We start from the raw sequence: 111831 nt of genomic DNA, 5'->3' as shown, positions 1-111831 counted from the left end.
GCAGGCAGATGAACACGACCGCATACAGCAGCGCGAACACGCCGACGCGACGCGCGATGATGAAGATGCCGGTAGCGATCGCCATCCACAGCATCGCGTGATCGCTCGGAAACGAACTCCATGCCTGCAGCGTGGCCGCACGCAGTCCCGCCGACGGGAAGTGCAGATGCAGCTCGGGGTTGTAGATCGGCCGCACGCGGAACGGCAGCACCTGGGCGAGCAGCCGGCCGATCGCGAGCGCGATGAGCCCGCTCGCGATCGTCGCGACGACCAGCTCGCGCTGCCGCTCGCGGTTCGGGCCTGGCTGGAACCACAGCCAGCACAGCACGGGGATGAGCACGAAGCCCTTGAACGTGTACAGGCCGGCGATCACGCGGATCGCGTGATTCATCAGCGGGCCGAACGTCACGTGGGTGAGGAAGATCTGGATCGAGGTGTCGAAATTGTTCATGTTGTGCGGCCCCGACGGAGCCGCAGTGCATGACGTACGGCCGGCAGGATCTGGAAGCGCGCTCGCACCGGAGCGCAACGGGGGGCAAGTATGTCACCCGTTATTTCGAAGAAAATGCGAAAAAATACCGGGAATCCCCTGATAAAACGGGGCTGTGCAGTGGGGCCGGATGGGCGAGCGCCGTGTGGCGGGGCGCGTCGAATCGTCCGATGTTTCAGCATCGATGCGCACGGCCGCCGGAAAAATAATTGGTTGAACTGGACATTCGTTCGAGCCGGTGCGGACCTTGCACAGGATGGTCGCTTTTCGTGCCGAATGCGCACGAATCTGCCAGGCCGCGCAGCGTCATGCGTGCGCCGGTCGAAAATAAAAGAAAAGGCGGGCAAGCCCTGTGGGCCTGCCCGCCGTGTGCGTGCGATGCGGAAAATCAGCTGCGCCAGATTCGCACCGCGAGCGCGGCCAGCGAGGTGACCACGGCCAGCGCGGTCACCGCGTTCCAGCCCAGTTGCGCGAGCAACAAACTGCCGATCGCGGCGCCGGCCGCCATCCCGATGAACATGCCGACGAACAGCACCGCGTTGAGGCGGCTGCGCGACGCGGGGTCGATCCGGTAGACGATCGCCTGGTGTGCGATCAGCGTGGCCTGCACGCCAAGATCGAAGCCGATCGTCGCGACCGCGAGCAGCACGAGCTGGGCATGCGGCGACATCAGCGGCGCAGCGGCCATCGACGCGAACGACACCGTCGCGATGCCGATGCCGAAGCGCGTGACGTGCTCGGGGCCGTGATGGTCGGCCAGGCGCCCGGCAATCGGCGCGGCCAGCGCGCCGGCGGCGCCCGCGAGGCCGAACGCGCCCGCGGCCGCGCTGCCGAGGTGGAACGGTGCGCCGTGCAGCATCACCGCCAGCGTCGACCAGAACGCGCTGAAACCGATGGCCAGCAGCCCCTGCGCGAGCGCGGCGCGGCGCAGCGCCGGATGCTGGCGCCACAGCGCGCCGAGCGACCCGATCAGTGCGCGATACGGCAGGCGCGTGGTCGGCTCGAAGTGCGGCAGCCCGCGCGCGGCCACGACGCCGATCGCGGCGACGCTGGCGGCCGCGAGCGCGAACATTGCGCGCCAGCCGGCCGTCTCGGCGACGAACCCGGCCACGACCCGCGACAGCAGGATGCCGAGCAGCAGCCCCGTCATCACCGTGCCGACGATGCGGCCGCGATGCGCGTCGTGCGCGAGCGTCGCGGCGGCCGGCACGACGTCCTGCGCCATCGTCGCGGCGAGGCCGATCGCGAAGCTCGCCGCGAGCAGCAGCCCGAGCGACGGCGCGATGGCGGCGAGCAGCAGCGCGACGACCAGCGTCGCGGCCTTGGTTGCGATCACGCGGCGGCGGTCGAAGCGGTCGCCGAGCGGCGCGAGCAGCAGGATGCCGAGCGCATAGCCGAGCTGCGTGAGCGTCGGTACGAAGCCGATCGCGCGTGCCGATGCGCCGAGATCGGGCCCGAGCGCGCCGAGCATCGGCTGCGCGTAGTAGAGCGGCGCGACGCCGAGGCCCGCGGCGGCCGCGAGCAGCAGCACGAGCCGGCGATCGGGCATCGAATGGGCGGCCGGGTGGGCCGGGGCGTGTGCTTCGCGGGGCGCGGCATCGAGACGGGACGGGGTGGACATGGCGTGCATCCTGGGTGCGATGAAGGGATGGACGCGAGTGTGGCGGCACGCGGCCGGCCACGGTAGTGCCGCCCTGCGCAGATTTGTTATACGCTTCACGCATGACCGAAAAATCCCCCTTCTCCCGTGCTGCTGGCGGGTCTCCGCGCGTTCAGGCGGTGCCGGTGGACGGTGCCGGCTATCGTTTCGAGCTGATGGAAACCTTCGTGCGCATAGTCGAGGCCGGCAGCCTGTCGGCCGCTGCCGCGCAACTGCATACGACGCAGCCGACGATCAGCCGGCGGCTGCAGGCGCTCGAACGCTCGCTCGGCATGCGGCTGCTGCAGCGCACGACGCACACGATGCGGCTGACCGTCGACGGCGAGCGCTGCTTCAAGCGCGCGAAGGAGCTGCTGGCGAACTGGGCGGCGTTCGAGGCCGATCTGCGCGGCGCGCAGGAGGAGCCCGACGGGCTGCTGCGGGTCGCGGTGCCGCACGCGTTCGGCCAGGAGCGTTTCGTCGCGCCGCTCGCGCGGTTCCTGCGCGACTATCCGCGCGTGTCGGTCGAGTGGCTGCTGCAGGACGAGGTGCGGGATTTCGTCGGTAGCGGTATCGATTGCGCGATCCAGGTGGGCGAGCCGACCGATCCGGCCGTCGTCGCGATCCGGCTCTCGAAGGTGCCGCGCTTCGTGGTCGCCGCACCGTCCGTGCTGAACGGCGCGGACGTGCCGGCCGACCCCGACGCGCTGGCCGCGTTGCCGTGGCTGTCGCTGCGCACGTACTACCGCAGCGAGCTGGCGCTCACGCATTCGGTCACGGGCGAGACGCGGCGCATTGCGATCCGCCCGCGCTTCACGACTGCGAACCTGTACGCGCTGCGCAGCGCGGCGTTGCTCGGCGTGGGCGCGTGCGTCGGGTCGTCATGGATGCTGGCCGACCACCTCGCGCGTGGTGAACTCGTCCATCTCGCGCCCGAGTGGCAGGCCGCGCCGCTGCCCGTCTACCTGACCTACCCGCATGCGCAGTTCTATCCGTCGCGGCTCGTGCGGTTTGCCGCGATGATGCGGGAGGCCGTGCCGGGGCTCGTCGAAGGGCGCGACGCCTGACGCGGGATGCGGGATGCGCGGCAAGCGCCGGGCGGTGGCTGTGCCGTCAGCCGCGCCGGATCCCCTCGGGCAGCGCGCTGATGCGGCGCACCTCGGGCGACTCGAGCCACGCGCGCGACGTCGCGCAGTCGGCGAACATGTCGGTCGCATCCTCGCCCCAGAACAGGTCGCCTTCGAGTTCGAAGGTCGGCACGCCGAATACGCCGTGCGCGATCGCATCATCGGTGTTCGCGCGCAGCGCGTCCTTCACCGGCTGGGCGTCGACGGCCGTCACGCCTTCCGGAAAGCCGACGGCGTCGCACAGCGCGGCGAAGCCTTCCGGTGTCGACACGTCCTGGCCGTCGCGCCAGATATGCCGGAAGATCCGCCGGATCGCGTCGGGTGAGTTGCCCATCGCGATCGCGAGGCGCAGCGGCTTGATCGGATTGAACGGATGCGCGGGCGGCATCCGGAACGGAATGCCGAGCTTGTCCGCGCGATATTGCGCGTGTCGATAGGTGAAGACGCGTTTCGCCGCGATCTCGGCCGGTGCTTTCTGGCCCCAGTGTGCAAGCAGTGCGCCGAGCACGATGGGCCGCGGCTCGAACGCGGCGGCCGGTGGGAGCTGGTCGAACCGTTCCTGCTGCAGATAGGCGAACGGCGAAACGAAATCGAAATACCAGGTGGCGGTGCGTGCGGCGTTCATCGCGAGCGTCTCCTCGTGCGGGTCCGGATGGATCGGGTGCGGGCCAGTGTCGCACGCGGCGGCGTTTTGCGCCGCCGCATCGCATCCCGCCGCCGGCAGGAACGCTGCTACGCGGCCTCCACCAGCGCCGCGAGCCTTGCCAGCGCCATTTGCCAGCCGGTCTCGTTGTCGGCGGCCGGCACGCCGGGCGGCACCCCGTCGTGCACGGCGTCGACGCGCGTGCCGCCCGCTTCGTCGGACAGCGTGATCGTGATCGTCATCGCGCCGCGCAGCATCGGATCGTCGGTTTCGAACACGTCGATCTCGACGATCTGCTCGTCCGGCACGAGCGTGACGAAGCGGCCGTGATAGGTATCGGTGTGCGCGGTGGTCTTGCCGGTGCCGGCCGATGGCGCGTCGTAGCTCAGCGACACGCGCAGCGCGCCGCCTTCGCGCGCGTCGTACGCATGCACGCGGCAGGTCATGCCGTCGGGCACCTTCCATTGCTCGACCGCGTGCGGATCGAGCAGGGCGCGGTAGACGCGCCCGCGCGGGGCGTTCAGGTGCCGGCTGACCCGGGTCGAATGCGTGTGCGTGTGCAACATGTTGCCTCCCGCGGAGCGCGCGCGACGGTGCACGCCGGAGGCCGGCGTGTCGTCATGCTTCCTTCAGGAATCCTAGGCGCGCGTGAGGCGGCACGCAATGACCGCACACGCGGCCGCGCTCAGCGCAGCGCGGCCGCGAAGGCGTCGAGCTGCGTGATGCAGGTGTTCCAGCCCTCGAAGAAGCCGAGCGCTTCATGGCGCTCGCGCGTCGCGGCGTCCGGATGCATCACGCGCGCTTCGTAGCGGCTGCCCGCATCGTCGTCGGCCATCGTGATGATCGCCGTGAAGCCCAGCCACGGTGCCTGCGGCCGCCAGCCGCCCGCGAGCATCGAGGTGAACGCGATGCGCGATTCGGGCACGATCTCGAGGAAGCAGCCGGGATTGTCGCTCGAGCCGCCATCGGGGCCGCGCATGAGCGTATGAAAGGCGCCGCCGGGCCGCAGGTCGAACGCGCGCACTTCGGTGGTCCACGGTTTCGGGCACCACCATTCCTTCAGCAGTTCGGGGTCGGTCCACGCACGCCACAGCGCGTGGCGCGGCGCGCGCAGCGTGCGCGTGATGACGAGATCGAGGGTTTCAACGGGGTCGACGGGGCTTGCTGACATCTTGTTCCTCCTGGTGACGGCGTTCGACGAATTCGACGAGACGATCGGATCGGGCTTCCCACAGCGCGCGCTGCTCGGCGAGCCATGTCTCGGCCTCGCTCAGCCGGCTGCCGACCAGCATGCAGGTGCGCGAGCGGCCGGCTTTCCGGGTCTGCACGAGGCCGCTGCGCTCGAGTACCGCGACGTGCTTCATGAACGACGGCAGCGCCATGTCGAACGGCGCCGCCAGCGCGGAGACGGTCCGTTCGCCGTGGCCGAGCGCGCTGACGATCGCGCAGCGCGTCGGATCGGCGAGGGCGTGGAAGACGTCGCTGATGCCGGGTTGAAAGTTAGCCATGTGGCTAAGTATAGGGGAGCCGAACGGCGATGCAACGAAAATTTTCGTCGCGTAGGATGATGGGGCGGTAACACGCGCCGACCAGGCGCGGCGTTGCCGCGTGCCTGCCGCCGTTGCGCGAGCCGCGACGGCCGGCCGGTGTTCCTTCCGATCCGGACGCACGCCGAACCCGCGCGTGCGGCCCACCTGACTACCGGAGATGGCATGACCGAATCCGTTGCTGTCCGTCGCGTCGACGCGGGCGAAGCGAGGGCCTGCGTCGATGCGCTGGCCGATGTGCTGATCGATTGCGTCGAGGGCGGTGCGTCCGTCAGCTTCATGTTGCCGATCGCGCGGCCGACCGCCGTCGCGTTCTGGACCCGCGTCGCCGACGGCGTCGCGAACGGCGAGCGCATCCTGCTCGTTGCCGAGGATGCCGCCGGCCGGATCGTCGGCACCGTGCAGGTCGTGACCGCGCAGCCCGAGAACCAGCCGCATCGCGCGGATATCGCGAAGATGCTCGTGTCGCGGCACGCGCGCCGGCAGGGCATCGCCGCGCGGCTGATGGCGGCGGCCGACGCGGCCGCGCGCGACGCCGGCAAGACCGTGCTCGTGCTCGACACCGTGACGGGCAGCGACGCCGAGCGGCTGTACGAGCGGGCCGGCTGGCAGCGCGTGGGCGTCGTGCCGAACTTCGCGCTGATGCCTGATGGCGCGTTCTGCGCGACGACGTATTTCCACAAGCAGCTGGCGTAACCGGGCGCGCCGTGCATCCCGTTGCGCCGGCGCTCCTGTTCGTCACGCTCGCGGCCGGTGTCGCCGCGCTGCTCGCGCCTGCGTGGCTCGCGGCCGCGTGGCGGCACCGCACGCAGGTGCCGTGGCGCGTGTTTTTCTACGGCATGCTGACCTTCTTCGTGTTCCAGCCGGTGCTGCGCCTGTCGTGGCAGATCCCGCTGTTCCACTGGCTCGCGCACGATCCGCGTTGGCACCTGCCGATGCTCGTGTTCGCGGCGCTGACGGCCGGGCTCTTCGAGGAAGGCGGGCGCTGGGTCGCGTTCCGGTATCTGCTGCCGAAGCGGCATGACGCGTCGACGGCCGTGATGCTCGGGCTCGGGCACGGCGGGCTGGAGGCGATGTTGCTGGTCGGCGTCGGGTTTCTCGCGCTCGGCACGGGTTATCTGCTCGCGCACGCGGGCGTCGTGGTGCCCGAGGGCGTGCAGTCGCTGATCGGGTCGCAGTTCGCGGGCATGACGCTCGCGTCGCCGTTTCTCGCGCTGCTCGAACGCGCGAGCGCGCTGGCCGCGCATGTCGGGCTATCGCTGATCGTGCTGCAGACGTTCGTGCGCGGGACGAAACGCTGGCTGGCGTATGCGATTGCGCTCCATTTCGTGTTCGACGTCGTTGCCGTGCTGCTGACGCGGTACTGGCATGTCGATACGGTGCTGGTCGAGGCGATCCTGTTCGTGTGCAGTGTCGTGCTTCTGTGGCTGGGGGTGCGCTGGAGCCGCCGGACGACGGGTGCTGGCGACGCGAGCACGGGGCACGTCGCCTGATATGCAGGGCTCAGCTCAGCCGTTTGCGGCGGAGTTCTGCCGCGGGATGGCCGGCGCATCGCCCGTACGCCACCGGCTGACGAGACTCAAACCCATCCCGGCCGTGACGATCGCGATACCGGCAAGTGCCGGCGCATGCGGCCGTTCGCCAAGCATCAGCATGGCCTCGAGCGTGGCGAGCAGCGGCATCATTGCGGCGAAGGTCGCGCCGATTGCCGGGCCGAGTGCGACGACGGCCCGGCTGAAGCAGTAGAGCGCCAGCACCGACATCAGCACGCCCTGGTAGATCGCCTGCGTGGCGATGGCCGCGACCGGCGCATGCAGCACGGCGCCGCCGCGCACGGCCAGATAGAGCGGACAGTAGAGCACCGCCGAGCCGACCGCCACGACGGCCGTCGCGTGCAGCGCACTGGCGCCGGCGCGTTTCGTCGTGACGTTATAGACGGCCCACAGCAAGCCGCCGAGCATGAACAGCGTGAGCGCCGGCAGCCCGATCGCGCCGCGCAGCGCATCGGACGCGGCCAGCGCGATGCCGGCCAGGATCGTGACGATGCCGGCGATCTGCGCGGTGCTCAGTCGCTCGTGCGCGATCTGCCGGCCGAGGATGGCCGTGAACGCGATCATGCTGCCCGGCGTCAGCGCGAAGTAGCCGACCGGCGCGCGACTCAACGCCGCCGCGACGGTCAGGATGTAGGGCGCGCCGGCACCGGCTACCATCAGCGCGACCGACGCCGGGCGCAGCGTGCCGAGGCCGCGGCGCAGCAGGACGGGCAGCAGCAGCGTGCCGGAGACGACGAAGCGGATGAACGCGATGTCGTACGCATCGAGGGCCGAGTGCGTGACGCCGAGGCGCGTGACGACCGGGAAACCGCCCCAGATGAGCGCCGCGAGCAATCCGTAGCCGATGCCGGTGAGCCGTTCGTTTCCGTTCATGTCCTGTCCTGGTCGTGCGGCCGCTGCGGGCCGGTAGAGGGCAAGGATGCGATGCGCCCGGTAATGCGTCCAATATATTATTCAGGCGCAATTAGGTCGTAAAAAGTCTTTGTTTGGGCAGAGGGATAGATGGCGGTGGCAAGCGCCGGAAGGTCTCGCCGGTCGTGGCGAGCACCGGCCGTCCGCCGGGTTTCGGCCGGAAATGAAACAGGACCGATGACGTCGCCAGTCCGATATATTCACGCAGGAAAACCTCAGCAGAACACCCCGGAACCACCGCCTCGATGAAACGCTCCCATGTCGCTTTCGCCCTCACGGGCCTGCTCGTCGCGCTGCCGATTGCCGCGTATGCGCTCGTCAAGCCGCTGCGCGTCGTCGCGCCCGCGCTGGTCCCGGGCGTGTCGTGCCCGAGCGCCGATCTCTGCACGGACGATGCCGCGAAGCTCGGCGACGCGCGGCAACTCTATCGCGACGGCTATGCGCGCGCGGCGGCGGCCGTCGGCCCGTTCCAGGCGGCGCCGCGCGTGGTGTTCTGTTCGACGCGCGCATGCGCCGATGCATTCGGCGTCGGCCAGCGCGCGGCGCTGACGCTCGGGAATTTCGGCGTGGTCGTCGCGCCGCGCGGCTGGCAGACCTACTTTCTCGCGCACGAGCTGATCCATCACCGGCAGGCGGAAGTGCTCGGCAACCTGGCCGTCGCGACCAAGCCGCGCTGGCTGATCGAGGGGATGGCGTATTCGCTCAGCGACGATCCGCGCCACCCGCTGGCGGAGCCGTTCGAATCGTGGCGCACGCGTTTTGCCGCCTGGAATGCGGCGCGCGGTGCGCAGCCGCTGTGGGATGCCGCACGGGGAGTCGAATAGCGCGGCACGACGCTGCAGTACCGCCGCGCACGTCGGCACGCCAACACGCCGCGCAGGCCAACGCACCATGACGTTTTGGCGGGACTACGCCGGTGCGCCCGGATCGTCCCGCCTGTCGGCGAGCGTGTCCCGCCCGGCCGCGAGGATCTCGTCCGCCAGCGCCGGATCGGTGCCCGCAATCGCGCGCGACAGCACGAGCGCGCCGACCATCTGGCTGAAGACCGCGATCGCGTCGCGGCGCGTCTGCGTCGGCGTCGCGCCTTCCGCAGCCACCATCCGTTCCAGCCGGTCGAGATAGGTGGCGAGGCCGTGCGCATAGCACGCCCGCGCCGCATCGGTCAGTCGCGGCGCATCGCCCGCGAAACCGGACAGCGGACAGCCGGCCTCGACGTTGTCGCGATGCGCGGCCGACAGATACAGCGCCACCTGCGCATCGAGACTGCCGGCGTTCGGCGAATCCGCGCGGTCCTGCATCGCCTTTTCCATCACTTCGGCGACCAGCGCGTCTTTCGACTTGAAGTGGTTGTAGAAGCCGCCCTGCGTGAAGCCGGCTTCCTTCATCAGCTCCGTGAGCCCTACCGCGTCGACGCCGCGCACGCGGAACAGCCGCTCGGCGGCCGCGACGATCGCGCTCCGGTTCTCGGCAGCCTGCTGTCTTGACACACCCATAGATCCCTCCCTGATTTTGCCGATCGCGTCGATTGGAAAACACAATAGCGATCACCATTGACATGGGTGAATTGCGCGAACACAATGCACCGCAAAGACAATGGTGATCGACATTGAAATCGAGTGTAGCCGACTTGGCGGAGGGTGCAAAGCCGCGGCCGGAACACCGGATGGCAATCGGTCGGCGTCTTTGGCGTCGCTGGGGCAGGAAGGGCAGCGGAAGGCTCACCGTCTGCCGCGTGGCGGCGCAACGGTTCGACAAGCAATGGCAGTCTGGTTTTCCACCGGGTCTCACGCGCGCGGCGAGCCGGCGCGCATGCGATTCATCATGCGAAAGGAAGCATCATGAAGATCGAAGGTGCAGTCGTGTTCGTGACGGGCGCAAACCGCGGGCTCGGGCTCGAGTTTGCGAAGCAGGCGCTCGCGAGAGGGGCGCGCAAGGTGTATGCGGCGGCGCGCGATCCGGCCACCGTGAAGCTGCCGGGCGTCGTGCCGGTGAAGCTCGACGTGACCGATCCGGCGGCCGTCGCCGCGGCGGCCGATGTCGCACGCGACGTCACGCTGCTGATCAACAACGCGGGCATCGCGCGGCTCGGCAGCCTGACGGACGAAGGCGCGGCGGACGCGTTGCGCAATCACTTCGAAACCAACGTGTTCGGGATGCTGGCGATGTCGCGCGCGTTCGCGGGCATCCTCGCCGACCATGGCGGCGGCGCGATCCTGAACATCCTGTCGGTCGCAAGCTGGGTGAACCGGCCGATCCTGTCGAGCTACGGCGTGTCGAAATCGGCTGCATGGGCGCTGACCAACGGGCTGCGCCACTCGCTGCGCGAGCAGCGCACGCAGGTCGTCGGGCTGCATGCCGGCTTCATCGATACCGACCTGACGGCCGGCCTCGACGTGCCGAAGGCGACGCCGGCCGACGTTGTGCGCCAGGCGTACGAAGCGATCGAAGCAGGGGAGGAGGAAGTGTCGACCGACGAGCTCACGCGGCACGTGAAGGCCACGCTGTCGTCGGGCGTCTATCTGGAAGAACCGGCGCAGCGTTGACGTCGCCGGAATCTCGACCCTGCCGCCCGCGCTGCACACACGGCACGGGCGGCGGGCCGTACCGTCAGACGGTGGTGTCGATGATGCCCGGGATCTTCACGTCCGGGCTCACGTCCGCGTCGTAGTCGACGCCGGCGATCTCGAAGCCGAACAGGCGCAGGAACTCGGTCTTGTAGCCGGTGAAGTCGGTCAGCTCGTACAGGTTGTCGTTCGTCACGTGATTCCACTGCGCGCTGACCTTCGCCTGCACCTGCGGATCGAGCTCCTTGTAGTCCGCGCGCAGGCGGCCTTCTTCGTCGACATGCGGCGTCGCGCCATACAGGCTGTCCTTGAACAAGCCGTACACCTGCTCGATGCAGCCTTCGTGCGTGCCGTTTTCCTTCATCGTCTTGAACAGCAGCGACAGGTACAGCGGCATCATCGGGATCGCCGAGCTGGCCTGCGTGACGACGGCCTTCAGCACCGACACGCGTGCGTCGCCGCCGTGCGTGGCCAGCTTGTCGCGGATCGACAGCACCTTCTTGTCGAGATCCTTCTTCGCTTCGCCGATCGAGCCGTTCCAGTAGATGTCGTGCGTGATCTGCTCGCCGAGATACGTGAACGCGGTGGTCTTCGCGCCGTCGGCCAGCACGCCGGCTTCATCGAGCGCGTCGATCCACATCTGCCAGTCCTCGCCGCCCATCACGGCGACGGTGCCGTCGATCTCTTCCTGCGTCGCCGGTTCCAGCGTGACCTCGCGGATCACTTCCTTGTCGGTGTCGAGGCCGCGGAACGTGACCGTCTTGCCGATCGGCTTGAGCGTCGAGCTGATGGTTTCGCCCGTCTTCGGGTGCGTGCGGCGCGGTGCCGCGAGGCTGTAGACGACGAGATCGACCTTGCCGAGATCCTGCTTGATGGTGTCGATCGTGATCTGCTTGACCTTGTCGGAGAAGGCGTCGCCGTTGATGCTGCGCGCATAGCGCCCCTTTTCGGCGGCGAATTTCTCGAACGCGGCGCTGTTGTACCAGCCGGCCGTGCCCGGCTTCGTTTCGCTGCCGGCGCGCTCGAAGAACACGCCGAGCGTGTCCGCGTCCGAGCCGAAGGCGGCCGAGATCCGGGCGGCGAGGCCGTAGCCGGTCGACGCGCCGATCACGAGCACCTTTTTCGGGCCGTTGGCGATCGGGCCGTGCGAAGTCACGTAGTCGATCTGTTCCTTGACGTTGGCTTCGCAGCCGACCGGATGAGTCGTCACACAGATGAAGCCACGCACGCGCGGTTTGATGATCATGGAAACCTCTAGTCTGAAAGGCAGAAACGGCCTGAATTCGGGAAAATCCCGCGCATTGTAAAGGATGCGGCAGATCGCGGGCGGGCGCCGCCGGAACCTGGCGGATCGTTCAATTATTTCTCTCTTGACAGAAATAACTGAAATGCCTAAATTTCACGTCATGGAACTCACACCGATTGCCGAACGATTCATTCTCCACTGGGGCGAAATGGGCTCACGGTGGGGCGTCAACCGCACCGTCTCGCAGATCCACGCGCTGCTCTATCTGGCCGGCCGGCCGATCGCGGCCGACGAGATCGCCGAGACGCTGAACGTGGCGCGCTCCAACGTCAGCACGAGCCTGAAGGAACTGCAGGCGTGGCGGCTGGCGAAGGTCGTGCATGTGCTGGGCGACCGCCGCGACCACTTCGAGACGTCGACCGACATCTGGGAACTGTTCAAGCTGATCGTCGAAGGGCGGCGCCAGCGCGAGATCGAACCGACGCTCACGGTGCTGCGCGACTGCCTGACGAATCCCGAGATTGCGAACGAGAGCCGCGAGACCGAGCAGCGCATCCGCGACACGCTGCAGTTCGTCGAGACGCTCACGACCTGGTCGGACGAGATGCTGCGGCTCAAGCCCGATACGCTGATGAAGGCGCTCGGCATCGGCGCGAAGATCAGCCAGACGGTCAGGCGCAAGCCGTCGAAGTAAGCGGTACGCGCAGTGCGGGCAGACAGCCCGCTTTTTTTGGGGTCGTTATTTCTGTTTGTACAGAAATAACTGTAAATAAAGGATGAAAATGGACACTGTCTTGCCGTCGACCTGCCCGCGTGGCGGCACCGGCGCGCGCAGCATGACCGTCCTCGTGTGCGGCGCGAACGGCTTCATCGGGCGGGCACTGTGCGCGCAGCTCGAAGCCGGCGGCCATCGCGTGCTGCGCGGTGTGCGTCATGCGGCCGGCCCGTACGACGTCGCGATCGACTTTGCGAAGGACATCGACCCTGACGCGTGGCTCGCGCGGCTGGCGGGCGTCGACGTGGTGATCAATGCGGTCGGCATCCTCGCCGATCGGCGCGGCGCGACGCTCGACGCCGTGCATCGCGCCGCGCCGTGCGCGCTCTTCACCGCGTGCTGCCGCGCCGGCGTGCGGCGCGTGATCCAGATCTCGGCGCTCGGTGTCGAGCGTGGCGATACGCGCTACTTCGCGAGCAAATACGCGGCCGACCGCTTCCTGCAGACGCTGCCGATCGACTTCCGGATCGTGCGCCCCGCGCTCGTCTACGGCACGGACGGCGCTTCGGCGCGGTTTTTCCGGATGCTCGCGAGCCTGCCCGTGCAGGTGCTGCCGGCGGGCGGCCATCAGCGGCTGCGACCCGTGCACGTCGACGATCTCGCCGAAGTCGTCGCGCGATGCGTCGATGCGCCGGCGGCGGGCAACCCGGTGATCGACGTAGTCGGCAACGATGAAGTCGAATACCGCGAGATGCTGGCCCGCTACCGTGCCGCGCTGGGGTTTCCGCCTGCCGCGCGCGTGACGCTGCCGGGCCCGCTGGCCGGCGTGGCGGCCACGGTGTTCGGCAGGCTGCCGGGCGCGATGTTCACGCGCGACACGTGGACGATGCTGCGCGGCGGGAACACCGGCGATCCGGCAGCGGCCACGGCCCTGCTCGGTCGGCCGCCGCGCGGGATCGACGGCTTCATCGGCGCGCAAGCGGCCGCGCTGCGCCGCGACGCGCTCGCGATGTGGCGTCGTCCGCTGCTGCGCGGCGCGCTGGCGATCGTGTGGATCTGGACGGCCATCGCCAGCGCGTTCATCCATCCGCTGCACGCGAGCCTCGCGCTGCTTGCGCCGGCGCATCTGACCGGGCTGCCTGCGCTGATCGCGCTCTATGCGGCCAGCGCGCTGGACTTCGGGTTCGGCATCGCGACCGTCGTCGCGCCGTCGCGCCGCCTGTGGGTCGCGCAAGCCGCGCTGATCGTCGCGTATTCGGCGGTCATCGCGGTCACGATGCCGGGCTTGCTCGCCGAACCGTTCGGCCCCGTGCTCAAGAACGTACCGATTCTCGCCATCCTGTTGATCCTTTTTTCAGAAGAAGAACAAGCATGAATACCTATCTCGTCATCAAGGCGCTTCACATCCTGTCCTCGGTGCTGCTGGTCGGCACGGGGTTCGGCACCGCGTTCTACCTGTTCTTCGCGAACCGCACGCGCTCGGTGCCCGCGATCGCGGCCGTGTCGCGCCTCGTGGTGCGTGCGGACTGGTGGTTCACGACGCCGGCCGTGATCTTCCAGCCGGCTTCGGGGCTCTGGCTCGCGCACACGGCCGGCTGGCCGTGGCATACGCCGTGGCTCGTCGCGTCGATCGTGCTGTATTCGATCGCCGGCGCCTGCTGGCTGCCGGTCGTGTGGCTGCAGGTCGAACTGGCCGCGATGGCGAAGCTCGCGCACGTGAATGGCGATGCCGCGCTGCCGGAACGGTACTGGCGCTATGCGAAGCGCTGGGAACTGCTCGGCTATCCGGCGTTCTTCGCGATGCTGACCGTCTACTTCCTGATGGTGCTCAAGCCGATGTAAGCGCGTCGTCCGCCGCGCGGGGGCGGCGGTAGGGCGTGGCGGAAAGCAGTCGATCGATTCATGAGGCATGCGACACAAAAAAGAAGGAATGCGAATCATGGAATCAAGTGAACTGGTGCTGTACTTCGACGGACGATGTCCGTTATGCGTGGCGGAGATCAAGCGTCTCGGGGCCCGCGACGCGCGACAGCGGCTGGCCTTCGTCGATATCGCCGCGCCGGGTTTCGATCCCGCGACGCTGGGCGTCGACCTGCCCGCGCTGAATCGCGAGCTGCACGCGCGTCTGCCCGACGGACGCATGCTGACCGGCGTGGACAGCATCCTGGCCGCCCATGCGCTGACCGGGCACCGCTGGCTCGTCTGGCTGCTTCGCGTGCCGGTCGTGCGTGGTGCGCTGGCGCCGCTGTATCGCCGCTTCGCGCGCAACCGGCATGCCGTGTCGCGCTGGCTCGGCTACCACGGCGAAGCGCAGTGCGACGGGGCGGCGTGCGGTAGCGGTCGCGGCCGAGCCGCCGAATCGACGGCGGATCGTCCGGTGGGTGACGCTGCGCGCCGCATCGTCGTGACCTGGATGTATGGCGCGGCGATCGCACATCTGCTCGTCGGCATGGCCGTTCCATGGATTGCTGGCGCGCCGTGGCTCGACGCGTATCACCGCGTGATCGAGCTGCATTTCTGGGCGGGAACGGCACCCGAACCGGCGCGCGCGCAGCAGATCTGGTGGATGTCGCTGATCGGCGCGACGGTGCAATGCGCGTCGGTCTGGATGCTGGCGCTCGTCCACCTCGGCAACCGGCTGCGTCGCCGCGAAGTGTGGGGATGGCTGCTGGCCGGCCTGCTGATCTGGGCGCCGCAGGACATGCTGTTTTCATTGCAGGCCCATGTATCGGGCCACGTGGCGATCGACGCGGCGGCACTCGTCGCGATGGTGCCACCGCTTGTCTGGCTTTGGAGGAGGGACACCGTATGAACACCTTGCCTGCTTACGACTGGGCGCTCAACCTGCTGATCGTGCAGGGCGCGATGGGCGCATTCGATACGCTCTATCACCATGAACTCACGCAGGATCTCCCGCACAGCCCGCGCGCGCGGCTCGAACTGGCGATTCATGCGGTGCGTTCCGTGCTTTACGGTCTCGTGTTCGCGTCGATCGCGAACGTCGCCTTTCACGGCGCGTGGGTCGCGGCCATCGCGGCGGTAGTGGTCGTCGAGGTGGTGCTGACGTTGTGGGATTTCGTCGTCGAGGACCAGAGCCGCAAGCTGCCGGCGACCGAGCGCGTGCTGCACACGCTGCTGGCCGTCAACGGCGGTGCGCTGTTCGGGATGATCGCGATGCAGCTGGCCGCGTGGGTGCAGGAGCCGACCGCGCTGCAGGCGCTCGATCTTGGCTGGCGAGGCTGGGTGCTGAGCCTGTTTGCCGTCGGCGTGACGGTATCGGGAATCCGCGACGGGATCGCGGCCTGCCGGATCGCGCGACGCGCGCCGGTCGCCAATCCGTTCGCGGGGCAGCCGCCGGGGAACGTGCTCGTGACCGGCGGAACCGGCTTCATCGGCGAAACCCTCGTGAACGGGCTGCTCGATGCGGGGCATACGGTCACGTTGCTGGCGCGCGATCCGCTGCGTGCGGCCTATCAGTTTCACGGCCGCGTGCGCAGCGTGACATCCATCGAACAGCTGCAGCCGCACGAGCGTTTCGACACGGTCATCAATCTCGCGGGGGCGCCGGTGCTGGGCGCGCGCTGGAGCACGCGCCGGCAGGCGGTGCTGCTCGCCAGCCGGGTCGGCGTCACGGAATCGCTGATGCGCTGGGTCGAGACCGCCGAGGTCAAGCCGCGCACGTGGATCCAGGCGTCGGCGATCGGTTACTACGGCGTGCGGGCTGCCGACGAGCGGCTCGACGAGCGCAGCAGCGCCGGCACCGGCTTCATGTCCGAACTGTGCCGGCAGTGGGAGCAGTCCGCACAGCCGCTCGAGCGCCACGGCATTCGCTCGGTGGTGCTGCGGCTGGGCGTCGTGTTCGGCCCCGGCGGCGCGTTGCGCTCGATGCTGTTGCCGCATTACTTCGGGATGGGCGGGCGATTCGGCGACGGCACGCAGGTGATGAGCTGGATCCACCGGGACGACGTGCTGCGGATCGTCGCGCGCGCGATGGCGAATCCCGGCATGCATGGCATCTACAACGCGGTCGCGCCCGCGCCCTTGACCCAGCGCGAGTTCGTGCAGGTCGTGTCGAAGGTGTTGCACCGCCCGGCCTGGCTGCACGTGCCGGCCGCGCCGCTGCGCGTCGCGATGGGCGAAATGGCCGAACTGCTGCTGGACGGGCAGCGGGTGATGCCGGCAAGGCTGCATCAGGACGGATTCATGTTCCGGTTCCCGACGGCCGAGCATGCGCTGCGTGACCTGACGAATCGGCCGCACGCGGATTTTCCGCGCACGGCCTGTCGTTTGCCGCACGGTCGCGTATAAACTCGGCGTGAACGCGTTCGGGACGTGTCGTGTGTCCCGGGCGCTCCGCATCCGACCTCACAAGGAGACTGCATGCTGCACATCCTCGGCAAGATCCCGTCCATCAACGTTCGCAAGGTGCTGTGGCTGTGCACCGAGCTGAACCTGCCGTTCGAACAGGAAGACTGGGGTGCGGGCTTCCGCACGACCAACGATCCGGCCTATCTCGCGCTGAATCCGAACGGTCTCGTGCCCGTCATCAAGGACGACGATTTCGTGCTCTGGGAATCGAACACGATCATCCGCTACCTCGCGAACCGCTATGGCGGCGACGCGCTGTATCCGGCCGAGCCGCAGGCGCGCGCGCGGGTCGATCAGTGGATCGACTGGCAGGGCGCCGACCTGAACCGCTCGTGGGTCGGCGCGTTCCTCGGCCTCGTGCGCAAATCGCCCGATCACCAGGATCCGGCAGGCATCGCGCAGTCGATCGCGGGCTGGACGAAGCACATGCAGGTGTTGAACGCACAGCTTGAAGCAACCGGCGCGTACGTGGCCGGCAACGGCTTCACGCTCGCGGACATTCCGATCGGCCTGTCGGTGAACCGCTGGTTCGGCACGCCGTTCGAGCATCCGGATTTCCCGGCGGTGTCGCGCTATATCGAACGTCTCGCGACGCGCGAAGGCTTCCAGAAATACGCGGGCAGCCCGAACCCGTGATCCAGCACCGGTAGCGCACGGCGCGGTGGCGTGGCAATCGCCGCCGCGTCCGCGTCCGCGTCCGCGTCATGACCGGCATGCACGGGCCCGCGGGCCCGTTTTTACGCGCCGGGCGCCGGCACCGCGTCGAGCACGCGCGCGAGAAACGCCTCGTGGTTCCACGCGGCTTCCGGCCGCGACAGCCCGAGCCGCACGACCACCAGTTGCCGGCTCGGCACCACGCTCACGAACTGGCCTTCATGGCCGACCGCATGAAACGCGTCGGCCGGCATCGCGACCGCATGCGGATCGCGATCGTTGAATGGCTCCGGCACCTTGACCCACAGCTGCGCACCGTACTCCTGTCGCTCCGACTGCGGCGTCGTGCGCGTCAAGTAGCGTACCCAGCCTTCCGGCAGCAGCCGCTGCCCGTCCCACACGCCGTCCTGCAACAGCAACTGCCCGAAGCGCGCCCAGTCGCGCGCGCTCGCATACATGTACGACGGGCTGACGAGCGTGCCGGACGCATCGGGCTCGAACACCGCGCTGCGCATCCCGAGCGGCGCGAACAGCGCGCGGCGCGGAAACGCGAGGTAGTCGTCTTCGCTGCCGCCCAGCGCTTCGCGCATCACGCGCGCGACGATCGCGCTCGTGCCGCTCGAGTAGGACCACCGCGTGCCGGGTGGCGCAGCGAGCGGCTTCGCCGACGCGAACCGCGCGGTATCGGGCTGCGCGTACAGCATCAGCGCGACGTCAGACAGCGGGTCGTCGTAGTCCTCGTTGAATTGCAGGCCGCTCGTCATCCGCAGCAGTTCGTCGAGCGTGATGGCCGCGCGCGGATCGCCGCTGCCGCGCCATTCGGGCAGCAGCGCCGACGTATCGGGCGACAGCTTGTGCTGCGCGACGAGCATGCCGACCAGCGCGGCGGTGACGGTCTTCGTCATCGACCAGCCGGGCAGCGGCGTGTCGGCCGTGAAGCCGGGCGCATAGCGCTCGGCGATCACCTGGCCGCGCCACATCACGACGACCGCGCGCGTGCGTCGCGGCCGTGCCGGATCGGGCTCGTCGAATGCGCGGTCGAGCGCGGTCTGCAGCTTGTGCGCGTCGATGCCGGCCGGCGGCGTGACCGGTGCCGGCGGCGTGGCCGGCGGATCGGGGAGGGGCGGCAGCGCAGCCGGCAACGTGCCGGGCGACGGCCCGAGCGCGAGCGTGCAGCCGAGCCCCGGCCGGAAGTCGGCTTCGCGTTCGGCGAAGCCGGCGAAGGTCGCTATGGCGCGATGACGGTCGGGATCGATCGACGGGTGCACCAGTTTCAGCAGCGGATGCACGCCGGCCATGATGTCGACGTCGATCACGGACGCGGCCGGGCGGCCCGATACGTACACGCCGGAACACAGCGCCTTCGCCGCATAGCCGGTCGCGATCGGCGCGAGCCGGGACAGCATGGTGCCCGTGTAGCCGATCGCGACGACGGCCGCGAGCGCGACGCCGCGCAGGATCAGCTTCTTGAAGGGGATCGTCATGCGCGAGCGTCCTCGGTTGTCTGCAGGCGGAACGTGAACCGGCAGTGTCGCAGGTTCGGGCCGGCGGTGGCAATCGCGAGGACTTGAGACGCCGGGCGGCGTCGACAGGGTGCATGCTGCCCGGCGTGTGCGAATCGTGGGTGTCGATCGGCCAGGTCGAACGGGCCACGCGCGGCCCGCCCAGGTGGCACGTCATTGCGCGTTGCTGTCGGGCCGCAGGGTCCAGACCGTCGCGGTATTCGTGTTGTCGTCGACGGCCGCGAATTCCAGCTGGCCTTTGCTGCCGCGCCCGAACGCCAGGCCGAATGCCGCCCCCGCAACGGTGTCGACCTGCATTTGCGCGACGAAGCGCCCGTCCACCGTGAATTCGACGATCTCGCTCGACTGCAGCGGATCGGCGTTGACCGCGTCGCCGTTCGCGGTCACGAGATGGCCGTTCGGTGCGAGCGCCAGCGCAAGCGGGCCGTGCAGGTGCGCCGCGTCGAAGTAGATCATCCGTCCGACGCCGCCGTTGCGGTTCGTCGACGCGGCGTTCTGGATCGCGAACACCGCGTTGTCGCCGGTGGAGGCGACATACAGCACGTCGATGTTCGGGTCGTACGCGAGGCCGGTCGGGCCGACGACGAGCGCATTGGGATCGGGTCGATTCACGTAGCCCGACGCGATGACGCGCGAGCCCGGCAGCATCGTGACGCCGTTGTCGCCGATCGCGAGTTCGATGCGCGAGACCGTCCCGTTCAGCACGTTCGACACGAACGCGGTCACGCGCTGGCCGCGATCGATCACGGTCATGTCCCACGGCCCGTCGAGCAGCGCGGCGCTGGCGAGTTGCGTGACGAGATTGCCTTGTGGACCGATGACGAGCAGCGAACCCGGCGGCTCGATGGTCTTGCCGTCCGGCGTCGGGACGTTGCCGACCAGCACGAAGCCGCTGCGCAGCACCACGAGCGCGGTCGTCAGGCCGAGATTGCTGCCCTGGAAGAAGGTCGTCGCCGGCGTCTTGCCGGGTGTCAGCTTCACGATCGTCGTGCCGGTGCCTTGCGCGTTCGACGCCGCGTTGAAGTTGGACACGACGACGTCGCCCGGTTTCAGCGTGCTCCAGTTCGGCACGCCGTGCGGCACGAACGCGATGCCGTATGGATTGACATCGCCGTTGGTGGGCACCGTCGATGCGGTGAACGATGGAATCGGCAGGATGACGTCGCTGCCGCCGGCCCACGCGAAAGCCGACGACAACGCGACCAGCCCGGCGCCGCAAGCTGCGCGGCGTAGCGAGTGCGCAAGCGTGCGCCGGACGCGCGCGAAGACCGGCGGATCAGCTGCGAAGACGGGCGGGGCGGGTGAACGACAGGAGGGGAGAGGGTCCATGGCATGACTCCGGTTGATGATCACGATCAGTCATCCCGGCTGCCGGCCTGCGCAGCCGACGGGTGTCCGGCGCGGGTTCGCGATCGTACTCATGCGCTTGCCACGTGAACCCACGCTCGAAATAAACGGACGGCGATGGCCGGATATTCCAATCTGTTACGCCGCGTTGCATGCGGGCGGCGTCCATTGTTCGCAGAAAGGGCGACTCGGCCTGACAAGTTGAAATCCGACCCGCCGTCGGCCGATAATCGTCCGGCATTGCTTTCCCACTTTCCCAGTCCAACCGTTATCGGAAAACGCCATGTCCTACGACAACAACAACCCGTTCGCCAAAATCCTGCGCGGCGAACTGCCGTGCGTGAAGGTCGCGGAAGACGACGCGACCCTCGCGATCATGGATCTGATGCCGCAGGCCGACGGCCACGTGCTCGTGATCCCGAAGGAGCCGGCCGCGCAGATCTTCGAGTTGTCCGGCGACGCCGCCGCGGCCGGTATCCGCATGACGCAGCGCGTCGCGGCGGCGGTGCGCGCGGCGCTCGAGCCGGACGGCGTGTTCATCGGCCAGTTCAACGGCGCGGCAGCCGGCCAGACGGTTCCGCATGTGCACTTCCACGTGATCCCGCGCTGGGAAGGCGCCGAGCTGCGGATGCATGCGCGCGAGATCGCCGACGCGGCGACGCTCGAAGCGCTCGCGCAGCGCATTCGCGCGCGCTTTGTGTAACACATCGATTGCATGCGGCGTGGCATGGCACGCCGCACCGGCCGGCCGCCATGCCGTCGCCTGTTTCAGCGGTCACGCGAGGTAACACGTGTAACCGCCAGCGAAACGCGGCCCGGCCAACCCGGCGCTAGACTCCGCGCATTGCTTCATCGAGCGACAGGAAGGGCGGATCGCCTCTTCGTGCCGGCCGTCGCATCTCGCGGCGGCGCGGCTTTCGCGAGGTGCCATTCGTCTTTCGCGCCGGGAATCGAGCCATGTCCAGACTTCTCATCACGCTTGCCTTGATCGGCGGCCTGTCCGGCTGCTACGTCGCGCCGCCGTACGGTTACGCGCCTGCGCCGGGCTACTACGGCTATGCGCCGGCGTATTACGCGCCGCCCGTCAGCGTCGGGATCGGCGGCAACTTCCGCATCCGCTGATCCGGCACCGGGCGCGGGCGCTGGCCGCATCGGTCAGCGCCCGCGCGTGGCGCCGGATGACTCGCGCGGATTCGCGCACCGCATGACCGCGGTGCGCCGCACGACGTGTGCGCGCTTCCTATACTTCACAGGAAAGCGCATTCCGGTGAGGCCGCCATGACAGTCACCCGCAAGGTCGCCGCCCTGTCGGGCATCTCCACGCTCGTCTATCTCGGGCTCGCGGTGCTCGGCAGCGGCGGGTTCGCGGCCTTCTTCTCGCATCCGCCGCTGACCGTCGCCGTCGTCGCGACGCTCGCGATGGCCGTCGTCGCGATGTTCACCGAAGGCAACCTGAGCAGCGGCGAGCGCGAGAACCGCGACAACCGCTGGGTGCTCGCGGCATTCGGGGTGATCGGGTTGCTGCTCGCGTACCTGCCCGCGCTGACCGACCGGCTCGACTTCTGGACCTTCGGCGGCGATGCGGTGCGCTGGAGCGGCGTCGTGCTGTACATCGCGGGCGGCGTGCTGCGCATCTGGCCCGTATTCGTGCTCGGCAAGCGCTTCAGCGGGCTCGTCGCGATCCAGCCGGGCCACACGCTCGTGACCGACGGCATCTATCGCCGCATCCGCAATCCGAGCTATCTCGGCCTGCTCGTCAATTCACTCGGCTGGGCGCTCGCGTTCCGCTCGGGCGTCGGCGTGCTGCTGGTCGTGTTGACGATGGTGCCGCTCGTCGCGCGTATCCGTTCCGAGGAGGCGCTGCTGCGTGCGCAATTCGGCGCCGAATACGACGCGTATTGCGCGCGGACCTGGCGGTTGCTGCCCGGCGTGTACTGACCCCCTTCATTTCCCTGCGGCCGTCGTTTCGGGGCCGGCTCACGATACGTGCCCGATGTGTTGCCACGTGTGTCGCAAACGTGCGACGCCGCGCGTGGCCGGCCTGCTTTTCCGCAGGGCCGGACCCTCGCCAGAGCCAATGCCGGCGCGGGTTTTCGGGCATTCCGGGGCGTGCGTCCGAGATCGCTTATTCGTAAACAACTTGTTACCAGAATGTCCACGGCAAGGACGTGGGACCGGTGCTATTCTTCGCCGCAAGCTCATTGAAATGAATTGGTCCGCGGTTCGGCACAATGCCTGACCCGACGTCGATCGATTCAGATCGTCGTACCGAGCGGACCTTCAATAACCAGATTGCGAACAAGGAAGAATACGGGAATGTGGAAGAAAATCGCCCCCGCTCTCGTCGTCGCCGCGTTGACCGGCGCGACTGCACTGCCGGCCATGGCAGGTGACATGAACAACGCGCTTGGCGGCGCGCTCGGCGGGGTAGCCGGCGCAGCAGTCGGCGGTGCGCTCGGCGGCAGCACGGGCTCGGTGATCGGCGGCGCCATCGGCGGCGGCGCGGGTGGCGCGGTGACGTCGAACCGTCGCGAGCGCACCGGCGCGATCATCGGCGGCGCCCTCGGCGGCGGTGCAGGTACCGCGGCAGGCAACGCGATGGGCGGCCGCACGGGCGGCCTGCTGGGTGCGGCTGTCGGCGGCGGCGCCGGCGCGGCGCTCGGCGGCAACATGTCGCGCAGCTCGTACGAGCGCGATTACGGCGGCCGCGGCGATCGTGGCTATCACCACCGCAAGCATCGTCACCACCGCGACTGGGACTGATCGCCGCTGGCGCGGCACGGTGCGCGACCCGCGCACCGGCGCGCCGACGGCGTCGGCACCCGACGCGAAATTCGGCCCGGCGGCCTGCCGGGCCGCCATCGCCGGTCATACCGGTGAACCCTTTCCGGCCTCATCGGCCGCGACCAGATGCCCGATCGACGGGCCGGCAAGTTTCCCTCCCTGCTGTATTTCCCCGTTTCCCGACTACATCACCGCTCGCGACTGAATGCGTCCGGGCAGCGTCGACACCGTTCGCGTTTCGTTCGATTCCCGTTGGCCCGTTCTCCGGCCTGACGACGGCTCATGATCGATGCGGTGCAGTTTGCTGGCGTGCACCCGTCGTTGTTTTCCCCTCTGCGTAACCAGATGTATCGCGATCCGCGTGCGTGACCGGCATGGCTGCGGTTACTCGCCTGCGCCTCTAGTGTCGCGGCGGACGTGTGCATTACCCCGCTCGTCAGGATTTCCCTGATAGCCAGAGCGTCGCGTCACGCTTCCTCACCGCGTATCGCGGGTGCCCGCCGGTAGTGGGAAATCGAATGGAATCCATCGCAACATTTAATTGGTCGATTGCGAACGACTTCGCTATCGTCGGCAAGGCTCGCGTACGGCATCGCACCGTGCCGCTGGCCGCGCCTCGCCGCATGATCGCGAGCGCGGCGGCCCGGCCGCCGGCTCCACAAGCATGGGCCGCTGCGTCCGATGAACCGGACGAACCCGTCGCGAAGCCTGGCCGACCGAACGAAGGCGCGTGCGCCTTCAAGCCACCCCGGCAACGATGTCCCGCCGCCGCATGCGTGCCCCACGCGCGTACGTGCCGCCCGATGCCGTTTGCGTCCGGGGCCGGACCAACCCATTGCCTGGATGCACTATGTCTAAGACAACGTATTACGCGCCGCATGGCGGCCACCCGCCGCAGACCGATCTGCTGACCGATCGCGCGATGTTCACCGAGGCGTACGCGGTGATCCCGAAGGGTGTGATGCGCGACATCGTCACGAGCTGGCTGCCGTTCTGGACGAACACGCGCCTGTGGGTGATCGCCCGCCCGCTGTCGGGTTTCGCGGAAACCTTCTCGCAGTACATCGTCGAAGTGAACCCGGGCGGTGGCAGCGACAAGCCCGAGCAGGACAAGAACGCCGAAGCCGTGCTGTTCGTCGTCGAAGGTGAAGCCGAGCTGACGCTGCAAGGCACGAAGCACGTGCTGAAGCCGGGCGGCTATGCGTTCATTCCGCCGGGCGCGGACTGGACGCTGCACAACGTCAGCGATGCCGCGGTGCGGTTCCACTGGGTGCGCAAGCACTACCAGGCCGTCGACGGCATTCCGCTGCCGGAAGCGTTCGTGACCAACGAGCAGGACGTCGAGCCGATCCCGATGCCGGGCACCAACGGCGCATGGGTGACGACGCGCTTCGTCGACATGAGCGACATGCGCCACGACATGCACGTGAACATCGTGACGTTCGAACCGGGCGGTGTGATTCCGTTCGCTGAAACGCACGTGATGGAGCACGGGTTGTATGTGCTGGAAGGGAAGGCTGTGTATCGACTGAACCAGGACTGGGTTGAGGTCGAAGCGGGCGACTTCATGTGGCTGCGCGCGTTCTGCCCGCAGGCATGCTATTCGGGTGGCCCTGGCCGCTTCCGTTACCTGCTGTACAAAGATGTGAACCGTCACATGAACCTGTTGCTGAACCCGGCGCGTTAAGCGTCGAGGAAGCAGTTGGATGTGAAAGCCCGCCGGCGGATGTCGGCGGGTTTTTTTTCGGGTTCTTCGTGGGTTTCCGTGGATGTTGCTTGTCGATCCATCACGGCCATTCGAGCCGCCGCACGTTCGACGACCGCTTCCACGGTACAACTGCCACTCGCGGACTCGGAGCGCCCGGCTTCCTCGCTACTTCGGGGAGAAAGGCGAGACGCCTCGATCGATAGAGACGACGGCACCCATTGATCCACTGCCGGGCCGTATCAAGGTCGCCCGGCATCCTTCATGTGGTGAAACGAAACGTCACGCCGGCTGCATGCGCGTACGCCACGCTCGACGATAACTCACGTGGCCGAACCCGTTGGCGGATTGCTCGTGTTTTGCCAGCGGACGTTGGCCCGACAGCGCCATCCCGAACCAGCACAACGCACGTGTGGCGCCCTCAATGGGCCAGCGTCCAGACGACAGCGTGGCCTGCTCCGTTCGCGGTGTATGCCAGGCCGGACACCTTACCCTCGTTGTCAATGCTCGTCGCATAGCTGTTTGCGCCACCGGGTAGCGTTCCGAGATCACTTATCACGCCGTGGTCATACAAGACGGCGTGGTTGTCACCGCTCGATGTTTGCGAGTAGCCGACTATCTGGCCGCGAGCATTGATACCGCTGGCGCCGCTGTTATGGCCGCCAGGCAGCGTGCCGAGATCCGTCATCACGCCGTGGTCATACAAAAAAGCATGAGTGTCACCGCTCGCCGTTTGCGATTGGCCAACCACCTGGCCCTGCGCGTTGATATTGTTGGCGAAGCTATTGCCGCCACCCGGCAGGGTGCCGAGGTCGCTCATCACGCCGTGGTCATACAAAAAAGCGTGATAGTGCCCACTTGCGTTGGTTGCATTGGTTGCGTAGCCAACTACTTGACCACGGTCGTTGATACCAATGGCGGCACTGAAGCCGCCGCCGGGCAGGGTGCCGAGGTCGCTCATCACGCCGTGGTCATACAAAAAAGCGTGCAAGTCACTATTGACGGGATACGCATAGCCGGGCACTTGGCCACGGTCGTTGATGGCCTTCCCGACGCTGTAGTTTCCACCAGGGAAGGTACCGAGGTCGGTCATCACGCCGTTGTCATACAAGAAGGCGTGCAGGTTTCCGCTCGTGACAGTTGCAAAGCCGGCCACTTGGCCGCGATGGTTGATACCGGCGGCGATGCTGTAGTTTCCGCCAGGGAGGGTGCCGAGGTCGTGCATGACGCCGTCGTGATACAAAAAGGCGTGATATTGCTGGTTCGCGGTGAACGCATAGCCGACTACCTCGTCGGGTTCCGTGATGCCGGTGCCGACGCTGAAGGTACCACCGGGCAGGGTGCCAAGATCGGAGATCGTGGCAACCGGCCCGGCTGTCGCCGTGTCGGCGCCAAGCGCCAGCACGGCAGCCATGCTCAGCACGAGGCTCACACCGTAAATTTTGCTCAAGCGCATGCACGCGGATTTCATCATGAACTCCTAACAATGAGACGGCCGTCAAGGCAACCAGTGGCATTGGGAACAAGTGGGCTCGATACGCAATGGCCTGCGGAGTCGAATTAGGGGGGGCACGGGCCAAGACAATTGCCAATGTATTGAAGCCAGTCCCGGTTGGATTCGTGGCTCACAAGTCAGGCTGATTCGAGTACGCACGAATCGCACCATGGCCGGTTGGTAACGGGTTCGGAAAGCCCGCTCTCAAGCGTGCGCGAAAAGCGTTTCATCGACGAAACGCATCGGATGGAATGCACATGTTCAGTGCGTGATGCGTGGCCGTCGCCTGGAGCCGAATTGGATTCGGTCGATCATCACGCCCCAGGCGTGTCCGGGCGTCGAATTCGCCTGCTGTTAGCCAAACGACCGCTTCCAACGCGAAGCGATCACTCAGATGTCTGACTACCGACAGAGGCGAATACCCGTTCGTGGCTGAGAGCCGTCGGTTTTCCCCTGGCGTTCCTCGTAGATTCGCGATGAATCTGTTTTCACGAGCGATGTGTATTGCTACAGGCCGAGTGCAGTCGCCGCGAGCGTAGCGACCTGCAACCGCGTATCGGGCAGCAGTCCGTCCTCCATCAACCACACCGCCGACAAACCCGACCACGCGAGAATCCACTGCAGCAGCCGGCGGCGGTCAAGCTGCGCCGTATCGACCACGAGCGCGACTCGCCGCTCGAAGCGCACGGGATCGACTGCCATATCGTGCGAGGGATTGCAGAACAGGTTCGCATAGTCGAACGCGCGATCGCCGCGCAGCCCTTTCGGGTCGATCGCGAGCCAGCCGCGTTCGCCGAAATGGAGGATGTTGCCGTGATGGATGTCGCCGTGCAGGACGACTTCGTCGACGGGCGGCGTGGCCAGCAGCTGGCGTGCGACCGTCGCCGAGCGATGGAGCACGTCGCTGCCTGACGCATCCGACAGCAGCGCCTGAAACCAGTCGTGCAGCGGCACGACCGAAGGCGGCACCGAAGCACGATGCGCATGCAGCCGCGCGACGACATCACACGCGACGCGCATCGCATCATCATCGCGCCCCGATGCCGAATAACCGGCCAGCGTCGGCACGGGCCGCGCGCGTTCGAGCAGCACCGCATCGCCGTCGTGCCGCCACACCTGCGCGGTGCCGTGCCCGTTCCACCAGACCATCAATGCATTGCCACGCCGCTCTTCGTCGCAGGTGGCGACCTTCAGCATCGCGGGCCGGCCCTGCCAGACGACCGGCAGCAGGCCGCCGCTCGCGGTCAGGATCGGGTTGCCGTCGGGAACGAGGCCCCACAGGCCGAGGTATCGATCAAACGTCACGCGATGCTACAGCCGAACCGGATCGAGCGCAGCGCGGTGCTTCCGACCGTGCGTCAAGCGGTCGCAGGTGCGACGCGAACGGCCCCGACACACTTTCCTAAATAAAATTTAGCCAGCCAAACTTTGGCTAAAGAATGTTCCGGTTTCGCGCCATCCCTTCGACAATGCGCGCCTTTCGTGACCAGTCGGTGCCTCTCGCGCACCGGCCGTCGCAGCATCGAAGAAGGAGCCCGACATGACCGACCACACCGCATCCCCGCCACCACCACCCGCACCGCCACCACGCCGCCGCCGCGTATGGCGCACGCTCGCGGGCGCGCTGCTCGGCCTGACGGTCGCATGCGCGGGTATCGGCGCATGGACGATCCAGCGCATCTGGACGCAGTTGCCGTCCGTCGAGCACCTCGCCGTCTATCGTCCCGCGCTGCCGCTGCGGATCTTCTCGCGCGACGGCGACCTGCTGGCCGAATACGGCGTCGAGCGCCGCGAGTTCGTGCCGCTCGAACGCATCCCGCCGCTGATGCGGCAGGCGCTGCTCGCGGCCGAGGACGCGAAGTTCTACCAGCACGGCGCGGTCGATTTCAGCGGCCTCGCGCGCGCGACGTTCGCGAACGTCGTGACGGGGCAGCCCGGGCAGGGCGGCAGCACGATCACGATGCAGGTCGCACGCAACTTCTACCTGACGCGCGACAAGGTGCTGAGCCGCAAGCTCGCCGAGATCCTGATGGCAACCAAGCTCGAACGCGAATACAGCAAGGACAAGCTGCTCGAGCTGTACATGAACGAGATCTATCTGGGCGAGCGCGCGTACGGTTTCGCGGCGGCCGCGAACGTGTATTTCGGCAAGCCGCTCGACGCGCTGAGCGCGGGCGAGGCGGCCGTGCTCGCGGGGCTGCCGAAGGCGCCGTCCGCGTTCAACCCGGTCGTCAATCCGGCGCGCGCGACCGCGCGGCGCAACTACGTGCTCGGGCGGATGCATGCGCTCGGCCAGCTCGACGACGCGACGTTCCGCGCGGCCGTCGACGCGCCGATCGCGCTGGCGACCACACCACCACCCGGAATCATCGCGGCACCGTACGTCGCCGAGCGCGCGCGCCGGATGATGGTCGAACGTTTCCACGACGACGCCTATACGCTCGGCCTCGACGTGACGACGACGATCTCGATGCGCGACCAGCGCGCGGCCGAGGCGTCGCTCGAACGCACGCTGAGCCGCCAGCAGCGCGCGAAGCGCGATGCGCGCAACGGGCTCGAAGGCGCACTGATATCGCTCGACGCGGCAACGGGCGACATGCTCGCGCTCGTCGGCGGCGCGGATTTCAACCGCAACGTGTTCGACCATGCGCTGCAGGCGTATCGCCAGCCGGGCTCGAGCTTCAAGCCGTTCGTCTATTCGGCGGCGCTGGAAAAGGGCTACTTCCCGGGCGTGCTCGTCGACGATACGCAGCGCACGCTCACCCATGAGGAAACCGGTGCGCGGCCGTGGCGCCCGCGCAATTTCGCCAACAACTACGAGGGCTTCATCCCGGTGCGGCGCGGGCTCATGCGTTCGAAGAACCTGGTCGCGGTCAGCCTGATGCAGGCCACCGACGCGCGCTACGTACAGCAGCACGCGGTGCAGTTCGGATTCGACGCGCAGCGCAATCCTGCGTCGCTGCCGCTCGCGCTCGGCGCGGGCGCCGTGACGCCGCTCGAACTGGCGAGCGCGTACAGCGTGTTCGCGAACGGCGGCACGCGGATGGTGCCGCGCCTGATCCTGTCGGTGAAGCAGCGTCACGGCGGCGCGATGTACGAGGCGACGGCGCCGGCAGGCGAGCGCGTCGTGTCGGCGCGCAATGCGTTCATGATGGACAGCATGCTGCGCGACGTCGTGAAGTCCGGCACCGCGCGCGGCGCGCTGGCGCTGCGCCGCGACGATGCGGCCGGCAAGACGGGCACGTCGAACGGGTCGAAGGACGTCTGGTTCGCCGGCTACTCGTCGGGCATCGTCGCGGTCGCGTGGCTCGGCTACGACACGCCGCGCCCGATGGGGCGCGCGACCGGTGCGTCGCTGGCGCTGCCGGTCTGGCTCGACTACATGAAGACGGCCGTCGACGGGCGTACGCCGGTCGAGGCGACGCCGCCGCAGGACGTCGCGCTCGTCGACGGCGACTACGTCTACGCCGAATACACGCGCGGCACGTGCACGGCCGATGTGCCGTCGTACATCCGCAGCCGCTTCGCGTGCGGCGGGGCGGCGGTGGCAGCCGGTGCGTCCGGCACGCCGGGCGACCACGGCAAACCCGCCGAGCCGATGCCTGCCGCGGTCGATGCGGCCGAGCGCGAACGCGTGCTCGACCTGTTCCGGACGGAAGACTGACGCGCACCATGCATACGCTTTATCTGATTGCAATCGTCGCGGAAGCGATGTCGGGGGCGCTGATGGGCATGCGCCGCGGGATGGACCGTTTCGGGCTCGCGCTCGTCGGCGCGGTGACGGCCCTCGGCGGCGGCACCGTGCGCGACGTGCTGCTCGGCCACTATCCGCTCGGCTGGATCGCGCATCCGGAGTACCTGGTGATCACGCTCGTCGCGGCGACCGTCGCGTCGTGGGTCGCACGGCATGTCGCGCGAATGAAGACGCTGTTTGTGACCGTCGACGCGATCGGCCTCGCGGCGTTTACGATCATCGGCTGCGACATTGGCGCGTCGACGGGCACGGCGCCGATCATCGTCGTGCTGGCCGGCGCGATCACGGGCGTCTGCGGCGGGATGCTGCGCGACCTGCTGTGCAACGAGATGCCGCTGATCCTGCGCGAGGAACTGTATGCGAGCGTCGCGTTCGTCACGGGCGGGTTCTATGTCGGGATCCAGCATCTGGGTCTCGATGCGGGCATCGCGACGGTCGTCGCGCTGGCGGCCGGATTCTCGATGCGGATGCTGGCCGTGCGGCTCGGCTGGAAGATGCGGACGTTCGGCGCGGCGGATCTCGAGCATTGAGCCGGGAGGTTCGCCACTCGTGCGGTGGGTGGAGGCACGAGCGGTGCCGGCCCGGGCGTTCGGGTGAGCGCCCGGGCCGGACGGAACGTCAGTCGGCCTGCATCACCTGGAAGACGTTGCCTTCCGGATCGATGCCGTCGTACATCGTGTACGCGAACCCGTCATAGCGCTTGAGATCGCGCACCGTCACGCCGTCGCCGGCCAGCCGGTCGCGATGCACGCCGATGTCCTGGCCGATCGAGAACACGAACTTCACGTGGCTGGCTTCCGCGCGCGCCTCCGTGTGAGCGGGCACCGCGTGGCGGAACGCCGGGCCGGCGAGATGCAGCGCGAGCTCGATGGCGCCTGCGCCGAGCACGACCCACTCGTTTTCGATTTCCTCGACGACGGGCAGATCGAAATACTGCTGGTAGAACGTCTTGAGCGATGCGACGTCCTGGACGTACAGGATGATGCGGGTCATCGGAAGCGGCATGGTGGTCTCCTTGAAGTCGATGCGCGAAGCGCGATTGATGCTGCGTGAAGGTGCTGCTATCCAGTAAGACAAGACATCGCGCGGTACAACGCGCCGTGCGGCGCACGCCTGCGCTACGCAGGCACCATCACCGGTGGCGCGCCGTCGCCGGTGTCCACCATCTTCACCGCGAATCCGTAGCACTGCGCGATATGGGACGGCGTCATCACGTCGCGCGGCGTGCCGTGCGCGACGATCGTGCCGTCGGCCAGCATCGCGATCGTATCCGCGTGACGCGCGGCAAGATTCGGATCGTGCACGATCGCGAGCACGCCGAGCTGCCATTCGCGTGCAACGCTGCGCACGGTTTCGAGCAGGCGGTGCTGATGCGCGAGATCGAGTGCGGCGGTCGGCTCGTCGAGCAGCAGGTAGCGCGGGCCGTTTTCCGTTGCGTCGTCGTCCGGCCACAGCTGCGCGAGCACGCGGGCGAACTGCACGCGCGCGAGTTCGCCGCCCGACAGCGTCGTGACGTCACGGCCGACGAGCGCGTCGGCGCCGGCGCGTTCGAGTGCCCGCCATGCGATCTCGCGATCGCGGTGCGACGTCGCCCCGTTGCGCCGCGCATGCGGGTAGCGGCCGAGCAGCACGATTTCGTCGACACTGAACGGGAACGCCGGCTGCGCGGCCTGCGGCAGCACCGCGCGCAGGCACGCGAGCCGCGGTGCGTCGATGCGCGCGAGCGGTTCGCCGTTCAGCGTGATGTCGCCGGCCACGCGCACGCCGTTCGGCGCGCCGCCGCCGCTCAGCTCGCCGGCGAAGGTCTTCAGCAGCGTGCTCTTGCCCGCGCCGTTGCGGCCGAGCAGCGCGGTCACGCGGCCGGGTTCGATCGACAGCGACAGGTCGCGCAGGATCGCGTGGTGTCGACGGGCGACGTCGAGGTGATGGGCGGTCAGCATGGTCGTCGTGAGGGAAGGGTTAGCCGCCGAGCGCACCGCGGCTCTTCCACAGCAGCGCGAGAAAGAACGGTGCGCCGAGCAGCGCGGTCAGCACGCCGAGCGGAATTTCAGCGGGCGCGGCAACCGTGCGCGCGGCGAGATCGGCGGCGAGCGTCAGCAGCGCGCCGAGCAGCGCGGCGCCGGGCAGCACGACCCGCTGGTCGGGGCCGCACGCGAGACGCACGCAATGCGGCGCGACGAGCCCGATGAAGCCGATGATGCCCGCGCAGGACACCAGCGCGCCGACCGTGAGCGCGACCGCGACGAGCACACGCCGCTTCAGCCGCTGCACGGGCACGCCGAGGTGCAGCGCCTCGGTTTCGCCGAGCTGCAATGCATTCAGTGCGTCTCGTTCGCGCGCGAGCAACACGCAGCCGATCGCGACGCACGGTGCGACGGCCGCCAGCGCGGACCATTGCGCGCCACCGAGGCTGCCGAGGCTCCAGAAAGTCAGCGAGCGCAACTGCGCGTCGTCGGCGACGAACGTGAGGAGCCCGATCGCCGCACCGGCCAGCGCGTTGATCGCGATGCCGGCGAGGAGCAGCAGCGGCAGCGCGAGACGGCCGCGCGACGCGGCGAGCCGGTAGACGAGCGCGGCAACCGCGAGCGCACCCGCGAACGCGGCGACGGGCAACGCGGCTGCACTCACGTGCGCGGCAAAGAGCGCGGGGCCGAGCACGATCATCGTCGTTGCGCCGAGCGCGGCACCGCTCGACACGCCGACGAGCCCCGGATCGGCGAGCGGGTTGCGGAACAGCGCCTGCATCGCGGCGCCGGTTGCGCCGAAGCCGCCGCCGACCAGCAACGCGAGCGCGACGCGCGGCGCGCGGATGTCGAACAGCACCGCGCGCGCCTGCTGCGCGGCCGCATCGCCGGTCAGCGCGGCCCAGGCTTCCGCGAGCGGAATGCGATAGGCGCCGACGCACAGCGCGACGACGGACATCGCGCACACGAGGCAGGCGAGCGCGGCCAGCACGAACGGCGCGAAGCGGCGCGACGTGCCGATGCGCGCGGCGCCGGAGCGCGATGCGGGCGACGATGCGGGAAAAGGCGAAGCGTGAGCGGGCATCGAGGCAGTCCGGAATCAGGCGAGCGTATCCGACAGGCGTCGGTGCAAGGTCGTGACGGCGAGCGGCAGGCGCGGGCCGAAGCCGAGCAGGAACAGCGCGTCGAGTGACACGACGCGCTGCGCGCGGCCGGCCGGCGTCGCGCCGAAGCCGGGCGTCGCCAGCAGCGCGGCGCGGCCGCCGACGGCCGCGAGCCCTTCATCGGAGATCAGCACGACGTCGGGTGCGGCGGCTGCCAGCGCCTCGGTCGTCAGCGGCTTGTAGTGATCGAAGCCCTGCATCGCGTTGCGCGCGCCCGCGTAGCGGATCATCGCGTCGGCGGCCGTGCGCTGGCCGGCGACGAGCGCCTGGTTACCGGTGTGGTTCAGCACGAACAGCACGCGCGGCGGCTGCGCGCCGCCGGGCGCGCGGGTAGCGACCGCGTCGCGCGCGGCCTGCCAGTCGCGATCGAAACGTTGCAGCAACGCGGTACCCGCATCGCGCACGTCGAGCGCCTGCGCGACGCCGGTGATCTTCGCGCGCACCGATTCGACGTCGTGGCGCTCGTCGAACGTCGTCACCGCGACGCCGGCGCTTTTCACCTGCGCGATCGCGGTGGGCGGGCCGGCTTCCGCCGACGCGAGCACGAGATCGGGCCGCAGCGACAGCAGCCCCTCGGCCGACAGCGCGCGCTGGTAGCCGACCTTCGGCAGCCGCTTCGCGGCGTCGGGGTACGTGCAGGTCGTGTCGGCGCCGACGAGCCGGTAGCGCGGCGTGTCGGCGCTGCCGAGCGCGAATGCGGTCTCCGCGAGTGCGCCGCCGATCACGACCACGCGCTTCGGCGCGGCCGAAGCAACCTGGGCGAGCACGCTGCCGGGCAGCGCGCCCGCGAGTGCACCGGCCGCCGCGCTTGCCAGCACCGCGCGGCGGCGTGGATCGAACGGTCGCGCGCTCACCGCGCGCCCCCGCGTGCCGCGGCCGGCAACGTCGCGACGAGCGCGCGCCAGTCGTCCCGTTCGACCTTGCCGGGCTTGCGCTCGCCGAACAGCAGCGCGACGTGGTCGCCCTGCCGGTCGAACAGCTCGAGCGACGTGACGATGCCGTCGCTGGTCGGCTTCTTCACGACCCACGCGGCGGCGATCAGGTCCTCGCGCACGTGCAGGTTGAAGCCCGGGTCGAGCACGTTGATCCATGCGCCGACCTCGCGCACGTTCGTGACGGGGCCCGTATGGATCTGGATCATCCCCGCATTGCCGACGAACACCATGATCGGCTGGCCGCTCTGTGCCGCCTGCTGGAGCACGTGCCGCAGCGCGTGCGCGGTTTCGACCGGATACGCGTACTGCGGATCGGCGAGGCGCAGCGCCTGCATGCGGCTCACGCCGAAGCGCTGCGTGATGCCGAAGAACTGGTGCGTGTCGGTCATTGCGTCCCATGCGGCGCGGAAGCCCGCGACGTCGATCTCGGTGTCGGCGCGCTCGGGTGTTTTCGGCGCGGCGCGCGCGACCTCGAGGCCCGGCTCCTGCGACGGCGCCCGCCAGCGCCCGACGAACGCGTCGTATGCGGCGTGGTCGCTGTGCGCGCGCAGGTAGACCTTGTGGATCGCATGGCCCTGCGCGTCGAAGAATTGCAGGCTCTTCAGCGGGCCATGCGCGGTCTCGTCGCGCACCGCGAACGCCGATACCCAGTGACGATAGAAGATGCGCAGGTCGATATCGCCGAGCGCGAGGCCGACGGGGCCGTCATGGCTCATCTGCGCATACTCGCCGTCCTTTTCGTGGACGGCCGTGTCGTTGCGCGTGAGCGCCATCACGCGGCCGAGGCGCGGCATTTCCTCGAACATCGCCGGAAAGCGCGCGTCGAGCCGCACGACGTGCTCGCCGACGAACGCGGCGAGCGCCTCGCCTTCGCTGACGCCGAGCGCCTGCGCGACGTCGCGGTTGCGCAGCTGGCGCTCGGTCTTGAGCTTGATGAACGCGTCGCGCAGCGCGGCGGCCGCGCGGGCCGGCGTGGCCGGTTGACCGGGAAGGGCGGATTGCATCATGTCGGACTCCTTCAAGTAGCGGTTGGGGTGGCAGCGCGGGCGGCGCGCATCAGAAATCCACTTTCATGCTGACGGCGACCGTGCGTCCGGACGACGTGTACGCATCGAGCACCTGCGAATCGGCCGCGATGCCGCGCACGTCCGACCAGTTCCAGTATTTGCGGTCGAACAGGTTGCGGATGCCGATCGTCGCGCTCACGTGCTTGTTGAAGCGGTAGCCGCCGCGCAGGTCGACGACGAACGACGACGGTGGCGAGAAGCAGGTCTTGTTCGAACAGTCGGACTTGTCGATGTCCTTGTCGCGTTTCGCTGCCTGGAACAGCAGGTCGGTCTGCACGTACCAGCGTTCGGTCGGCTCGTAGCGCACGCCGAACACGGCCGAGAACGGGTTGACGGTGTTCAGCGGCTGGCTGGCCGCGCCGTTGTTCTGCGTCGAGCCCTTGGTGAACGCCATCGCCGTCTTCAGCGTGATGCCGTTCGGCATCACCCATTCGGCGCGGCCTTCGAGGCCGTGAATGCGCGCGTCGGCGAAGTTCACGTACTGGAACACGAACGGGTCGGCCGGCCGGCCGCTGCCGGCGATCGTCGTGCGCGAGATGAAGTTGCGGTAGCGGCCCGTGAACGCGGCCGCGCTGTAGCGCACGACGCCGTAGCCGGTGCCGGCCTTGCCGCGCAGGCCGGCTTCGAACGTGTCGCTCGTCTCGGGCTTCAGGTTCGGATTGCCGATCGACGTGTAGCCGTACACCGGGTTCGAGAAGCTGCTGTTCACCTGGTCGGGCGTCGGCGCGCGGAAGCCGTGCGCGTACTGCACGTACGGAATCACCGCGGGCGTGATCTCGTAGAGCACGGCGACGCGCGGCGACAGCTCGTTCGCGCTCGTCGATACGGCCTTGCCGGTGAACAGCGGATCGTTCTCGGTCGGGCTCAACCGGTACGTGTCGAAGCGCAGGCCCGGCGTGACGAGCAGGCGGCCGTAGCCGATCTGGTCCTGCACGAACGCGCCGAACAGCGTGTAGTCGGTATCGGGGAACGCCTTGTTCGGGAACGCTTCGCCCACGCCCGGCACCGTGCCGTCGCGCATGTTCGTCACGCGTGACACGCTGCCGTCGATGCCATACAACAGCTTGTGCGCGAACGGGCCGGTCGCGAAGCCGCTTTCGGCAAACGCGGAGCCGCCGAACGTGCGCTCCTGGTACTGGTTGTCGCGCGAGCGCGAAGCCGTCCGGCCGCGCGTCTCGAACGCGTACTGGTCCTGCTTCGCGTCCTGGTAATAGAACTGCACGTGCGCGGTCTGGAACCAGCGGAACGCATCGTCACGGAAATCGTAGTCGACGCTGAAGCGGTTGCGTTCGAGCCGGTCGTAGGTCGTGAGGCCGAGCGTGGTCGGCGGGCTGATTGCCGACAGCACGTCGGTACTCACGCGGCGCTGCACCGTTTCGGCGGTGAACTTGATCGTGTCGCGCGTGGTCGGCGTCAGCACGAGCTTGCCGAGCAGCGATTCCGAATAGACGTCCTGCGGGTTCGACGTGGTGCGCAGGGTGCTCGCCGAGTTGTTGCTGCCGCGCGTGTCGACCTCGTGGCCGCGCCGGCCGTCGGCGATGATCATCCCCTGGATGCGATCGTTGCCGCCCGCGGCCGACACGGTCGCGCCGATGCTGCGGTCGGCCGAGTCGTAGCTCGGCCGGAACGCGAAGTAGTAGGGCTTGTTGTAGATCGACAGCAGGTCGCGCGGATCCTTCGTGATGAAGTTCACCGCGCCGGTCAGGCCGTCGCTGCCGTACAGCGCCGAGGCCGGCCCGCGCAGGATCTCGATCCGCTTGAGCGTGTCGAGGTCGGCGTAGTCGCCGCGCCCGGCCTCGAGCGGGCCGAATGAAAACGCATTCGGCAGGCGGATGCCGTCTTCCATCAGCAGCACGCGATTGCCTTCGAGGCCGCGGATGTTGATGCTCGAATCGCCGTCGCGGCCGCCGCCGAGCGCGGCGCTGCCGGGCCGGTACGCGGTGCGGCGCACGGTGACGCCCGGCTCGTAGCGCAGTGCGTCCTTGATGTTGGTGGCCTGCTGTTCCTCCAGATCCTCGTCGCTGATTACCGAGACGGACGCCGCCGTGCGGCTCGCGGCCGTAGCGGTGCGGTTGGCCGTGACGGTGACGGGATCGAGCAGCGCCGCATCGCCACGCGTGGACGCGGCGACGAGGAGGGTGGCAGGCGGGGTGGCGCCTTGCGGCGACGAATCGGCGTGGGCCGGGGCGGCGGACAGGCCGAACGCGCCGAACAGCGCGGCACAGATCGGCCGCCGCGCCAGCGTATAGCAATGCACAGGTGGTCTCCCATTGACGAAAACAAGCCCGAAGGCTGGCTGGGTGACGCGTTCACCTGGCTGGCCCGCCCGCGCACGGAAGGCGGCGAGCGGCGAATTGAAAGGCAACTGATAATTTTTCCAGTGTAAATGAGAATTATTATCAATACAAGGACGGAAAGCGGCTCGTGTGGGTGAGCGCTCACCTGCGCGGCTCGGGCGAGCCGCGGCGGGGAATTCGGGAAAAACGCGGCCCCGCTAGGCGAGGGCTTCGATGCGGATCAGCAGGTTGCGCGCATGCGTGATGAACGCGTCGTGCGTCGCGCGATCGCTGTGGACGTCGAGGCCCGCCTGTTCGGCGAAGACGATCTGCTCGGTATAGAGGTCGACGAGCGCACGTCGTGCGTCAGGGGGAAGCGCGCGGATCATCGACACGATCAGCAGTTCCTGCGCGCGAAGCGTGCCGGACAGCGTCTGGACGTTCATGCTGGCCTCCTCGGACGATGCGGCGGCGAGCCGCTCTTTCCATACTAGGCGGTCGGCGCACGCAGCGCAGGCGCGGTGTTGGCCAGGCGGTGGGCGGAATGCGATTCGACGGGGTAATCGACGGCGCCGTTGCGCGACGCGAAACGCGCCGCGCGCGGCCGGGCATGGCGAACCGAAGCGTGCAGGGATGCGAACGGAATCAGCCGGCCGACTTCGCGGCCTGCGCATCGCGCACGACCTGCGCGACGCGTTCGACAAATGCGGCGTCGATGCTCGACAGCGCTTCGCGCTTGCCGTCGGGCATCTCGACCATCAGGCGATACGTGACGTCCTGCGTGGCCCACGCGAGATAGCCGACGACGGCGAGCATCACGCCGACGACGAGCCCGGCGCTCGATCCGGCGATGCCGCCTGCGACGGCGACAGCCGCGCCGATCAGCGAGATCAGCGACGGCACGAGGCGGTTCTTCGGAATCTTGACGACATCGACCTGGCGGATGTCACGGAGTGCGAATACCTGCCCGGCGGCCGACAGGCCGTTGCGCGTGATCGTCACGCCGCGTTCGTTGAATGCGTTTTCCATCGTGTGTTGCGTGGACGAAAACGCGCAGCGTAGCAGGTTTCGTTGCAGCATCAAACGAGACCGACTGCCGCACGATGCGTGCGGCGTGGCTGAAAGACGGGAAGCGGGTGGAACAGGAAGGGGTTCAGAACTGCAGCCGGCCGTCGCCGTAAAGCCGGCCCGGCACGTGCGACGCGACGACCTCGGCGATCTCTTCGTCGGTCGATTCGGCCGGCACGATCTGGCGCCGCGCGGGCGCGTCGAGATGCATCGTCCATTCGACGAGGCGATACGGCCTGCCCCACGGGCGCTGCATTTCGACCGATACGCGGCAGCTCTGGACCGGCATCGAGTGTTGGCACGTCAGAATCGCGTGCAGATGGCTGAAAACGGTATCTTCGATCATCATGGCCTCCGATCCTGTCTTGTGGGCAATCGATGGCGGCGCCGTCGGCGGTTCAAAAAAAAAGCCGCCGATGCTCAGGCGGCCAACAGGGGGGGTGAGAGCATCCTCTCAGCCCAGAATTAAGCGAAACTTAAAAGCACATAAAAAAGCGCCCCGCGTGGAGCGGGGCGCTTCTTGCCGTCGTGATCCGCGAGTTAAGCGGATGCTTTAGAACTTGTGACGGATACCGATACGTGCGGCGATCTGGTTCTTCGAACCCGTGCCCGACGTGTTGAAGTAGCTCGTGCTCGAGCCGATCTGCGCTTGCACGCCCTTGCCCGATGCCTGCTGGTACACGACCAGGCCGTACACGTCCGTACGCTTGCTGAGTGCGTAGTCGGCGATACCGTTGACCTGGTTCCAGTGCCACGAGTTGCCGTTCTGCGTTGCGTTCGTGTACGTGTAGCCGAGGCCAGCCGACAGAGCCGGCGTGAAGGCGTACTTGCCGCCTGCTTCGTATGCGTTGTAGAACGTGCCGCCCGCGCCCGAAACGGTCGAGAACTGCGTACGCGTCCACAGCAGCCATGCCGTTGCCGGGCCCCAGACGTAGCGGCCGCCCACACCGTAGGTGCGCAGGTCGCGGACGTTGCCCGTGCTGATGTTCGCGATCGTCGTCGAGAACGACGGCGTCGACTGGCTCGGGAAGCGGATGTCCGTGTACGCGGCGCCGACCGAGACCGGGCCGTTCGCGTAGTTCAGGCCGAAGCTGTATGCGCGCGACGAGCCTGCCGTCGTCGTCGTGCCCGACGTCGTCGCGGCTGCGCCGGCGAAGTCCGTCGAGTTCGAGAAGCCGTACAACGCGCCGAACGTGAAGCCCGAGTAGTTCGCGCTCTGGAACTTCACGGCGTTGTTGATGCGGCTCGACGTGAGCTGGTCGATGTCGTTCACGTGGTAAGCGTAGTTGCCGCCGACCGTGTTGCCGCCCGTCGAGTAGTTCGAGCCGAGGATGTCGGTCGAGAACGAGTACTGGCGGCCGAACGTGACCGTGCCGTATTGCGACTGGCTCAGGCCGACGTAAGCTTGACGACCGAAGATCGCGCCACCCTGGCCGATCGTGCCGTTGCCGCTGTTGAAGCCGTTTTCGAGCACGAAGATCGCCTTCAGGCCGCCACCGAGGTCTTCGGTGCCGCGCAGGCCCCAACGGCTGCCTTGGGCAACACCGTCGTCATACTTGAACAGCTTGCCCGTGCCACCGTTGGCGGTCTTGCTGTGGTTCACGTAGCTGATACCGGCATCGATAACGCCGTACAGGGTCACGCTGCTTTGTGCGTGCGCCGTGCCGGCCGTTGCTGCCAGGACGGCGATGGTCAACAGTTTCTTGTTCAAAGGAATCTCCGAGCGAATAAATGGCGTGTCCAGTTGCGGTTCCGGCGCTCTCTATGGGCGCTTTCATGTACCGGCGGCAACTTTATCGACGGGCCACGTAATGAATATGACAGCGACTGTCATATGAAGAATCTGTGGCGTCGATGCGACACTGAATTCTGCCTGCTTGTATAGCCGGGGGTTATACCGATTCAGACTGAGATTCGATCGGAATCAGGAATATGCACATGAAATAAGCTTGGTTGGTGGCGTTCCGGCCCCATGCCACGATCCGTGTTCCAACAAACGACACGGGACAAGAGGACACCATGCGACGTTCATTCCTGACCGGCCTCGGCGCACTTGCCGCAGCGCTGGCATTCGCGGCGCCCGGTGCGCACGCCGACCCGCAAACGCTGAAGATCGGCACGATGAGTGGCCCCGACGCGCAGATCTGGACCGAGGTGACGAAGGTCGCCGCGCGCGAAGGCCTCGCGATCAAGGTCATCGAATTCAACGACTACGTGCAGCCGAACGCGGCGCTCGACTCCGGCGATCTCGACGCGAACGGCTTCCAGCACCAGCCGTTCCTCGACAGCCAGATCAAGCAGCGCGGCTACAAGATCGTCAACGTCGGGCTCACCTACACGGCGCCGATGGGCTTCTATTCGAAGAAGCTCAAGTCGCTGAAGGACTTGCCGGTGGGCGCGAAGGTCGGGATCCAGAACGATCCGTCGAACGGCAACCGCGCGCTGCTGCTGCTGCAGAAGTACGGCGTGATCAAGCTGAAGGCGGGCGCCGGCACCAACGGCGTGAACGCGACGCCGCTCGACGTTGCCGAGAATCCGAAGAAGATCAAGATCGTCGAACTCGACGCCGCGCAACTGCCGCGCGCGCTGCCCGATCTCGATGTCGCGTCGATCAACACCGACTACGCGGTGAAGGCCGGGCTCACGCCGGTGAAGGATGCGATCGCGATCGAGGATCTGCGCGGGCCGTACGCGAACCTGATCGCGGTGCGCGCGCAGGACAAGGACAAGCCGTGGGTGAAGAAGCTCGTCGCGGCCTATGAATCGGACGACGTGCGCAAGTTCATCGACCAGAAATTCGGCGGCGCGATCGTGCCGGCGTTCTGAACGGTTTCACTTGCCGGCACGCCGGATTGCCGGATCTAGACGGTCCGGAAAGCAAATCGCCCGCGCAAGCGGGCGATTTCGTTGGTACGCGCGGGGGCGCGCGCTGCGCACCGTTCTCTGGCGCGCGGGCCGGCCGCTCAGGCCGACAACAGCGAACCGGTGCGGATCGCGGTCGCGCCGGCGATGCGCGCGACTTCCATGCCGGCCGTCGCGAAGCGCACGATCTGGCGCGCGTACAGCATGCCGGACACGCTGCTCTTCAGCGTGACGACGCGATCGGTCAGCGGATCGACGATGTCGGCCACGGCCTGGCCGGCCTCGATCATCACGCCGACCGGCGTGCGGAACACGATCACGCCCGACACCGGCGCGACGAGCGGATCGGTGCCCGCGAGCGGCGTGGCCGGATGCGCGAGCGGCGGCAGCGGTGCCGGCGTGCCGTCCACGACACCGCGCTCGGTCAGGTATTCGACGATCGCCTGGGCGTCCTTTTCGGCGAATTCGTACGACACGTCGCGCTCGCTGCGCAGTTCGATCGTGACCGAAATCGCGCCGTTCGGGATCGGGAAGCGGTCGCCGAAGCGGTTGCGCAGATCCGACCAGCAGAAGCTGTGGATCTCGTCGAACGGGTTGCCGACCGAATTCAGCGCGAGCAGCGACGCCTGCGCGTCGAGATAGCGCGACAGCGGCTCGACGTCGGGCCACAGATCGGGATTCGTATAGAGGTGCATTACCGCATCGCTGTCGCAGTGCAGGTCGAGCACGATATCGGCGTCGAACGACAGCTTCTGCAGCGCGAGGCGCTGCGAGTCGAGCTCGGTGCGGGGCTTCTGCTCGTCGAGCGCTTCGCGCATCGCGGCGCGCACGGCGACGAGGTTGTGCTGCGCGTCTTTCGTGAGGCGGTGTTCGACGCGCGGCAGCACGAGCGCCGCGAGATCGTAGAAATTGCGGTTGAAGTTCTGCATCGAGCCGAGCTCGAAGCGGCCGAGGTGATCGCCGAACACGTGTTGCGACAGGCCGATCGGGTTCGGCACGGGCACGATGACGACTTCGCCGCGCAGCTTGCCGGCCGTCTCGAGCGCGGCGATCTTGCGGCGCAGCAGCGTGGCGACCAGCATGCCGGGCAGTTCGTCCGCGTGCAGCGACGACTGGATATAGACCTTCTTGCCGCCGCGCGGGCCGTAGTGAAAGCTCGTGATCTGGCGTTCGGTACCGACGGCGGGGGAAATCAGCGGATGGGTCTGCGTTTGCATGATGGGGAGTGCGGCGCAGCCGCGAATGATCCGGTGTGCGTGAAAGATCGATTGTACGTTGCCTTCCACACCGCCATCAAACCGGCGCCGGGACGAGCCGATTTTCGTTGAGAATCATCAGGTTGGTGCGAAAAAAATAACGCTGCACGGCGCCGCGCATGCAAAAAAAACGGGCTCCATGCGGAGCCCGTTTGTGTCGACGCGCATCGCGCGCCTGCTGGCGCTGTTACTTGCCGTAGACGTCGAAATCGAAGTACTTCTTCGCGATCTTCGCGTACGTGCCGTCCTTGCGCATGCCGGCGATCGCGCCGTCGATCTTCGTCTTCAGGTCGGTGTCTTCCTTGCGCAGGCCGATGCCGGCGCCTTCGCCGAGCGTCTTCGGATCGTCGAGATCCTTGCCGGCGAAATCGAAGTTCGCGCCGCGCGGGGTCTTCAGGAAGCCGATGTCAGCCTGCACCGCGTCCTGCAGCGCGCCGTCCAGACGGCCGGAGATCAGGTCGGCGTAGACCTGGTCCTGGTTCTGGTAAGGCACGACGTTCACGCCCTTCGAGGCCCAGTACGTCTTCGCATAGGTTTCCTGAATCGTGCCCTGCTCGACGCCGACCGACTTGCCCTTCAGCGATTCAGCCGTCGGCATCAGGCCGGCGCCCTTCTTCGTGACGAGGCGCGTCGGCGTGTTGAACAGCTTCGCCGAGAAGGCGATCTGTTCCTGACGCGCCGGCGTCATCGACATCGACGACAGCACGCCGTCGAACTTGCGGGCCTTCAGCGCCGGAATCATCCCGTCGAAGTCGTTTTCGATCCACACGCACTTCGCGTTCATGCGGCGGCAGATTTCGTTGCCGAGATCGACGTCGAACCCGACCACCTTGCCGTCAGCGCCTTTCGATTCGAAAGGCGGGTAGCTTGCGTCGACGCCGAACCGCACGGTCGACCAGTCCTTCGCGTACGCGCCGCCAGCCGATACGGCGAGCAGGGCGACGGTCACAGCCGCAAGAATCTTTTTCACTAGGTGACTCCTCGTTTTGTTCGATGGGTGCGCGGTTGTGCCGCGCCGTAAGCCTTCGGCCTGGCGCGGCTTCGCGTCAGGCTGTCCGTTTCGCCCACCCGATGCGGGCGCGCGACGTGCGCAAGATTATCAAGACAAAATACCGGCAGGGCGCCTAGGACAAGCCCCGATACCGGGCCCGGCGGCGGCGCGTCGGGTGCGCCGCCGTTTCAGACACAGGAACGATTCAGCCGAGCGTTTCGTTGACCGCGCGCTGCAGGCACGTGACGAATTGCGAGACGGCGGGCGTGGGCAGCAGGTCGCGCCGCGCGATGATCGACAGGTCGAAGCGCGGCATGCTTTCGTCGAGGTCGGCCGTGCGGATGCCAAGCGGCGCGACCATCGCGGCGAGCGGGCGCGTGAAGCAGCCGATCACGTCCGAGCGTGCGACGAGCCCGAGCGTCACCGCGAACGACATCGGCGATCGTAGCAGGCGCTTCGGCAGCGGCAGCCCGTGCGCCTCGAACATCCCGACCATCACGCTGTGCGGAAACTGCTCGGCGCCGACCGTGACGATCCACTCGGCATCGAGCAATTCCTCTAACCGGCGCGCGTGCGCCAGCGGGTGGCCCTCGCGCATCACGACGGTGAATTCGGTCGACAGCAGCGGCGATTGCGTGAAATCGCGATCGAGCGCGGGCACGTGGTGCATCGCAGCGATGTCGAGCGTGCCGTTGCGCAACTGCGCGAGCGCGTCGGGCACCGTCACTTCCTCGAGATGGAGGTGCACGTTCGGCATCGACTGGCGGAATGCCGTCACCGCGCGCGGCAGCGCGGTCAGCGCGATCGACGGCATCGTGCCGACCGCGACGCGCCCCGACATCTCGCCTTTCACCTGCTCGACGGCCTCGACTGTGCGGCGGATATCGCCGAGCAGCTGTTCGGCGCGCGGCAGCAGCGCATGGCCGCACGCGGTCAGCTCGACGCCGCGTACGCTGCGCGCGAGCAGTTCCGCGTTGAGCGCCGTTTCGAGCTCGCGGATCGTATGCGTGATCGCGGGCTGCGTGACGCCGAGCTCGCGCGCGGCGGCGCGCAGGCTCTTGTGATGCGCGGCGGAGACGAACGCCTGGAGCTGAGCGAGGTTCAGGGGGTTGCGGATGCGGGTCATCGATCGGGTCCGGTTGGCGCGATGCTGTGGCGGGCGGCTGTCTGCGATGGAATTCTGTAGCGATCCTGACGGTTGCGTGCGCATGGTTTTACGCCGACCGAGCGAAGCATCGCGAGCCGGGGCGCGGCGGGTATCGGCGAGGTGATCGTCATGCGCCGGTTCGCGCGCGGAACGCCTGACGATACCGCTGCGGCGACGTGCCGACGATGCGCGCGAACCGCTCGCGAAACGCGGTGACCGAACCGAAGCCGGCCTCCGTCGCGACGTGCTCGATCGACAGCTCCGTGACCTCCAGCAACTGCTGTGCATGCCTGACGCGCGCGGTCTGCAGCCATTGCCGCGGCGACGTGCCCGTCTGCTCCTGGAAGCGCCGCGTCAGCGTGCGTACGCTCGTCGACGCCTTGCGGGCCATCGCGTCGAGCGTGAGCGGCTTGCGCAGGTTGGCCTGCAGCCAGTCCATCAGGCCTTGCAGGCCGTCGGTGCCGCTCGGCCATTCCGGCGCGATGAACTGCGCCTGCCCGCCTTCGCGGACGCGCGGCGCCACCGCGCAGCGTGCCGCGTCGACGGCCACCGCCGCACCGTAGTCGGCCTGGATCAGGTGCAGGCACAGGTCGAGGCCGGCTGCCGCGCCGGCCGACGTCAGGATCTGCCCGTTGTCGACGAACAGCACGTTCGGATCGACCGTCACGCGGGGATAGCGGCGCGCGAGCTCGGCGGCCGCGAGCCAGTGCGTCGTCGCGCGCAGGCCGTCGAGCAGCCCGGCTTCCGCGAGCACGAACGCGCCGCTGCAGATCGACGCGATCCGGCAACCGCGCGCGGCCGCCGCGCGCAGCGCCGCGATCGCGTGGTGCGACGTGGGTGCGAGCGGCACGGACGTGCCGGGGATGACGATCGTGTCGGCATCGGCGAGCGCGTCGAGACGAAACGGGGGGCGCAGGTCGAACAGGTCGCCCGCGACACGCGCGTGCTCGCTGCACACGCGCACGCGGTACGGATGTGCGACGTTGGGCGAACGTACGCGCGCGAACGTGTCGCACGCAATGCCCAGATCGAACGGGACGACATCGGGCAGGGCGAGCACGGCGACCGTATGCATGGCGTTCGGGGGATTGGCCAGAATCCGTTTAAAGATGTCATTTTAGCCAATGGCTCGAAATGGCACCACACGCGACAATCGTCGCAGGCCAACCTGGAGATTGCCGATGCAACAAGACGATCGCAATGCATTGCGGAACCTGCAATACCTGTCGTTGCTGGAGGCGACCACGCTCGTCGTGCTGGTGTGCGTCGCCGTGCCGCTCAAGCACCTGGCCGGCTATCCGGCCGCGGTATCGATCATGGGCCCGGTGCACGGCATCGCGTTCGCGATGTACGTATGGGCGGTCGTCGGCACCGCGTCGAGCGGGCTGTGGAGCAAGGCCGAAGTCGCGCGGCTCGTGCTGGCGGCCGTGGTGCCGTTCGTGGGGCTGACGAGTGCCGGATGGATCGCGCGCAGGAGGCACGCGCGATGATCTATCTGTGGCTCAAGGCCATTCATGTCGTCGCCGTCGTCACGTTCGTCGGCGGCCTGCTGATGCTGTCCGTCGGCGTGCGTATCGCCAACCTTGCCGTGCATCGGGCGGTACGGCGCTGGGACCGCACGGTGACGGTACCCGCGCTCGCGCTCGTCTGGATCGCGGGGATCGCGCTCGCGCTGTACGGCCACTGGTTCGGCGCGGCGTGGCTGTCGGTGAAGCTCGTGGTGGTCGTCGCGCTGTCGGCGCTGCACGGGATCCTCGCCGGCACGCTGCGGCGCATGGAACGCGACGATCTCGTGGTCGTGCCGGCACCCTGGCTCGGGCAGGCGGCGGGCGCGGTCGTGGCCGCGACGGCGATCGTCGTCGGGCTGGCCGTGATCAAGCCGTTTTGATGCGCAGGCCGGTGCGAGCCGGCCATCGTCGGAGACAGGCCCTACGCCAGCGCCATCTCGACCGCCGTCAGCGTGCGGCGCCGAATCCAGCCGCTCGCCATCCGGATCGCAAGCCAGTACGGCATGAACAGCAGCCGCGTGCGGGTGGTCGGGCAATGCACGAAGGTTTCGGTGCGCAGCATGTGCGCACCCGACGCGAGCCCGACGACCTCGAAGCGGAGCACCAGCTTCGCGTCGCGCGGGTCGTCGTGCTGCACGAAGGCCGCTGCGTCGGCGATCGTCAGCACGCCGAGGTCCGGACGCCAGAAGCGGCCGACGAGGCCGAGCGACAGCGACATGTCGTCGCGCTGCAGCGGCGTGAACGCATGGAGCCCGAAGGGTTCGCGTTTGCGTCGCGAGGTGTCGTGGCGCAGCGCGGCGGCAACGGCACCCGGGAATTCGCGGATGTTGAGCAGCGCATCGACGACCGGATCCGTGCGCATGTCGAGCGTGGTGACCGTGTCGATGATGCGCGCCGGAGCAGCATCGATCGGCTTCGATTCGTGCACTTCGTGGAAGCCGAACGACGGGATGAACGGCGGCTTGTGCGCCGAGGTCCGGGTGCTCGATTCGGAGACGATGCCGAGCGCGTTCATGAGGCGTTCCTGAAGGCAAAGCGCGATCGTAGCACCGGGCGCGGATTCGTGCCGCGATGCGTGCCCGTTGCGCGCCGTGCCGTGCGGCATCGACAAAAAAAGCCTGGAAACTTGCGTTCCCAGGCCTGGAGACCATCAACGATGATGGTGGAGGAGACGATGTCGTCCCGATGCGCGCCGTCCTTCTGCCGGCGACGTCGCGCACGATTCGCGGTCAGATCGCCCAGCCGCCGAGATAGAACGTGACGAGCACGGCCGCGATGAGCACGGTGCCGACGTTGAGCTTGCGGAATTCGCCGCTGGCGATGCGGCCGATCACGAGCGTCGAGAAGCCGAGCATGATGCCCGTCACGATGTTCGCGGTCAGCACGATGAACACCGCGCACACGAGGCCCGACATCGCGTCGACCATGTCGTCCATGTGCAGCTTGCTCACGCTGCCGAGCATCAGCAGGCCGACGTACATCAGCGCCGGTGCCGTGGCGTACGACGGCACGAGGCCCGCGAGCGGCGAGAAGAACATCACGACGAGGAACAGCAGGCCGACCACGGCGGCCGCGAGGCCCGTCTTCGCGCCGGCGGCCACGCCGACGCTCGACTCGATGTAGGCCGCCGCCGGCGCGCCGCCGAGGAAGCCGGAGAAGATCGAGCTGAGCGAATCGGCGGTCAGCGCACGGCCGCCGTTGATGATGCGGCCGTTCTCGTCGAGCTGGCCGGCCTGGCCCGCGACTGCGCGGATCGTACCGGTCGCGTCGAACACGGCCGTCATCACCAGCGCCAGCACGCTCGGCAGCACGGCCATCGACAGCGCGCCCTTGATGTCCATCGCGCCGATCAGCGACGCATGGCCCGGTGCGCTCAGCGACGGCAGCGCGAAGATGCCGTGGTACTTCACGCTCGGATCGAAGATCAGGCCGAAGATCGAGATCGCGATCACGACGAGCAGGATGCCGCCCGGCACGCGACGCTTTTCGAGGCCGAAGATCGCGGCGAGGCCGATGACCGACATGATGACCGGGAACGCGGTGATCTGGCCGAGCGAGACCGGCAGGCCGGCGCCCGGGTTCTTGATCACCAGGCCGACGTCGTTCGACGCGATCAGCAGCAGGAACAGGCCGATGCCGATCCCGGTGCCGTGCGCGACGCCCGCGGGCAGGTTGCGCAGGATCCACGAGCGCACGCCCGTCACCGAGATGCCGGTGAACACGAGGCCCATCAGGAATACGGCGCCGAGCGCGACCGTCGGCGACAGCCCCTTGCCGAGCACGAGGCCGAACGCGGTGAACGCGGTCAGCGAGATCGCGCAGCCGATCGCGATCGGCAGCTTGGCCCACAGGCCCATCAGCAGCGAGCCGAACGCGGTGGTGAGGCAGACCGCGACGAACACGGCGCTCGTGTCGAAGCCGGCCTTGCCGAACATGCCGGGCACGACGAACACGGAATAGACCATCGCGAGGAAGGTCGTGACGCCGGCAATGATTTCGCGGCGCTGCGTGCTGCCGCGCGACGAAATGCCGAAGTACCGGTCGATGACTCCCTGGGTGCCAAAGTCCGTTTCTGCCGCGCCGACGTCGACCGTCGGCTGCACCGGGGTATCACTCATGAGCTTGCTCCTTTATCAGCATGCTGAAACGGCCCGTAGCGAACCGTCGTCAGGGTGTCTCGTATCTAGTTGGGATTGTCGGCAACGTCGTGGGGACGAATGACGCGTGATCCGTGTCGTTACGTGCGAATCGAAACGATCGCGAGGGTGTCGCGTCGTGCGACGCGTGGTGGTGTCGACCCCGTCACGTGCGCTTTGCCGTAGCGAAGGTTAGGCGAACCGCCCATCACGTCCCATTGGGGGAAGAGCATGCAGCGCATGTCTCAGCGCTTATATCGGCGTGCAACGGGGCTCCGTCGCGACGACACGCGTGTATACGCCTAGTTCGATTCCGTTAAGGCGATTATTTGAATGCGGGGTCGACGGGCAGGGGGAAAGCGGGTGATGCATCGAAAATTACGAAAGTCTTTCATTGGGGCCAGGCAGGCCGGTGGAAACAGGGGCCGGTGACGGGATTCGCCGCCATGCGCTACCTGCATTCGGACGATACCGTCATCGCGGGGGGCGGTTCTCGTTTTCGCCCGGGCCTCAATTGTGCGCGAGATGGTCGAGATATGGGCGGAACATGTCGACCATGGGGTTCGAAGACGCGTCGGTTGCGCCGGTCGGAGAATCGCTCGTTTTCCGAAAACGCGTTGCCAGCCGTGGTGAGCGTGGGGGTGAGCCGGTCGCACGCGAGCGCGCGTGTGGTGTCGTACGCATCGGGCAGCGCCTCGCCCATGAATGCCCGGATGATGCAGTTGCCGGCAGATTTGGCTTTCTGTGCGTCGGGCGCGGCGCAGTGTCGTCGTGCGTTACTTCAGGAACACGTAGCGCGCGAAATACGGGAAGCGGCCGACCGCATGCTCGGTCGAACACGCGGCATCCGGCGGCGTGCCACCCACGGTATCGAGCCGCTGTACGAAGCGCACGCCGGCGAGCGTGCCGGTCGTGCCGGTTGCGGCCGGCGTCGCGGCGAGCAGGAGTTGCGGAATGCTGCCGGCGCGCGCGCTCGGCGCTTCCGCGAGTTTCTTGCCGGTAATGCGGCTGCCGTCGAGTGCTTCCCACGATGGCCCCGCGCCGTGTCGGACGACGAGCGTGCCGCTCGCGTCGAACAGCATCGCCTCCGGGCGCTGGAACGCCCACGCGAGCCGATGGTCGTGGTCGAATTCGCACGCGTAGATCTGCACGCCGGTTGCGGAGGTCGACAGCACTGGCGTCGCTGGCTCAGGTGGCGCGAGACCGGCATCGGCGTGGGCCGGTGCGGCGCACGCTGCAAATGAAACACCGGCCGCGATGGCCAGCAGCATGTCGCGTGTCGGGGAGCGGCTTGGCATGGCGGGCGTCCTTTCAGGGCAGGGGCACGGGGGAGTCGATCCCGTAAACGCTAGACGCCGATCGCGCGGGCCGCAATGCGGAAATGACAATCGCGACGATAGCCGCCGCGATTGCGCGCGGTTGCGCGGCCACATGCTGCGACGCAACCGCGCGTCATCACGCGCCTGCCGGCGTCGGTGCATGCACGGCAATCAGGTGCTCGGCTTTCAGCGTATCCCACAGTTCGGCCGGGATCGACACCGCGGCGAGACGCAGGTTGTCGTCGATGCGATCGGGCCGGCTCGCGCCGGGGATCGCGGCCGCGACGGCGGGGTGCGCGAGCGAGAATTGCAGCGCCACCGCGCGGATATCGACGCCGAATCGTGCGCAGATCTGGCGGATGCGCGCGACACGGTCGAGCATGGCCTGCGTGGCCGGCTGATACTCGTAATGGGTGCCGCCCGCCAGCACGCCCGAGTTGTACGGCCCGCCGACGATGATCCCGAGCCCGCGTGCGGCGCTTTCCGGCATCAGCCGTTCGAGCGCGCCGGCATGGTCGAGCAGCGTGTAGCGCCCGGCCAGCAGGAAGCCGTCGGGGTCCGCGCGTTCGAGCGCGAGTTCGCACGGCTCGACGCGGTTCACGCCGAGGCCCCAACCCTGGATGACCTTCTCGTCGCGCAGCCGCGTGAGCGCCCTGGCCGCACCCGACATCGCAACGTCGAACACGTCGCGCCATGCGTCACCGTGAAAGTCGACGGCCGGGTCGTGAATCCACACGGTGTCGAGCCGGTCGGTGCGCAGCCGCTTGAGGCTCGCGTCGATCGAGCGCAGCGTGCCGTCTTCGGTGTAGTCGTAGACGATCCGGTTCGGCAGCCCGTGGCGGAACAGGCCGCCCTTTTCGCCGAGATCGCGTTGCGATGCGTCCTCGTGTTCGTCGAGGACGAGCCGGCCGACCTTGGTGCCGAGCGAGTACGCGTCGCGCGGCCGCCCCGCGAGCGCTTCACCGAGACGCAGCTCGGCGAGGCCGGCGCCATACAGCGGCGCGGCGTCGAAGTAGCGGATGCCGCTTTCCCAGGCCGCGTCGACCGTGGCCAGCGCTTCTTCGTGCGGGATGTCCCGGTACATGTTGCCCAGCGGCGCGGTGCCGAAACCCAGGCGGGAAGGGAGCGTGATTCTCATGAGCAGTCTCGGGTATGCCGATTCAGGCCGCGGCCTGGGCCAGCGTCGGGTAGTCGGTCAGCCCGCGCTCGCCGCCGCCGAACAGCGTGTTGCGGTCGTGCGTTGCGAGCGCCGCGCCGGTGCGCAGGCGTTCGGGCAGGTCGGGGTTCGCGACGAACGGGCGGCCGAACGCGACGAGGTCGGCCCAGCCGGCGGCGATCGCGTCGCGCGCGCGTTCGGCGGTGTACGCGCCGGCGTAGATCAGTACGCCCGGGAACGCGGCGCGCAGTTGCTGCTTGAATTCGACCGGCATCAGCGGCGCGTCGTCCCAGTCGGCTTCCGCGATGTGCAGGTAGCCGACGCCGAGTGCGCCGAGCAGCGTCGCGGCCGCGAGGTAGGTCGTTTCCGGATCGTCGTCGACGCAGCCGTTCAGCGTCGTCAGCGGCGCGAGGCGGATGCCGACGCGCGACGCGTCGCCGGTGCCTTCGATCAGCGCCTGCGTGACTTCGCGCAGGAAGCGCAGCCGGTTCTCCAGCGCGCCGCCGTACGCATCGGTGCGCGTGTTCGCATTCGAGTCGATGAACTGGTTCACGAGATAGCCGTTCGCGCCGTGCAGCTCGACACCGTCGAAGCCGGCCTCGATCGCATGGCGCGCGGCGGCGCGATATTGATCGACGATCTCGCGGATCTCGTCGATCGTCAGCGCGCGCGGCTCGGACGCCTGCACGAAGCCCGGCGTGCTGCCGTCTTCACCGGCGACGAACACGTTCACGCCTTTCGCCTGCAGCGGCGACGACGACACGGGTTGTTGTCCACCGAGCAGGCTCGTGTGGCTCAGCCGGCCGACGTGCCACAGCTGCGCGAAGATCCGGCCATGCGCGGCATGCACGGCGTCCGTCACCTTGCGCCAGCCGGCGACCTGCGACGGCGTGTGAATGCCGGGCGTCCACGCGTAGCCCTTGCCGAGCGGCGCGATATAGGTGCCTTCGCTGACGATCAGGCCCGCGCTTGCGCGCTGTGCGTAATACGCGGCCATCAGTTCGTTGGCTTCGTCGCCGGGCTGGCTGGCGCGCGAGCGTGTCATCGGCGGCATCACGATGCGGTTCGGCAGCGTCAGCGCGCCGAGTCGCAGCGGTTGAAAAAGCGGGTCCTGGGTCATGTCGGTGTCCTGTCGGTGCCGCGGCCTGCGGGCCGCGGCGAATCAAAGCGTGAGTGGCGGGTGGCGCGTTCAGTCCCACTTCGGCGCGAGGCCGGCCGGGTCGACTTCGCGGCCGTTGCGTTCGAGCGCGGCGATCTGTGCCATGTCGTCGTCGGTCAGGCGCAGCGTCTGCGCGAGCAGGTTGCTCGCGAGGTTCTCGCGCTTCGTCGACGACGGGATCACCGAGTAGCCGAGCTGCAACGCCCACGCGAGCGCGACCTGTGCGGGCGTCGCGTCGTGACGCTGCGCGATCGCACCGATCACCGGATCGCCGAGCACCTTGCCGTAAGCGAGCGTCATGTACGACGTGACGTGGATGCCTTCGGTGTTCAGGAATTCGACGAGCTTGCGGTTCTGCAGGTACGGGCTCAGTTCGATCTGGTTCGTCGCGATCGCATCCTTGCCGACGGCCGCGATCGCTTCCTTCGTCAGTGCGATGTTGAAGTTCGAGATGCCGATCCGGCGCGTGAGGCCCTGCGCCTTTGCATCGGCGAGCGCGGTCATGAACGTGTCGAGCGCGACGCCGTTGTCGGGTGCCGGCCAGTGGATCAGCGTCAGGTCGACATGGTCGGTACGCAGCTTGCGCAGGCTTTCCTCGAGGCTCGGCACGAGCTTGTCCGGCGCGTAGTTGTCGACCCAGATCTTGGTCGTGAGAAACAGGTCGTCGCGTCGCACGCCCGACGCGGCGATCGCTTCGCCGACTTCGGCTTCGTTGCCGTAGATCTGCGCGGTGTCGATCGCGCGGTAGCCGACTTCAAGGCCGTTGCGGACCGAGTCGATGACAGCCTGGCCTTGCAGGCGGAAAGTACCGAGGCCGAATGCGGGAATGTTGCTCATCACGTGCTCCTGGGAGAGTGGAACGGGTTCGATATGGAAGTCATTCTGGCGTTTTGGATTGATGAGATAAACGCCGTTGCAGGTCAAAAATATTTGATCTGAAATCAAGTATCGGGAGTGTTTCCCGACGGTTCTATGCAACACGCGTCCGTGCGTTTTCATCCGCGTGGAACACCGGCAGCACCTCTGCCGCGATCTCGGCCATCGTCTCGTCGAGCGAGCGGCGGTTGCGGCGCAGATGCAGGCCGATGTGCCGCACGCCCGCGTCGCGCATGGCCGCGAGCTCCCCGATCAGCGCGAGACGTCCCGCACGGGCGCCGAAGCGGTGCCGCTGCAGCGGCGCGTGCGGATCTTCCGCAAGGTCGAGGTGGATGTAGCTCACGTACGGCTTGTCGCCGGCCACCGCGCGCCAGTTCGCAGCGCGCTGCCGGTGGTCGTCCGGCGTGCCGGGATACGCGAGGCAGCCGTCCATGTGTTCGCCGATCCAAGCGGGCGTCTGCTGCGCGAGACCGGCGACGAGCAGCGGCAGCGGCGAACGGGCCGCAGGCAGTACATCGAGGCCGGGCGGCAGGTGCCCGCGTGCGCCGTCGCGCAGCAGCGCGATCTGATCGCGGAAATTCGCGCCGCGTGACGCGAAGTCGCGGCCGAACAGCGGATATTCGACCGGCCGGTCGCCGCTGGCGACGCCGAGCAGCAGGCGGTCGCCGCTCAGCTCCTGGATCGTCGCGGCCGATTTCAGCGTCAGCAGCGGCTCGCGCAGCGGCAGCACGACGGCCGCCGTGCCGAGCAGGATGTCGTGCGTGATGCCGGCGAGGTAGCCGAGATACGAGAAGGTTTCGAACACCTGCGCGGCGTCGCCGAACGCCGGGTCGTACACCGGCACGTCGCGCACCCAGAGCGCGCGGAAGCCGAGCGTGTCGGCCAGTTGCGCGAGCTCCGCATGGATTTCGAGATCGGGCACGCCGGGCCGGCGACCGTCGTGCTGACGCTTTGCGTTGCCGGCGGGCGACCAGTCGTTGTCGAGCGGCAGTTCGAGGCCGATGCTGAAGCCGCCGTCGACGAGTCTGTCGAGTGCAGTGAGTGAAGTGGACATGGTCGGGTTCCGTTCAGATCGCGCGCAGGCTGCCTTCGAGCCGGTAGAAATCGAGCGACGACGCGGTGAAGAAGGACCGCGACGTGCCGGCGGCGAAATCGTCGATATGCACGACCGTCGCGCGGTCGGCTTCCTGCCACGAGATCGCGTAGGTTTCGCCGGCGACGTGATGCCACGTGTATTCGACTTCACCCTTCGCGCCCGCGTACGGGCCTTCGGTGATCTCGTAGCGCATGTGGCGGCCGTCATCGTCGTACGCGTTGAGCGCGGTGAGGCCGTCGTAGCGCACTTCGAACGTCTTGCCGGCGAACGGCGGGCGTGGGGTCGATGCATTCATGTGTGCAAAATCCTGCAGAAAGGTGACGTTCAGTGCGCGAGCTGGACCGGTTCGGCCGTGCGTTCCGGCAGGCCGGCGCTGCGGTCGAGGCGACCGCTCAGTGCGGTGAGCGCGAATGCGCCGAGCGTGACGACTGCCGCGATCCACGGCGTATGGCCGAGGCCGACGTGCGCGACGATCACGCCACCGAATGCCGAGCCGCCCGCGACACCGAGATTGAACGCGGCGATGTTGAAGCCGGATGCGACGTCGGTCGCGTCGGGCGCGAAGTGGCGTGCCTGCTTGACGACGTACACCTGCAGGCCCGGCACGTTGCCGAACGCCACCGCGCCCCACGCGAGCATCGTCAGCACGGCGAGCCATTTGACGTGGATCGTGAAGGTGAGCGCGAGCAGCACGATCGCGAGCAGCAGGAAGATCCGCTTGAGCGCCTTCACGGGGCCGGCGGCGTCCGCGAGCTTGCCGCCCCACACGTTGCCGAACGCGACCGACACGCCGTAGCCGACGAGCACGAGGCTGACCTGCGACGGCGTGAAGCCGGCGATTTGCTCGAGCAGCGGCGCCATGTACGTGAACGCGATCAGCGAGCCGCCGTAGCCGACCGCCGTCATCGCATAGACCAGCAGCAGGCGCGGCTGCGCGAGCACGCGGAACTGGCGGGCGAGCGGCGCGGGTGTCGTTTGCGGCAACCCGCGCGGCACGAACGCCACCGCACCGACGAACGCGACGAGGCCGAACAGCGCGACGACCAGGAAGGTTGCGCGCCAGCCGAAGTGCTGGCCGATGAAGGTGCCGAGCGGAATGCCGGCGACGAACGCGACGGTCATCCCGCTGAACATCGTCGCGATCGCGCTGGCGGCCTTCTCCTTCGGCACGAGCGTGGTCGCGATGATCGAGCCGACCGAGAAGAACACGCCGTGCGCGAGGCCGGTGAGGATGCGCGCGACGATCAGCGATTCGTAGCCGGGCGCCTGCCACGCGACGAGGTTGCCGACGGTGAACAGCGCCATCAGCGCGGCGAGCAGCGTCTTGCGCGGCACGCGGCCGGTGAGCGCGGTGAGGAGCGGCGCGCCGATCGCGACGCTCAATGCGTAAAGGCTGACGAGCAGGCCGGCGGACGGCAGGCTGACGCCGAGATCGGCGCCGATCGTCGGAATCAGCCCGACGATCACGAATTCGGTGGTACCGATGGCAAACGCGCTGATGGTCAGCGCAAGCAGGGCGAGTGGCATGATGGGTGCTCCATGGGTCCGGTGAGGATGGAGCGCAGTGTGCCGCCTTTACTTTTGCTGAAAAACGGGTCTATAAACCAAATTGTTTTGATTTGAGATCAAGAATACGGCGATGAAGATCACGCTCGACGAACTCCAGGCCTTTGCCGCCGTGGTCGATTCCGGTTCGATCACGGCGGCCGCGCAACAGCTCGACCTCACGGTGTCGGCGACGAGCCGCACGCTCGGGCGGCTTGAGGAGAAGCTGAAGACCACGCTGCTGCGCCGGACCACGCGCCGGCTCGAATTGACCGAGGAAGGGCGCGCGTTCCTGCAGGACGCGCGCGCGATCATCGAATCGGTCGAGACGGCGGAAGAGCAGATGCTCGCGCGGCGCGAGATGCCGTCGGGGCGGCTGCGCGTGGATGCGGCGACGCCGTTCATGCTGCATGTGATCGTGCCGCTCGTGCGCGGCTACCGCGAACGCTTCCCGAAGGTCGAGCTGGAACTGAACAGCAACGAGGGCATCATCGACCTGCTGGAGCGGCGCACCGACGTCGCTTTCCGGATCGGCCGGCTGAAGGATTCGACGCTGCACAGCCGGCGCATCGGCAACAGCCGGATACGCATGCTCGCGAGCCCCGCGTATGTGGCGGCGCACGGCCAGCCGCGCAAGGTGGAGGATCTCGACAAGCACACGCTGCTCGGCTTCACGCAGCCCGAATCGCTGAACGTATGGCCGATCCTCGGCACCGATGGCGAACCGTGCCGCATCGAGCCGGGCATCCGGTCGTCGAGCGGCGAGACGCTCCGGCAGCTCGCGCTCGATGGCGCGGGTGTCGTGTGCCTGTCGGATTTCATGACCGCGCAGGATCGCGAGGCGGGCCGGCTCGTGCAGGTGCTCGCGCGCCAGACGCTAGAGGTCGAGCAGCCGATCCACGCAGTGTACTACCGCAATACCGCGATCTCGTCGCGGATCGCGTCGTTCGTCGATTACCTGATCGAAGCGCTGGGCGGCGGCGGCAATGAGGCGCCGGGGCGGCGCAAGGCTGCGTCGTGGATGGAGCCGCGGTAACGGCGGCAGGGACGACGGGGCGGGTCACGCCCCGTGTGATTTGACGTGCGATCCGGCGTGCCGTACTCCGGCACGCCGTCGTGCGACGGTTACGCCTCTTCCGACCACGACATCCCGTCGCGCGCGAGCAGCGCCGACGAAGCCGCGGGCCCGAACGTGCCGGCCGTGTACAGGCGCGGCCGGTCGCCGAGCTCCTTCCAGCCGTCGAGGATCGGCTCGACCCACGACCACGCGGCTTCGAGTTCGTCGCGGCGCATGAAGTGCGTGAGGCGCCCCCGGATCACGTCGATCAGCAAACGCTCGTACGCTTCCGCGCGCCGCTCCGGAATCGCTTGCTGCAGGTCGAGGTTCAGGCTCACGGGCACCATGTTCATCCCGCTGCCCGGTTCCTTCGCGAGCATCTGCAGCTGGATCGACTCTTCCGGCTGGAGCTGGATCACGAGGCGGTTGCTGTAGTGGCGCGGGCCGGTCGGGATGATCGAGAACGGCATGTCGGCGAACTCGATCACGATTTCCGACTGGCGGCGCTGCAGCCGCTTGCCGGTGCGCAGGAAGAACGGCACGTTCGCCCAGCGCCAGTTGTTGATGTGCGCGCGCAGCGCGACGAAGGTTTCCGCGCGGCTGTCGGCCGGCACGTTGTCTTCCTCGAGATAGCCCTTCACCGGCTGGCCGTCGACCGCGCCGGCCGTGTACTGGCCGCGCACCGTGTCACGTGCGACGTCCGCCACCGCCATCGGCCGCAGCGAGCGCAGCACCTTCAGCTTCTCGTCGCGCACCGCGTCCGGGTCGAGCGACACGGGCGGCTCCATCGCGACGATGCACAGCAGTTGCAGCAGGTGGTTCTGCACCATGTCGCGCAGCGCGCCGGTATGGTCGTAGAAGCCCGCGCGGCTGCCGACACCCACCGTCTCCGCCACCGTGATCTGCACGCTGCGGATGCTCGGCGCCTGCCACAGCGGCCCGAAGATCGGGTTGCCGAAGCGCAGCACCATCAGGTTCTGCACGGTTTCCTTGCCGAGATAGTGGTCGATCCGATAGATCTGCGATTCTTCGAAGTGCTTGCCGACCGCGTTGTTGATCGCCTTCGCGGATGCGAGATCGTGGCCGAGCGGCTTTTCGAGGACGACGCGCGAGTGCTTGTCCACCAGCTGCGCGGCCGACAGGTTGTCGCAGATGGTGGTGAACAGCTCCGGCGACGTCGACAGGTAGAACACGCGGATCGCATCGCCGCGTGCCGCTTCCGCGAGCCGCAGGTAGTCGTCCGGCGCGTTCACGTCGATCAGCACGTACTTGAACAGGTCGAGGAAACGGCTCCAGGCCGCGGGATCGAATGCCTTTTCGTCGATGAACGGGCGCGACTGCTCGTCCATGAACTTGCGATAGCCGTCGATGCCCCAGTCGCGGCGGCCGACCGCGATGATGCGCGTCTCGGGCGGAAGGTTGCAGTGCAGGTGCGCCATGTACAGCGCGGGCAACAGCTTGCGGGCGGCCAGGTCGCCGCCGCCGCCGAAGATGATCATGTCGACGGGCCGTTCGGCTCCGGTCTGGGTAGGCTGATTCGTCATGGGAGGTTCGCGGTGTGAAACGGTGAACGTGAAACGAACGTCGAGGTACCGGGCGCCGATACGTGAACGCACCAGTACGTGAAAACGCTAATAGTGCACGGTTTTGATGGATTGCGTATGGGTTCCCCCGGATGTAACAACGCTTGCATTCCGTATGATCGCCCCATTATGATTGAGCGCTCACTCATTAAAGGAATCGAACGTGGCCCGACCGCGCAGTCCCGACAAGCACGAAGCCATCCTCGCCGCGGCCGCACGCGCGCTCGCCGAGGACGGTGCGACGGCGACGACCGCGCGTATCGCGCGGCTTGCCGGCGTGGCGGAGGGCACGGTGTTCACGTACTTCGAGACCAAGGACGCGTTGCTGAACGCGCTGTACGTGAGTCTGAAGGCGGACTTGCGCGCCGCGATGATGACGGGTTACCCGGAAGGCGCGCCGGTCGAGCAGGCACTGCGGCATGCCTGGAACGGCTATGTGTTGTGGGGCGTCGCGAATCCGGACGGGCGGCGCGCGCTGCAGCAGCTGGGCGTGAGCGGGCGCATCGACGACGCGCATCGCGCGGCCGGCGCCGAAGGTTTCGGCGGGATCAATGCGCTGCTGCGTGAGCAGGTCGCCGTGTCGGGCGCGTTGAATCCCGACGAAGCGCACACGTTCTGCGCGGCGCTGTTCACGTCGATCGCCGAAACGGCGATCGAATCGGTCGCGCGCGATTCCGCGCGGGCCGATGCGTACCGGGAAGCCGGGTTTCGCGCGTTGTGGGCCGTGTTGCACGCGGTGTAAGGCAAGGATTGCCGTCGTGGCGGCGTGTGCGGATTCACGTTCACGCGCTGCGGCGAGGATGGGTAGCGGGTTTCAGGCAGGGCGATGGCGGTCATGAACGACCGGTACATCGCCGTTATTAATGAGTGAGTAATCATTCATTTTGTGGTTTCACTACGATCAAGGAGTGGAAAAATGTCGAAAGTCTGGCTGGTAACAGGGGCCGCGCGCGGCCTGGGGCGAGCGATTTCGGAAGCCGTGCTGGCGGCGGGCGACCGGCTGGTGGCCGGTGTGCGCGATCCCGCGCGGCTGGCCGATCTGGCCGCACGTCATGGCGACCGTCTGCTGCCGGTCGCGCTCGACGTCACCGACGAAGCGGCGGCCGTGCAGGCCGTCGCGGCGGCGCGCGACGCGTTCGGCCGCATCGATGTGCTGGTGAACAACGCGGGCTACGGTCATACGGCGCCGTTCGAGCAGATGGGTGCCGACGATTTCCGCGACCAGATCGAAACGAACCTGTTCGGCGTGATCAACCTGACGCGTGCGGTGCTGCCGACGATGCGCGCGCAGCGCGCGGGGCACATCTTCCAGGTGTCGTCGGTCGGCGGGCGCTCGTCGACGGCCGGCCTGTCCGCGTATCAGGCCGCGAAGTGGGCAGTCGGCGGGTTCAGCGACGTGCTGTCGAAGGAAGTCGCGCCGTTCGGCGTGCGCGTCTGCACACTCGAACCGGGCGGGATGCGTACCGACTGGGCCGCGCAGGCGAAGCGCGGCATCGACGACATGCTGCCCGACTATCACCCGTCGGTCGGGAAGATTCTCGAACTGCTCGGCGCGTACGGTGGGCACGAAGTCGGCGATCCGGCGCGGATCGCGGCGCTGATCGTCGAGCTGTCGCGCCGCGACGACGTGCCGATGCGTTTGCTGCTCGGTGGCGACGCGCTGTTCGTGTGCGAGCAGGCGGAGAAGCAGCGCGCGGACGAGGCGGCGCAGTGGCGCGACACGACGCTGTCGACGCAGTTTCCGGATGCGAAGCTGCCGGCCGGGTTGCAGGCGCTGAAGGGGCTGGAGTGAGCGCTGACATTCGTGGCGCTGCCCGGGCAGCGTGAGCGGCTGACCGATGCCGGCGTATGTGTCTGCGTGCAGGCATCGGCCGGTCGCGCCCATGCGATCGACGGGCGCGGCCGATGCGACGCCGGCGCCGGGCGAGGGCGTTGTTTACCGGCGTCGACAGGCGGGCGCGACGAGACCGCCGCGTCCCGTCCGTGCGGCCGAATGGCGTGTGCGCTCAGCGCCCCAGCGCGTAGAACTCCGCATTCGGCCGCAGGTTCGTCACGTTCGCGATGCGGTTGGACATGCCGAAGAAAGCGGAGATCGCCATGATGTCCCACACGTCTTCTTCGACGAAACCATGCGACTTGAGCGCGTCGAAATCCGCTTCGCCCACCAGATGCGCGGCCTGCGACACCTTCATCGCGAAGTCGAGCATCGCCTTCTGCCGGGCGGTGATGTCGGCCTTGCGGTAGTTGGTCGCGACCTGGTCGGCGATCAGCGGATCCTTCGCGCGAATGCGCAGGATCGCACCGTGCGCGATCACGCAGTACTGGCACTGGTTCACGCTGCTGGTGGCCACGACGATCATCTCGCGCTCGGCCTTGCTCAGGTTGCCCGGTTTGTCCATCAGCGCGTCGTGGTACGCCATGAACGCGCGAAACTCGTCGGGGCGATGCGCAAGCGTCAGGAATACGTTCGGGATGAAGCCCGACTTTTCCTGGACGGCCGCGATGCGTTCGCGAATGTCCTCGGGCAAGTCTTCGAGCGCGGGCACGGGAAAGCGGCTGACGGGGGCGGTGTTTGCGGCGGTCATGAGGTCTCCTGGATAAAGTGGTGCGGACGGTCTCGATGCACGAACCGTCGGGCGAAGAAAGAAACGCCGGTGGTTGCCGGCAGCGTCACGCGTTGACGTCCACGACGATGCGGCCGCGCACCTTGCCGTCGATCAGATCCTGGGCCAGCGGAATGACGTCGCTCAGGCCGACCTGATGGCCGATGGCGCCCAGCTTCTCGACGTCGAGGTCGGACGCGAGCCGGCGCCATGCCTCCAGGCGGTCGGCGCGTGGGCACATGACGCTGTCGATCCCGACGAGCGTAACGCCGCGCAGGATGAACGGCGCGACGGTCGCGGGGAAATCCATGCCGGCGGCCAGGCCGCAGGCCGTCACGACGCCGCGGTACCGCGTGGTCGCACACACGTTGGCGAGCACGTGGCTGCCTGCCACGTCGACCGCGCCGGCCCATCGTTCTTTGCCGAGCGGCCTGCCGGGCTCGCTGAATTGCGAGCGCTCCAGGATTTCCGCCGCGCCGAGCTGCCGCAGGTAGTCGGCATCGGCGGGCCGGCCGGTTACGGCGACGACGCGATAGCCGAGCCGCGCGAGAAGGGCGGTGGCGACGCTGCCCACCCCGCCTGCCGCGCCGGTCACGACGATCTCGCCGTCGTCCGGGCGCACGCCATGCCGCTCCAGTGCCATCACGCACAGCATCGCGGTGTAGCCCGCCGTGCCGATGGCCATCGCCTGTTGCGGCGAAAAGGCGGACGGCAGCGGCACCAGCCAGTCGCCATCGACGCGGGCCCTTTGTGCCAGGCCGCCCCAGTGCGTTTCGCCGACACCCCAGCCGTTGAGCACGACCTGGTCGCCGGGGCGATAGTCCGGGTGCGCGCTCTCTTCGACTTCCCCGACCAGATCGATGCCGGGCACCATCGGGAACTTGCGGACCACCGGGCTCTTGCCGGTAATCGCCAGTCCGTCCTTGTAGTTCAGCGTCGAATAACCCACGCGCACCGTCACGTTGCCCGCGGGCAACTGCGCGTCGTCCAGCGTTTGCAACCGCGCGTGCTGGCCGGTTTCGTCCTTGTCGATCACGATGCCCTGGAACATCCCGTCCTCCTGTTTAATTTCTAGACCGATCGTCTAGTTAATGGCAAAAAAATTCAGCGGCGAGGTAATCCATTGAAGAAAAACTGTGCGAACAATGCCAGCGGCCCGTCGCTGCGCTCCAGCTTCGCGCGCAGCACGGCGCCTTCCCAGCCGATCCAGAAGAATGCGGCCAGCTCGGCGGGATCGGCCGAACCGGCCAGCTCGCCGGCGTGCTGCGCGGCGGTCAGGCATTCGGCGAGGCGGCGTTGCCAGTCCTCGAACGTGGTGCGCAGGCGGGCACGGAAACTTTCGGGCAGCGCGCCCATTTCCTGCCCGAGATTGCCGATCAGGCAGCCGCGGCTGTATGCGTAGCGGGCCATGCCGTCCCGGGCATCGTCGACGAACGCGCGGACGCGCTGCAGCGGCGAGCGCGCCGGGTCGCTGAAATGACGGTCCAGCTTGCGCGCGAAGAAGTCGGCATAGCGGTCGATCAGTTCGAGGCCGAACGCTTCCTTGCTGTCGAAGTAGTGATAGAAGGAGCCCTTGGGCACGCCCGCGCGCCCGAGGATCTCGTCGAGCCCGGTGGCCGAGAAGCCCTTCTCGGTGAGCACTTCCAGCCCGGTGCGCAACAACATGTCCCGCGTGGCGACGAGGTCTTCGTGCTGCTTCGGTGGCCTGCCGCGACGGCGAGGCGGATCAGTTCGAACGTCCATGTGCGAATAATAGACCGTTCGTCTCAAAAATCAACGGGTCGTGTGTGGAGCGCGTCCGGTGAGGTCGATCCGTGTCACTTTCGATTAGATCCGGATGCGACTTTTGACTGGATCCGGATGTGAGCCATGACAGCAACCTGCCTACCGGAGAAGTCTATGGCGAGTATTTTCGTCGTGTCTCCACTCGATACGACAAGCTCGCGGGCAACCATCTTGCCTTCGCGGTGCTTGCCTGCGCCTTTGGGTCGCTGGCGAGAATGTGAACAGAACCTAGGTATTTCTTCTTAGTTGAAAAAAGCAACTATTGCGAACAGAATCTGTTGAACGCTCAACGTCTGACGAGGTAAGCGATGTCGAAGCCCGGCCACCCGATCCTGGAATATCTGACGTTCCGCATTGACCGGCTCAGCGAACTGACCAAGGAAGCCGGCACGCAGGTGTATGAAAGTGAATTCGGCGTGTCGGTGCGGGAGTTGCGCATCATGCGGCTGGCCGCGCTCGAACCGGGGCTGACGCTGACGCGGCTGATCGAAGTGACGATGCTGGAAAAAACGCTCGTGTCGAAGATCGTCACCGCGATGGTCAAGCGCGGTTTCCTGCGTCGCGAAATCGGCCGCGTCGACGCGCGCCAGATCAACCTGTTCCTGACGGCGGAAGGCGACGATCTCGTCAAGCGGACCTACGAACGCGGCAACGTGCTCGAACAGACGATGCTCGATGCGCTGCCGCCCGACGAATTGCGCGTGTTCAATAGCGTCGTCGACAAGCTGACCGCCGGCCTCATCGAACATCTCGCGAAGCAGAAGGACGCGGCGAATCCACCGAAACACGTCGCCTGACCAGCGGCGCGTTTCGTCGCGCCGGAACGGTGCCGGTCAGACGTGAAACCACCAAGCATTTTATTAGGACTGCATACAAGAAAGGCGAGGACGAGACGACGAATACGTTTCATCGCATCGTGATGAACGTCAAGTGCGCCAGCCTCGACCGGCCGCCAGCACCATGAACCGATCTTGAACCGGGCGCCGTACACGCGCATCGATCCAGTAGAGGACTCCATGTCGGACAAATCGCAAGCAAGACGCGGCTGGCGCATCGTCGGTCTGCTCTTCCTGTTCATGATGATCAACTACGCGGACAAGTCGGTGCTCGGCTTCGTCGCGATGCCGATGATGCGCGACATGCAGCTCAGCCCGACGCAGTTCGGCCTGCTCGGCAGCGCGTTCTACCTGCTGTATTCGATCGCGGGCGTGGCGGGCGGGATCGTCACGCGCTACGTGAAGACCAAGTGGATCCTGCTGCTGCTCGCGTCGGTCTGGGCGGTCGTCCAGTTCCCGATGGCGACGCCGGTGGGCTTCGGCACGCTGCTCGCGTGCCGCGTGCTGCTCGGCGCGGGCGAGGGGCCGGCCTATCCGGTCGCGCTGCATGCGGTCTACAAATGGTTCGACGATCACAAGCGCAGCGTGCCGACGTCGATCGTCCAGACCGGCGCGCCGCTCGGCGTCGTGGTGGCCGCGCCCGCGCTGACCGCGATCATGGAGCGTTACTCGTGGCGCGCGGCGTTCGTCGCACTCGGTGTCGTCGGACTCATCTGGGCCGTGATGTGGCTGGTGTGGGGCGAAGAGGGGCACGGCGACATGCGCGAGCATTCCACGGTCGACGAGACCGAGCCTGTTGCGGCGCTGTCTTATCGTCGCCTGCTGCTCGATCCGACCGTCGTCGTCGTGACGGTGCAGTGGTTTCTCGCCGTGCTGATCGCGGTGATCGGGCTGACCTGGGGGCCCGTCTACCTGCGTTCGGTGCTCGGGTACAGCGCGAAGGCGACCGGCTGGATCTTCGCGATCCAGGTCGCGGTGCAGGTGCCGCTCGGGCTCGCGATCAACGCGCTGTCGCAGTCGCTGATCGGTCGCGGCGTGTCGACGCGCGTGGCGCGTGGCCTGTTCTGCAGTATGTGCTGCGCGATCGGCGCGTTGACGTACCTGATGTTGCTGGCGGACGTGAGCACGATCGCGAAAGTCGCGTGGCTGACGGTCGGCGGTGCGTTCGTGATGCAGGTCAATGCATTCGGCCCGCCGATTCTCGCCGAGATGACGCCGGAGACGCAGCGCGGCACGGTGATCGCCGTGTCGGTCTCGGTGGCGGCGACGGCCGGCGTGCTTGGCCCGATCCTGCTCGGTGCCGTGATGGATGCGATGGGCGGGCTGAGCCACGACAGCGGCGCGTTCAGCGCCGTGTACGGCGCGATCGGCGTCACGTTGCTGATCGCCGCGGTGCTGGGCGTCGCGCTGATCGATCCCGCGCGTTCGAAGCGTCGTCTTGCCGGGCTGGAACGCTCCGATCCGGCGCATGAACGGTCCGGCGCGGCCGCGTGAGCGTGCCCGCCCCCGCGTTGCCGTCGCGCGAGCCGCGTGACGGGCCCGTCACGGCATTTCTCGTGTCATTCGCGCCGCTCGGCGCCTTCATCGGAACATCATGGATACGACTACATCGCTCAACGAACTCAGCGCCGCGACACTCGTCGACGGTTATCGCCGCAAGGCGCTCTCACCGGTCGAGGTCACGCAAGCGGTACTGGCGCGCATCGACGACTGGGAGCCGCTGATCCGCGCGACCTACGCGCTGGATGCGGATGGCGCGCTCGCGATGGCGCGCGCGTCGGAGGCGCGCTGGATGCGCGGCGAGCCGATCGGCGCGCTCGACGGCGTGCCCGTCACGATCAAGGAAAACATCGCGACGCGCGGCGTACCGGTGCCGCTCGGCAGCGCCGCGACGGAACTGGTGCCCGCCACCGAGGATTCGCCTCCCGCGGCGCGCCTGCGCGAGGCCGGCGCGGTCTTCGTCAGCAAGACGACGATGCCCGACTACGGGCTGATCGGCGCCGCGCCGTCGAGCTTCCATCCGCTCACGCGCAATCCGTGGGACTTGAGCCGCAACACCGGCGGGTCGAGTTCGGGGGCCGGCGCGGCGGCCGCGGCTGGTTACGGGCCGCTGCATCTGGGTTCCGATATCGGCGGCTCGGTGCGTATTCCGGCCGCGTTCTGCGGCGTGTTCGGCTTCAAGCCGAGCTTTGGCCGCGTGCCGGTCGACATGCCGTTTCCGGGCCGCGTGACGGGCCCGCTGACGCGCACCGTGCAGGACGCGGCGCTCGCGATGCAGGCGCTCGCGCTGCCGGATGCGCGCGACGACATGAGCCTGCCGTATCAGGCGATCGACTGGCTGAACCTCGAGCGCGATGTGAAAGGCCTGCGCATCGGGCTGTGGACCGATCCCGGCAACGGCGTGCACGTCGCGCCGGAAGTGCGCGCATCGATCGAGCGGGCGGCGGCGGCGTTCGAGGCGGCCGGCGCGACCGTCGTGCCGGTTCGGCCGTGGCTGACGCGCGGGACGCTCGAATGCGTTGCGCGCTTCCTGGGCGCGCGCATCCGCGGCACGCTGGCGGCGCTGCCCGATGCGCGGCGCGCGAAAGTCGCCGAATACGTGCGGCAGCGCGCGGCTGACGATGCGGGCGCAACGGGTGACATGGTCTATCACGCATACGCGCAGATGCTCGCGTTGCGCGCACGCACGATCGCCGCGACGCGCGAGTTTGACTACGTGCTGTCGCCGACTTTCCCGCAGCCGCCGTTCGACGCGGACGCCACGCATCTCGACCAGGACGGGCTGCATCCGGTCGAGCAGGTCGTGTTTACGATCGTGTTCAACGTTTCCGAGCAGCCGGCCGCGTCGATCAACTGCGGCTATACGTCCGACGGCTTGCCGATCGGACTGCAGATCGTCGGGCGGCGCTTCGACGATCTCGGCGTGCTGCAACTCGCGCGGCGTTGGGAAGATCTTTGCGTCGCGCGGCGCGCATGGCCGGAGCCGGAGTCGGCACGCGCGTCCGTATAGACGCTGCAAGGTGTCGCAACGATACACGCTTGGGCGACAGTCCGGCTGTGTCGCGACGGCGGCCGTGCATGAGCGCTTCAGTGCCGCCATGCCGGTCGCGGTCGCTTGAACCATAGACACGATACGGAGCGGCCGATGGCGCCGGTTCCATCAATCGCGACGATTCGGCGTTCAGGCCGTGTCCATCCCCAGTGGCGCCCCGGACGCCGTCGCATAACGCGTCGGCGACACGCCGATGTACTCGCGAAACCCGCGACTGAAATTGGCGACGTCGCTGAAGCCAACCCTTTCCGCGATCTGCGTGACCGTCAGCTTGCGCTCGGCGAGCAGCCGGCACGCATAAGCGAACCGCGCTTGCTGGCACACGTCCGTGAACGTGTGCCCCTGCTTGCCGAGATAGCGGTTCAGCGTTCTCACGGTCACGTTCATTGCCGACGCGACATCGTCGCGCGACAACCGGAAGTCCTTGCTCTGCGTGAGCATCATTTCGATCAACGCGACGACGTCGTCCGGGTCGGCCGGCGCGCGCGAGCGCAATTCGCATTGCGCTTCCGCAACCTGCTTCGTGAGCCGGTTCGCCATCGGCAGCGGCCAGTCGAGCAGCGACGCGCCGAGCACGACAGTCACGCCCGGCGTGCTGCGCTTGCCGAAGCGATAGCGCGCGAAGCGGCTGCCGAGATATCGATGGACGTCCGCGGGTTCGTCCGTCGACAGATGAATCTCGAAGTCGTTGTTGCCAGGCCCCAGCATGCCGTCGAGCTGGACCTGGAACGACACGGCCAGCACCTCGACGAAGAACTGCAGCGTGCGGCTGTGCATCGCGACAGCCGGCGTGAACGTGATTTCCGCATGCGCGCCGCGTCGCGCGTAGCGCATCGTGACGACCGGCACGATCAGGTGGTAGTAGCGCGCGGCGAGCCGTACCAGTTCCTCGAGCGTGCTGCTGCTCAGCAATGCATAGCCGAGCGGGCCGTGCTCGGTGAGGCGTGCCTGCTGCCCGAGCCTGAGCCCGAGATGCTCGCATCCGCTCGCGGCGCTGGCCGTTTCGATCAGGCAGTCGAGCTGCGCGAGCGTGAGCGTGCCGTCCGGGTCGCGCAGCACGCGCAGGTCGAGCCCCGATCGAGCGGTGAATTCGCGCAGGTCGGGCACGTGCTCGACGACGATCTGCGCGAGCCCGGAGTAGTAATGACCCGGCAGGCGATGAGGGGTAGTACGCACGACCTGGCTCCCGATGTTCACGCACGAATGCGCTGTCCCGATTCGACAACGCAGTGTCCCATTTCGACAAGGGCAGGACAACCGGGGTTGACCATCATACGTGGACCGGGCGCGCGAATGATCGGCCCCGGACCACGACATGCAACACGTCGCGCACGCAACGTTTCGCATTGTGTTCGAGCGGTACGCGGCGACGCGGAAGACGGTTGCATCGACATCAGACACGGCGCACGTCGCGCGCTGGAATCCCGGGCGGGATCGCGACGTGGCGCCATCGACGGAGAAGACGAGATGTTCTACGAAAGCGTGGCAACCGAATGCATCAACGACGATTCGATTCCGTGGGTGCCGATGTCCGAGAATCTGCCGGACGTGCTGTTGAAGTATTTCAAGCTGGATCCGACGCGCGGCGAAATAATCGTGCTGATGAAGTCGCCCGGGCGCGGACAGTTGCCGAAGCACCACCACACCGGCACGGTGATCGTCTACACGGTGCAGGGGAGCTGGAAATACATCGAACACGACTGGGTTGCCGGCCCGGGCAGCCTCGTGTTCGAGACGGCCGCTTCGAGCCATACGCCGCAGGCGCTGCCAGGCGATGAAGTCGTGACGTTCAACATCGTGCAGGGTGAACTCGTCTATCTCGACGAGAACGACCGGATCATCTCGATCGAAAACTGGAAATCCGCGCTGAAGCGCTATCTCGCGCACTGCGAGAAGCATGGCATTGCGCCGAAGGACATCACCGCATTCGGCGGGTGAACGGGCGCTGGAACGTGTTGCGGAGGCGTCCCGAAAGGGAGGCTCCGCTCGCCGATTATCAACTGAACCGATCGATATGAAATCCAATCCTCTTCGTCTCGCAGGAAAGCGCGCGTACATCACCGGCGCCGTCGGCGGCCTCGGTAGCGCGATTGCGCGCCGCATGGCGGAACAGGGCGCGCGCGTGTTCCTGACCGACTGCAACGATCCGTCGGCGCTGGCGCGCCTCGCGGATGAAATCAATACGGCGCGTGGCGAGCGGGTCGCCTGGGGCGCCGTCCAGGACGTGCGGGACGCAGCGGGCTGGCGCAACCTGCTCGGCGAGGCGGCCGAAGCGATGGGCGGGGTGTCCGTGCTCGTGAACAACGCGGGCGTCGGCTCGCGCGGCGGGCTCGAGGCGATCGAGCAGGGCGAATGGCGGCGCGTGATGGAGATCAACGTCGAAAGTATCATGCTCGGGTGCAAGCACGCGCTGCCGTACCTGCGCGACGCGCAGCCCGCGTCGATCATCAATATTTCGTCGGTCGCCGCGTTCCGGGTGGACCCGGACCTGATCGCGTACAACACGTCGAAGGCCGCGGTCGCGATGCTGACGAAGTCGATCGCGATCGATTGCGCGCGCAACGGGATCGACGTGCGTTGCAATTCGGTCCACCCCGCGTATGTGCGTACGGGCATCGTCGCGCCGATTTTCGAGGCGCTGGGCGAGGAGGCCGCGATCCGTGCGCTGACGCGCAACATTCCGATGAAACGGCTGGGTGAACCGGACGACGTCGCCTATGCGGCGCTCTATCTCGCGTCGGACGAAAGCCGGTTCGTGACGGGCGCCGAGCTCGTCGTCGACGGCGGTTTGTGTTCGGCGTGAATGCGGGCGTGACGAACGCGTCGGCGCGGGCGGTGCCCGCATCGATGCGTTCGTCATGTGTCGGGTACGCCCGCGCTTGACGCGTCGTGCGAAGCGCGGCGCCGTTCAGTTCAACGTATCGTCGCGGACGGCGTTCAACGCAACGACCGTCCCGCAGACTCTCTCAGGGATTTCCATGTCCTCCAGTGCAGGCAAGTATGCCGGTGCCGAGATGGCGATCACGCCGCAGCTGCGACTCGACGCGCTGTATGCGAAGGTCACGCGACGTCTCGTACCGTTCCTGTTCGTCTGTTATCTGTTCAGTTTCATCGACCGCTCGAACGTGGGCTTCGCGCAGTTGCAGATGAAGACGTCGCTCGGCTTCAGCGATGCGGCCTACGGGATCGGCGCGACGATGTTCTTCGTCGGCTACATGTTGTTTGAGGTGCCCAGCAATATGCTGCTGCAGCGGGTCGGCGCGCGGGCGACGCTGTTCCGGATCATGCTGCTGTGGGGCGCAGCGTCCGCCGGCACGATGCTGATCCGCACGCCGGCCGAGTTCTACGTGATGCGCTTCCTGCTCGGCGTGTTCGAGGCCGGCTTCTTTCCGGGCATCGTGCTGTATCTCACGTACTGGTTTCCGCCCGATCGCCGTGCGCGCGCGATTGCGCTGGTCGTGATGGCGAGCGTCGCGGCCGGCTTCGTGACGGGGCCGGTGTCCGGCGTGATCCTGAAATCGCTGCATGGCGTGCTCGGGCTGGAAGGCTGGCAGTGGATGTTCGCGGTCGAAGGGGGGCCGACGATGCTGGCCGCCTGCCTCGTGTTCGTGCTGCTGCCCGATCGGCCCGATAGCGCGACTTGGCTCGATACCGCCGAGAAGGAACTGATTCGTCGCGCACTCGCCGATACCGGCGACGTGCGCGAGCCCCGTTCGCTGGCGCGCGTGGTGCGCGACGCGCGCGTCTATCTGCTGGCGTTCGGCCTGTTCGTCAACGGCTGCGCCGGTTATTTCCTCGCGTTCTGGATGCCGACGCTGATTCGCGAGCTCGGCGTCGACGATCCGCGGACGATCGGCCTGTACGCGGTGATTCCGAACGCATTTGGCATCGTCGCAATGCTGCTCTACGGCCGGCATTCGGATCGACGCAACGAACAGCGCCTGCACTGGGCGTGCGCGTTCGTGGTCGCCGCCGCGGGATTCCTGATGCTCGGTCGCACGGTCCAGCACAGCCTGCCGTGGACGATTGCCGCGCTCGCGTTCGGCGGCTCGGCGCTGGTGTCGTCGACGCCGATCTTCTGGGCGATGACGACGCGCTATTTCCCGAAAGGCCGTGCGGCGGTCGGCATCGCGTTCGTCAATTCGCTGGCGAGTGTGTCCGGCGCGAGTCCGGCGCTCGTCGGGCTGATCAAGGCGCGCACCGGCAGCCTGGTGCCCGCGATCGACGCGATGGCCGCACTGCTGCTGATCGCGGCGGTAGCCGTCGCGTTCGGCATGCGGCATGCGCTGCGGTTCGACGAAGGTCGCGCACCCGGCCGCTGATCGCATCCGGTACGACAGTCCATTCACCTCACGAGGAAACCACATGAAAGATTCCGATAACGGGCCAGGCGTCACGGCGGACGAATGGCGGGCGCGGGTCGATCTCGCCGCGGCGTATCGGCTGACCGCGTTGTTCGGCTGGGACGATCTGGTGTTTACGCATATCTCGATGCGTATCCCGGGCACCCACGCATTCCTGACCAACCCGTACGGAATGATGTTCGACGAGATCACCGCGTCGTCGCTGGTCAAGATCGATCTTGACGGCAACAAGCTCGCGCCGTCGCCGTACGACATCAATCCGGCGGGCTTCACGATCCACAGCGCGGTGCATGCGGCGCGCGAAGACGTCGCGTGCGTGATGCACACGCACTCGCTGAACGGCGTCGCGGTGTCCGCGCAAGCGGACGGGCTGCTGCCGCTGTCGCAGCAGTCGCTGCTGGTGCTGCGCTCGCTCGGCTATCACGACTATGAGGGCATCGCGGTCGAGCCGGAAGAAAAACCGCGGCTCGTGCGCGATCTCGGCGACAAGAGCGTGTTGATGCTGCGCAATCACGGCCTGCTGACGGTCGGCGCCACCGCGGCCGCCGCATTCGTCGCGATGTACTTCGCCGAAGCGGCCTGCGCGATACAGGTGCGTGCCCAGGCGGGCGGTGGGGCGATGCGTGCGATTCCTCAACCGATTCTCGACGGGATCGCCCGGCAGTCAGCGATCACGACGCGCGGCGCCGGACCCGACATGCTCGTATGGCCCGGCCTGCTGCGCCGGCTCGATCGTCAAAACCCCGGATACGCGAGCTGACCGGCAGGGGCGCATGCCGCATCGGTATGCGTCGAAGTCCTGATGATGCTGAGAAACGTTCGGGCGACCGGTGCCCAGGCGAAACATAAAGACAAAGGATGGAGACAGGAATGCGTGCAATCAGGCTTGGCATCTGCGGCGTCACGCTGGCGCTTGCATCGGGAGCGGCCGTTGCGGCCGATTCGTCGGTGACGCTGTACGGGATCGCCGATACGTACATCCAGTATCTCGGCAATGGCGGTGCGCATTCGTTCTCCGAGCGAAGCGGCGGCTCGTCGACGTCGATCTTCGGGCTGGCCGGCACCGAGGATCTGGGCGGCGGCCTGCACGCGAGATTCGTGCTCGAGAACGGTTTCAACCTCAACAACGGCTCGCTGTACCTCGACAGCACCGCGATGTTCGTGCGTCAGTCGTGGGTCGGCCTGCAGGACGACCGATACGGGACGCTCACGTTCGGCCGCCAGTACGGCCCGGGCTTTTACCTTGTCTACCCGGTTGACCCGTTCGGTCTGAACGACGCGACGTCGCTGTACTCGGCGAACATGGCCGCGATCGATCGCGGCACGCTCGCGACGCAGTACGACGCCGGCCGTGCGGACAACTCGATCCTGTATCAGTCGCCAATCCTCGGCGGGTGGAAGCTGCGCGTGATGTATGCGTTCGCGTCGACCGTCACGCAGCCGCTGAGGAAGACGAGCGGCAACGAATTCGGCGCGACGCTCACGTATTCCGGGCACGGGCTGTATGCGGGCATCGGCTATGGCAACCAGCGCTCAGGCACGCTGTCATTCCCGGGCTTGCCGGCGGCGCTGGATGTGCCTTCCGCACAGTTCTTCGGCACGGCGCTCGCGTATCGATGGGGCATTGTGAATCTTCAGTTCAGTTACACGTACAACCGTCCCGACAACGTGTCGCCCGGTTCCCTGACCGCGCTGTTCGGCGCCGCACATCCGTACAGCGTCGCACAGGTGGGCGCAACGATCTCGGCGACGGTGTCCGACACGATCGAGATCGCGGTCGTCGAACGCAATGTTCGCGGCGCGCACGACAATGCGATCGGCGCGCAGATCGGCATCGATCATTCGCTGTCGAAGCGAACCAGCGTGTATGCACGGGCAGGGTGGATCAAGAACAATGGCAGTTCGACCGTCAGCTGGTCGGGTGTGAGCGTCAGCGTGCCGGGCGCGACGCAGGTACTCGCGGGCGTGGGTATCACGCATCGGTTCTGATGCTGAGCGTTCGGTCAAAGGGTGCGTTCGTGCGGGTGACGAGGAATCGGCGTAGCCGACATCGAATGCCGAAGTCATCGCGAATGACGGACCGTAGATACCGGACCGACCTGTAGACGAAATCCGCCGCCTCACCTATTCACCCGCGGGGCGGCGGACAGATCGACGGACCGTGATGACGTCTTGCCGTCCGGTCATACCCGATGATGTCGAACGGCAACACCATCTCCGTGGCCACCGTGCTGCTGAAAATGTGCATGCTGCCGATGCAGGAGCCGGTGACCGAGCCGACGCTGGAGGCACCGGTCGGCCTGATCCGCATCACGGCCGAGTGCAAGGACGGCAAGGTCAAAAGCGTGAAGTTCAGGAACGTGCCGGCATTTGCCGCGCATCGCGATGCCCTGATCGACGTGCCGCATCTGGGCAAGGTGCGCGTGGACATCGGCTGGAGGGTGATCTGCGCTAGAAATCCTGGACACAAATGAGCGTTCGTGTTTCGGAGGCAAATTTCCCAACAGGAACGGGAGGGTGGAGATGAAGCGCAAGCAATACTCGGTGAAGCGGATCGTCGCCGGAACTCGGCCGTGCCTGAATTAGCCTGCGCCAGGGGGCGTGTTGCGAGGGTTCCAGCCGAGCTTCACGATACCGGATCGGTAGGCTGTACCCGTATTAACCCTGATTAACAAAGCTTATCGCGGTGAAAAATTCCGCATCTTATTGAACCGATATCGGCTCGCTATAGTGGCTCGCTTTCCCGCACGCAGCGTCACGTGTGCGCACACAAACAAGCTGGAGCCCCTTAGATGACCGATACCCGATTCACCGAAATCGAGGATCTGATGCCCGCCGCCGGCGGGTTGCGCGAGATCCGTCACCACATCCACCACCATCCCGAGCTCGCGTACGAAGAGCACGACACGGCCGCGCTCGTCGCCGAGAAGCTCGAACAGTGGGGCTGGCAGGTGACGCGCGGGGTCGGCAAGACGGGCGTGGTCGGCACGCTGCGCGTGGGCGACGGCACGCGCAGCATCGGCATTCGTGCCGACATGGATGCGTTGCCGATCATCGAGGCGACGGGGCTGCCCTATGCGAGCGGCACGCACGGCAAGATGCACGCCTGCGGCCACGACGGCCACACGACGATGCTGCTCGGCGCCGCGCAGCATCTCGCGAAGACCCGCAACTTCTCCGGCACCGTGCACCTGTATTTCCAGCCGGCGGAAGAGCATGGCGTCGACAGCGGCGCGAAGAAGATGATCGACGACGGCCTGTTCGAACGCTTCCCGTGCGACGCGGTGTTCGGCATGCACAACCATCCGGGCGCGGCGCCCGGCGTGTTCCTCACGCGGCGCGGCCCGTTCATGTCGGCCGGCGACAAGGCGATCATCACGATCGAAGGCGTCGGCGGCCATGCGGCCCGACCGCACCTGACGGTCGACCCGGTCGTCGTCGCGGCGAGCATCGTGATGGCGCTGCAGACGATCGTCGCGCGCAACGTCGATCCCGCGCAGCCGGCGGTCGTCACGGTCGGCTCGATGCACGCGGGCACCGCGAACAACGTGATCCCGAACGGCGCACGCCTCGAACTCAGCGTGCGCTCGTTCAGCCCCGACGTGCGCGCGCTGCTCAAGCGCCGCATCACGGAGCTGGCCGAAACGCAGGCGGCGAGCTACGGCGCGAGCGCGAACGTCGAGTACATCGAAGGCTATCCGGTCGTCGTCAATACGGATGCCGAAACGGATTTCGCCGCGCAGGTCGCGCGCGAACTCGTCGGCGATGCGCACGTGGTCGAGCAGACCGACCTGCTGATGGGCAGCGAGGATTTCGCGTTCATGCTGCAGCAGCGACCGGGCTCGTTCGTGCGGCTCGGCAACGGCGAAGGCGAGGACGGCTGCATGGTGCACAACCCGAAGTACGACTTCAACGATCGCAACCTGCCGATCGGCGCGGCGTACTGGACACGTCTCGTGGAGCGTTACCTCGGGCGGTGATGCCGGCGGCGGGGCGGGCGGCCGGCGCTTCCGGCCGCATTGAGAGGAGACGATAACGATGCAGAAAGACCATCTCGCGCTGCACCCCGCGTCGACGGGGGCCGCCGAAACCAGCACGCCAGGTGCGCCGGCCGTCACGCGGCGCGGGGCGATCGCGGCGGCCGTGATCGGCAACTGGCTGGAGTTCTTCGATTTCACCGTGTACGGCTTCTTCGCGGTGCTGATCGGCAAGCTGTTCTTCCCGTCGAGCGACCCGACCACGTCGCTGCTGCTGTCGGTCGCGACGTTCGCGGCCGGCTTCTTCACGCGGCCGCTCGGCAGCGTCGTGCTCGGTGTCTACGCGGACCGCAAGGGGCGCAAAGCCGCGCTGAACCTGACGATCATGCTGATGGCGCTCGGCACGGGCCTGATCGCGATCGCGCCGACCTACGCGCAGGTCGGCGTGGCCGCGCCGCTGCTGGTCGTGTTCGCGCGGTTGCTGCAGGGCTTCTCGCAGGGCGGCGAATTCGGCGCGGCGACGTCGACGCTGCTCGAGCAGGGCGGCACGTCGCGCCGCGCGTTCCGCGCGAGCTGGCAGCTTGCGACGCAGGGCGGCGCCGCGCTGATGGGCTCGGGTTTCGCGGCGCTGCTGTCGAACACGATGACGAAGGACGCGCTCGAAAGCTGGGGCTGGCGGCTGCCGTTTCTCGTCGGCGTGCTGATCGCGCCGGTCGGCATGTATCTGCGCCGCCGGCTCGCCGACGATGCGCCCGGCGACCGCCATCACGGCATCGAACGCGGCGTGCTGCACGAGCTGTTCTCGAAGCACACGCGCACGGTGGTGCTGCTGATGCTCACGGTGATGGGCGGCACGGTGTCGACCTACATCCTGACGTTCTACATGCCGACTTACGCGATCCACTCGCTCGGCCTGCCGATGAAGCTGTCGATGTTCGTCGGTGTCGCATCGGGCTGCGTGATGCTGGTCACGTGCCCGCTGTTCGGCTGGCTGTCGGACAAGCTCGGCAGCCGGCGCCTGCCGATCTTCGTCGGCCGCGGCGTGCTGGTCGTATTGCTGTTCCCGGCGTTCTGGCTGATGAACCATCATCCGACGCTGTCGGTGATCCTGCCGCTGACCGCGCTGATGCTGCTGTTCTATTCGCTCGGCTCGGCGTCGGAAATGGCGCTGATGTGCGAGTCGCTGCCGCGCCACGTGCGCGCGACGGGCATCTCGATCGCGTATGCGCTCGCGGTGACGATCTTCGGCGGCACCGCGCAGCTGATCGCGACCTGGCTCGTGAAGACGACCGGCAGCAAGCTCGCGCCGGCCGGTTACGTGGCCGCGTGCGTGGTGCTGTCGCTGATCGCGGTGGCGATGCTGCGCGAGACGGCGCGGGATTCGATCGACTGACGCAACGCACGGCGCGGCACGTCGGGCGGCAAGCGGCAATCCGCGCTTATCGCCCGCGCACCACCCTCAGGTACGACGCGAGCATCGTCGCGAGTTCCTGCGCGGCCGGCGTCAGCGGCACGGCCGCGCGTTGCAGCAGGCAGATCTCCTGCGATTCGGCCTGTTCGCGCACGGGCACCTTCGCGAGCGCACCCGCAAACGGCCCGTGGCGCGTCACGGCTTCGGTTTCGAGCGACAGGCAATCGGTCTGCGTGACGAGTTGCAGTGTTTCGAACATTCCTTCGACGGTGGCGAGAATCTTCGGCGGCGGCAGGCCGTGCACGTCGAAGTACGCGAGCAGCCGGTTGACGACGGGGTCCGCGCTCAGGTTCGGCGAGCGCGTCGACACCCACCCGTAGTCGGCCAGTTCGGCGAGCGATTGCGCGTGCATCGCCGGATGCCCGTTGCGGCATACGACTACCGGCGCGGAAGCACGCAGCGGCGTGACCGCGAGATCGATCGTGTCGGTCTGCTTCGAGACGAGTGCGATCGCGAAATCGACCGCGTTTTCCCGCAGCCAGCCGATCATCATCCGCGACGTGCCGGTGCGCAGATGCACGTCGACCTTGTCGAAGCGCGCGCGGAACGCGCTCAGCACCGGCGCGAACGCGTCGATCAGCGGTTCGGCCACGAGGCCGAGCGTGACGGTGCCTTCGTACGCGCCGCTCAGTTGCCGGATTTCCCGCTCGACCTGCTCGCATTCGCCGAGGATCGACCCGGAGCGCGCGAGCAGCCGCTGGCCGACGGCCGTCGGCACGATCCCGCGATTGGTACGCGTGAACAGCGTCGCGCCGAGCGTCGCCTCGAGGCTCTGCAGTTGCTGCGTGACGCCGCTTTGCGCGAGATCGAGCGCGCGCGCCGCGGCGCGCAGGCTGCCGTGCTCGACGACGGCCTGGAAGATGCGGAGCTGGGAGAGCGTGAACGCCATGGGCAAGCGCGAGGCCGGTGATCGGGAAAAGTGATCATGATAAGGCAGCGGGCGATTCCGGCGGCGGCGCGCGCGCACTACGATCGCAGGCAGTCCGGCTCGTGCCGTTTGCCCATCGTCCCGCCCTTCGTCGACCATGAAACGTACTCTCCTTCCGCTCGTTTCCTTGTGCCTTGCGTTTGCGGCCGGCGCCGCACATGCGCTCGATGCGCGCTCTGTGCGCCTCGGCATCGATCCGACCTATCCGCCGATGGATGCGAAGGCGCCCGACGGCAGCCTGAAGGGCTTCGACGTCGATCTCGGCAACGAGATCTGCCGCCGCGCGCAGTTGCGCTGCCAGTGGGTCGAGCTCGAATTCTCCGGGATGATTCCCGCACTGCAGGCACGCAAGATCGACGCGATCCTGTCGTCGATGGCGATCACCGAGAAGCGCGAGAAGCAGATCCTGTTCTCGTCGAAGCTGTTCCGCTTCAAGTCGCGGCTCGTCGCGCGGCCCGGGAGCGGCGTCGGCAGCACGACCGCTTCGCTGGCCGGCAAGCGCGTCGGCGTGCAGTCGGGCACGCAGTTCGAATCGTGGGCGCTCGCGCACTGGGCGCCGGCCGGCGTCGGCGTGGTGCCGTACAAGAGCCAGGACGACGTGTTCGCCGATCTCGTCAACGGCCGCCTCGACGCGGCGCTGCTCGGCACCGTGGAAGCCGACTACGGTTTCCTGCGCACGCCGAAGGGCAAGGGCTTCGCGTTCGTCGGCGCGCCGCTCGACATGGGCGATCGCGGCGTCGGCATCGGCATGCGGCAGTCCGATACGGCGCTCAAGGCGTCGATCGACGGCGCGATCGCGTCGATGCTGAAAGACGGCACGTACGACCGGATCGCGAAGCAGTATTTCGACTTCAACCTGTACGGCGACTGAGCGCCGCGCCACCTCGCCGTTTCGCCCGCTTCTTCGTTTTCATTTTGTTCGAGACCATCGATGCAGATTCGCACCACGCCGCTCCTGTCGCCGTCGATCGGCACGCAGCGCACGCTGACGAGCTTTCATTTCGGGCCGGCCGACACCGGCCGCAAGATCTACCTGCAGGCCGCGCTGCACGCGGACGAGACGCCCGCGATGCTCGCGGCGTTCGTGCTGAAGCAGCGTCTCGCGCAGCTCGATGCCGATGGCCGGCTCGCGGCCGAGATCGTGCTCGTGCCGGTCGCGAACCCGGTCGGTCTCAATCATCATCTGCTCGGGCAATTCATCGGCCGTTTCGACCTGGCGAGCGGCCGCAACTTCAATCGCGGCTTCCTGCCGCTCGCGGAGATCGCCGCGCGTGCGCGCGACCGGCTCGGCGACGACGGCGAACGCAATCGCGCGATCGTGCGCGAATGTGTGGGCGCGGCGCTCGACGAGATCGCGCCGCGCACGGAATTCGATGCGCTGCAGCTGGCGCTGCTGAAGCTGTCGCACGATGCCGATGTGGTGATCGACCTGCATTGTTCGCTCGAAGCGGTGATGCACGTGTACACGAGTGACACCGCATGGCCGGAAGTCGAGCCGCTCGCGCGTTATCTCGGCTCGGAGGTGTCGCTGCTCGCCGAGGATTCGGGCGGGCACGCGTTCGACGATGCGCATCACCTGCTGTGGTCGCAATTGCGGCAGCACTTGCCGGCAGGTATGCCGATGGCGGCGGGCACTGTGGCGGTGACGGTCGAGTGCCGCGGCCAGCGCGACGTGACGTACGAATATGCGGAACGCGATGCCGATGCGCTCGTCGACTATCTCGTGTGGCGCGGTGCGGTACACGGCGAACACAAGCCGCTACCGCCGCTCGCCGCACCGGCCACGCCGCTCGCGGGCAGCGAGCAGTTCTATGCGCCGGTGAGCGGAATACTCGTGCACCGTGCGGCGATCGGCGCGACGATCCGCGCCGGCGATCCGCTGTTCGACATCGTCGATCCGCTGACGGATGCGATCACGACGATCGCGAGCGCGACCGACGGTGTGTTCTACATGCGCCGCGCCATTCGTTTCGTCACGGCCGGTGCGCCGCTCGGCCGCGTGACGGGCACGGTGCCGGTGCGCAAGGGGATGTTGCTCGGCGCATGAGCGGTGCGCTGTCCTACAGGCTCGCAGCGCAATTTCGTTCGTGTCAAATTGACCGTGTTTCCGCACATCACTAAATTGTGCGGCGCGGAGTTCGCTCCGTGTTCCGTGAGAAGAACGTTGGAACCGAGTGGAGTTGATACGGGCAGCCTTGGGCTGCCCTTTTTTTGCCGGCGTTTCTACGGCAACGCACTGAGGCGAAGGTCGTGAAACAGGTCGTAGACGAGCGTGCGCAGCCACTGATGTCCTTCGTCTCGCTGGTAACGTTCATGCCAGAACTGCGCGATGTCGGCCGGCGCGGTGTCGAACGGCAATGGTACGGCGTGCACGTCCTGTAGTCGCGACAGCACGCGGGCGAGGTGGTGTGAGGCGCGGCGAGCGTGCACCGCTCGACCGCGGGACGGGCACGGTGCTGGCGCGAACGAGCATGGTGCTCGGCGTGTGAGCGGTATGGTGTCCTACAGGCGTAGCGCAATTTCGTTCGTGTCAGATAGACCGAGTCTTGCCCCATCACTAAATTGTGTTGCGCGGTCACTCTGTGTTCCGCAGAGGTGATCGCATGGGCAACAGGACGTCTTCTATGACAACCGCGAAAAGAGCTGTCGTGCCGGCCGGCTATGCCGGCGTCCATAGTGGCATTGTCGAATTGCTCGAGGCCGCGCGCCATGCGGCGGCACGCAAAGTCAATGCGCTGATGACGGCGAGTTATTGGGAAATTGGTCACCGCATCGTGGAGGCCGAGCAGCAGGGGAGGCGGCGTGCGGGATACGGCGAGCAGTTGATCGAGCGGCTGGCGAACGATCTCACTGGACGGTTCGGTCGCGGGTTCAGTCGCCAGAACTTGCAGCAGATGCGGTCGTTCTTCTTGACCTGGCCAATTTGCCAGACAGTGTCTGGCAAATCATCTCCGGCACCGGTACACCCGAGGAGGCTCGACGAACTGGCGCAGTGCTTCGCGCTGCCGTGGTCGGCCTATGTGCGGCTGCTGTCGGTCAAGGACGACCAGGCCCGCCGGTTCTACGAGTCCGAAGCCCTGCGTGGTGGATGGAGCGTGCGCCAGCTCGACAGGCAGATCGGCAGCCAGTTCTACGAACGCACGGCGCTGTCCAGGGACAAGGCCGCGATGCTGCTCAAGGGCGCGGTACGCAAGCCGGCGGACGCCGTCACACCCGACGACGCGATCAAAGACCCTTATGTGCTGGAGTTTCTGGACCTCAAGGACGAGTATTCGGAATCCGACCTTGAAGGTGCGCTGATCGAGCGGCTGGAAGATCTTCTGATCGAGCTCGGCGAGGGATTTACCTTTGTCGCGCGTCAGCGCCGGTTGCGAATCGACCAGACCTGGTATCGGGTGGACTTGCTGTTCTTCCATCGCCGGTTGCGCTGTCTTGTCATCGTCGACTTGAAGCTCGGCAGCCTGACCCATGCCGACGTGGTGCAACTACGCCAAGGCGCACTGGACGCTTCCCGACGAGAACCCGCCGGTGGGTCTGATCCTCTGCGCCGACAAGGGGCACGCACTCGCGCGGTATGCGCTGGAGGGTTTGCCCACCAAGGTCATGGCGGCGAACTATCGAACCATGCTGCCGGATGCCGAGTTGTTGCAACAAGAATTGGAGAACACGCGACGCATGCTGGAGTCTAGTGTCAGGCCGCTGCGACGATAGCGGCACGCTCCGATATGGCTGGCCGCGTTGGATTGGCGGAGGGCATCGATCTGCATCGAAACGGCATCTTTGCCGGCGCGATGCTGACGACGCTGCCGGGCAGCGGTGCTGCGCCGCCCCTGTCGAAGAACCGGCGGGGCGGCAACGGATTCATCGTCGCCAGGCGCGAGAGCTTGCACTCACCCCCGCCGTGCCACCAACTCCGACACCGTCTGCGCGGCCTGCTGCAGCGGCCCGAGAAACTCCTTCACCATCTGCTTCGCGGTATGCCGCTGCGCGTTGCCGCTGATGTTCATCGCCGCGATGATCTGCCCGCGCCGGTTGCGGATCGGCGCGGACAACGACATCAGGCCCACTTCGAGTTCCTGGTCGACCACGGCCCAGCCCTGCTGGCGCACCTGCGCGATCGCCGCCTTCAGTTCGCCGAGGTCGGTGATCGTGCGCGGCGTGTGCGCGCGGATGCCGCTTTGCGCGAGCGTTTCGTCGAGCGCGGCGTCGTCGAGCGCGGATAGCAGCACGCGGCCCATCGACGTGCAGTACGCGGGCAGCCGGCTGCCGATCGACAGGTTGATCGTCATGATCTTGCGGGTCGGCACGCGCAGCACGTAGACGATCTCGGTGCGGTCGAGCACGGCCGCCGAGCAGCTTTCGTGGATCTGCTCGGACAACTGCTCCATCACCGGATCGGCGAGATTCCAGAACGGCATCGACGTGAGGTATGCAAAGCCGAGCTCGAGGATCTTCGGCGTGAGCCGGAACAGCCGGCCGTCGGCCTCGACGTAGCCGAGCGTCTGCAGCGTAAGCAGGATCCGGCGCGCGCCCGCGCGCGTGAGCCCGGTGGCCGAGGCGACCTCGGTGAGCGTCTGCTCCGGACGGGCCGCGTCGAACGCGCGGATTACCGCGAGGCCGCGCGCGAACGACTGGACATAGGAGTCGCCGGGTTTCGTCTGAGTGTCTTCGGTTGTCATGAGCGCCAGGAATATCGTGCAGCCGAGAAGATAGCGCATGGGGCCTGACACGCCAACCGCCCGGCGGACCGGGCGCTTGACAGGTCGTCCCCGCACTCCCTATGATGCGTTGAACGTTCGATACACGATCTTATGTTCGTATATAGAACATTTAAGCGCATCCCGGCGGGCAATGCAAGGGGGGCGCCCTGTTCATTCCCCAGCCTGTCCTGGGACCGGAGACACTGATGACCGAAGCTTTTCTGTGTGATGCGATCCGTACGCCGATCGGGCGTTACGGCGGTGCACTGTCCGGCGTGCGCGCCGACGATCTGGGTGCGGTGCCGCTCAAGGCGCTCGTCGAGCGCAACCGCGACGTCGACTGGACGGCGATCGACGATGTGATCTACGGCTGCGCGAACCAGGCCGGCGAGGACAACCGCAACGTCGCGCGCATGTCGGCGCTGCTCGCAGGGTTGCCGCAGGGCGTGCCGGGTTCGACGATCAACCGCCTGTGCGGTTCCGGGATGGATGCGGTGGGCGTGGCTGCCCGTGCGATCAAGTCCGGCGAGGCCGCGCTGATGATCGCGGGCGGCGTCGAGAGCATGACGCGCGCGCCGTTCGTGATGGGCAAGGCCGCGAGCGCGTTCGCGCGCCAGGCCGACATCTACGACACGACGATCGGCTGGCGCTTCGTCAATCCGCTGATGAAACAGCTGCACGGCGTCGATTCGATGCCCGAGACGGCAGAGAACGTCGCGGTCGACTACAACATCAGCCGCGCCGACCAGGATCTGTTCGCGCTGCGCAGCCAGCAGAAAGCCGCGCGTGCGCAGCAGGACGGCACGCTCGCCGAGGAAATCGTCTCGGTCACGATTCCGCAGAAGAAAGGCGATCCGGTGGTCGTGTCACGCGACGAGCATCCGCGCGAGACGTCGCTCGAAACGCTGGCCAAGCTCAAGGGCGTCGTGCGCCCGGACGGCTCGGTGACGGCCGGCAACGCGTCGGGCGTCAACGATGGCGCCGCCGCGCTGCTGCTCGCGAACGAAGCAACCGCGAAGCGCTTCGGCCTGACGCCGCGCGCACGCGTGCTGGGCATCGCAACGGCCGGCGTCGCACCGCGCGTGATGGGCATCGGCCCCGCGCCGGCCACGCAGAAGCTGCTCGCCCGGCTCGGGATGACGATCGACCAGTTCGACGTGATCGAGCTGAACGAGGCGTTCGCATCGCAAGGTCTCGCGGTGCTGCGCATGCTCGGCGTGGCCGACGACGATCCGCGCGTGAACCCGAACGGCGGCGCGATCGCACTGGGCCATCCGCTCGGCGCATCGGGTGCGCGTCTCGTGACGACCGCGATGTACCAGCTGCATCGCACGAATGGCCGCTTTGCGCTGTGCACGATGTGCATCGGCGTCGGCCAGGGCATCGCGATCGCGATCGAACGCGTCTGACCTGAGTCTTGCGGCAAGGCGGCAGATCACGCGCCGCTTTGCTGCTTCACCGCTTCGCGGTGTTCGAAACGATGCGCGGCACGAGGATTCTCGTGCCGCGCATCGTCGTTAACCGCCCTGCGACAACTGCTCGAGGCGTGCCTCGAGCGCGTCGATCTCGGTGTCCGCGAACACTTCGATGCCGTGCTCGCGCAGCAGCGCCGCCGTGACACCGGCGCCCGCGTGCCGCCGGTTCTCGAAGCTCCCGTCATAAATGAACGTGCTGCCGCACGACGGACTGCCGTCGGCGAGGATCGCGAAACGGCAATCGTGCGTGCGCGCGAGGGCCAGTGCGGTTTGCGCGCCGGACACGAACGGCACCGTCACGTCCGTGCCGTTCACGTCGACGATGCGCGCATCGCCCGACAGCACCCGCTGCCCGGATTCGCCGCCGGCGATTTCGGCGGGCGGGCGCGGCACGCTGAAGCCGCCGGCCAGCTCGGGGCAGACGGGCACGAGGCGCCCTTCGCGCTGCCACCTTTCGAGCGCCTCGTGCGCGGCGGTCTTGGCCGAGCCGTTGTAACGGACCGGATGACCGACCACGCACATGCTGACGAGGATCTTCGGCATGGCTGGCGGCTGCGCTTCGTTCTGCAATTTCGCTCTCCGTGATGCCGCGATGGCCGATGGTTGATGGCTGACGGCGGCTGTGGCAAAGCGGGAAATTCTACGCTTCACCCGCGTGCCGGTGCGTCAGGCCGCCGGGCTTTCCAGATGAATGTCCTCGGGCTCAAGCGCGTACAGCGCCGGGTCGGGCGACGCGCTGACCGTGAAGCCGAGCCGCAGGTAGAAGTCGATCGTGCGCTGCGACGGCGTTGCGGATACATACAGGCGCGCGGCGCCCATGGCGCGCGCCTGCTCACGGGCCGCGCGGTAGAGCTGCTCGCCGAGCCCGCAGCCGCGCCAGTCGCGGCTCACGTGCAGGAATTTCAGCTGCAGCATGTCGCGGTGCGGGCCGAGCGGCTGGCTGTCGACGACGACTGCCGCGACGAGCCGTGCGCCGTCGAACATGCCGACGCACCAGCCGCCGCGATCGTGACAGTCGAGCAGGATCGGCGTGTAGTGATCGGCTTCGCCATCCGGCCAGCCACGCACGTCGTAGAACTCGGGCACGAGATGCAGCGCGCCGTCGCGCAGCACATACAGGTGCTCGATGATCTCGCGCCGGTCGATGGTCCACACGAGCGGCACCTCGTCACGTGCGAGCGGGCGTGGGCAAAGCGCGTCGCGTTCGACGGCGGTGCGGCGCGTCATGCGGCCACCCGGTGCGCGGCGATCGCATACATCAGCGGCAGGCGCGGCATGTGATCGGGCGGCACCATCCGGCGGCCGTCCAGCTCACGCATGCCTTCGAAGCCCTTCCAGCCGTTCGCATACGGATATTCGGTCAGGCGGTCGATCGCGAGCCCGGCCGATACGAGCGCGTTCACGACTTCGCCGATGCCCCACATGAACTCGTAGCTCGGATGCGGGTTCGCGAAACCGACGATGCCCGGATGGTCGTGCTGCGCGCCGAGCCCCGTGCCGGATGCGGCGACGTAATCGCCGACGCCCGCCAGCTCCTCGGTCGCGTCGGTCTTGAAATAGTCGTAGCGCGGCGCCCAGTGTTCGTCGAAGTACAGCGCGAACGGATGGAACTCGACCATCGCGAAACGGCCGCCCGGCGCGAGCAGCGCGGCGATCCCGCGCGCCCATGCGTTCAGGTCGGACAACCAGCAGATCGCGCCGTACGACGTGAACACGCGATCGAAGCGCTCGCCGCGCGCGGCGGCCTCGGGCATCCAGTCGAGCACGTCGGCGCGCTCGAAACGCGCGGGCAGGCCCGCGTCGGCCGACAGTTGCCGTGCGAAGGCGATCGCTTCGTCGGCAATGTCGATGCCCGTCGCATCCGCGCCGGCGCGCGCGAGGCTCAGCGTGTCCTGCCCCGCGTTGCACTGCAGGTGCAGGAGCCGCAGCCCGGTGACGTCGCCGAGCAGTTCGCGCTCTTCGGGAAAAAGCGTCGAGCCGCCTTCGCGGAAAAACGCGGCCTGATCGCCTTTATGGCTGTTATGCGCGACTGTCGCCGTATTCCAGGACAGCCGATTCAGTTCGTGCCATGCCTTTTTCATTGAATTCGAATGCCGGGTGAATGGAGCGGGATGGATGAAATTGTTTCGCCGAGTGCAACGGCAGACGGCATTGCAATGCCGCTCGGCATGTTTCGGCTGCTTGGCGTGACAGGTAGATGAACGCGCGCGGCGATTATTGCCGAATGATTTGATCGAAATCATGGCGGCGGCTGAATTGAATATTTTATGCGAGAAAAGGGTAAGGTTTTTCCCGAATGTGCCGACAGAAAGATGAAGACCGTCGTAAAGCGATAAACCGTTTTTCGGCTACTGAGCGTGATTTCAGCGCGGCGCGGACGACAGATCCGCCTTTCGGAGCCTTGCATGCGCAATAACCAGCCCGTTACCCAACAGGAATTCGATTTTCCCGACGACGTTACGCTGATGTCGACGACCGATGCAGACAGCATCATCACCTACGCCAACACGACGTTCGCGCAGGTGAGCGGCTTCACGAACGAGGAACTCGTCGGTCAGCCGCACAACGCGGTGCGCCACCCGGACATGCCGCGCGAAGCGTTTGCCGACATGTGGGCGACGCTCAGGCGCGGCGAGCCGTGGACCGCGCTCGTGAAGAATCGCCGCAAGAACGGCGACCACTACTGGGTGCGTGCGAACGCGATTCCGGTCATGCGCAACGGCGCGCCGCAGGGCTACATGTCGGTGCGCACGAAGGCGCCGCACGACGAGACCGCCGCCGCCGACGCGCTTTACAAGGCGTTTCGCGAAGGCAAGGCCGGCCAGCGCCGGTTCCACAAGGGGCTGGTGATCCGCACGGGGCTGCTGCGCATCGCGTCGCTGTCGCAGACGATGTCGGTGCGCGCCCGCGTGCATTCGGCGCTGTGCGTGCTCGTGCCGGCGGTCGTCGGCGCGGGCTGGGCATGCGGGCTGGCCGGTGGCGGGCTCGCGGCATTTGCCGGGGCGACGGTCGGCTTGGCGGCGGCGGCCGGCCTGTGGCTCGATGCGCAGATCGTGCGTCCGCTGAAGCGGCTGCACGACCAGGCGCTGAACGTCGCGACCGGCGAAAGCCGGCGCGGCGTGCGGATGAACCGAGTCGACGAGATCGGCATGACGCTGCGCACGATCAACCAGCTCGGGCTGATGTTCCGCTGGCTCGTCGACGATGTCAGCGAGCAGGTGCACAACGTGCAGCGCGCGAGCAACGAGATCGCGCAGGGCAACAACGACCTGAGCGCGCGCACCGAGCAGGCTGCGTCGAGCGTGCAGGAGACGGCCGCGTCGATGGCCGAGATGACGGCGACCGTCGACAGCAACGCGGAGACGGCGCTGCAGGCGAACCAGCTCGCGATGTCGGCCAGCGAGGCGGCCGGGCGTGGCGGGCAGGCGGTGGGCGAGGTCGTCACGACGATGAGCGACATCACTGCCAGCTCACGCAAGATCGCCGACATCATCGGCGTGATCGACGGCATCGCGTTCCAGACCAACATCCTCGCACTGAACGCGGCGGTGGAGGCGGCACGTGCGGGCGAACAGGGGCGCGGCTTCGCGGTGGTCGCCGGCGAGGTGCGGGCGCTCGCACAACGCAGCGCGAACGCGGCCAAGGAGATCAAGACGCTGATCGGCGCGAGCGTCGACCGTGTCGAGTCGGGCGCGCGGCGCGTGGACGAGGCGGGCAAGACGATGGAGGACATCGTCGCGCAGGTGAAGCGCGTGTCGGACCTGATCGCGGAGATCAGTTCGTCGACGGCCGAGCAGAGCACCGGCGTGTCGCAGGTCGATCAGGCGGTCGTGCACCTGGACAACATCACGCAGCAGAACGCGGCACTGGTCGAGCAGAGCACGGCGGCGTCGGAGAGTTTGAAGCAGCAGGCGACGCGTCTCGTGGATGCGGTGAACGTGTTCCGGTGATCGCCGGGGCGCGCACACGAGGTGCGCGCCTGAGCGTGGCGTCCTGTTTGACGCGCGCAATGCGCATTCAGGTTTTTCGATTCAAGCGCATTGCGCCAAACGAGAAATATTCGTATTTCGGATTTTGTGTCGATGCGTTGAATCGAGCGGGAAAATCACGTCGGAATAATCTGGCGAATGGCCTTCAAACCGTTGCCTGGCCTGGTGTTTAGTTTCACCCATAAACGAATTGTTTGGTAAAAACAAGATGATGCATTTTTAATGCATATTTACCCGAATACGGCATAATGTTTTCGCCGAATTTGCCGAAAGCGCAGGAGCCAGACCAATGCGCGTGCGGATCGACCGCAATGCGCGGGGTCGAGAATCAATCGACAAGCGGGCGCAAGATCCGCTACCCGGAGCTCCACACCATGCGCAACAACCAGCCCGTCACGCAACGCGAATTCGATTTTCCGGACGACGCGACGCTGATGTCGACCACCGACGCGAACAGCTACATTGCCTACGCGAACGCGGCATTCATCCAGGTCAGCGGATTTTCCCCCGAAGAGATCGAAGGCCAGCCGCACAACGTGGTGCGGCACCCGGACATGCCGAAGGAGGCGTTCGCCGACATGTGGGCGACGCTCAAGGGCGGCGAGCCATGGACCGCGCTCGTGAAGAACCGCCGCAAGAACGGCGATCACTACTGGGTGCGCTCGAATACGGTGCCGGTGATGCGCAACGGGCAGCCGACCGGCTACATGTCGGTGCGCACGAAGGCGTCGCGCGACGAGATCGCCGCCGCCGAGGCGCTCTACAAGGCGTTCCGCGAAGGCAATGCCGGCAACCGGCATTTCCACAAGGGCTTGATCGTCCGCAAGGGCGTGACCGGCTTCATGTCGCTGTTCCAGACGATGTCGGTGCGTGCGCGGCTCCATGCGTCGCTGTGCGTGCTCGCGCCGGTGGTGGTGGCCGGCGGCTGGGCGTGCGGCCTGAACGGCGGCGCGCTCGCGGCGTTTGCCGGGGTGACGGCCGGTGCCGCGGCGGTGGCGGGCCTGTGGCTCGATGCGCAGATCGCGCGGCCGCTGATGCAGTTGCGCGACCAGGCGTTGCGCGTCGCGACCGGCGAGAGCCGCAGCGGCGAGGCGATGAACCGCGTCGACGAGATCGGCATGACGCTGCGCACGATCAACCAGCTCGGGCTGATGTTCCGCTGGCTCGTCGACGATGTCAGCGAGCAGGTGCACAACGTGCAGCGCGCGAGCAACGAGATCGCGCAGGGCAACAACGATCTGAGTGCGCGCACCGAGCAGGCGTCGACGAGCGTGCAGCAGACCGCCGCGTCGATGGCCGAGATGACGGCGACCGTGTCGAGCAACGCGGAAACCGCGCTGCAGGCGAATCAATTATCGGTGTCGGCGAGCGACGCGGCTGAGCGCGGCGGGCAGGCGGTGAGCGAGGTCGTCACGACGATGAACGACATCACGGCCAGCTCGCGGAAAATCTCCGACATCATCGGCGTGATCGACGGCATCGCGTTCCAGACCAACATCCTTGCGCTGAACGCGGCGGTGGAGGCCGCGCGGGCCGGCGATCAGGGGCGCGGATTCGCGGTGGTGGCGGGCGAGGTGCGGGCGCTCGCGCAGCGTAGCGCGAACGCGGCCAAGGAGATCAAGACGCTGATCGGCGCGAGCGTCGACCGGGTCGAATCGGGCGCGCGGATCGTGGATGGCGCGGGCAAGACGATGGAGGACATCGTCACGCAGGTGAAGCGCGTGTCGGACCTGATCGCGGAGATCAGCTCGTCGACGGCGGAGCAGAGCACGGGGGTCGCGCAGGTCGACCAGGCGGTCGTGCATCTGGACAACATCACGCAGCAGAACGCGGCACTGGTCGAGCAGAGCACGGCGGCGTCGGAGAGTTTGAAGCAGCAGGCGACGCGGCTGGTGGAGGCGGTGAACGTGTTTCGGTGATCGCAGCGTGCCCCGTTGGCCTTCGCGCATTCCGACCGCCGCATGTGTGGGCCGTTCAGTTGCGAACTGAACGGCGTGATCGGCCAAGCTGGGGATTTTCCTGCCTTTCGGATTAACCGATGCTCACACCGTGGGCTTCCGCCGGAGGCTTCAGGCCGCCGGCGAAACCTTGTCCGATTGCCTTGAACTTGAACTCGTCGTTCTGACGATACCGTTCGCCGCAGGTCGAGGCATCGAGGTCGAACTCGCTGCCGTCGTCGACTCGCGGGCTCCAGCCCGGGCCGACGACGGCTTCGCGCAGGCCCGGGGCCCCTTTCGACAGGGAGACGTTACGGCCTTAGGGCAGCCTGACAGCCACGGTGTGATTGCTTGGTCAGGTGAGGCGACCGTTCAGAAGTTCATGCCGTAGCTGTTGGCCAGGGCACGCAGGCCGCCGGCGTAGCCTTGGCCCACGGCGCGGAATTTCCACTCGCCGTTGCTGCGATACAACTCCGCGAAGATCATCGCGGTTTCGGTGGAGGCGTCTTCTGCCAGGTCGTAGCGGGCCACTTCCGCGCCGGAGAGCTCGTTCACAACACGGATGAACGAATGGCTGACCTGGCCGAAGTTCTGCTTGCGCGCTTCAGCGTCGTGGATGGTCACGGTGAAGGCGATCTTGTCGATCTCGGCCGGAACGCGGCTCAGGTCGACCTTGACGACTTCGTCATCGCCGTCGCCGGCGCCGGTACGGTTGTCGCCGGTATGCTCGACAGAACCGTCCTGGCTGCGCAATTGGTTGTAGAAGATGAAGTCGGCTTCACCGCGAACTTTGCCGTTGGCCCCCAGCAGGAAGGCGCTGGCGTCGAGGTCGAACTCGGTGCCATCGGTCGCTCGCGGGTCCCAGCCGAGGCCAACCAGGATCCTGGTCAGGCTCGGGTCGGTTTTGGACAGGGAGAGGTTGCCGCCTTTTTGAAGAGTCAGTGCCATGAAAACAGCTCCTTGTGGTTGTTACGGGTTACTGATTTTCGGCTTGCGCCTCTTCCTTTTTCGGGAAGATCACGCTGGCCAGGATTCCGATTGCCAGGACCGTCATTACGATGAGCAGGCTGGTGTTCGGATCGATGCTGATGCCGTGGTGGAACAGATGGTCGGTCGCGTTCAAACCCAACTTCGCTGCGATGAAGAACAGCAATACGACCACGGCCTTCTCCAGGTGCACCACGTAGCGCTTCAGCGCTTCCAGGACGAAATACAGCGTACGAAGGCCAAGGATTGCGAACAGCATCGCCGAGTAGACGATCAGAGGTTCACGGCTGACCGCGATGACTGCCGGGACCGAGTCGAACGCGAACAGGACGTCGGACACTTCGATCACCACCAGGCAGAGGAACAGCGGAGTAGCGAAGAGGCTGCCTTTGGCCGCCAGGCTCATATCCCGCTCGGCCGTCCGCACTTCTGCCTCGAGCGTCTTGCGGCTCACGAAGAAATTGTGACCGTGCAGCCTGGGCCATACCGGGAAGAGCTTTTTCGCGAAGCGGCAAGCAAGATGCTGCGAGTAATCTGTCGCCTCGTCATCGTCGTCACCGCCCTTGAGCATCATGACGGCGGTCCACGCCACGATCAGCGCGAAGACGATTTCGATCCAGGGTCCGAAAGCCAGCAAGCCGGTACCGATGACGACAAAGACACCGCGGAATACGATGGCCCCGATGATGCCCCAGTGCAGGATGCGGTGACGCAAGCCGTCCGGAACCTTGAACCAGGCGAAGATCGCCATGAAGACGAACAGGTTGTCGACGGAGAGGACCTTCTCCAGTGCATAACCGGTGACGAACAGGCTGGCCACTTCCGCGCCGTGCTGCACGTACAGGAAGCCGGCGAATGCGAGGGAGATGGCCACCCAGAATACCGACCAGATGGACGCTCGGGCCAGGGTGATCGGCTTGTCGTCGCGGTGGGTAACCATGTCCAGCAGCAGGGCGGCCAGCGCCAGGCCGACGAATACCGCCATGGTCAGCGGTGGAAAGCCAATGTGTGTCGTGTCCACGTTTCGGTTTCCTACAGTTCGAAGTCAGCCGGGTTCAGGCCGAGCTCGAGGCAAATCAGGCGGCAAGCTGCTTTTTCCTGGTCATCGAAATGACCGTCGGATGCGCCGATGGCACAGGCCACACGCACCAGCAGGCGTGCTTCCCCGTCCTTACCCTTGATCTTGCCGATGACCTTCAGAGCCTCGGCCTGGCCGATCTGGAAATCGAATTCGAACTTGCCGCAGGCGTCGTTGAATACCGTGATCACATCGTTCAGGTTGAAGACCTTCAACTCCGGGGAGTTGTTGATGAAGCCGACCATCTTTAGCTTCTCTTCGGATTTGATCTCGCCATCCGCGGCGGAAATCAGTGCGCAAGCATTGGCGGTTGCCTCCATGAAGGTTCGGTTCTTGAATTTGGCGACTTCAGTGGTCAAGGTTTCGCGGGCTTTGGCCGCGTTGGTTTTCAGCCATTCGAGCATGTGTTTCCCCTCGGTGAACGGGGCCAGACGGCCCCGCTGGATCAGTGGTTATTTCGAGCCTGCTTTCCAGCGCATACCCCAGCCGTAGGCACGATCCATTTCCTCGTGTCCGGGGTGGAAGTCGACTCGACGAGAGACCTTTACGGCCCCATTCACGTTTTCAAGAAGGGCAATCGCGCACATGCCGTGGCGGCCTCCCTCCTCATTCAGGCGCACTTCGATTTCGGGCTGACCGGGCACGAAAACGGTCACAACACCGTCAGTTGCCTTCCAGTTCGGAGCGCCGTCGTAGATGAACGCGAAAACCAGGATGCGTTCGATCTCGCTCCAGTGTTGCCCGTTGATGCGAAGCCACTCGCCATCGGCAACCGAGCCAGTACGGTCATCGCCCATGAGCTGGATGTAAGGTTCTTCGCGCAGCGTGCCGAAACGCTTGCCGAGCGCCTGCACGGCCCCTTTGAATCCGTTCTGCATTTCAAACAGGCAACCCAGGTCCAGGTCGATAGCATTGCGTTTGCCCAGGAGGCCACCGAGCAGGCCACTCGTGTTCTGGTTCCAGTTCAGGTTCACCTTGATTTCGCCGAAGCCGGCTGCGGTCTTCTCGAGGTTGATGCTGGGGCGAGATTTGTCGAGCGTGACTTTGCTGAGGCGAATCGTGGACTTCGGCACGTCAGGCGGTACCGGAGCGAGAGGCGGTGCCGGTACGGGCGCCGGTGTCGGCGCGCGCAGGCTCTGCGCCGGGCTACCCGAAGGCACGGCAATGTCGACTCCGAAGTACGTTGCCAGCGGCGCCAGGCCACCGGCAAAACCTTGTGCGACACAGCGGAACTTCCATGCATCGTGGCGGCGGTAGAACTCCCCAAGGATCAGTGCGGTCTCGTTCATCCCGGCAGTCGGGATTCGAGCTTCGATCCCGCCCGTAACGGCCACTGTCAGCATCGAAACACGGTCGAAGGTCGCCTTGTTCTCATGGATGGTCGCGGTGAGCGCGACTTTCTCGACGGCAGGGTCGAGCCGACCGAGATCCACGGTGAACTCTGCCCGGCCGGCCGTCGTGGTGGTCAACTGAACCGCGCCACCCAGGACACTCGTTTGGCCGTAGAAGCACATGTCGCCATCACCTCGGACTTTCCCGGCAGAGGTGAGCGCAAACGCAGAGATGTCGATTTCGGCGCCTGGAATCGGAGCGCAGCTGATGTCCACACGCAATTGGCCGGTGGCAACCGGCGCATTTCCGCCAGGTACCAGCATCGTCATGCTTGCACCGCCTGAATTGCCAGGTTGACGAGATCGTCGGCGGTGCGGCCGTTGGTGGACTGGCCGATCGCCTTGAATTCCCAGCCGCCGCTGCCGCGGCTGAGGCTAGCCATGACAACACCGGTGTGGCGACCTTTTTCCGCCAGGTTGAAGCGCGCCAGCTCGTGGTTTTGCGACTCGTCGAGGATGCGGCAGTAGGCGTTTTCGATTTGGTCGAAGGTCTGACCACGGAAGCTGTTCACGGTGAACACAAGGTGCTGGATCGTGCCCGGCAGGCGCTGCAGGTCGACGTGGATGGTTTCGTCGTCGCCATCACCTTCACCCGTCAGGTTATCGCCCGAGTGTTCAATGGAACCGTCCTTGGATGCCAGTTGACGGAACCAGACCAGATCGACGGATTTCATGTCGCCGTCCAACACGATGCAGGAAGCATCGAGGTCGATCGCGTTGCTGCCGCTACCCAGCATCCTGGAGAAGAAGCCGCCGGACTTTACCGGATCCCAACCCAGGCCCAGACTAATCGAGGTTAAGCCGCGGCCGGCAGTTTTCTCCAGCGAGATGCTCTGATTCTTGCTCAGGGTAAGTGCCATTTTTACGCTCCTTGTTGATCTTCGGTGTTCGTGTGAGGGACCGGACGGAATCCCGTTCCGCAGCCCCCGGCTTTGCCAAACCGCGAGCGGGATCGCCGTCGCACGGGGAAAAGTCGCCATGGCTCGTCTTGCGAGGCAGCCGGTAGCGCATGGTTCGGACGTGTGCCGCCGCGGCCGCTCGGCGTCGAGTCGGTGGACAGTAGGCCGCGCTCCTTTGGGACCGGGCTCACGCATTTCCACGCGCATCAACTGGCCTCCGCCAGTCGGACGCCGTGTTCGTCGCTGCTCGGGACGGCGGGCCTCACCCCGTGCCACTTGGCGCGTTCGAGGATGTTGGGCGCATGCTCGAGGCCGATCATTTCCGAATAGTGTTTCTGATTCGTCTGAATCAGACGCTCCTTCTCCTCAACGCTGGTGACGCTCATCCGGACGTGTCGCAGAAGGAAGTGCACATCTTCGGGGGCGTAGCTGCCGCTGCCGACGGTGCTCAGGCTGGCGAGGAGATTACCCATTGATCAGCCCCGCCACCAGTTTCGCCAGCTGGCTGCGCGCCGGTGTCGCCCACATGTGGCAGAGGTCCATGTACCCCAGATCGGTGATGCTGTCGCCGAAGCCCAGGACTGGCCGCTCGCCGTGGAACTCGCGGTCGCGGCGCAACCACTCCTGAACGGCCAGGCGCTTGGCCAGCCCCATTGGCAGGAAGGCGAGGTTGTTGCCGTTGGCGTGAACGTGCATGTCTTCCAACATGCGCCGGGACCGAACTTCGACCAGCACCTCGGCGAGCACCGAGTCATCGGGCTCGTTGTGCTTGACCACCACGTAATGGCGCAGGCCTTCCTCTTCCACCACCCAGCTGCGAAGCGAGTAGCCGAGTTCCCTGCCGATCCGCAACGCAGCCTCGCTCAGTGCCGGCAGTCGGTCCTGAACGCTCCGGAGGGACTCGGCCATCCGTCCGTGCCAGGTCGGATCGGGTAATCCGTCGGGACGGAGTATTACGCCCCCATGCGAGCAGATTGCACCGTTGACGAAGGGAAGCATGACGCGGCTGTAGGCCTCCACGCTGCGCGCGGTGACCGGAACGACGTCGGCGGTGGCCAGCAGCCAGTTGATGAACGCGTGCTGGACCGGGCACATGAACCCGTTGGGCTGACCGTGCACATCCAGCGTGGCCGGCGTTCGCGGGGCGCCTTCCGCCATCTTGCGGACGGTCTGGAGCAGGGTGTCGTCGAGGTCGACGAATGCCAGCGGGCGATTACCACTCATCGCAAATCACCTCTGCCTTCAGTGCCTCGACCAGTTCTGCAGGGAGTGCCTGCGACGGGGTTTCCGTGCAGATCAGGACCCGGTCGAACTGGCCGGGCTTCACGTTGTAGAGGAAATTCGGGATACCGAGGCCGTAGTTGTCGGAGAACGACAGCGCATGCTCGATCGCGTGGCCCAGGGCGATGGGGGACCGGGTGGTCGAGCTGAAGCGGACATCCGCGCCAGATCGCTCCAGGCGTTCCGCCAGCAGGAAAGGACGCCAGACGAACTCGCCGGTCCCTACCACGATGACTTTCTCGCCGGGCTGGACCTGAACGTCCGGCGCGAGCGTGTCGTCCACATGCCGAACGCCCAGACGTCCCCAGTCATTGCGGGGCGAGAGAGGCCATTCACCGATGGAAACGGCACCGACGTCCGGCATGTCCGGCGGAGGCGCGGACTGATCCTCGTGGAACTGATAGGAGCCAGTCAGCAGCGATACGGCGGTGGCCGGTTCCCCGATGGCTTGACGAACCGCACCGGCAGACCAGTCCGTCAGGACGCAAGTGACCACTCGCTGGACCTTGCTCAGGCCTGCTTCGACCAGTGCGCGGTGCAGGTTCACGAAGGTCTTGCCAGTAGAGGCTTCATCGTCCACCAGGACCAGGGATCGAGCCTGCAGCATCAGATCGCGAACCTCGAGATCGACCGGCAGGTGGATCAGATGGGCGCTGGCATGGCTGTGCTCTTCCTCGAATCGAGCGAAGACGCCGGTACCCAGCGGATGACGGGTGCTGGTGAGGTACACACTGTCAGGACGGGCCGCACGGTAGGCGCGGTGCACGCCGGCGCCGAGGCCAACTGCGGTTTCGGCCATGCCGATCACGAGTACCGGCCCGGGCAGGTCCGCCGGAATTTTGGCAGCCAGGCGCTCGAAGCTGGCCGCCATGGTCGACGGGCGCACAGGTATATGACGGCCCAGGACTTTGGATACGAAGAGGAATGCCCGCTTGGGATTCCGGCGCTCGGCGAAACCGAACAGATTCGACGGGGGCAGGGCGGCGGCGTCGACTTTGATCTCGAGCAGACCCCGCTTGAGTTGGGCGCGCAGGCACGTTGGTCCTACGTGGCTTTCCATGAACAGCATCCTCGTTTAGCGTGGCTCGGAGATCCACGACGACCGCCTGAGCCTGGTGCGCAGTCGTTAAAAACTGTGTTCGCGCCAAGTACCAGCAACCTTGTCCCGGAGTCGCTGATTGAACCCGAAACCTTTCAAAATGAAATGTAATCGTATCAAATATGAAAGAAATGTGGGAGTCCGCTTGTACGGGTAGCCCAGTGGTCATCGTTTTCGGCTTTGTTCGAGAGGATGGCCTTGCGGGCCAAGCGTGGCTTGGTGACGACGGTCGGCCTTTGGAGCGAAGCCGATGCGGTGATCGCGGCCCGCTGAAAGCGGTGAGGTGAGGGGAGCGGAAGGGTGAGGCAGGAGGACGGCGGCCCGCGTTGCGCGGGCCGGTGTGGGGTGTCCCGCGAAGTCATTGCGCCTTCGGTATGGGATTGAGGTTCGGGCAACAGTGGTTGGGGCATCCAGGGCCGAATGTGATTTCGACACCTCGGCCTGTATCGTCAAACTCGCTCGCGGGAAACGGTAACTTGTAGATTCGGGCGATCATGGAATTTCGTTCGCCTCGGATCGAAAATTGATCTAGTGCTGCCTTAACGTTCGCAGCACGTCGATGAGCAAGAGCTGTCGGCTTTCTCTCCGTCGGCTCAGCTAGTCCAACGATCGACACCACGTCGACAATGGGGAAGCGATTGCGTATGTCGTTCGACCATACGGAAAGCTTCGCCAGTTCGTCGGTAGATAGGTCGCTTGAATTGTTGTCGAATCGAACATCAAGACCCCGACCGGGCATGTTCGATGGGCCATCGCATCCGAACGCGGTATGTGCGCAACTCAACGCGAGCGTGACGGCAGTCAGGAACTGAGTCACCGTCGATATCGTACCCGGCGACACTGTTGGCACTTGGGAGTGAGAACACCGCATACGCGGGCGTTCCGTGGTCAGCGATTGATGAGTTTGCTGTGTGGCGTCACGCGAGGGTCGTCACACATCCATGCGCAGCTGCCTTTGCATATCGGCGTAAATTCCAGGATCATCTGATTGGTTTTTATTGTGCCGTCCGGTCGTCGTGTAATCATTTCATCGGTAAATGTCTTTTTGTCGATTAGGATATGATCGGTGCTGATGCCAAGTTGTTGCAAGTATTCCTTTGCGTTTTCTCCGCGCATATCCTTCAATTCTTCGATGTTCCTCTCGTGGGTGAAGGCGCCCGCAATTATTATTGCTTGAATTTCAACATCCGGCCATTTCTTTGCCTCGATAACGCTATCGGCTATCGTCACTCTGTCTGCATTGGAAAGTGTTGTTGTGTTGAGTGGAAGTTGCAAACGCGCTTCCTCGCCTATCGTGCACGCCGCTGCTGAGTTCAATAGCATTGACGACAACGCGAGTGCACAGGCTGCAACGCTGGATCCGAGGGGGTTTCTGTTCATTATTCGATCGTCTTGTCAAAAGTTGCTATATATCCGGTAATGCTGTCCGCATTATTAATGGCAAGGTCCGGGTTGTTCGCTGCGAAAAATTTCATTCCGGATTCGCTATTTCCATACATGGCGTCATCTGAATCGAATGTGTCGGTGAAGTGGGTGCACTCGTGAATTAGCACCTTTATCTGCGCCTCATGATACAACTCACCAAACGGGTCGCTGCAAAATGACGAGTAGATAGCAATGACTCGTTTATCGGAGTCGGGCTTGCAGACGGCGGCACGGTTTTGACCGCTGTCAGGTACGACTTTGCAGGATAGATTCCTGCTGGTTGCACTGTCCCATCGAACAATTTTTTCTGGCACCAGCTCTAGCATCGCGGAGCGCAATCGTGGAAGACCGGCCGATAACGTGTTGCGAATCTGCGCATTAGCACGTCCAAAATAGGTGGTGACGCGCGCTTGTTCGCTTGTGTCCCACCTTGCTAGCGCTGCAATGCGGGAATTGATCAGACGGACGGCTTCATCGCGAGCGCGCATCACGATCTTTCTGAACGCTTCATTGCTCATGTTCGGGCAAATCGGCTTCGTGTTGATATCGACATACACCTTGGAACCGGGCCTTGTGTTCGTCATGGCCGTGTCGTGTACCAGCACGTAGTCGTCGTCAGGATTCGACATGTCTGTTCCTAGCGATCTCGAACTTGATCGATTCCGCAGACGCGGATGTGACGCGTTGTGTGTGGCCTGTTGCGTCTGTCACGCCGCTGAATATCTTTCCGGACGATAGGCGAATCCGATATCGGACATTCGCGAGCGGTCGTCCGCTATCCGCCTCGCGTAACACATACTGTTCGTCGTGGATGCCTGATGCAGACCCGTATCGCGTGGGCGCGAACGAAGAAAGCGCGGTGGTCGAGCTTGCCGCGTAGTAGCCACCGTCACCGCAGTCATCGTCGTCCTCGTAAAAGAAAGTGCAATCGCCGCCGGACATGAGAAGGTTTTGTCCGCACGGGCAGAGCACCGCGTCGCCCTCCAAAGCCATACATCGCCCGTTGGATATCACGCCCACCGCGCTGCCAGCTATCGGAAACATCCCCTCGCAATTTCCACATGTCGCCTTGTCGCCGTTTACGGCGATGGTTTTGTTTTCGCTAAGCATATCTGACGAACCACTGATGACGATTCCGCCTGTCGTCGTCGGATCGCCGATCCTCACTGCTCGTCGGCTCATGGGTCTATCCTCAATTGAAGTTGGTAGAGACCTGATCGGCTGACTTCGAGTCATGCATCGCGTATTGATCGATCGCGGCATCTTCAACGGAGATAGCCGGCTGCATGTTCTTCTTCCATCGACCCGGATGCGTTGTGTACGGACAAGCTATAGACAATGGCGGGTGAGATTTTCTCTGTCTATAGAACGAGTACGATTTTTGGTTTGCAGTCCGACTTAATTTTGTGGTGTGAAACGGCCATCGAAACCGGGGCGAAGGGTGGTCGAGCGTAACGCGGCAGCATCGGTACGCCTGAGGCGGCGGGCGACGCACGCGGTGGGCACGGTGAGCGTGTTTGGATGAGCACGCCGAGAGAGGCCAGGAACGCGGCGGGGAGGTCACCCGCCCGTACGTCATTCTGGCTCGGCGTACGTTGGGTCGTCAGGAGCGGCGTGCATGTGCGGGCAAACCGGATCGAGGTGGAACGCTCAATCTGGCGATTTGCTGCGAAATGAGAAATGAGACTTGAACGAAATTCGTGCGCGATATGAGGTATCGGCCGATACGGTGTCGAAATCGCGTCCGCGGACCGGGGCGACACCGTGCGTATCAAGATGACGCGGGCACGGCGGAGAGGGACACCGGCCCGCGTCGGACCGCCCGGTTCCGGCCGGGCGGTCAGGGCCTGTCGCTGGCGCGCCAGGCCCTGAACCGTCAGACGGCGAGGCAGAGGTACTTGATCACGACATAGTCGTCGATGCCGTAGTGCGAGCCTTCGCGGCCGAGGCCCGATTGCTTCACGCCACCGAACGGCGCGACTTCGTTCGAGATCAGGCCCGTGTTCACGCCGACCATCCCGTACTCGAGCGCTTCCGCAACCTTCCACACGCGGCCGATGTCGCGGCTGTAGAAGTACGCGGCCAGGCCGAATTCGGTGTCGTTCGCGAGGCGGATCACTTCGTCGTCGCTGCCGAACTTGAACAGCGGCGCGAGCGGCCCGAACGTCTCTTCCTTCGCGACCTTCATCGCCGGCGTGACACCCGTCAGCACGGTCGGCTCGAAGAAGCCGTGGCCGAGCGCGTGGCGCTTGCCGCCCGTCACGACGGTCGCACCCTTCGCGAGCGCGTCCTCGATGTGCGCCTCGACCTTCAGCACCGCCGCTTCGTTGATCAGCGGGCCTTGCGTGACGCCCGGCTCGGTGCCGCGGCCCACCTTCAGCTGGCCGACGGCCGCCGCGAGCTTCTGCGCGAACTGGTCGTACACGGCTTCATGCACGTAGAAGCGGTTCGTGCACACGCAGGTCTGGCCGCTGTTGCGGTACTTCGACGCGATCGCACCTTGCACGGCCGCATCGAGATCGGCATCGTCGAACACGATGAACGGTGCATTGCCGCCGAGCTCCAGCGACACCTTCTTGACCGTCGCCGCGCACTGCGACATCAGCAGGCGGCCGACCGGCGTCGAGCCGGTGAACGACAGCTTGCGCACGATCGGATTCGACGTCAGCTCGCCGCCGATCGCCTTCGGGTCGCCCGTGACGACGCTGAACACGCCGGCCGGTACGCCCGCGCGCTCGGCCAGCACGGCCATCGCGAGCGCGGAGAACGGCGTCGCCTCGGCCGGCTTCACGACGATCGGGCAGCCTGCCGCGAGTGCCGGGCCGACCTTGCGCGTGATCATCGCCGCCGGGAAGTTCCACGGCGTGATCGCCGCGCAAACGCCGATCGCTTCCTTCGTCACGACGATGCGCTTGTCGCTCGCCGGCGTCGGGATCGTGTCGCCGTACACGCGCTTGCCTTCTTCCGCGAACCATTCGAGGAAGGATGCGGCATAACCGATTTCGCCCTTCGCTTCAGCCAGCGACTTGCCCTGCTCGGTCGTCAGGATCAGCGCGAGGTCGTCGGCGTTTTCCATCATCAGGTCGTGCCACTTGCGCAGGACGACCGCGCGTTCCTTCGCGGTCTTCTTGCGCCACGCCGGCCACGCGGCGTTCGCGGCTTCGATCGCGTGACGCGTCTCGGCCGTGCCCATCGCCGGCACGGTGCCGAGCAGGCCCCCCGTTGCCGGGTTGCGGACTTCGAACGTCTCGCCGTTCGTCGCGCCTTGCCATTCGCCGTTGACGTACGCCTGCTGGCGGAACAGCGACGGGTCTTTCAGTGCCAGGGTTTCCTGAACCGAGCTCATATGAATCACCTGCTTTGAAATGGACGGATGAAACGGCCGCCGCCGTCATGAAGACGGCGGCGGCATATTCAGTTGATGAAGTCGACGGGAACTCAGGCCGGCACGCCGACCGTTTCCTTCAGCACTTCCTCGAGGATCACGAGTGCTTCGTCGAACACGGCTTGCGGGATCGTCAGCGGGAACAGGAAGCGCACGACGTTCGAGTACACGCCGCACACGAGCAGCAGCAGGCCGCGCTCGAGCGCACGCGCCTGTACGCGCTTCGTGAATTCCGCATCCGGCTCGCCCGAGCCCGGCTTCAGGAACTCGACCGCGATCATCGCGCCCGGGCCGCGCACGTCGGCGATCTGCGGCACGTCGGCCTGCAGTGCGTTCAGCTTTGCCTTCAGCACGTCGCCGAGTTGCGTCGCGCGCTCGCACAGCTTCTCTTCGTCGATGATCTCGAGCACCGCGTGCGCCGATGCGACGGCCAGCGGGTTGCCCGCGTACGTGCCGCCGAGGCCGCCAGGCGCTGCCGCGTCCATCACGTCCGCACGGCCGACGACGCCCGACAGCGGCATGCCGCCTGCGAGGCTCTTCGCCATCGTGATCAGGTCGGCCAGCACGTCGTAGTGCTGCATCGCGAACAGCTTGCCGGTACGCGCGAAGCCCGTCTGGACTTCGTCGGCGATCAGCAGGATGCCGTGTTCGTTACAGATCTTGCGCAGTGCGCGCACGAACTCGGCCGGCGCCGGGTTGAAGCCGCCTTCGCCCTGAACCGGTTCGAAGATGATCGCGGCGACGCGCTTCGGATCGATGTCGGCCTTGAACAGCATCTCGATCGCCTTGATCGAGTCGGCGGTCGTCACGCCGTGCACGGCGTTCGGGTACGGGGCGTGGAACACGTCGCCCGGGAACGGGCCGAAGTTCAGCTTGTACGGGGCGACCTTGCCGGTCAGCGCCATGCCCATCATCGTGCGGCCGTGGAAGCCGCCCGCGAAGGCGATGACGCCCGGACGGCCGGTGGCTGCACGTGCGATCTTGATCGCGTTCTCGACGGCTTCTGCGCCGGTCGTGAAGAACGCGGTCTTCTTCGGGAAATCGCCCGGCGCGCGGTCGTTGATCTTCTCTGCCAGCTCGACGTACGACGCGTACGGGACGATCTGGTAAGCGGTGTGCGTGAAATTGTTCAGTTGGTCCGCGATCGCCTTGACGATCTTCGGGTGGCGGTGGCCCGTGTTCAGCACCGCGATGCCGGCGGCGAAATCGATGAAGCGGCGGCCTTCGACATCCCACAGTTCCGCGTTCTCGGCGCGGGCTGCGTAGAAATCGCACATCACGCCAACGCCGCGCGGGGTGGCGGCGTTCTTGCGGGCCTGCAGGTCGGCATTCTTCACGGTCATCTCCTTGATGTTCTTTCCGGTGAGTAGGGAAGCGGGCGCGTTGGCAGCCCATGGAGGCGACTATAATCACATTTGGCTCTGACAATCAGAGCCATTTCAATAAATATACAGGAGCCAATCATGCGCGCGAGCGTGTTGTCGGACTGGCTGGCGCAGCGTCTCGTGCGCGGCGGCGAACAGCCGATCTACCGGCAGCTTCACCGGCTGCTGCAACAGGCGATCCTGTCGCGCGAACTGCCGGCCGGCACGCGCGTGCCGTCTTCGCGGCTGCTCGCGGCCGAGCTCGGGATCGCGCGCAACACGGTCACGCAGGTTTACGAACAGCTTGCGCTCGAAGGCTATGTGAACTCGGCGACGGGCCGCGGGACGTTCGTCGCGGACAGCGCGCCGGACGAGATCGTCGGCGCACCGCCCGACGCGGCCGCCGTGCGACCGGCGCTCGTGCAGTCGTCGGTGCGGCGGCTGTCCGCGCGCGGCACGCGGCTCGTCGAAGGCGCCGGCGTGTCGAAGCGGCAGGGCGGCGCGTTCATGCCGGGCGTGCCCGATGTGTCGCGATTTCCGGCGCGCGTGTGGACGCGGCTGCACAACAAGTATTGGCGGCGCCTGCGCCCCGACCTGCTGACCTACGCGCCGGGCGGCGGGCTCGCGCTGCTGCGCGAGGCGTTGGCCGACTACCTGCGCACGTCGCGCTCGGTGCGCTGCACGCCCGAGCAGATCGTGATCACGACCGGCATCCACCAGTCGATCGACCTCGCGGTGCGGCTGCTGACCGACCCGGGCGACGCGATCTGGACCGAAGACCCGTGCTACTGGGGCGTGCGCAGCGTGCTGAACGTGTCGGGGCTGACGACGCGGCCGATTCCGGTCGACGACGAAGGGATCGCGCCGTCGGCCGCCGATCTCGCCGAGCCGCCGAAGCTGATGCTCGTCACGCCGTCGCATCAGTATCCGCTCGGCATGGTGATGAGCCTCGCGCGGCGGCGCATGCTGCTCGAATACGCGCGCCAGCACGGCTGCTGGATCATCGAGGACGACTACGACAGCGAATTCCGCTACGGCAGCCGGCCGCTCGCGTCGCTGCAGGGTCTCGACACGTCGGGGCAGGTGATCTACGTCGGCAGTTTCGGCAAGACGCTGTTCCCGGGGCTGCGGGTCGGCTACCTGGTCGCGCCGGAGCCGCTCGCGGAAAGCTTCGCGACCGCGAGCGCCGAGCTGTATCGGGAAGGGCAGTTGTTGCAGCAGGCCGTGCTCGCCGAATTCATCGCGGAAGGGCACTTCGTGTCGCATATCCGCAAGATGCGCACGCTGTACGGGCAGCGCCGCGAGGTGCTGCTCGACGCGGTCGCACGCCGCTATGGCGACACGCTGCACGCGCTCGGCAGCGATGCGGGGCTGCATCTGGTCACGCAGTTGCCGGAAGGTGTCGACGATCGCGCGGTCGCGCAGGCCGCGCTCGAACGCAATATCGTCGTGCGGCCGCTATCCGGCTACTACGCGGATCGCGAACGTGCGGCGTCGGGGTTGCTGCTCGGCTATGCGTGCGTGCCGGAGGACGAGATTGCGACCGCGTTCGCGACGCTCGCCGAGGCGATTGACGAGCGGGCGTTCGGCAAGGCGGTCGAGGTGGCTTGAACGGAGTATCCAACTGCAGCATTGCGTCGCGATGCGCGCTGTTGATGGCCGACCGAGCCATTCTCTCCGCAGTGCGGAGAGAATTCGCAGTTTCATTGCACCCCCGACCCTCAATACCCGATCCACACCGCGAACGTCAGCACGACGCACGACAGTGCGAGCAGCGTCAGGAACAGCGGCAGCACGAAGCGGATCCACGCGCCGAAATCGACGCGTGCCGTTGCCAGATACGCGAGCAGCATCCCCGACGTCGGCGTGACCAGGTTCGTCAGCCCGCCGCCGAGCACGAACGCGAGCACCGAGGTCTGGCCGCTCACGCCGGAGAGCTGCGCGATCGGCCCGATGATCGGCATGCTGACCGCCGCCTTGCCCGACACCGACGGAATGAACACGTCGAGCACCATCTGCACGCCCATCAGCCCGTTCGCGACCCACACGGGCGACTGGCCGTCCGCCATCCGCGTGAAGAAGTTGATCAGCGTGTCGAGCACGAGGGCGTTCTGCAGCAGCAGTTCGACGGACGCGGCGAGCCCCATCAGCAGCGCCGCGAGGATCATGTTCTTCATCCCGTCGACGAACGCGTCGGCCGCGCTGCGCGAATCGAGCCCGCCGATCACGGCCGTCGCGATGCTCACGAACGTATAGAACGCCGCCAGCTCGACGTTGCCCCACTTCAGTTCGCGCGTGCCGTAGATCAGCATCGCGACGGCCGCCGCGAACACGGCCAGCGTCGCCTTGTGGCGCAGCGACAGCTTCGCGGCCCCATGCGCGGCGTGGCCGGCGGCGGTCTGCCCGGCGCGATAGCCGGTGCTGCGCACGTAGCGCAGCAGGTACAGGATGCCGATCGTCAGGAAGACGACGAACACGGCCGCGCGCAGCGCGACGCCACTGAACAGCGGCACACCGACGAGCGGCTGCGCGACAGCCAGCGCGAGCGGGTTCGTGACCGACGCGATGTAGCCGATCTTCGCGGCGAGCGCGACCAGCGCGACCGCGAACAGGTCCGACAGGCCGAGGCGCCGCGCGATCACGACGACCATCGGAATGATCACGAGGTACTCGGAGATGAAGCCGAGCAGCGTGCTGCCGAGCCCGATCAGGATCATCAGCAGCGGCGTGAGCAGATACGCGTTGTTGCCGGTGAGCTGCAGCAGCCGGTCGATGCCCGCATCGACCACGCCGGTGCGGCGCATCACGCCGAACATCCCGCCGACGAACATCACCATCACGATCAGCGGCGCATTCTTCAGCAATCCTTCCGGTATCGCGACGAACGCCGAGACGAGGCTCGCGGGCATCGCATGCGTGGGCGTGCTGTGGCTGACCGCTGGCGCGACAAGTGTCGAAAAGGCGGTGGTCTTCGGCACCACGTGATAGGTGCCCGGCACGACGAGCCGGCCGTTGCGCTCGAAGCGGCCGGAATCGACGCTCCACGTGAGCGCGATCGCGACGGCCAGCACCCACAGCATCATCACGACCGGATGCAGCATCTTGCCGTGCGGATGCGGCGCGCGGCCGGCGTGTGCCGATGCGTCGCCGGTTGCGCTGTCGGCCGCGTGGTCGGTCGATGCATCGGCCGGGGCCGCGATCGCAGTGGCGTCGGCGGCGCGCGCGCCGGTCGGGTTCGGGGAAGAGGCGGGCATCGGATCCTCGTCGGTGAGGGAAGCGGGCCGTCAGGCCGGTTGCAGCGCGGCGCGCGCCGGGACGTAGCCGAGTTCGGCGGAAATCGCGTAGCTGCACGCCTGCAGGCGTTCGAGATAGTCGGGGATATCGGCGTGGCTCACGCGCACCTCGGGCCCCGTCACGCTGACGGACGCGACCGTCGCGCCCGTGAGGTCGCGCACCGGCACCGCGATCCCGACCGCGCCGGGCGTCACCTCGCCGCTGCTCACCGCATAGCCTTTGCGCGCGACCGCGTCGAGTTCGCCGGCGAGCTTCGCCGGGTCGTCGGCCTGCCCGTTCCGGCGTAGTTGCGCGAGATATTGGTCGCGCACCGCGTCGGGCGCGAACGCGAGCAGCACCTTGCCCGATGCGCCGAAATTGATCGGCCGGCGGTTGCCGACCGCGCCGACGGTACGCACTGTGTGCGTCGTCTCGCAACGCGCGACGCACACCGATTCGAGCCCTTCGCGCACGCGCAGCACGATGGTCTCGTTGATCGCCTGGTTGAGCGCGAGCATGTGCCGGTGCGCGGCGCGCACGAGCGCGTTCTGCTGCGACGCGGCCACGCCGATCACGAACGCCTGCGGGCCGAGCGCATAGGTGGACGTGCGCGGGTCCTGCACGACGAAGCGGTGCAGTTCGAGCGTGCACAGCATCCGGTACGTGCGCGACTTGTTGATGCCGAGTTGCGACGCGAGTTCTGTCACGCCGAGGTTCGGGTGCTCGGCTACGTAGGTCAGCAGCTTCAGCGCGCTGTCGACGGCGTCGACGATGTAGGTCGTCATGCGATGTCTCCCTGCGGCGCGATGCGCGCGCGGACGTAATCGGCGAGCGCGTCGAGGTACGCATCGACCGAGCGCTTCAGCGTGGCGAAGCCCGCGTGTTTCGCAAACGCGGCTTCGTCCATGTACAGCGCGCGATTGAATTCGATCTGGATGCTGTGCCGTTGCCGTGCGGGGTCGGCGAGCGCGGTCAGCAGGTCGCCGCCCTGGTACGGGTCGTTGACCTGCACGCGATAGCCGGCGTCGACGAACCATTGCGCGGTCCACGCGGTGAAGGCCGGATCGGCGGTCGTGCCGCGCCGGTCGCTGACGACGACGTCCGGCCGCAATTCGCCCGCGTCGACGTTCATCGCGTTGCCGCGCGACTTCATCGAATGGCAGTCGATGTGCCACAGCGCACCGTGCGCGGCATGCAGCGGCTCGGCGATGCCGGCGAGCGCACGGCGGTACGGCAGGTAGTACGCGTCGATCCGGTGGCGCACTTCCGCGAGCGACAGCTTGCGGTCGTACAGCGGCACGCCGGGCAGCGCGTCGCGCCGGATCAGTCCCATCCCGCGCTGCGTGTACGGCTGCGGCGACAGCGGCTCGGGCCACGGCTCGGCGAGCAGCGTTGCGTCGATGTCGGTTTCTGCGCGGTTCGGATCGATGTACGCGCGCGGAAACGTCGCGCCGAGCAGCGTGCCGCCGCGCGCGGGCGTGCCTGCCCACAGTTCGTCGATGTATGCGTCCCACGTCGTGCGGATCGCGTCGTCGGGGGCGACGGTGGCGAAGTCCGGCGGATACGCGATGCCGCTGTGCGGCGAGTCGACGACGATCGGCAGGGCCGGCATCGTCGGCGTCGCGATGAAATGCGCGGGCGATGCATCGGCAGTCGCGTTGTTGCAATTAAACGTCAGCATGGGGATCAGGTTCTTTACCTAGTTTCTCGAAGCGTCTCGTGCGTTTGTTTTAATCATTAAAACAGCGTATCAATATTTCACAACGACTGAAAATCGCGGTCAAGGGCTTTTTGCGATACCGGGATTACGCGCCATGATCGGGCTGTAATGCCCGTGGTTATTGGGCTTGTTTCATTCCTCGAAACGCCTGGCGATTCAAGGGTATTTGACTCCCGTGTACGATTTTTGGCATCGCTTGACGCTTCAAATCGCAGAATTCGACAATGAATAAGACGATGTTTTATTCAATAAAACACGTTTCGAGCGAAATAAATCGCTCCCCATATTCAATCGATAAAAGGGGTCGGAGATGAAACAAAAAGGGATGGCGGTCGCGCTGGCGGGTATCGCAACGGCGGCGGGTGCGATGCACGCGCACGCACAGTCGAGCGTGACGCTGTACGGCGTGGTCGATTCCGGGATCACGTACACGAACAACCAGAACGGTCATGCCGCGTGGCAGGCGACCGGCGGTAACGAACAGGGCACGCGTTTCGGGCTGCTCGGCAAGGAGGAACTCGGCGGCGGCACGCGTGCAGTGTTCCGGCTCGAGAACGGCTTCAACATCGAGAGCGGTGCCGCGAGCCAGGGCGGCCGGCTGTTCGGGCGCCGCGCGTACGTGGGGCTGGAGAATGATCGCTGGGGCACGCTGACGATGGGCCGCCAGTACAACGCGGCACAGGAAGTGCTGGAGCCGCTGCAGATCGGCGCGACCACCGCGCTCACGCAGTACGCGCTGCACCCGTTCGACACCGACGACCTGAACAACACGTTCCGCACCAACAACTCGGTGCAGTACCAGACGCCTACCTGGTACGGGTTGCGCGCGGTCGGCCTGTACGGGTTCTCGAATTCGACGTCGTTCGCGCAGAACCGCGTGTGGAGCATCGGCACGAGCTACGAGAACGGGCCGCTGCAGCTCGGCGCGGCCTACGTGCGCGTCGATCATCCGGCCATCGACACGACGGGCGCGGCCGCGTCCGACAACTACTACACGTTCATCAAGGGCGTGACGCGCCAGCAGATCTGGGGCGCGGGCGGCGCGTATGCATGGGGCGCCGCGACCTTCGGGCTGCTGTACACGAGCTCGCTGTTCAACCTGCAGACGGGCGGCTCGACGCGCTTCAACAACTACGAGGGCAGCGTGCGCTACCTGATGACGCCCGCGCTGCAGTTCGCGCTCGGCGAAACCTACACGCAGGTGCTCGCGTCGCAGAGCCCGAAGCCGAGCTCGCACTACCTGCAGACGAGCGTCGGCGCGCAGTATTTCCTGTCGAAGCGCACCGATGTCTACGTGAACGCGTTCTACCAGCGCGCGTCGTCGAACGCGGTGGCCGCGATCGAAGGGATCTCGAATCCGTCGAGCACGCGCACGCAGATCGTCGCGGTGACGGGCATCCGCCACAAGTTCTGACGCGGCGGCAGGCCGCGGGCGCGCGCTTTCTGCTTACAGCCGGATCAGCGCCGCGCCCGCCACCACCAGCACGCACGCGACGAGCCGCTGCGCGCCGGGCCGCTCGCGCATCACGAGCCAGCCGATCGCGACCGCGAAGATCGAGCTCGTTTCGCGCAGCGCCGACACCGTCCCGACCGGCAAGTACCGGTACGCGAGGATCACGATCCCGTACGCGGCGAGCGAGATCGTGCCGGCGATCGCACCCTGCTTGAGCGCGGTGCGCGAGCCGAGCACCGCGCGCGGCCCGCCACGCACCGCGCAGACCAGCACGAACTGCGGCACGCTCCACAGCACGTACACCCATGCGATGTAGCCGAGCGCGCTGCCGGACACGCGCGAGCCGATGCCGTCGCAGATCGAATACGCGGCGATGAACACGCCCGTGAGCAGCGCAAACGGCACGCCTTCGCCGGAGAACCGGAAGCCGCGCCGCAGCGCGAGCGACATGATGCCGAACGACACGAGCGCGATGCCCGCGAAGCCGAACGGCGTCGGCCGCTCGTGCAGGATCGCGAGCGCCAGCACCGACACGAGTAGCGGCGAGATGCCGCGCGCGATCGGGTAGATCTGCCCGAATTCGCCGCTGCGGTACGCGCGCGCCAGCGTGAAGCAGTACGCGACTTCGAGCACGGCCGACCCGGCGATGTACGGCCACGCGGCGGGCGCCGGCGCGGGCAGCAGCGCGGCGCCGACGACGCCGAACGCGAAATACGGCAGCGACATCGTGCCGAGCTGGACGAGCCGGTCTTCGCTGACGTGGAGGAAGGCATTCCAGATCGCGTGCAGCAACGCGGAGCACAGCACGAGGCCGATGAAGAGGTGGTCCATGGACGAAGGGGCGGACAGGGGCGGGAGCGGAGGGGCGCCGTCATTATGTGGGTATCGGGCGCACTCGCATGGAATTGTCGATAATGGTGTGTTGTTATTCACCGGATGCCGACCATGACCGAAGCCACCCAAGCCCAGCCTGCCGTTCCGCGCCTCACGAGCCTGTCACATGGCGGTGGCTGCGGCTGCAAGATCGCGCCGGGCGTGCTGTCCGAGCTGCTGAAGCGCGCGACGCCGCCCGCCCTGTTCCCGGATCTGCTGGTCGGCACCGAGACGTCCGACGACGCGGCCGTCTATCGCCTCAACGACGAGCAGGCGATCGTCGCGACCACCGACTTCTTCATGCCGATCGTCGACGATCCGTTCGACTTCGGCCGCATCGCGGCCACCAACGCGCTGTCAGACGTCTACGCGATGGGCGGCAAGCCGATCCTCGCGCTCGCGCTGGTCGGGATGCCGATCAACGTGCTGCCGCACGAGACGATCGCGGCCGTGCTGCGTGGCGGCGAATCGGTGTGCGCGGATGCCGGCATTCCGGTCGCCGGCGGCCATTCGATCGATTCGGTCGAGCCGATCTACGGGCTCGCGGCGATCGGCGTCGTGCACCCGTCGCGCGTGAAGCGCAATGCGGCCGCACGCGCGGGTGACGTGCTGGTGCTCGGCAAGCCGCTCGGCGTCGGTGTGCTGTCCGCCGCGCTGAAGAAGAACCAGCTCGATGCCGATGGCTATGCGCAGATGGTCGCGACGACCACCAAGCTGAACCGGCCGGGCACCGAGCTTGCCGCGCTGCCGGGCGTGCATGCGCTGACCGACGTCACGGGCTTCGGGCTGCTCGGCCACACGCTCGAGCTGGCACGTGGCGCACACCTCACCGCGCGCGTGCACTATGCGTCGTTGCCGTGGCTCGCGGGCGTCGAGGCGTTCGTTGCCGACGGCGTGTTCACCGGCGCGTCGGGCCGCAACTGGGCCGCATACGGCGCGGACGTGCAGCTGGCCGACACGCTGCCACCCGTTGCGCAGGCGCTGCTGACCGATCCGCAGACGTCGGGTGGCCTGCTGGTCGCGTGCGCGCCCGAGGCCGTCGATGACGTGCTCGCATGCTTCCGTGCCGACGGCTTCGACCGCGCGGGCGTGATCGGCGAGATGGTGGACGGGCCGGCGCGCGTCGATGTCGCATGACGTTGAATCGCCACACCGGGCTTGTTTGCGGTCGCTAGAATCGATGCCTTCCATCGAAGGCATCGACGACCGATGAACGATTTCCTGTTCGGGCTGATGATCGCGCTGTCGGTCGGGCCCGTTGCGCTGATGATCGCGAACTACGGGATGCACGCGGGCACCGCGAGCGGCGTGCGCGCGGCGGTGGGTGTCGCGACGGCCGACGGCTGCTATGCGGTCGTCGCGTTCACGCTCGGCGCGATGCTCGCGACCACGCTCGCCGCGCATCTGTCGCTGTTTCGCCTGGTCGGCGCGCTCGTGCTGCTCGCGATGGGCGCGCGGATGCTGTGGCAGGCGCTGCGGGATCGCCGCCGCACGCTGGACGGCGATGCGCGGCCGCCGGGCAGCCGCCCGTTTGCATCGATGTTCTTCGTCACGCTGGCGAACCCGCTGACGATCCTGTTGTTCTACGGCTATGCAACGGCCGCGGCCGGTGCGCATCGGCACTGGCTGCTCGGTGCCGCGTGCGTGTTTGCCGGCAGCCTCGCGGGGCAACTCGTGTTCGCGTTCGGCGGTAGCGTGATCGGCCGGATCGTGAAGTCGCCGGGGCTGCTCGCGGCGAGCCATGTGGTTGCTGCGC

Annotated in this window: 108 protein-coding genes and 4 pseudogenes (2 of these 112 running past the window's edge); 46 read left to right on the top strand and 66 right to left on the bottom strand. The window is 66.7% G+C overall.

The window, feature by feature from the left end; translation table 11 throughout:
* Both LGN19_RS23795 and LGN19_RS23790 read right to left on the bottom strand, forming a co-directional pair.
* On the bottom strand, positions 1-451 hold the 5' portion of the coding sequence (locus LGN19_RS23795; RefSeq protein ID WP_226217475.1) for a phosphatase PAP2 family protein. 242 nt of this gene lie to the left of the window's left edge; 451 of the gene's 693 nt are visible here — the first part of the coding sequence; its start codon is at positions 449-451; its stop codon lies off the left edge, out of view.
* 427 nt (positions 452-878) lie between these two features.
* Positions 879-2111 carry an MFS transporter gene (locus LGN19_RS23790; protein WP_226217473.1) on the bottom strand — a complete coding sequence of 411 codons (1233 nt, stop codon included), beginning with the start codon at positions 2109-2111 and terminating at the stop codon, positions 879-881.
* Between the two features lie 101 nt (positions 2112-2212).
* On the opposite strand from LGN19_RS23790, the gene LGN19_RS23785 reads away from it, so the two are divergent.
* Positions 2213-3196: a LysR family transcriptional regulator gene (locus tag LGN19_RS23785; RefSeq protein WP_122948187.1), complete on the top strand. Its 984-nt coding sequence runs from the start codon at positions 2213-2215 to the stop codon at positions 3194-3196.
* A gap of 46 nt (positions 3197-3242) precedes the next feature.
* On the opposite strand, the gene LGN19_RS23780 is transcribed toward LGN19_RS23785, so the two are convergent.
* From LGN19_RS23780 to LGN19_RS23765, 4 genes are all read right to left on the bottom strand, one after another.
* Positions 3243-3881, bottom strand: coding sequence for a 2-hydroxychromene-2-carboxylate isomerase (locus LGN19_RS23780; protein WP_226217471.1), 639 nt, complete (start codon positions 3879-3881; stop codon positions 3243-3245).
* 107 nt (positions 3882-3988) lie between these two features.
* Positions 3989-4465: an SRPBCC family protein gene (locus LGN19_RS23775; RefSeq protein ID WP_043181482.1), complete on the bottom strand. Its 477-nt coding sequence runs from the start codon at positions 4463-4465 to the stop codon at positions 3989-3991.
* 119 nt (positions 4466-4584) lie between these two features.
* Positions 4585-5070: an SRPBCC family protein gene (locus LGN19_RS23770; RefSeq protein ID WP_226217469.1), complete on the bottom strand. Its 486-nt coding sequence runs from the start codon at positions 5068-5070 to the stop codon at positions 4585-4587.
* Positions 5042-5407 (bottom strand): ArsR/SmtB family transcription factor, encoded by a 366-nt coding sequence (locus LGN19_RS23765; protein ID WP_174958058.1) that lies wholly within the window; start codon positions 5405-5407, stop codon positions 5042-5044. The genes LGN19_RS23770 and LGN19_RS23765 overlap by 29 nt, the downstream gene beginning before the upstream one ends.
* A gap of 204 nt (positions 5408-5611) precedes the next feature.
* On the opposite strand from LGN19_RS23765, the gene LGN19_RS23760 reads away from it, so the two are divergent.
* A complete protein-coding gene (locus LGN19_RS23760; protein ID WP_226217467.1) occupies positions 5612-6142 on the top strand; it encodes a GNAT family N-acetyltransferase in 531 nt (176 codons plus the stop codon).
* Between the two features lie 11 nt (positions 6143-6153).
* Positions 6154-6939 carry a YhfC family intramembrane metalloprotease gene (locus LGN19_RS23755; RefSeq protein WP_226217465.1) on the top strand — a complete coding sequence of 262 codons (786 nt, stop codon included), beginning with the start codon at positions 6154-6156 and terminating at the stop codon, positions 6937-6939.
* A gap of 15 nt (positions 6940-6954) precedes the next feature.
* On the opposite strand, the gene LGN19_RS23750 is transcribed toward LGN19_RS23755, so the two are convergent.
* On the bottom strand, positions 6955-7872 hold the full coding sequence (locus LGN19_RS23750) for a DMT family transporter (RefSeq protein WP_226217463.1): 918 nt from the start codon (positions 7870-7872) through the stop codon (positions 6955-6957).
* A 284-nt stretch (positions 7873-8156) separates the two neighbouring features.
* On the opposite strand from LGN19_RS23750, the gene LGN19_RS23745 reads away from it, so the two are divergent.
* Positions 8157-8735 (top strand): hypothetical protein, encoded by a 579-nt coding sequence (locus tag LGN19_RS23745; protein ID WP_122948180.1) that lies wholly within the window; start codon positions 8157-8159, stop codon positions 8733-8735.
* A gap of 84 nt (positions 8736-8819) precedes the next feature.
* On the opposite strand, the gene LGN19_RS23740 is transcribed toward LGN19_RS23745, so the two are convergent.
* A complete protein-coding gene (locus LGN19_RS23740) occupies positions 8820-9404 on the bottom strand; it encodes a TetR/AcrR family transcriptional regulator (protein WP_226217461.1) in 585 nt (194 codons plus the stop codon).
* Between the two features lie 345 nt (positions 9405-9749).
* On the opposite strand from LGN19_RS23740, the gene LGN19_RS23735 reads away from it, so the two are divergent.
* A complete protein-coding gene (locus LGN19_RS23735) occupies positions 9750-10454 on the top strand; it encodes an SDR family oxidoreductase (RefSeq protein ID WP_226217460.1) in 705 nt (234 codons plus the stop codon).
* A 64-nt stretch (positions 10455-10518) separates the two neighbouring features.
* Here the strand turns inward: LGN19_RS23735 and fabV are convergent, their stop codons facing one another.
* Entirely contained in the window at positions 10519-11721 is a 1203-nt protein-coding gene (gene fabV / locus LGN19_RS23730) for an enoyl-ACP reductase FabV (protein WP_226217458.1), read from the bottom strand.
* A gap of 160 nt (positions 11722-11881) precedes the next feature.
* On the opposite strand from fabV, the gene LGN19_RS23725 reads away from it, so the two are divergent.
* From LGN19_RS23725 to LGN19_RS23700, 6 genes are all read left to right on the top strand, one after another.
* Positions 11882-12415 carry a GbsR/MarR family transcriptional regulator gene (locus tag LGN19_RS23725; protein ID WP_011353812.1) on the top strand — a complete coding sequence of 178 codons (534 nt, stop codon included), beginning with the start codon at positions 11882-11884 and terminating at the stop codon, positions 12413-12415.
* An 88-nt stretch (positions 12416-12503) separates the two neighbouring features.
* On the top strand, positions 12504-13811 hold the full coding sequence (locus tag LGN19_RS23720) for an SDR family oxidoreductase (RefSeq protein ID WP_413227239.1): 1308 nt from the start codon (positions 12504-12506) through the stop codon (positions 13809-13811).
* Positions 13808-14278 (top strand): DUF2269 family protein, encoded by a 471-nt coding sequence (locus LGN19_RS23715; protein ID WP_226217456.1) that lies wholly within the window; start codon positions 13808-13810, stop codon positions 14276-14278. The genes LGN19_RS23720 and LGN19_RS23715 overlap by 4 nt, the downstream gene beginning before the upstream one ends.
* A 97-nt stretch (positions 14279-14375) precedes the next feature.
* Complete coding sequence (locus LGN19_RS23710) at positions 14376-15248, top strand: thiol-disulfide oxidoreductase DCC family protein (RefSeq protein ID WP_226217454.1); 873 nt, start codon at positions 14376-14378, stop codon at positions 15246-15248.
* Positions 15245-16744: a TIGR01777 family oxidoreductase gene (locus tag LGN19_RS23705; RefSeq protein WP_226217452.1), complete on the top strand. Its 1500-nt coding sequence runs from the start codon at positions 15245-15247 to the stop codon at positions 16742-16744. The genes LGN19_RS23710 and LGN19_RS23705 overlap by 4 nt, the downstream gene beginning before the upstream one ends.
* Positions 16745-16816: 72 nt before the next feature.
* Complete coding sequence (locus LGN19_RS23700; RefSeq protein WP_175222473.1) at positions 16817-17440, top strand: glutathione S-transferase family protein; 624 nt, start codon at positions 16817-16819, stop codon at positions 17438-17440.
* A 101-nt stretch (positions 17441-17541) separates the two neighbouring features.
* Here the strand turns inward: LGN19_RS23700 and LGN19_RS23695 are convergent, their stop codons facing one another.
* The gene (locus tag LGN19_RS23695; RefSeq protein WP_226217450.1) at positions 17542-18942 is read right to left on the bottom strand and encodes a serine hydrolase domain-containing protein; all 1401 of its coding nucleotides are present in this window, start codon (positions 18940-18942) and stop codon (positions 17542-17544) included.
* 192 nt (positions 18943-19134) lie between these two features.
* Positions 19135-20310 (bottom strand): hypothetical protein, encoded by a 1176-nt coding sequence (locus tag LGN19_RS23690; RefSeq protein WP_226217448.1) that lies wholly within the window; start codon positions 20308-20310, stop codon positions 19135-19137.
* Between the two features lie 301 nt (positions 20311-20611).
* Here LGN19_RS23690 and LGN19_RS23685 point away from each other — a divergent pair, with 301 nt between their 5' ends.
* The 5 genes from LGN19_RS23685 (at position 20612) to LGN19_RS23665 (ending at position 24799) form a co-directional block, all read left to right on the top strand.
* Positions 20612-21031 (top strand): HIT family protein, encoded by a 420-nt coding sequence (locus tag LGN19_RS23685; protein ID WP_043181059.1) that lies wholly within the window; start codon positions 20612-20614, stop codon positions 21029-21031.
* 254 nt (positions 21032-21285) lie between these two features.
* Positions 21286-21450, top strand: a complete 165-nt coding sequence (locus tag LGN19_RS23680) for a hypothetical protein (RefSeq protein WP_164462741.1) — start codon at positions 21286-21288, stop codon at positions 21448-21450.
* Positions 21451-21606: 156 nt separating this feature from the next.
* Positions 21607-22266 (top strand): methyltransferase family protein, encoded by a 660-nt coding sequence (locus LGN19_RS23675; RefSeq protein WP_226217447.1) that lies wholly within the window; start codon positions 21607-21609, stop codon positions 22264-22266.
* Between the two features lie 378 nt (positions 22267-22644).
* A complete protein-coding gene (locus LGN19_RS23670) occupies positions 22645-23091 on the top strand; it encodes a hypothetical protein (protein ID WP_122948170.1) in 447 nt (148 codons plus the stop codon).
* A gap of 871 nt (positions 23092-23962) precedes the next feature.
* Complete coding sequence (locus LGN19_RS23665; protein ID WP_039349877.1) at positions 23963-24799, top strand: bifunctional allantoicase/(S)-ureidoglycine aminohydrolase; 837 nt, start codon at positions 23963-23965, stop codon at positions 24797-24799.
* Positions 24800-25238: 439 nt separating this feature from the next.
* On the opposite strand, the gene LGN19_RS23660 is transcribed toward LGN19_RS23665, so the two are convergent.
* Both LGN19_RS23660 and LGN19_RS23655 read right to left on the bottom strand, forming a co-directional pair.
* Positions 25239-26291, bottom strand: a complete 1053-nt coding sequence (locus tag LGN19_RS23660; protein ID WP_226217445.1) for a DUF3466 family protein — start codon at positions 26289-26291, stop codon at positions 25239-25241.
* A gap of 528 nt (positions 26292-26819) precedes the next feature.
* Complete coding sequence (locus LGN19_RS23655) at positions 26820-27617, bottom strand: aminoglycoside phosphotransferase family protein (protein ID WP_226217443.1); 798 nt, start codon at positions 27615-27617, stop codon at positions 26820-26822.
* A 235-nt stretch (positions 27618-27852) separates the two neighbouring features.
* Between LGN19_RS23655 and LGN19_RS23650 the strand changes: the two genes are divergently transcribed.
* Together LGN19_RS23650 and LGN19_RS23645 are read left to right on the top strand one after the other, a co-directional pair.
* Positions 27853-29976 carry a penicillin-binding protein 1A gene (locus LGN19_RS23650; protein WP_226217441.1) on the top strand — a complete coding sequence of 708 codons (2124 nt, stop codon included), beginning with the start codon at positions 27853-27855 and terminating at the stop codon, positions 29974-29976.
* Between the two features lie 8 nt (positions 29977-29984).
* Positions 29985-30596, top strand: a complete 612-nt coding sequence (locus tag LGN19_RS23645) for a trimeric intracellular cation channel family protein (RefSeq protein ID WP_226217439.1) — start codon at positions 29985-29987, stop codon at positions 30594-30596.
* An 88-nt stretch (positions 30597-30684) separates the two neighbouring features.
* Here LGN19_RS23645 and LGN19_RS23640 read toward each other — a convergent pair whose 3' ends face one another.
* From LGN19_RS23640 to LGN19_RS23595, 10 genes are all read right to left on the bottom strand, one after another.
* Entirely contained in the window at positions 30685-31071 is a 387-nt protein-coding gene (locus tag LGN19_RS23640) for a VOC family protein (protein WP_226217438.1), read from the bottom strand.
* 113 nt (positions 31072-31184) lie between these two features.
* Entirely contained in the window at positions 31185-32006 is an 822-nt protein-coding gene (locus LGN19_RS23635) for a heme ABC transporter ATP-binding protein (RefSeq protein ID WP_226217436.1), read from the bottom strand.
* A 19-nt stretch (positions 32007-32025) separates the two neighbouring features.
* Entirely contained in the window at positions 32026-33114 is a 1089-nt protein-coding gene (locus LGN19_RS23630; RefSeq protein ID WP_226217434.1) for a FecCD family ABC transporter permease, read from the bottom strand.
* A 15-nt stretch (positions 33115-33129) separates the two neighbouring features.
* A complete protein-coding gene (locus LGN19_RS23625) occupies positions 33130-34047 on the bottom strand; it encodes a heme/hemin ABC transporter substrate-binding protein (RefSeq protein ID WP_226217432.1) in 918 nt (305 codons plus the stop codon).
* Positions 34044-35135, bottom strand: coding sequence for a hemin-degrading factor (locus LGN19_RS23620; protein ID WP_226217431.1), 1092 nt, complete (start codon positions 35133-35135; stop codon positions 34044-34046). Before LGN19_RS23620 ends, LGN19_RS23625 begins: the two co-directional genes overlap by 4 nt.
* Before the next feature lie 49 nt (positions 35136-35184).
* On the bottom strand, positions 35185-37452 hold the full coding sequence (locus tag LGN19_RS23615; RefSeq protein WP_226217429.1) for a TonB-dependent hemoglobin/transferrin/lactoferrin family receptor: 2268 nt from the start codon (positions 37450-37452) through the stop codon (positions 35185-35187).
* A 237-nt stretch (positions 37453-37689) separates the two neighbouring features.
* On the bottom strand, positions 37690-37917 hold the full coding sequence (locus LGN19_RS23610; RefSeq protein WP_122948160.1) for a hypothetical protein: 228 nt from the start codon (positions 37915-37917) through the stop codon (positions 37690-37692).
* Between the two features lie 199 nt (positions 37918-38116).
* The gene (locus tag LGN19_RS23605) at positions 38117-38500 is read right to left on the bottom strand and encodes a DUF6232 family protein (RefSeq protein WP_122948159.1); all 384 of its coding nucleotides are present in this window, start codon (positions 38498-38500) and stop codon (positions 38117-38119) included.
* Positions 38501-38624: 124 nt separating this feature from the next.
* On the bottom strand, positions 38625-38885 hold the full coding sequence (locus LGN19_RS23600) for a DUF2866 domain-containing protein (RefSeq protein WP_011353838.1): 261 nt from the start codon (positions 38883-38885) through the stop codon (positions 38625-38627).
* A 207-nt stretch (positions 38886-39092) separates the two neighbouring features.
* Complete coding sequence (locus LGN19_RS23595; RefSeq protein WP_122948158.1) at positions 39093-40250, bottom strand: porin; 1158 nt, start codon at positions 40248-40250, stop codon at positions 39093-39095.
* Positions 40251-40558: 308 nt separating this feature from the next.
* On the opposite strand from LGN19_RS23595, the gene LGN19_RS23590 reads away from it, so the two are divergent.
* Complete coding sequence (locus LGN19_RS23590) at positions 40559-41365, top strand: MetQ/NlpA family ABC transporter substrate-binding protein (protein ID WP_122948157.1); 807 nt, start codon at positions 40559-40561, stop codon at positions 41363-41365.
* 137 nt (positions 41366-41502) lie between these two features.
* Here the strand turns inward: LGN19_RS23590 and LGN19_RS23585 are convergent, their stop codons facing one another.
* The 4 genes from LGN19_RS23585 to LGN19_RS23570 form a co-directional block, all read right to left on the bottom strand.
* Positions 41503-42618 carry a succinylglutamate desuccinylase/aspartoacylase family protein gene (locus tag LGN19_RS23585; protein ID WP_122948156.1) on the bottom strand — a complete coding sequence of 372 codons (1116 nt, stop codon included), beginning with the start codon at positions 42616-42618 and terminating at the stop codon, positions 41503-41505.
* 226 nt (positions 42619-42844) lie between these two features.
* Complete coding sequence (locus LGN19_RS23580; RefSeq protein ID WP_226217427.1) at positions 42845-43627, bottom strand: ABC transporter substrate-binding protein; 783 nt, start codon at positions 43625-43627, stop codon at positions 42845-42847.
* 226 nt (positions 43628-43853) lie between these two features.
* Entirely contained in the window at positions 43854-44774 is a 921-nt protein-coding gene (locus LGN19_RS23575) for a LysR substrate-binding domain-containing protein (protein WP_174958075.1), read from the bottom strand.
* 148 nt (positions 44775-44922) lie between these two features.
* Positions 44923-45870 (bottom strand): GlxA family transcriptional regulator, encoded by a 948-nt coding sequence (locus tag LGN19_RS23570; protein ID WP_226217425.1) that lies wholly within the window; start codon positions 45868-45870, stop codon positions 44923-44925.
* A 106-nt stretch (positions 45871-45976) separates the two neighbouring features.
* Between LGN19_RS23570 and LGN19_RS23565 the strand changes: the two genes are divergently transcribed.
* Positions 45977-46285 (top strand): DUF3817 domain-containing protein, encoded by a 309-nt coding sequence (locus tag LGN19_RS23565; protein ID WP_043181008.1) that lies wholly within the window; start codon positions 45977-45979, stop codon positions 46283-46285.
* Positions 46282-46683, top strand: a complete 402-nt coding sequence (locus LGN19_RS23560; protein ID WP_226217567.1) for a CopD family protein — start codon at positions 46282-46284, stop codon at positions 46681-46683. Before LGN19_RS23565 ends, LGN19_RS23560 begins: the two co-directional genes overlap by 4 nt.
* A 41-nt stretch (positions 46684-46724) precedes the next feature.
* Here LGN19_RS23560 and LGN19_RS23555 read toward each other — a convergent pair whose 3' ends face one another.
* The 9 genes from LGN19_RS23555 to LGN19_RS23515 form a co-directional block, all read right to left on the bottom strand.
* The gene (locus LGN19_RS23555) at positions 46725-47318 is read right to left on the bottom strand and encodes a hypothetical protein (RefSeq protein ID WP_226217423.1); all 594 of its coding nucleotides are present in this window, start codon (positions 47316-47318) and stop codon (positions 46725-46727) included.
* 214 nt (positions 47319-47532) lie between these two features.
* The gene (locus LGN19_RS23550; RefSeq protein WP_175222489.1) at positions 47533-48921 is read right to left on the bottom strand and encodes an NCS2 family permease; all 1389 of its coding nucleotides are present in this window, start codon (positions 48919-48921) and stop codon (positions 47533-47535) included.
* 794 nt (positions 48922-49715) lie between these two features.
* Positions 49716-50237 (bottom strand): DUF3455 domain-containing protein, encoded by a 522-nt coding sequence (locus tag LGN19_RS23545; protein WP_226217421.1) that lies wholly within the window; start codon positions 50235-50237, stop codon positions 49716-49718.
* 157 nt (positions 50238-50394) lie between these two features.
* Entirely contained in the window at positions 50395-51396 is a 1002-nt protein-coding gene (locus tag LGN19_RS23540) for an aldo/keto reductase (protein WP_226217419.1), read from the bottom strand.
* A 22-nt stretch (positions 51397-51418) separates the two neighbouring features.
* Positions 51419-52534, bottom strand: coding sequence for an alkene reductase (locus LGN19_RS23535; protein ID WP_175222492.1), 1116 nt, complete (start codon positions 52532-52534; stop codon positions 51419-51421).
* Between the two features lie 69 nt (positions 52535-52603).
* Positions 52604-53410, bottom strand: coding sequence for a 2,5-didehydrogluconate reductase DkgB (gene dkgB / locus LGN19_RS23530; protein ID WP_226217417.1), 807 nt, complete (start codon positions 53408-53410; stop codon positions 52604-52606).
* Positions 53411-53543: 133 nt separating this feature from the next.
* On the bottom strand, positions 53544-54503 hold the full coding sequence (locus LGN19_RS23525) for a TIGR03571 family LLM class oxidoreductase (RefSeq protein WP_226217415.1): 960 nt from the start codon (positions 54501-54503) through the stop codon (positions 53544-53546).
* A 13-nt stretch (positions 54504-54516) separates the two neighbouring features.
* The gene (locus tag LGN19_RS23520; RefSeq protein ID WP_226217413.1) at positions 54517-54840 is read right to left on the bottom strand and encodes a MoaF-related domain-containing protein; all 324 of its coding nucleotides are present in this window, start codon (positions 54838-54840) and stop codon (positions 54517-54519) included.
* Positions 54841-54869: 29 nt separating this feature from the next.
* Complete coding sequence (locus LGN19_RS23515; RefSeq protein WP_226217411.1) at positions 54870-56072, bottom strand: MFS transporter; 1203 nt, start codon at positions 56070-56072, stop codon at positions 54870-54872.
* A 112-nt stretch (positions 56073-56184) separates the two neighbouring features.
* On the opposite strand from LGN19_RS23515, the gene LGN19_RS23510 reads away from it, so the two are divergent.
* Entirely contained in the window at positions 56185-57126 is a 942-nt protein-coding gene (locus LGN19_RS23510; RefSeq protein ID WP_226217409.1) for a LysR family transcriptional regulator, read from the top strand.
* A gap of 89 nt (positions 57127-57215) precedes the next feature.
* On the opposite strand, the gene zwf is transcribed toward LGN19_RS23510, so the two are convergent.
* Entirely contained in the window at positions 57216-58691 is a 1476-nt protein-coding gene (zwf, locus tag LGN19_RS23505) for a glucose-6-phosphate dehydrogenase (protein ID WP_122948140.1), read from the bottom strand.
* 202 nt (positions 58692-58893) lie between these two features.
* Between zwf and LGN19_RS23500 the strand changes: the two genes are divergently transcribed.
* Positions 58894-59472 (top strand): TetR/AcrR family transcriptional regulator, encoded by a 579-nt coding sequence (locus LGN19_RS23500; RefSeq protein WP_226217407.1) that lies wholly within the window; start codon positions 58894-58896, stop codon positions 59470-59472.
* A 174-nt stretch (positions 59473-59646) separates the two neighbouring features.
* The gene (locus tag LGN19_RS23495) at positions 59647-60522 is read left to right on the top strand and encodes an SDR family NAD(P)-dependent oxidoreductase (protein ID WP_226217405.1); all 876 of its coding nucleotides are present in this window, start codon (positions 59647-59649) and stop codon (positions 60520-60522) included.
* 214 nt (positions 60523-60736) lie between these two features.
* Here the strand turns inward: LGN19_RS23495 and LGN19_RS23490 are convergent, their stop codons facing one another.
* From LGN19_RS23490 to LGN19_RS23480, 3 genes are all read right to left on the bottom strand, one after another.
* Entirely contained in the window at positions 60737-61315 is a 579-nt protein-coding gene (locus LGN19_RS23490; protein ID WP_226217403.1) for a peroxidase-related enzyme, read from the bottom strand.
* Positions 61316-61400: 85 nt separating this feature from the next.
* On the bottom strand, positions 61401-62384 hold the full coding sequence (locus tag LGN19_RS23485; protein ID WP_226217401.1) for an MDR family oxidoreductase: 984 nt from the start codon (positions 62382-62384) through the stop codon (positions 61401-61403).
* A 53-nt stretch (positions 62385-62437) separates the two neighbouring features.
* Positions 62438-63076 carry a TetR/AcrR family transcriptional regulator gene (locus LGN19_RS23480; protein WP_174958095.1) on the bottom strand — a complete coding sequence of 213 codons (639 nt, stop codon included), beginning with the start codon at positions 63074-63076 and terminating at the stop codon, positions 62438-62440.
* A gap of 161 nt (positions 63077-63237) precedes the next feature.
* On the opposite strand from LGN19_RS23480, the pseudogene LGN19_RS23475 reads away from it, so the two are divergent.
* The 4 genes and pseudogenes from LGN19_RS23475 to LGN19_RS23460 all read left to right on the top strand — a co-directional run.
* Positions 63238-63339, top strand: a pseudogene (locus LGN19_RS23475) (IS5/IS1182 family transposase); the annotation flags it as partial.
* Positions 63340-63426: 87 nt separating this feature from the next.
* Positions 63427-63915 carry a MarR family winged helix-turn-helix transcriptional regulator gene (locus LGN19_RS23470; RefSeq protein WP_226217400.1) on the top strand — a complete coding sequence of 163 codons (489 nt, stop codon included), beginning with the start codon at positions 63427-63429 and terminating at the stop codon, positions 63913-63915.
* A 219-nt stretch (positions 63916-64134) separates the two neighbouring features.
* Positions 64135-65448 carry an MFS transporter gene (locus LGN19_RS23465; protein ID WP_226217398.1) on the top strand — a complete coding sequence of 438 codons (1314 nt, stop codon included), beginning with the start codon at positions 64135-64137 and terminating at the stop codon, positions 65446-65448.
* Between the two features lie 100 nt (positions 65449-65548).
* Positions 65549-66964: an amidase gene (locus tag LGN19_RS23460; RefSeq protein WP_226217396.1), complete on the top strand. Its 1416-nt coding sequence runs from the start codon at positions 65549-65551 to the stop codon at positions 66962-66964.
* Between the two features lie 171 nt (positions 66965-67135).
* Here the strand turns inward: LGN19_RS23460 and LGN19_RS23455 are convergent, their stop codons facing one another.
* The gene (locus tag LGN19_RS23455; protein WP_226217394.1) at positions 67136-68182 is read right to left on the bottom strand and encodes an AraC family transcriptional regulator; all 1047 of its coding nucleotides are present in this window, start codon (positions 68180-68182) and stop codon (positions 67136-67138) included.
* 291 nt (positions 68183-68473) lie between these two features.
* Here LGN19_RS23455 and LGN19_RS23450 point away from each other — a divergent pair, with 291 nt between their 5' ends.
* From LGN19_RS23450 to LGN19_RS23415, 8 genes and pseudogenes are all read left to right on the top strand, one after another.
* Entirely contained in the window at positions 68474-68944 is a 471-nt protein-coding gene (locus LGN19_RS23450; protein ID WP_226217392.1) for a 2,4'-dihydroxyacetophenone dioxygenase family protein, read from the top strand.
* Between the two features lie 76 nt (positions 68945-69020).
* On the top strand, positions 69021-69809 hold the full coding sequence (locus tag LGN19_RS23445; protein WP_226217390.1) for an SDR family oxidoreductase: 789 nt from the start codon (positions 69021-69023) through the stop codon (positions 69807-69809).
* A 175-nt stretch (positions 69810-69984) separates the two neighbouring features.
* A complete protein-coding gene (locus LGN19_RS23440; protein WP_226217388.1) occupies positions 69985-71328 on the top strand; it encodes an MFS transporter in 1344 nt (447 codons plus the stop codon).
* A 43-nt stretch (positions 71329-71371) separates the two neighbouring features.
* Positions 71372-72130, top strand: a complete 759-nt coding sequence (locus tag LGN19_RS23435; protein ID WP_226217386.1) for a class II aldolase/adducin family protein — start codon at positions 71372-71374, stop codon at positions 72128-72130.
* 110 nt (positions 72131-72240) lie between these two features.
* Complete coding sequence (locus LGN19_RS23430) at positions 72241-73359, top strand: porin (protein ID WP_226217385.1); 1119 nt, start codon at positions 72241-72243, stop codon at positions 73357-73359.
* 200 nt (positions 73360-73559) lie between these two features.
* A pseudogene (locus LGN19_RS23425) lies at positions 73560-73844 on the top strand (proline racemase family protein); the annotation flags it as partial.
* 318 nt (positions 73845-74162) lie between these two features.
* A complete protein-coding gene (locus LGN19_RS23420; protein ID WP_226217381.1) occupies positions 74163-75350 on the top strand; it encodes a M20 aminoacylase family protein in 1188 nt (395 codons plus the stop codon).
* Between the two features lie 58 nt (positions 75351-75408).
* Positions 75409-76740, top strand: coding sequence for an MFS transporter (locus LGN19_RS23415; RefSeq protein ID WP_226217379.1), 1332 nt, complete (start codon positions 75409-75411; stop codon positions 76738-76740).
* A 46-nt stretch (positions 76741-76786) separates the two neighbouring features.
* Here the strand turns inward: LGN19_RS23415 and LGN19_RS23410 are convergent, their stop codons facing one another.
* Complete coding sequence (locus LGN19_RS23410) at positions 76787-77707, bottom strand: LysR family transcriptional regulator (protein ID WP_226217377.1); 921 nt, start codon at positions 77705-77707, stop codon at positions 76787-76789.
* A 136-nt stretch (positions 77708-77843) separates the two neighbouring features.
* On the opposite strand from LGN19_RS23410, the gene LGN19_RS23405 reads away from it, so the two are divergent.
* Both LGN19_RS23405 and LGN19_RS23400 read left to right on the top strand, forming a co-directional pair.
* The gene (locus LGN19_RS23405; RefSeq protein WP_226217375.1) at positions 77844-78617 is read left to right on the top strand and encodes a transporter substrate-binding domain-containing protein; all 774 of its coding nucleotides are present in this window, start codon (positions 77844-77846) and stop codon (positions 78615-78617) included.
* A gap of 60 nt (positions 78618-78677) precedes the next feature.
* On the top strand, positions 78678-79793 hold the full coding sequence (locus LGN19_RS23400) for a succinylglutamate desuccinylase/aspartoacylase family protein (RefSeq protein WP_226217373.1): 1116 nt from the start codon (positions 78678-78680) through the stop codon (positions 79791-79793).
* 176 nt (positions 79794-79969) lie between these two features.
* Here LGN19_RS23400 and LGN19_RS23395 read toward each other — a convergent pair whose 3' ends face one another.
* Entirely contained in the window at positions 79970-80119 is a 150-nt protein-coding gene (locus LGN19_RS23395) for a hypothetical protein (RefSeq protein WP_226217371.1), read from the bottom strand.
* Between the two features lie 251 nt (positions 80120-80370).
* Here LGN19_RS23395 and LGN19_RS23390 point away from each other — a divergent pair.
* Positions 80371-81457, top strand: a pseudogene (locus LGN19_RS23390) (PDDEXK nuclease domain-containing protein).
* Between the two features lie 179 nt (positions 81458-81636).
* On the opposite strand, the gene LGN19_RS23385 reads toward LGN19_RS23390, so the two are convergent.
* Positions 81637-82425: an IclR family transcriptional regulator gene (locus LGN19_RS23385; protein WP_122948127.1), complete on the bottom strand. Its 789-nt coding sequence runs from the start codon at positions 82423-82425 to the stop codon at positions 81637-81639.
* Positions 82426-82652: 227 nt separating this feature from the next.
* On the opposite strand from LGN19_RS23385, the gene pcaF reads away from it, so the two are divergent.
* A complete protein-coding gene (gene pcaF / locus LGN19_RS23380; protein ID WP_226217368.1) occupies positions 82653-83855 on the top strand; it encodes a 3-oxoadipyl-CoA thiolase in 1203 nt (400 codons plus the stop codon).
* A gap of 108 nt (positions 83856-83963) precedes the next feature.
* Here pcaF and LGN19_RS23375 read toward each other — a convergent pair whose 3' ends face one another.
* The 3 genes from LGN19_RS23375 to LGN19_RS23365 all read right to left on the bottom strand — a co-directional run bounded on the left by LGN19_RS23375 (position 83964) and on the right by LGN19_RS23365 (position 86002).
* Positions 83964-84464 carry a DUF523 domain-containing protein gene (locus tag LGN19_RS23375; RefSeq protein ID WP_413227241.1) on the bottom strand — a complete coding sequence of 167 codons (501 nt, stop codon included), beginning with the start codon at positions 84462-84464 and terminating at the stop codon, positions 83964-83966.
* Positions 84465-84587: 123 nt separating this feature from the next.
* Positions 84588-85148, bottom strand: coding sequence for a GNAT family N-acetyltransferase (locus tag LGN19_RS23370; protein WP_226217364.1), 561 nt, complete (start codon positions 85146-85148; stop codon positions 84588-84590).
* On the bottom strand, positions 85145-86002 hold the full coding sequence (locus LGN19_RS23365; RefSeq protein WP_226217362.1) for a class I SAM-dependent methyltransferase: 858 nt from the start codon (positions 86000-86002) through the stop codon (positions 85145-85147). Before LGN19_RS23365 ends, LGN19_RS23370 begins: the two co-directional genes overlap by 4 nt.
* A 324-nt stretch (positions 86003-86326) precedes the next feature.
* Between LGN19_RS23365 and LGN19_RS23360 the strand changes: the two genes are divergently transcribed.
* Both LGN19_RS23360 and LGN19_RS23355 read left to right on the top strand, forming a co-directional pair.
* Positions 86327-87871, top strand: coding sequence for a PAS domain-containing methyl-accepting chemotaxis protein (locus LGN19_RS23360; protein WP_226217360.1), 1545 nt, complete (start codon positions 86327-86329; stop codon positions 87869-87871).
* A gap of 413 nt (positions 87872-88284) precedes the next feature.
* Positions 88285-89829: a PAS domain-containing methyl-accepting chemotaxis protein gene (locus tag LGN19_RS23355; RefSeq protein WP_226217358.1), complete on the top strand. Its 1545-nt coding sequence runs from the start codon at positions 88285-88287 to the stop codon at positions 89827-89829.
* Positions 89830-89941: 112 nt separating this feature from the next.
* Here the strand turns inward: LGN19_RS23355 and LGN19_RS23350 are convergent.
* The 15 genes and pseudogenes from LGN19_RS23350 to LGN19_RS23280 form a co-directional block, all read right to left on the bottom strand.
* A pseudogene (locus tag LGN19_RS23350) lies at positions 89942-90154 on the bottom strand (TerD family protein); the annotation flags it as partial.
* A gap of 65 nt (positions 90155-90219) precedes the next feature.
* On the bottom strand, positions 90220-90795 hold the full coding sequence (locus LGN19_RS23345) for a TerD family protein (protein ID WP_122948120.1): 576 nt from the start codon (positions 90793-90795) through the stop codon (positions 90220-90222).
* A 28-nt stretch (positions 90796-90823) separates the two neighbouring features.
* Positions 90824-91855 carry a TerC/Alx family metal homeostasis membrane protein gene (locus LGN19_RS23340; protein ID WP_174958106.1) on the bottom strand — a complete coding sequence of 344 codons (1032 nt, stop codon included), beginning with the start codon at positions 91853-91855 and terminating at the stop codon, positions 90824-90826.
* A gap of 11 nt (positions 91856-91866) precedes the next feature.
* Positions 91867-92316 (bottom strand): tellurite resistance TerB family protein, encoded by a 450-nt coding sequence (locus LGN19_RS23335; RefSeq protein ID WP_122948118.1) that lies wholly within the window; start codon positions 92314-92316, stop codon positions 91867-91869.
* A gap of 48 nt (positions 92317-92364) precedes the next feature.
* Positions 92365-93573, bottom strand: a complete 1209-nt coding sequence (locus LGN19_RS23330) for a TerD family protein (RefSeq protein WP_226217356.1) — start codon at positions 93571-93573, stop codon at positions 92365-92367.
* Complete coding sequence (locus LGN19_RS23325) at positions 93570-94163, bottom strand: TerD family protein (protein ID WP_226217354.1); 594 nt, start codon at positions 94161-94163, stop codon at positions 93570-93572. Before LGN19_RS23325 ends, LGN19_RS23330 begins: the two co-directional genes overlap by 4 nt.
* Positions 94164-94408: 245 nt before the next feature.
* Positions 94409-94675: a cysteine protease StiP domain-containing protein gene (locus LGN19_RS23320; RefSeq protein ID WP_226217352.1), complete on the bottom strand. Its 267-nt coding sequence runs from the start codon at positions 94673-94675 to the stop codon at positions 94409-94411.
* Positions 94668-95426, bottom strand: coding sequence for a trehalose phosphatase (locus LGN19_RS23315; RefSeq protein WP_226217350.1), 759 nt, complete (start codon positions 95424-95426; stop codon positions 94668-94670). The genes LGN19_RS23320 and LGN19_RS23315 overlap by 8 nt, the downstream gene beginning before the upstream one ends.
* Positions 95416-96543, bottom strand: coding sequence for a phosphoribosyltransferase domain-containing protein (locus LGN19_RS23310; protein ID WP_226217348.1), 1128 nt, complete (start codon positions 96541-96543; stop codon positions 95416-95418). The genes LGN19_RS23315 and LGN19_RS23310 overlap by 11 nt, the downstream gene beginning before the upstream one ends.
* A 397-nt stretch (positions 96544-96940) precedes the next feature.
* The gene (locus LGN19_RS23305) at positions 96941-97399 is read right to left on the bottom strand and encodes a hypothetical protein (protein ID WP_226217346.1); all 459 of its coding nucleotides are present in this window, start codon (positions 97397-97399) and stop codon (positions 96941-96943) included.
* 71 nt (positions 97400-97470) lie between these two features.
* Positions 97471-97962, bottom strand: a complete 492-nt coding sequence (locus tag LGN19_RS23300; RefSeq protein ID WP_226217344.1) for a hypothetical protein — start codon at positions 97960-97962, stop codon at positions 97471-97473.
* Entirely contained in the window at positions 97962-98636 is a 675-nt protein-coding gene (locus tag LGN19_RS23295; protein ID WP_226217343.1) for a M35 family metallo-endopeptidase, read from the bottom strand. Before LGN19_RS23295 ends, LGN19_RS23300 begins: the two co-directional genes overlap by 1 nt.
* On the bottom strand, positions 98623-99189 hold the full coding sequence (locus LGN19_RS23290; protein WP_226217341.1) for a PAAR domain-containing protein: 567 nt from the start codon (positions 99187-99189) through the stop codon (positions 98623-98625). Before LGN19_RS23290 ends, LGN19_RS23295 begins: the two co-directional genes overlap by 14 nt.
* A 694-nt stretch (positions 99190-99883) precedes the next feature.
* Complete coding sequence (gabD, locus tag LGN19_RS23285; protein WP_226217340.1) at positions 99884-101353, bottom strand: NADP-dependent succinate-semialdehyde dehydrogenase; 1470 nt, start codon at positions 101351-101353, stop codon at positions 99884-99886.
* A gap of 92 nt (positions 101354-101445) precedes the next feature.
* Positions 101446-102729 (bottom strand): 4-aminobutyrate--2-oxoglutarate transaminase, encoded by a 1284-nt coding sequence (locus tag LGN19_RS23280; protein ID WP_122949629.1) that lies wholly within the window; start codon positions 102727-102729, stop codon positions 101446-101448.
* A 126-nt stretch (positions 102730-102855) separates the two neighbouring features.
* Between LGN19_RS23280 and LGN19_RS23275 the strand changes: the two genes are divergently transcribed.
* Positions 102856-104367 (top strand): PLP-dependent aminotransferase family protein, encoded by a 1512-nt coding sequence (locus tag LGN19_RS23275; RefSeq protein WP_122948108.1) that lies wholly within the window; start codon positions 102856-102858, stop codon positions 104365-104367.
* A 110-nt stretch (positions 104368-104477) separates the two neighbouring features.
* On the opposite strand, the gene LGN19_RS23270 is transcribed toward LGN19_RS23275, so the two are convergent.
* The 3 genes from LGN19_RS23270 to LGN19_RS23260 are packed head-to-tail and all read right to left on the bottom strand — an operon-like array spanning position 104478 to position 107710.
* Positions 104478-106010 carry an SLC13 family permease gene (locus LGN19_RS23270; protein WP_226217338.1) on the bottom strand — a complete coding sequence of 511 codons (1533 nt, stop codon included), beginning with the start codon at positions 106008-106010 and terminating at the stop codon, positions 104478-104480.
* Between the two features lie 30 nt (positions 106011-106040).
* Entirely contained in the window at positions 106041-106814 is a 774-nt protein-coding gene (locus LGN19_RS23265) for an IclR family transcriptional regulator (protein ID WP_174958113.1), read from the bottom strand.
* Positions 106811-107710: an N-formylglutamate amidohydrolase gene (locus LGN19_RS23260; protein ID WP_226217336.1), complete on the bottom strand. Its 900-nt coding sequence runs from the start codon at positions 107708-107710 to the stop codon at positions 106811-106813. The genes LGN19_RS23265 and LGN19_RS23260 overlap by 4 nt, the downstream gene beginning before the upstream one ends.
* Positions 107711-108059: 349 nt before the next feature.
* Between LGN19_RS23260 and LGN19_RS23255 the strand changes: the two genes are divergently transcribed.
* Positions 108060-109163, top strand: a complete 1104-nt coding sequence (locus LGN19_RS23255; protein WP_226217335.1) for a porin — start codon at positions 108060-108062, stop codon at positions 109161-109163.
* A 33-nt stretch (positions 109164-109196) separates the two neighbouring features.
* On the opposite strand, the gene LGN19_RS23250 is transcribed toward LGN19_RS23255, so the two are convergent.
* Positions 109197-110033 (bottom strand): DMT family transporter, encoded by an 837-nt coding sequence (locus LGN19_RS23250; RefSeq protein ID WP_226217333.1) that lies wholly within the window; start codon positions 110031-110033, stop codon positions 109197-109199.
* Between the two features lie 114 nt (positions 110034-110147).
* Here LGN19_RS23250 and selD point away from each other — a divergent pair, with 114 nt between their 5' ends.
* Both selD and LGN19_RS23240 read left to right on the top strand, forming a co-directional pair.
* A complete protein-coding gene (gene selD / locus LGN19_RS23245; RefSeq protein WP_122948102.1) occupies positions 110148-111212 on the top strand; it encodes a selenide, water dikinase SelD in 1065 nt (354 codons plus the stop codon).
* A gap of 72 nt (positions 111213-111284) precedes the next feature.
* On the top strand, positions 111285-111831 hold the 5' portion of the coding sequence (locus tag LGN19_RS23240; RefSeq protein ID WP_226217331.1) for a LysE family translocator. The gene runs 44 nt beyond the window's last position; only the first 547 of its 591 coding nucleotides appear in the window; its start codon is at positions 111285-111287; the stop codon falls past the right edge of the window.

The organism is Burkholderia sp. AU30198 (genome assembly GCF_020419825.1).
In the GTDB taxonomy this organism is placed as follows: Bacteria; Pseudomonadota; Gammaproteobacteria; order Burkholderiales; family Burkholderiaceae; genus Burkholderia.
The sequence above is the reverse complement of the archived record's forward strand: the minus strand, read 5'-3'. Positions and strand labels throughout refer to the sequence as shown.

What these genes read in the sequence shown, in the direction of transcription:
- LGN19_RS23360 (WP_226217360.1), top strand. Translation starts at nt 86,327, where the DNA reads ATGCGCAATAACCAGCCCGTTACCCAACAGGAATTCGATTTTCCCGAC.
- LGN19_RS23460 (WP_226217396.1), top strand. Translation starts at nt 65,549, where the DNA reads ATGGATACGACTACATCGCTCAACGAACTCAGCGCCGCGACACTCGTC.
- gabD (WP_226217340.1), bottom strand. Translation starts at nt 101,353, where the DNA reads ATGAGCTCGGTTCAGGAAACCCTGGCACTGAAAGACCCGTCGCTGTTC.
- LGN19_RS23435 (WP_226217386.1), top strand. Translation starts at nt 71,372, where the DNA reads ATGAAAGATTCCGATAACGGGCCAGGCGTCACGGCGGACGAATGGCGG.
- dkgB (WP_226217417.1), bottom strand. Translation starts at nt 53,410, where the DNA reads ATGAGCAACATTCCCGCATTCGGCCTCGGTACTTTCCGCCTGCAAGGC.
- LGN19_RS23345 (WP_122948120.1), bottom strand. Translation starts at nt 90,795, where the DNA reads ATGGCACTGACTCTTCAAAAAGGCGGCAACCTCTCCCTGTCCAAAACC.
- LGN19_RS23370 (WP_226217364.1), bottom strand. Translation starts at nt 85,148, where the DNA reads ATGACGCGCCGCACCGCCGTCGAACGCGACGCGCTTTGCCCACGCCCG.
- LGN19_RS23415 (WP_226217379.1), top strand. Translation starts at nt 75,409, where the DNA reads ATGCAGAAAGACCATCTCGCGCTGCACCCCGCGTCGACGGGGGCCGCC.
- LGN19_RS23680 (WP_164462741.1), top strand. Translation starts at nt 21,286, where the DNA reads ATGTCCAGACTTCTCATCACGCTTGCCTTGATCGGCGGCCTGTCCGGC.
- pcaF (WP_226217368.1), top strand. Translation starts at nt 82,653, where the DNA reads ATGACCGAAGCTTTTCTGTGTGATGCGATCCGTACGCCGATCGGGCGT.
- LGN19_RS23420 (WP_226217381.1), top strand. Translation starts at nt 74,163, where the DNA reads ATGACCGATACCCGATTCACCGAAATCGAGGATCTGATGCCCGCCGCC.
- LGN19_RS23490 (WP_226217403.1), bottom strand. Translation starts at nt 61,315, where the DNA reads ATGACCGCCGCAAACACCGCCCCCGTCAGCCGCTTTCCCGTGCCCGCG.
- LGN19_RS23720 (WP_413227239.1), top strand. Translation starts at nt 12,504, where the DNA reads ATGGACACTGTCTTGCCGTCGACCTGCCCGCGTGGCGGCACCGGCGCG.
- LGN19_RS23260 (WP_226217336.1), bottom strand. Translation starts at nt 107,710, where the DNA reads ATGCTGACGTTTAATTGCAACAACGCGACTGCCGATGCATCGCCCGCG.
- LGN19_RS23555 (WP_226217423.1), bottom strand. Translation starts at nt 47,318, where the DNA reads ATGAACGCGCTCGGCATCGTCTCCGAATCGAGCACCCGGACCTCGGCG.
- LGN19_RS23715 (WP_226217456.1), top strand. Translation starts at nt 13,808, where the DNA reads ATGAATACCTATCTCGTCATCAAGGCGCTTCACATCCTGTCCTCGGTG.
- LGN19_RS23385 (WP_122948127.1), bottom strand. Translation starts at nt 82,425, where the DNA reads ATGACAACCGAAGACACTCAGACGAAACCCGGCGACTCCTATGTCCAG.
- LGN19_RS23325 (WP_226217354.1), bottom strand. Translation starts at nt 94,163, where the DNA reads ATGGCACTTACCCTGAGCAAGAATCAGAGCATCTCGCTGGAGAAAACT.
- LGN19_RS23635 (WP_226217436.1), bottom strand. Translation starts at nt 32,006, where the DNA reads ATGCTGACCGCCCATCACCTCGACGTCGCCCGTCGACACCACGCGATC.
- LGN19_RS23585 (WP_122948156.1), bottom strand. Translation starts at nt 42,618, where the DNA reads ATGCAAACGCAGACCCATCCGCTGATTTCCCCCGCCGTCGGTACCGAA.
- LGN19_RS23445 (WP_226217390.1), top strand. Translation starts at nt 69,021, where the DNA reads ATGAAATCCAATCCTCTTCGTCTCGCAGGAAAGCGCGCGTACATCACC.
- LGN19_RS23515 (WP_226217411.1), bottom strand. Translation starts at nt 56,072, where the DNA reads ATGCCACTCGCCCTGCTTGCGCTGACCATCAGCGCGTTTGCCATCGGT.
- LGN19_RS23400 (WP_226217373.1), top strand. Translation starts at nt 78,678, where the DNA reads ATGCAGATTCGCACCACGCCGCTCCTGTCGCCGTCGATCGGCACGCAG.
- LGN19_RS23620 (WP_226217431.1), bottom strand. Translation starts at nt 35,135, where the DNA reads ATGATGCAATCCGCCCTTCCCGGTCAACCGGCCACGCCGGCCCGCGCG.
- LGN19_RS23410 (WP_226217377.1), bottom strand. Translation starts at nt 77,707, where the DNA reads ATGGCGTTCACGCTCTCCCAGCTCCGCATCTTCCAGGCCGTCGTCGAG.
- LGN19_RS23745 (WP_122948180.1), top strand. Translation starts at nt 8,157, where the DNA reads ATGAAACGCTCCCATGTCGCTTTCGCCCTCACGGGCCTGCTCGTCGCG.
- LGN19_RS23665 (WP_039349877.1), top strand. Translation starts at nt 23,963, where the DNA reads ATGTCTAAGACAACGTATTACGCGCCGCATGGCGGCCACCCGCCGCAG.
- LGN19_RS23335 (WP_122948118.1), bottom strand. Translation starts at nt 92,316, where the DNA reads ATGCTCGAATGGCTGAAAACCAACGCGGCCAAAGCCCGCGAAACCTTG.
- LGN19_RS23250 (WP_226217333.1), bottom strand. Translation starts at nt 110,033, where the DNA reads ATGGACCACCTCTTCATCGGCCTCGTGCTGTGCTCCGCGTTGCTGCAC.
- LGN19_RS23705 (WP_226217452.1), top strand. Translation starts at nt 15,245, where the DNA reads ATGAACACCTTGCCTGCTTACGACTGGGCGCTCAACCTGCTGATCGTG.
- LGN19_RS23310 (WP_226217348.1), bottom strand. Translation starts at nt 96,543, where the DNA reads ATGGAAAGCCACGTAGGACCAACGTGCCTGCGCGCCCAACTCAAGCGG.
- LGN19_RS23535 (WP_175222492.1), bottom strand. Translation starts at nt 52,534, where the DNA reads ATGACCCAGGACCCGCTTTTTCAACCGCTGCGACTCGGCGCGCTGACG.
- LGN19_RS23660 (WP_226217445.1), bottom strand. Translation starts at nt 26,291, where the DNA reads ATGATGAAATCCGCGTGCATGCGCTTGAGCAAAATTTACGGTGTGAGC.
- LGN19_RS23510 (WP_226217409.1), top strand. Translation starts at nt 56,185, where the DNA reads ATGAAGATCACGCTCGACGAACTCCAGGCCTTTGCCGCCGTGGTCGAT.
- LGN19_RS23750 (WP_226217463.1), bottom strand. Translation starts at nt 7,872, where the DNA reads ATGAACGGAAACGAACGGCTCACCGGCATCGGCTACGGATTGCTCGCG.
- LGN19_RS23735 (WP_226217460.1), top strand. Translation starts at nt 9,750, where the DNA reads ATGAAGATCGAAGGTGCAGTCGTGTTCGTGACGGGCGCAAACCGCGGG.
- LGN19_RS23375 (WP_413227241.1), bottom strand. Translation starts at nt 84,464, where the DNA reads ATGCCGAAGATCCTCGTCAGCATGTGCGTGGTCGGTCATCCGGTCCGT.
- LGN19_RS23545 (WP_226217421.1), bottom strand. Translation starts at nt 50,237, where the DNA reads ATGCCAAGCCGCTCCCCGACACGCGACATGCTGCTGGCCATCGCGGCC.
- LGN19_RS23700 (WP_175222473.1), top strand. Translation starts at nt 16,817, where the DNA reads ATGCTGCACATCCTCGGCAAGATCCCGTCCATCAACGTTCGCAAGGTG.
- LGN19_RS23780 (WP_226217471.1), bottom strand. Translation starts at nt 3,881, where the DNA reads ATGAACGCCGCACGCACCGCCACCTGGTATTTCGATTTCGTTTCGCCG.
- LGN19_RS23785 (WP_122948187.1), top strand. Translation starts at nt 2,213, where the DNA reads ATGACCGAAAAATCCCCCTTCTCCCGTGCTGCTGGCGGGTCTCCGCGC.
- LGN19_RS23470 (WP_226217400.1), top strand. Translation starts at nt 63,427, where the DNA reads ATGTCGAAGCCCGGCCACCCGATCCTGGAATATCTGACGTTCCGCATT.
- LGN19_RS23485 (WP_226217401.1), bottom strand. Translation starts at nt 62,384, where the DNA reads ATGTTCCAGGGCATCGTGATCGACAAGGACGAAACCGGCCAGCACGCG.
- LGN19_RS23320 (WP_226217352.1), bottom strand. Translation starts at nt 94,675, where the DNA reads ATGGGTAATCTCCTCGCCAGCCTGAGCACCGTCGGCAGCGGCAGCTAC.
- LGN19_RS23770 (WP_226217469.1), bottom strand. Translation starts at nt 5,070, where the DNA reads ATGTCAGCAAGCCCCGTCGACCCCGTTGAAACCCTCGATCTCGTCATC.
- LGN19_RS23295 (WP_226217343.1), bottom strand. Translation starts at nt 98,636, where the DNA reads ATGTCGAATCCTGACGACGACTACGTGCTGGTACACGACACGGCCATG.
- LGN19_RS23365 (WP_226217362.1), bottom strand. Translation starts at nt 86,002, where the DNA reads ATGAAAAAGGCATGGCACGAACTGAATCGGCTGTCCTGGAATACGGCG.
- fabV (WP_226217458.1), bottom strand. Translation starts at nt 11,721, where the DNA reads ATGATCATCAAACCGCGCGTGCGTGGCTTCATCTGTGTGACGACTCAT.
- LGN19_RS23775 (WP_043181482.1), bottom strand. Translation starts at nt 4,465, where the DNA reads ATGTTGCACACGCACACGCATTCGACCCGGGTCAGCCGGCACCTGAAC.
- LGN19_RS23430 (WP_226217385.1), top strand. Translation starts at nt 72,241, where the DNA reads ATGCGTGCAATCAGGCTTGGCATCTGCGGCGTCACGCTGGCGCTTGCA.
- LGN19_RS23575 (WP_174958075.1), bottom strand. Translation starts at nt 44,774, where the DNA reads ATGACCCGCATCCGCAACCCCCTGAACCTCGCTCAGCTCCAGGCGTTC.
- LGN19_RS23465 (WP_226217398.1), top strand. Translation starts at nt 64,135, where the DNA reads ATGTCGGACAAATCGCAAGCAAGACGCGGCTGGCGCATCGTCGGTCTG.
- LGN19_RS23740 (WP_226217461.1), bottom strand. Translation starts at nt 9,404, where the DNA reads ATGGGTGTGTCAAGACAGCAGGCTGCCGAGAACCGGAGCGCGATCGTC.
- LGN19_RS23590 (WP_122948157.1), top strand. Translation starts at nt 40,559, where the DNA reads ATGCGACGTTCATTCCTGACCGGCCTCGGCGCACTTGCCGCAGCGCTG.
- LGN19_RS23695 (WP_226217450.1), bottom strand. Translation starts at nt 18,942, where the DNA reads ATGACGATCCCCTTCAAGAAGCTGATCCTGCGCGGCGTCGCGCTCGCG.
- LGN19_RS23645 (WP_226217439.1), top strand. Translation starts at nt 29,985, where the DNA reads ATGCATACGCTTTATCTGATTGCAATCGTCGCGGAAGCGATGTCGGGG.
- selD (WP_122948102.1), top strand. Translation starts at nt 110,148, where the DNA reads ATGACCGAAGCCACCCAAGCCCAGCCTGCCGTTCCGCGCCTCACGAGC.
- LGN19_RS23630 (WP_226217434.1), bottom strand. Translation starts at nt 33,114, where the DNA reads ATGCCCGCTCACGCTTCGCCTTTTCCCGCATCGTCGCCCGCATCGCGC.
- LGN19_RS23765 (WP_174958058.1), bottom strand. Translation starts at nt 5,407, where the DNA reads ATGGCTAACTTTCAACCCGGCATCAGCGACGTCTTCCACGCCCTCGCC.
- LGN19_RS23605 (WP_122948159.1), bottom strand. Translation starts at nt 38,500, where the DNA reads ATGGAAAACGCATTCAACGAACGCGGCGTGACGATCACGCGCAACGGC.
- LGN19_RS23450 (WP_226217392.1), top strand. Translation starts at nt 68,474, where the DNA reads ATGTTCTACGAAAGCGTGGCAACCGAATGCATCAACGACGATTCGATT.
- LGN19_RS23550 (WP_175222489.1), bottom strand. Translation starts at nt 48,921, where the DNA reads ATGAGTGATACCCCGGTGCAGCCGACGGTCGACGTCGGCGCGGCAGAA.
- LGN19_RS23540 (WP_226217419.1), bottom strand. Translation starts at nt 51,396, where the DNA reads ATGAGAATCACGCTCCCTTCCCGCCTGGGTTTCGGCACCGCGCCGCTG.
- LGN19_RS23610 (WP_122948160.1), bottom strand. Translation starts at nt 37,917, where the DNA reads ATGAACGTCCAGACGCTGTCCGGCACGCTTCGCGCGCAGGAACTGCTG.
- LGN19_RS23650 (WP_226217441.1), top strand. Translation starts at nt 27,853, where the DNA reads ATGACCGACCACACCGCATCCCCGCCACCACCACCCGCACCGCCACCA.
- LGN19_RS23690 (WP_226217448.1), bottom strand. Translation starts at nt 20,310, where the DNA reads ATGGACCCTCTCCCCTCCTGTCGTTCACCCGCCCCGCCCGTCTTCGCA.
- LGN19_RS23560 (WP_226217567.1), top strand. Translation starts at nt 46,282, where the DNA reads ATGATCTATCTGTGGCTCAAGGCCATTCATGTCGTCGCCGTCGTCACG.
- LGN19_RS23565 (WP_043181008.1), top strand. Translation starts at nt 45,977, where the DNA reads ATGCAACAAGACGATCGCAATGCATTGCGGAACCTGCAATACCTGTCG.
- LGN19_RS23275 (WP_122948108.1), top strand. Translation starts at nt 102,856, where the DNA reads ATGCGCGCGAGCGTGTTGTCGGACTGGCTGGCGCAGCGTCTCGTGCGC.
- LGN19_RS23265 (WP_174958113.1), bottom strand. Translation starts at nt 106,814, where the DNA reads ATGACGACCTACATCGTCGACGCCGTCGACAGCGCGCTGAAGCTGCTG.
- LGN19_RS23440 (WP_226217388.1), top strand. Translation starts at nt 69,985, where the DNA reads ATGTCCTCCAGTGCAGGCAAGTATGCCGGTGCCGAGATGGCGATCACG.
- LGN19_RS23670 (WP_122948170.1), top strand. Translation starts at nt 22,645, where the DNA reads ATGTGGAAGAAAATCGCCCCCGCTCTCGTCGTCGCCGCGTTGACCGGC.
- LGN19_RS23600 (WP_011353838.1), bottom strand. Translation starts at nt 38,885, where the DNA reads ATGATCGAAGATACCGTTTTCAGCCATCTGCACGCGATTCTGACGTGC.
- LGN19_RS23480 (WP_174958095.1), bottom strand. Translation starts at nt 63,076, where the DNA reads ATGGACGTTCGAACTGATCCGCCTCGCCGTCGCGGCAGGCCACCGAAG.
- LGN19_RS23525 (WP_226217415.1), bottom strand. Translation starts at nt 54,503, where the DNA reads ATGTCCACTTCACTCACTGCACTCGACAGACTCGTCGACGGCGGCTTC.
- LGN19_RS23330 (WP_226217356.1), bottom strand. Translation starts at nt 93,573, where the DNA reads ATGACGATGCTGGTACCTGGCGGAAATGCGCCGGTTGCCACCGGCCAA.
- LGN19_RS23710 (WP_226217454.1), top strand. Translation starts at nt 14,376, where the DNA reads ATGGAATCAAGTGAACTGGTGCTGTACTTCGACGGACGATGTCCGTTA.
- LGN19_RS23405 (WP_226217375.1), top strand. Translation starts at nt 77,844, where the DNA reads ATGAAACGTACTCTCCTTCCGCTCGTTTCCTTGTGCCTTGCGTTTGCG.
- LGN19_RS23495 (WP_226217405.1), top strand. Translation starts at nt 59,647, where the DNA reads ATGTCGAAAGTCTGGCTGGTAACAGGGGCCGCGCGCGGCCTGGGGCGA.
- LGN19_RS23725 (WP_011353812.1), top strand. Translation starts at nt 11,882, where the DNA reads ATGGAACTCACACCGATTGCCGAACGATTCATTCTCCACTGGGGCGAA.
- LGN19_RS23290 (WP_226217341.1), bottom strand. Translation starts at nt 99,189, where the DNA reads ATGAGCCGACGAGCAGTGAGGATCGGCGATCCGACGACGACAGGCGGA.
- LGN19_RS23520 (WP_226217413.1), bottom strand. Translation starts at nt 54,840, where the DNA reads ATGAATGCATCGACCCCACGCCCGCCGTTCGCCGGCAAGACGTTCGAA.
- LGN19_RS23315 (WP_226217350.1), bottom strand. Translation starts at nt 95,426, where the DNA reads ATGAGTGGTAATCGCCCGCTGGCATTCGTCGACCTCGACGACACCCTG.
- LGN19_RS23355 (WP_226217358.1), top strand. Translation starts at nt 88,285, where the DNA reads ATGCGCAACAACCAGCCCGTCACGCAACGCGAATTCGATTTTCCGGAC.
- LGN19_RS23640 (WP_226217438.1), bottom strand. Translation starts at nt 31,071, where the DNA reads ATGCCGCTTCCGATGACCCGCATCATCCTGTACGTCCAGGACGTCGCA.
- LGN19_RS23790 (WP_226217473.1), bottom strand. Translation starts at nt 2,111, where the DNA reads ATGTCCACCCCGTCCCGTCTCGATGCCGCGCCCCGCGAAGCACACGCC.
- LGN19_RS23270 (WP_226217338.1), bottom strand. Translation starts at nt 106,010, where the DNA reads ATGCCCGCCTCTTCCCCGAACCCGACCGGCGCGCGCGCCGCCGACGCC.
- LGN19_RS23570 (WP_226217425.1), bottom strand. Translation starts at nt 45,870, where the DNA reads ATGCATACGGTCGCCGTGCTCGCCCTGCCCGATGTCGTCCCGTTCGAT.
- LGN19_RS23685 (WP_043181059.1), top strand. Translation starts at nt 20,612, where the DNA reads ATGTCCTACGACAACAACAACCCGTTCGCCAAAATCCTGCGCGGCGAA.
- LGN19_RS23300 (WP_226217344.1), bottom strand. Translation starts at nt 97,962, where the DNA reads ATGAACAGAAACCCCCTCGGATCCAGCGTTGCAGCCTGTGCACTCGCG.
- zwf (WP_122948140.1), bottom strand. Translation starts at nt 58,691, where the DNA reads ATGACGAATCAGCCTACCCAGACCGGAGCCGAACGGCCCGTCGACATG.
- LGN19_RS23255 (WP_226217335.1), top strand. Translation starts at nt 108,060, where the DNA reads ATGAAACAAAAAGGGATGGCGGTCGCGCTGGCGGGTATCGCAACGGCG.
- LGN19_RS23760 (WP_226217467.1), top strand. Translation starts at nt 5,612, where the DNA reads ATGACCGAATCCGTTGCTGTCCGTCGCGTCGACGCGGGCGAAGCGAGG.
- LGN19_RS23675 (WP_226217447.1), top strand. Translation starts at nt 21,607, where the DNA reads ATGACAGTCACCCGCAAGGTCGCCGCCCTGTCGGGCATCTCCACGCTC.